General features: G+C 34.9%; 105 protein-coding genes, 2 tRNA genes and 1 riboswitch (1 of these 108 running past the window's edge). Of the genes, 38 read left to right on the forward strand and 69 right to left on the reverse strand.

Translation table 11 applies throughout. The features are described 5' to 3' along the window. Positions 1–73: 73 nt before the first annotated feature. Both B0A80_RS13055 and msrA read right to left on the reverse strand, forming a co-directional pair. Entirely contained in the window at positions 74–1,642 is a 1,569-nt protein-coding gene (locus B0A80_RS13055; protein ID WP_089077556.1) for a protein adenylyltransferase SelO, read from the reverse strand. A gap of 81 nt (positions 1,643–1,723) precedes the next feature. Beyond that, entirely contained in the window at positions 1,724–2,257 is a 534-nt protein-coding gene (msrA, locus tag B0A80_RS13060) for a peptide-methionine (S)-S-oxide reductase MsrA (protein ID WP_089077557.1), read from the reverse strand. A 180-nt stretch (positions 2,258–2,437) separates the two neighbouring features. Here msrA and B0A80_RS13065 point away from each other — a divergent pair, with 180 nt between their 5' ends. Beyond that, positions 2,438–3,925 carry an aminotransferase class V-fold PLP-dependent enzyme gene (locus tag B0A80_RS13065; protein ID WP_089077558.1) on the forward strand — a complete coding sequence of 496 codons (1,488 nt, stop codon included), beginning with the start codon at positions 2,438–2,440 and terminating at the stop codon, positions 3,923–3,925. A 22-nt stretch (positions 3,926–3,947) separates the two neighbouring features. On the opposite strand, the gene B0A80_RS13070 is transcribed toward B0A80_RS13065, so the two are convergent. The 5 genes from B0A80_RS13070 to B0A80_RS13090 are packed head-to-tail and all read right to left on the reverse strand — an operon-like array spanning position 3,948 to position 6,847. Then, positions 3,948–4,427, reverse strand: a complete 480-nt coding sequence (locus B0A80_RS13070; RefSeq protein ID WP_070908015.1) for a nuclear transport factor 2 family protein — start codon at positions 4,425–4,427, stop codon at positions 3,948–3,950. A 51-nt stretch (positions 4,428–4,478) separates the two neighbouring features. Next, positions 4,479–5,006, reverse strand: a complete 528-nt coding sequence (locus B0A80_RS13075) for a hypothetical protein (protein ID WP_089077559.1) — start codon at positions 5,004–5,006, stop codon at positions 4,479–4,481. Positions 5,007–5,016: 10 nt separating this feature from the next. Next, positions 5,017–5,493, reverse strand: a complete 477-nt coding sequence (locus tag B0A80_RS13080) for a hypothetical protein (RefSeq protein ID WP_070908017.1) — start codon at positions 5,491–5,493, stop codon at positions 5,017–5,019. Between the two features lie 6 nt (positions 5,494–5,499). Further along, complete coding sequence (locus B0A80_RS13085) at positions 5,500–6,177, reverse strand: peptidoglycan DD-metalloendopeptidase family protein (RefSeq protein ID WP_089077560.1); 678 nt, start codon at positions 6,175–6,177, stop codon at positions 5,500–5,502. Between the two features lie 4 nt (positions 6,178–6,181). Continuing rightward, entirely contained in the window at positions 6,182–6,847 is a 666-nt protein-coding gene (locus tag B0A80_RS13090; protein ID WP_070908019.1) for a spermidine synthase, read from the reverse strand. Between the two features lie 63 nt (positions 6,848–6,910). On the opposite strand from B0A80_RS13090, the gene B0A80_RS13095 reads away from it, so the two are divergent. Next, the gene (locus B0A80_RS13095) at positions 6,911–7,462 is read left to right on the forward strand and encodes a 1-acyl-sn-glycerol-3-phosphate acyltransferase (RefSeq protein WP_089077561.1); all 552 of its coding nucleotides are present in this window, start codon (positions 6,911–6,913) and stop codon (positions 7,460–7,462) included. A gap of 85 nt (positions 7,463–7,547) precedes the next feature. Here B0A80_RS13095 and B0A80_RS13100 read toward each other — a convergent pair whose 3' ends face one another. Beyond that, a complete protein-coding gene (locus tag B0A80_RS13100) occupies positions 7,548–8,009 on the reverse strand; it encodes a helix-turn-helix transcriptional regulator (protein WP_070908021.1) in 462 nt (153 codons plus the stop codon). A 312-nt stretch (positions 8,010–8,321) separates the two neighbouring features. Here B0A80_RS13100 and B0A80_RS13105 point away from each other — a divergent pair, with 312 nt between their 5' ends. From B0A80_RS13105 to B0A80_RS13120, 4 genes are all read left to right on the forward strand, one after another. Further along, entirely contained in the window at positions 8,322–9,476 is a 1,155-nt protein-coding gene (locus tag B0A80_RS13105) for a M14 family metallopeptidase (RefSeq protein ID WP_089077562.1), read from the forward strand. A 77-nt stretch (positions 9,477–9,553) separates the two neighbouring features. Next, complete coding sequence (locus tag B0A80_RS13110) at positions 9,554–10,033, forward strand: Lrp/AsnC family transcriptional regulator (RefSeq protein ID WP_008468989.1); 480 nt, start codon at positions 9,554–9,556, stop codon at positions 10,031–10,033. Between the two features lie 90 nt (positions 10,034–10,123). Continuing rightward, a complete protein-coding gene (locus B0A80_RS13115; RefSeq protein WP_070908023.1) occupies positions 10,124–12,709 on the forward strand; it encodes a phosphoenolpyruvate carboxylase in 2,586 nt (861 codons plus the stop codon). Between the two features lie 12 nt (positions 12,710–12,721). Continuing rightward, positions 12,722–13,237 carry a DinB family protein gene (locus B0A80_RS13120; protein WP_017498532.1) on the forward strand — a complete coding sequence of 172 codons (516 nt, stop codon included), beginning with the start codon at positions 12,722–12,724 and terminating at the stop codon, positions 13,235–13,237. A gap of 270 nt (positions 13,238–13,507) precedes the next feature. On the opposite strand, the gene recQ is transcribed toward B0A80_RS13120, so the two are convergent. From recQ to aroB, 5 genes are all read right to left on the reverse strand, one after another. Then, complete coding sequence (gene recQ / locus B0A80_RS13125) at positions 13,508–15,616, reverse strand: DNA helicase RecQ (RefSeq protein WP_089077563.1); 2,109 nt, start codon at positions 15,614–15,616, stop codon at positions 13,508–13,510. A 135-nt stretch (positions 15,617–15,751) separates the two neighbouring features. Continuing rightward, positions 15,752–16,156, reverse strand: a complete 405-nt coding sequence (locus B0A80_RS20805) for a hypothetical protein (RefSeq protein WP_017498534.1) — start codon at positions 16,154–16,156, stop codon at positions 15,752–15,754. A 7-nt stretch (positions 16,157–16,163) separates the two neighbouring features. Further along, positions 16,164–17,132 carry a deoxyhypusine synthase family protein gene (locus tag B0A80_RS13135; protein WP_017498535.1) on the reverse strand — a complete coding sequence of 323 codons (969 nt, stop codon included), beginning with the start codon at positions 17,130–17,132 and terminating at the stop codon, positions 16,164–16,166. Between the two features lie 107 nt (positions 17,133–17,239). Further along, on the reverse strand, positions 17,240–18,643 hold the full coding sequence (locus B0A80_RS13140; RefSeq protein WP_070908026.1) for a type III PLP-dependent enzyme domain-containing protein: 1,404 nt from the start codon (positions 18,641–18,643) through the stop codon (positions 17,240–17,242). A 298-nt stretch (positions 18,644–18,941) separates the two neighbouring features. Continuing rightward, complete coding sequence (gene aroB, locus B0A80_RS13145; protein ID WP_070908027.1) at positions 18,942–20,009, reverse strand: 3-dehydroquinate synthase; 1,068 nt, start codon at positions 20,007–20,009, stop codon at positions 18,942–18,944. 272 nt (positions 20,010–20,281) lie between these two features. Between aroB and B0A80_RS13150 the strand changes: the two genes are divergently transcribed. Continuing rightward, positions 20,282–21,451: a proline dehydrogenase family protein gene (locus B0A80_RS13150; protein WP_017498538.1), complete on the forward strand. Its 1,170-nt coding sequence runs from the start codon at positions 20,282–20,284 to the stop codon at positions 21,449–21,451. A gap of 132 nt (positions 21,452–21,583) precedes the next feature. On the opposite strand, the gene B0A80_RS13155 is transcribed toward B0A80_RS13150, so the two are convergent. Beyond that, positions 21,584–22,891, reverse strand: a complete 1,308-nt coding sequence (locus B0A80_RS13155; protein ID WP_089077564.1) for a porin family protein — start codon at positions 22,889–22,891, stop codon at positions 21,584–21,586. 40 nt (positions 22,892–22,931) lie between these two features. Continuing rightward, positions 22,932–24,722 (reverse strand): ABC transporter ATP-binding protein, encoded by a 1,791-nt coding sequence (locus B0A80_RS13160; protein WP_089077565.1) that lies wholly within the window; start codon positions 24,720–24,722, stop codon positions 22,932–22,934. Between the two features lie 263 nt (positions 24,723–24,985). On the opposite strand from B0A80_RS13160, the gene B0A80_RS13165 reads away from it, so the two are divergent. After that, positions 24,986–25,063, forward strand: a tRNA-Val gene (locus B0A80_RS13165). Positions 25,064–25,332: 269 nt separating this feature from the next. Here the strand turns inward: B0A80_RS13165 and B0A80_RS13170 are convergent. After that, positions 25,333–25,965: an SMI1/KNR4 family protein gene (locus B0A80_RS13170; RefSeq protein ID WP_089077566.1), complete on the reverse strand. Its 633-nt coding sequence runs from the start codon at positions 25,963–25,965 to the stop codon at positions 25,333–25,335. Positions 25,966–26,247: 282 nt separating this feature from the next. On the opposite strand from B0A80_RS13170, the gene B0A80_RS13175 reads away from it, so the two are divergent. The 4 genes from B0A80_RS13175 to B0A80_RS13190 all read left to right on the forward strand — a co-directional run bounded on the left by B0A80_RS13175 (position 26,248) and on the right by B0A80_RS13190 (position 29,336). Beyond that, positions 26,248–26,811 (forward strand): adenylate kinase family protein, encoded by a 564-nt coding sequence (locus tag B0A80_RS13175; RefSeq protein ID WP_089077567.1) that lies wholly within the window; start codon positions 26,248–26,250, stop codon positions 26,809–26,811. A 135-nt stretch (positions 26,812–26,946) separates the two neighbouring features. Then, positions 26,947–27,024 (forward strand) — tRNA-Val (locus B0A80_RS13180). A 233-nt stretch (positions 27,025–27,257) separates the two neighbouring features. Beyond that, entirely contained in the window at positions 27,258–27,962 is a 705-nt protein-coding gene (gene deoD, locus B0A80_RS13185) for a purine-nucleoside phosphorylase (protein WP_089077568.1), read from the forward strand. A 258-nt stretch (positions 27,963–28,220) separates the two neighbouring features. Further along, the gene (locus B0A80_RS13190) at positions 28,221–29,336 is read left to right on the forward strand and encodes a nuclear transport factor 2 family protein (protein WP_089077569.1); all 1,116 of its coding nucleotides are present in this window, start codon (positions 28,221–28,223) and stop codon (positions 29,334–29,336) included. Positions 29,337–29,407: 71 nt separating this feature from the next. Here the strand turns inward: B0A80_RS13190 and B0A80_RS13195 are convergent, their stop codons facing one another. Next, entirely contained in the window at positions 29,408–30,247 is an 840-nt protein-coding gene (locus B0A80_RS13195; RefSeq protein WP_089077570.1) for a carboxylesterase family protein, read from the reverse strand. A gap of 22 nt (positions 30,248–30,269) precedes the next feature. Beyond that, a complete protein-coding gene (locus B0A80_RS13200; RefSeq protein WP_089077571.1) occupies positions 30,270–31,325 on the reverse strand; it encodes a serine hydrolase domain-containing protein in 1,056 nt (351 codons plus the stop codon). Positions 31,326–31,685: 360 nt separating this feature from the next. Here B0A80_RS13200 and B0A80_RS13205 point away from each other — a divergent pair, with 360 nt between their 5' ends. Beyond that, positions 31,686–32,873: an outer membrane protein assembly factor BamB family protein gene (locus tag B0A80_RS13205; RefSeq protein WP_165769255.1), complete on the forward strand. Its 1,188-nt coding sequence runs from the start codon at positions 31,686–31,688 to the stop codon at positions 32,871–32,873. 596 nt (positions 32,874–33,469) lie between these two features. Then, a complete protein-coding gene (kdpA, locus tag B0A80_RS13210) occupies positions 33,470–35,167 on the forward strand; it encodes a potassium-transporting ATPase subunit KdpA (protein ID WP_089077573.1) in 1,698 nt (565 codons plus the stop codon). 158 nt (positions 35,168–35,325) lie between these two features. On the opposite strand, the gene B0A80_RS13215 is transcribed toward kdpA, so the two are convergent. Further along, positions 35,326–36,444: a hypothetical protein gene (locus B0A80_RS13215; RefSeq protein ID WP_089077574.1), complete on the reverse strand. Its 1,119-nt coding sequence runs from the start codon at positions 36,442–36,444 to the stop codon at positions 35,326–35,328. Positions 36,445–36,448: 4 nt separating this feature from the next. Continuing rightward, the gene (locus B0A80_RS13220; RefSeq protein ID WP_017498262.1) at positions 36,449–36,793 is read right to left on the reverse strand and encodes a hypothetical protein; all 345 of its coding nucleotides are present in this window, start codon (positions 36,791–36,793) and stop codon (positions 36,449–36,451) included. Positions 36,794–37,074: 281 nt separating this feature from the next. Continuing rightward, a riboswitch (cobalamin riboswitch) is annotated at positions 37,075–37,276 on the forward strand. 463 nt (positions 37,277–37,739) lie between these two features. Here B0A80_RS13220 and B0A80_RS13225 point away from each other — a divergent pair. The 4 genes from B0A80_RS13225 (at position 37,740) to B0A80_RS13240 (ending at position 42,579) form a co-directional block, all read left to right on the forward strand. After that, positions 37,740–39,029, forward strand: coding sequence for a cell surface protein (locus B0A80_RS13225; RefSeq protein ID WP_089077575.1), 1,290 nt, complete (start codon positions 37,740–37,742; stop codon positions 39,027–39,029). 43 nt (positions 39,030–39,072) lie between these two features. Then, positions 39,073–40,314: a hypothetical protein gene (locus tag B0A80_RS13230; RefSeq protein ID WP_089077576.1), complete on the forward strand. Its 1,242-nt coding sequence runs from the start codon at positions 39,073–39,075 to the stop codon at positions 40,312–40,314. A gap of 12 nt (positions 40,315–40,326) precedes the next feature. Beyond that, positions 40,327–41,565: a hypothetical protein gene (locus B0A80_RS13235; RefSeq protein ID WP_089077577.1), complete on the forward strand. Its 1,239-nt coding sequence runs from the start codon at positions 40,327–40,329 to the stop codon at positions 41,563–41,565. Positions 41,566–41,631: 66 nt separating this feature from the next. Beyond that, positions 41,632–42,579, forward strand: coding sequence for a DUF4465 domain-containing protein (locus tag B0A80_RS13240; RefSeq protein WP_017498267.1), 948 nt, complete (start codon positions 41,632–41,634; stop codon positions 42,577–42,579). Between the two features lie 144 nt (positions 42,580–42,723). On the opposite strand, the gene B0A80_RS13245 is transcribed toward B0A80_RS13240, so the two are convergent. Continuing rightward, the gene (locus B0A80_RS13245; RefSeq protein ID WP_165769256.1) at positions 42,724–44,175 is read right to left on the reverse strand and encodes an FAD-dependent oxidoreductase; all 1,452 of its coding nucleotides are present in this window, start codon (positions 44,173–44,175) and stop codon (positions 42,724–42,726) included. A gap of 249 nt (positions 44,176–44,424) precedes the next feature. On the opposite strand from B0A80_RS13245, the gene B0A80_RS13250 reads away from it, so the two are divergent. Then, positions 44,425–45,801 (forward strand): hypothetical protein, encoded by a 1,377-nt coding sequence (locus B0A80_RS13250; protein WP_089077579.1) that lies wholly within the window; start codon positions 44,425–44,427, stop codon positions 45,799–45,801. A gap of 75 nt (positions 45,802–45,876) precedes the next feature. On the opposite strand, the gene B0A80_RS13255 is transcribed toward B0A80_RS13250, so the two are convergent. From B0A80_RS13255 to B0A80_RS13345, 19 genes are all read right to left on the reverse strand, one after another. Beyond that, entirely contained in the window at positions 45,877–47,442 is a 1,566-nt protein-coding gene (locus B0A80_RS13255; RefSeq protein ID WP_208861487.1) for a serine hydrolase, read from the reverse strand. A 176-nt stretch (positions 47,443–47,618) separates the two neighbouring features. After that, positions 47,619–48,419: an MBL fold metallo-hydrolase gene (locus B0A80_RS13260; RefSeq protein ID WP_089077581.1), complete on the reverse strand. Its 801-nt coding sequence runs from the start codon at positions 48,417–48,419 to the stop codon at positions 47,619–47,621. A 71-nt stretch (positions 48,420–48,490) separates the two neighbouring features. Then, entirely contained in the window at positions 48,491–49,054 is a 564-nt protein-coding gene (locus tag B0A80_RS13265; protein ID WP_089077582.1) for a Crp/Fnr family transcriptional regulator, read from the reverse strand. 57 nt (positions 49,055–49,111) lie between these two features. Next, complete coding sequence (locus B0A80_RS13270) at positions 49,112–49,531, reverse strand: VOC family protein (RefSeq protein ID WP_089077583.1); 420 nt, start codon at positions 49,529–49,531, stop codon at positions 49,112–49,114. Between the two features lie 73 nt (positions 49,532–49,604). After that, positions 49,605–50,183 carry a YdeI/OmpD-associated family protein gene (locus B0A80_RS13275; protein ID WP_089077584.1) on the reverse strand — a complete coding sequence of 193 codons (579 nt, stop codon included), beginning with the start codon at positions 50,181–50,183 and terminating at the stop codon, positions 49,605–49,607. Positions 50,184–50,205: 22 nt separating this feature from the next. Further along, positions 50,206–50,763: a DUF4256 domain-containing protein gene (locus tag B0A80_RS13280; protein WP_089077585.1), complete on the reverse strand. Its 558-nt coding sequence runs from the start codon at positions 50,761–50,763 to the stop codon at positions 50,206–50,208. Between the two features lie 69 nt (positions 50,764–50,832). Further along, positions 50,833–51,213 carry a DoxX family protein gene (locus B0A80_RS13285; RefSeq protein WP_089077586.1) on the reverse strand — a complete coding sequence of 127 codons (381 nt, stop codon included), beginning with the start codon at positions 51,211–51,213 and terminating at the stop codon, positions 50,833–50,835. Between the two features lie 36 nt (positions 51,214–51,249). Further along, positions 51,250–51,720 (reverse strand): SRPBCC domain-containing protein, encoded by a 471-nt coding sequence (locus B0A80_RS13290; RefSeq protein ID WP_017498275.1) that lies wholly within the window; start codon positions 51,718–51,720, stop codon positions 51,250–51,252. Positions 51,721–51,727: 7 nt separating this feature from the next. Then, complete coding sequence (locus tag B0A80_RS13295; RefSeq protein WP_070908050.1) at positions 51,728–52,051, reverse strand: ArsR/SmtB family transcription factor; 324 nt, start codon at positions 52,049–52,051, stop codon at positions 51,728–51,730. 146 nt (positions 52,052–52,197) lie between these two features. Beyond that, complete coding sequence (locus tag B0A80_RS13300) at positions 52,198–52,569, reverse strand: hypothetical protein (RefSeq protein WP_089077587.1); 372 nt, start codon at positions 52,567–52,569, stop codon at positions 52,198–52,200. A gap of 212 nt (positions 52,570–52,781) precedes the next feature. Then, a complete protein-coding gene (locus B0A80_RS13305; RefSeq protein ID WP_070908052.1) occupies positions 52,782–53,150 on the reverse strand; it encodes a hypothetical protein in 369 nt (122 codons plus the stop codon). 145 nt (positions 53,151–53,295) lie between these two features. Further along, on the reverse strand, positions 53,296–54,228 hold the full coding sequence (locus B0A80_RS13310) for a transglutaminase (protein WP_089077588.1): 933 nt from the start codon (positions 54,226–54,228) through the stop codon (positions 53,296–53,298). Positions 54,229–54,246: 18 nt separating this feature from the next. Beyond that, a complete protein-coding gene (locus B0A80_RS13315) occupies positions 54,247–55,098 on the reverse strand; it encodes a substrate-binding domain-containing protein (RefSeq protein WP_070908054.1) in 852 nt (283 codons plus the stop codon). Positions 55,099–55,147: 49 nt separating this feature from the next. Beyond that, a complete protein-coding gene (locus B0A80_RS13320; protein WP_070908055.1) occupies positions 55,148–55,621 on the reverse strand; it encodes a DUF4265 domain-containing protein in 474 nt (157 codons plus the stop codon). Positions 55,622–55,652: 31 nt separating this feature from the next. Continuing rightward, positions 55,653–56,045, reverse strand: a complete 393-nt coding sequence (locus B0A80_RS13325; RefSeq protein ID WP_070908056.1) for a VOC family protein — start codon at positions 56,043–56,045, stop codon at positions 55,653–55,655. 4 nt (positions 56,046–56,049) lie between these two features. Then, positions 56,050–56,490 carry a DinB family protein gene (locus B0A80_RS13330; RefSeq protein ID WP_089077589.1) on the reverse strand — a complete coding sequence of 147 codons (441 nt, stop codon included), beginning with the start codon at positions 56,488–56,490 and terminating at the stop codon, positions 56,050–56,052. Positions 56,491–56,526: 36 nt separating this feature from the next. Beyond that, the gene (locus B0A80_RS13335; protein ID WP_089077590.1) at positions 56,527–57,396 is read right to left on the reverse strand and encodes a nucleoside phosphorylase; all 870 of its coding nucleotides are present in this window, start codon (positions 57,394–57,396) and stop codon (positions 56,527–56,529) included. A gap of 124 nt (positions 57,397–57,520) precedes the next feature. Then, complete coding sequence (locus B0A80_RS13340; RefSeq protein WP_070908059.1) at positions 57,521–57,853, reverse strand: translation initiation factor; 333 nt, start codon at positions 57,851–57,853, stop codon at positions 57,521–57,523. A gap of 115 nt (positions 57,854–57,968) precedes the next feature. Further along, positions 57,969–58,919: an isopenicillin N synthase family dioxygenase gene (locus B0A80_RS13345; RefSeq protein WP_017498286.1), complete on the reverse strand. Its 951-nt coding sequence runs from the start codon at positions 58,917–58,919 to the stop codon at positions 57,969–57,971. Positions 58,920–59,090: 171 nt separating this feature from the next. On the opposite strand from B0A80_RS13345, the gene B0A80_RS13350 reads away from it, so the two are divergent. Together B0A80_RS13350 and B0A80_RS13355 are read left to right on the forward strand one after the other, a co-directional pair. Continuing rightward, the gene (locus tag B0A80_RS13350) at positions 59,091–61,067 is read left to right on the forward strand and encodes an alpha-ketoacid dehydrogenase subunit alpha/beta (protein WP_089077591.1); all 1,977 of its coding nucleotides are present in this window, start codon (positions 59,091–59,093) and stop codon (positions 61,065–61,067) included. 68 nt (positions 61,068–61,135) lie between these two features. Next, positions 61,136–62,878: a DUF885 domain-containing protein gene (locus tag B0A80_RS13355; RefSeq protein WP_089077592.1), complete on the forward strand. Its 1,743-nt coding sequence runs from the start codon at positions 61,136–61,138 to the stop codon at positions 62,876–62,878. Positions 62,879–63,121: 243 nt separating this feature from the next. On the opposite strand, the gene B0A80_RS13360 is transcribed toward B0A80_RS13355, so the two are convergent. Beyond that, positions 63,122–63,529 carry a hypothetical protein gene (locus tag B0A80_RS13360; protein ID WP_017498289.1) on the reverse strand — a complete coding sequence of 136 codons (408 nt, stop codon included), beginning with the start codon at positions 63,527–63,529 and terminating at the stop codon, positions 63,122–63,124. 129 nt (positions 63,530–63,658) lie between these two features. Between B0A80_RS13360 and B0A80_RS13365 the strand changes: the two genes are divergently transcribed. Then, entirely contained in the window at positions 63,659–64,087 is a 429-nt protein-coding gene (locus B0A80_RS13365) for a hypothetical protein (RefSeq protein ID WP_089077635.1), read from the forward strand. A gap of 104 nt (positions 64,088–64,191) precedes the next feature. On the opposite strand, the gene B0A80_RS13370 is transcribed toward B0A80_RS13365, so the two are convergent. Then, positions 64,192–65,448 (reverse strand): mechanosensitive ion channel family protein, encoded by a 1,257-nt coding sequence (locus B0A80_RS13370; protein ID WP_070908063.1) that lies wholly within the window; start codon positions 65,446–65,448, stop codon positions 64,192–64,194. Then, positions 65,441–65,728 carry a DUF3817 domain-containing protein gene (locus B0A80_RS13375; protein WP_017498293.1) on the reverse strand — a complete coding sequence of 96 codons (288 nt, stop codon included), beginning with the start codon at positions 65,726–65,728 and terminating at the stop codon, positions 65,441–65,443. The genes B0A80_RS13370 and B0A80_RS13375 overlap by 8 nt, the downstream gene beginning before the upstream one ends. 103 nt (positions 65,729–65,831) lie before the next feature. Between B0A80_RS13375 and B0A80_RS13380 the strand changes: the two genes are divergently transcribed. From B0A80_RS13380 to B0A80_RS13395, 4 genes are all read left to right on the forward strand, one after another. Beyond that, a complete protein-coding gene (locus tag B0A80_RS13380; protein WP_089077593.1) occupies positions 65,832–66,362 on the forward strand; it encodes a DUF6155 family protein in 531 nt (176 codons plus the stop codon). A 110-nt stretch (positions 66,363–66,472) separates the two neighbouring features. Then, the gene (locus tag B0A80_RS13385) at positions 66,473–68,014 is read left to right on the forward strand and encodes a DEAD/DEAH box helicase (protein WP_017498295.1); all 1,542 of its coding nucleotides are present in this window, start codon (positions 66,473–66,475) and stop codon (positions 68,012–68,014) included. Positions 68,015–68,211: 197 nt separating this feature from the next. Beyond that, positions 68,212–69,546, forward strand: a complete 1,335-nt coding sequence (locus B0A80_RS13390; RefSeq protein ID WP_089077594.1) for a DEAD/DEAH box helicase — start codon at positions 68,212–68,214, stop codon at positions 69,544–69,546. Positions 69,547–69,629: 83 nt separating this feature from the next. Beyond that, positions 69,630–70,889 (forward strand): NAD(P)/FAD-dependent oxidoreductase, encoded by a 1,260-nt coding sequence (locus B0A80_RS13395; protein ID WP_089077595.1) that lies wholly within the window; start codon positions 69,630–69,632, stop codon positions 70,887–70,889. A 158-nt stretch (positions 70,890–71,047) separates the two neighbouring features. On the opposite strand, the gene B0A80_RS13400 is transcribed toward B0A80_RS13395, so the two are convergent. Further along, entirely contained in the window at positions 71,048–72,277 is a 1,230-nt protein-coding gene (locus B0A80_RS13400; RefSeq protein WP_089077636.1) for a multidrug effflux MFS transporter, read from the reverse strand. Between the two features lie 152 nt (positions 72,278–72,429). Between B0A80_RS13400 and B0A80_RS13405 the strand changes: the two genes are divergently transcribed. Together B0A80_RS13405 and B0A80_RS13410 are read left to right on the forward strand one after the other, a co-directional pair. Continuing rightward, a complete protein-coding gene (locus tag B0A80_RS13405) occupies positions 72,430–72,855 on the forward strand; it encodes a hypothetical protein (RefSeq protein ID WP_017497466.1) in 426 nt (141 codons plus the stop codon). Between the two features lie 268 nt (positions 72,856–73,123). Continuing rightward, positions 73,124–73,507 carry a hypothetical protein gene (locus tag B0A80_RS13410; protein ID WP_089077596.1) on the forward strand — a complete coding sequence of 128 codons (384 nt, stop codon included), beginning with the start codon at positions 73,124–73,126 and terminating at the stop codon, positions 73,505–73,507. Between the two features lie 19 nt (positions 73,508–73,526). On the opposite strand, the gene B0A80_RS13415 is transcribed toward B0A80_RS13410, so the two are convergent. Then, positions 73,527–73,937 (reverse strand): helix-turn-helix domain-containing protein, encoded by a 411-nt coding sequence (locus B0A80_RS13415; protein ID WP_089077597.1) that lies wholly within the window; start codon positions 73,935–73,937, stop codon positions 73,527–73,529. Positions 73,938–74,127: 190 nt separating this feature from the next. Between B0A80_RS13415 and B0A80_RS13420 the strand changes: the two genes are divergently transcribed. Next, the gene (locus B0A80_RS13420; protein ID WP_089077598.1) at positions 74,128–74,814 is read left to right on the forward strand and encodes a hypothetical protein; all 687 of its coding nucleotides are present in this window, start codon (positions 74,128–74,130) and stop codon (positions 74,812–74,814) included. A gap of 6 nt (positions 74,815–74,820) precedes the next feature. Here B0A80_RS13420 and B0A80_RS13425 read toward each other — a convergent pair whose 3' ends face one another. Then, the gene (locus tag B0A80_RS13425; RefSeq protein WP_089077599.1) at positions 74,821–75,024 is read right to left on the reverse strand and encodes a hypothetical protein; all 204 of its coding nucleotides are present in this window, start codon (positions 75,022–75,024) and stop codon (positions 74,821–74,823) included. Positions 75,025–75,181: 157 nt separating this feature from the next. On the opposite strand from B0A80_RS13425, the gene B0A80_RS13430 reads away from it, so the two are divergent. The 5 genes from B0A80_RS13430 (at position 75,182) to B0A80_RS13455 (ending at position 80,463) form a co-directional block, all read left to right on the forward strand. Further along, positions 75,182–75,652 carry a hypothetical protein gene (locus tag B0A80_RS13430; RefSeq protein ID WP_089077600.1) on the forward strand — a complete coding sequence of 157 codons (471 nt, stop codon included), beginning with the start codon at positions 75,182–75,184 and terminating at the stop codon, positions 75,650–75,652. Between the two features lie 942 nt (positions 75,653–76,594). After that, entirely contained in the window at positions 76,595–78,511 is a 1,917-nt protein-coding gene (locus B0A80_RS13440; RefSeq protein WP_089077602.1) for a DUF294 nucleotidyltransferase-like domain-containing protein, read from the forward strand. Between the two features lie 2 nt (positions 78,512–78,513). Then, a complete protein-coding gene (locus B0A80_RS13445; RefSeq protein ID WP_017497471.1) occupies positions 78,514–79,110 on the forward strand; it encodes a 3'-5' exonuclease in 597 nt (198 codons plus the stop codon). A gap of 568 nt (positions 79,111–79,678) precedes the next feature. After that, positions 79,679–80,218 (forward strand): SRPBCC family protein, encoded by a 540-nt coding sequence (locus B0A80_RS13450; protein WP_089077603.1) that lies wholly within the window; start codon positions 79,679–79,681, stop codon positions 80,216–80,218. Between the two features lie 26 nt (positions 80,219–80,244). Continuing rightward, the gene (locus B0A80_RS13455) at positions 80,245–80,463 is read left to right on the forward strand and encodes a DUF4287 domain-containing protein (protein WP_089077604.1); all 219 of its coding nucleotides are present in this window, start codon (positions 80,245–80,247) and stop codon (positions 80,461–80,463) included. 59 nt (positions 80,464–80,522) lie between these two features. On the opposite strand, the gene acs is transcribed toward B0A80_RS13455, so the two are convergent. The 7 genes from acs to B0A80_RS13490 form a co-directional block, all read right to left on the reverse strand. Then, positions 80,523–82,430 (reverse strand): acetate--CoA ligase, encoded by a 1,908-nt coding sequence (gene acs / locus B0A80_RS13460; RefSeq protein ID WP_089077605.1) that lies wholly within the window; start codon positions 82,428–82,430, stop codon positions 80,523–80,525. Positions 82,431–82,934: 504 nt separating this feature from the next. Then, positions 82,935–84,404 (reverse strand): ketol-acid reductoisomerase, encoded by a 1,470-nt coding sequence (gene ilvC, locus B0A80_RS13465; RefSeq protein WP_089077606.1) that lies wholly within the window; start codon positions 84,402–84,404, stop codon positions 82,935–82,937. Between the two features lie 60 nt (positions 84,405–84,464). Continuing rightward, a complete protein-coding gene (gene ilvN, locus B0A80_RS13470) occupies positions 84,465–84,986 on the reverse strand; it encodes an acetolactate synthase small subunit (RefSeq protein WP_026110090.1) in 522 nt (173 codons plus the stop codon). Between the two features lie 86 nt (positions 84,987–85,072). Next, positions 85,073–86,761 carry a biosynthetic-type acetolactate synthase large subunit gene (gene ilvB / locus B0A80_RS13475; protein ID WP_017497477.1) on the reverse strand — a complete coding sequence of 563 codons (1,689 nt, stop codon included), beginning with the start codon at positions 86,759–86,761 and terminating at the stop codon, positions 85,073–85,075. Positions 86,762–86,919: 158 nt separating this feature from the next. Further along, complete coding sequence (gene ilvD / locus B0A80_RS13480) at positions 86,920–88,593, reverse strand: dihydroxy-acid dehydratase (RefSeq protein WP_017497478.1); 1,674 nt, start codon at positions 88,591–88,593, stop codon at positions 86,920–86,922. A 269-nt stretch (positions 88,594–88,862) separates the two neighbouring features. Further along, the gene (gene leuB / locus B0A80_RS13485; protein WP_089077607.1) at positions 88,863–89,981 is read right to left on the reverse strand and encodes a 3-isopropylmalate dehydrogenase; all 1,119 of its coding nucleotides are present in this window, start codon (positions 89,979–89,981) and stop codon (positions 88,863–88,865) included. Between the two features lie 89 nt (positions 89,982–90,070). After that, positions 90,071–91,246: a 2-isopropylmalate synthase gene (locus B0A80_RS13490; protein ID WP_089077608.1), complete on the reverse strand. Its 1,176-nt coding sequence runs from the start codon at positions 91,244–91,246 to the stop codon at positions 90,071–90,073. Positions 91,247–91,401: 155 nt separating this feature from the next. Here B0A80_RS13490 and B0A80_RS13495 point away from each other — a divergent pair, with 155 nt between their 5' ends. Then, entirely contained in the window at positions 91,402–92,946 is a 1,545-nt protein-coding gene (locus tag B0A80_RS13495; RefSeq protein ID WP_017497481.1) for a hypothetical protein, read from the forward strand. A 151-nt stretch (positions 92,947–93,097) separates the two neighbouring features. Here the strand turns inward: B0A80_RS13495 and B0A80_RS13500 are convergent, their stop codons facing one another. Continuing rightward, a complete protein-coding gene (locus B0A80_RS13500; protein WP_089077609.1) occupies positions 93,098–94,753 on the reverse strand; it encodes a M1 family metallopeptidase in 1,656 nt (551 codons plus the stop codon). Positions 94,754–94,932: 179 nt separating this feature from the next. On the opposite strand from B0A80_RS13500, the gene B0A80_RS13505 reads away from it, so the two are divergent. Then, the gene (locus B0A80_RS13505; protein ID WP_089077610.1) at positions 94,933–95,631 is read left to right on the forward strand and encodes a carbohydrate-binding family 9-like protein; all 699 of its coding nucleotides are present in this window, start codon (positions 94,933–94,935) and stop codon (positions 95,629–95,631) included. Between the two features lie 86 nt (positions 95,632–95,717). Here B0A80_RS13505 and hisIE read toward each other — a convergent pair whose 3' ends face one another. The 10 genes from hisIE to B0A80_RS13560 all read right to left on the reverse strand — a co-directional run bounded on the left by hisIE (position 95,718) and on the right by B0A80_RS13560 (position 105,999). Continuing rightward, the gene (gene hisIE, locus B0A80_RS13510; RefSeq protein WP_317048188.1) at positions 95,718–96,320 is read right to left on the reverse strand and encodes a bifunctional phosphoribosyl-AMP cyclohydrolase/phosphoribosyl-ATP diphosphatase HisIE; all 603 of its coding nucleotides are present in this window, start codon (positions 96,318–96,320) and stop codon (positions 95,718–95,720) included. A 152-nt stretch (positions 96,321–96,472) separates the two neighbouring features. Continuing rightward, complete coding sequence (gene hisF / locus B0A80_RS13515; protein ID WP_089077612.1) at positions 96,473–97,228, reverse strand: imidazole glycerol phosphate synthase subunit HisF; 756 nt, start codon at positions 97,226–97,228, stop codon at positions 96,473–96,475. Between the two features lie 115 nt (positions 97,229–97,343). Continuing rightward, entirely contained in the window at positions 97,344–98,069 is a 726-nt protein-coding gene (gene hisA, locus B0A80_RS13520; RefSeq protein WP_089077613.1) for a 1-(5-phosphoribosyl)-5-[(5-phosphoribosylamino)methylideneamino]imidazole-4-carboxamide isomerase, read from the reverse strand. Between the two features lie 74 nt (positions 98,070–98,143). Next, positions 98,144–98,731 (reverse strand): imidazole glycerol phosphate synthase subunit HisH, encoded by a 588-nt coding sequence (gene hisH / locus B0A80_RS13525; protein WP_089077614.1) that lies wholly within the window; start codon positions 98,729–98,731, stop codon positions 98,144–98,146. Positions 98,732–98,800: 69 nt separating this feature from the next. Next, the gene (gene hisB, locus B0A80_RS13530; protein ID WP_089077615.1) at positions 98,801–99,937 is read right to left on the reverse strand and encodes a bifunctional histidinol-phosphatase/imidazoleglycerol-phosphate dehydratase HisB; all 1,137 of its coding nucleotides are present in this window, start codon (positions 99,935–99,937) and stop codon (positions 98,801–98,803) included. Between the two features lie 218 nt (positions 99,938–100,155). Continuing rightward, on the reverse strand, positions 100,156–101,202 hold the full coding sequence (gene hisC, locus B0A80_RS13540; RefSeq protein WP_089077617.1) for a histidinol-phosphate transaminase: 1,047 nt from the start codon (positions 101,200–101,202) through the stop codon (positions 100,156–100,158). A 163-nt stretch (positions 101,203–101,365) separates the two neighbouring features. Next, complete coding sequence (gene hisD, locus B0A80_RS13545; protein ID WP_089077618.1) at positions 101,366–102,658, reverse strand: histidinol dehydrogenase; 1,293 nt, start codon at positions 102,656–102,658, stop codon at positions 101,366–101,368. A 107-nt stretch (positions 102,659–102,765) separates the two neighbouring features. After that, entirely contained in the window at positions 102,766–103,623 is an 858-nt protein-coding gene (gene hisG, locus B0A80_RS13550; RefSeq protein WP_070908082.1) for an ATP phosphoribosyltransferase, read from the reverse strand. Positions 103,624–103,932: 309 nt separating this feature from the next. After that, entirely contained in the window at positions 103,933–105,333 is a 1,401-nt protein-coding gene (locus B0A80_RS13555) for a sensor histidine kinase (protein WP_089077619.1), read from the reverse strand. Beyond that, positions 105,334–105,999 carry a response regulator transcription factor gene (locus B0A80_RS13560; protein ID WP_017497493.1) on the reverse strand — a complete coding sequence of 222 codons (666 nt, stop codon included), beginning with the start codon at positions 105,997–105,999 and terminating at the stop codon, positions 105,334–105,336. A 348-nt stretch (positions 106,000–106,347) separates the two neighbouring features. Here B0A80_RS13560 and B0A80_RS13565 point away from each other — a divergent pair, with 348 nt between their 5' ends. Continuing rightward, positions 106,348–108,438, forward strand: coding sequence for an LTA synthase family protein (locus B0A80_RS13565; protein ID WP_089077620.1), 2,091 nt, complete (start codon positions 106,348–106,350; stop codon positions 108,436–108,438). Positions 108,439–108,672: 234 nt separating this feature from the next. On the opposite strand, the gene B0A80_RS13570 is transcribed toward B0A80_RS13565, so the two are convergent. Continuing rightward, positions 108,673–109,671, reverse strand: coding sequence for a zinc dependent phospholipase C family protein (locus tag B0A80_RS13570; RefSeq protein ID WP_070908085.1), 999 nt, complete (start codon positions 109,669–109,671; stop codon positions 108,673–108,675). Between the two features lie 170 nt (positions 109,672–109,841). Between B0A80_RS13570 and B0A80_RS13575 the strand changes: the two genes are divergently transcribed. Continuing rightward, positions 109,842–110,795, forward strand: coding sequence for a glycoside hydrolase family 68 protein (locus B0A80_RS13575; protein WP_089077621.1), 954 nt, complete (start codon positions 109,842–109,844; stop codon positions 110,793–110,795). A 10-nt stretch (positions 110,796–110,805) separates the two neighbouring features. Here B0A80_RS13575 and B0A80_RS13580 read toward each other — a convergent pair whose 3' ends face one another. The 4 genes from B0A80_RS13580 to fabG all read right to left on the reverse strand — a co-directional run. Further along, positions 110,806–111,771, reverse strand: a complete 966-nt coding sequence (locus B0A80_RS13580; RefSeq protein WP_089077622.1) for a YeiH family protein — start codon at positions 111,769–111,771, stop codon at positions 110,806–110,808. A 74-nt stretch (positions 111,772–111,845) separates the two neighbouring features. Continuing rightward, positions 111,846–112,742 carry a LysR family transcriptional regulator gene (locus B0A80_RS13585; protein WP_089077623.1) on the reverse strand — a complete coding sequence of 299 codons (897 nt, stop codon included), beginning with the start codon at positions 112,740–112,742 and terminating at the stop codon, positions 111,846–111,848. A gap of 85 nt (positions 112,743–112,827) precedes the next feature. Next, positions 112,828–114,855, reverse strand: coding sequence for a hypothetical protein (locus B0A80_RS13590; protein ID WP_089077624.1), 2,028 nt, complete (start codon positions 114,853–114,855; stop codon positions 112,828–112,830). 96 nt (positions 114,856–114,951) lie between these two features. Then, positions 114,952–115,343 carry the 3' portion of a 3-oxoacyl-[acyl-carrier-protein] reductase gene (gene fabG / locus B0A80_RS13595; protein WP_017497500.1) on the reverse strand. 355 nt of this gene lie beyond the right edge of the window, so the window shows 392 of its 747 coding nt (coding positions 356–747); its start codon lies off the right edge, out of view; its stop codon occupies positions 114,952–114,954.

A 115,343-nucleotide genomic window follows, 5' to 3' on the forward strand; every position in this document is an offset into this window, starting at 1 on the left:
GCCACGAATTCACGAATTAAAACCTTTTTAATTTCCTCAAAAAATTAAAATTCGTGAATTCGTGGCTATAAAATTAAGAACTGCAAGAAAGCATAGAACATCCAACTTTTGAGCGGGCCCAGTCCGGACGTTTGGCAAACCATTTTTGAAATTCAGGCTGTTCGTCATACGGTTTTTGCAGAAGTTGATACAATTCATCAATTAAAGAATAATCCTCCTGATCTGCGGCATCAATAGCCAATTGCGCCATATAATTTCGAAGTACGTACTTTGGATTTGTAGTGTTCATTTTTTCAGAACGTTCTTTATCTGAAAGCGTTTCAGTATGAAGTCTTTCGATATAAAGAGTAAACCATTTCTGCCATGATTCTAAAATTGTACCCGAAATTTGCTCAGGAATATAAAACGAATCCTGAATTCTTTCGATTGCTTTTTCAGGAGAATCTGATTTTTGTACGCTGCTTAAATTTCGGAAAAAGATCGTCATGTCTGTTTCAGATAGTTGTAAAACAGTTTCCAAACCGTCAATTAACGTATTATCAGTTTCGGTTGAAATAAATAAGCCCAATTTGCTTAAAAACATATTCTTATAATCAGATTCAAAATCAATCATAAAAGACTCCAGAATTTTTTCTAAAGGTTCTGCTTCATTGATTAAAGGGTAAATGGCATTGGCTAATTGGTACAAATTCCATTGCGCAATCTGCGGTTGATTTCCAAAACGATATCTTCGGTATTGACTGTCGGTGGTATTTGGAGTCCAGTTTGGATCGTAATTTTCCAGCCAACCGTAAGGACCATAATCAATCGTAATTCCATGAATTGACATGTTGTCGGTATTCATTACTCCGTGTACAAAACCCACACGCTGCCAATGCAGAATCATTTCATGGGTTTTATCGGCTACTGTTTTAAAAAACTGTAGGTATTGCTCTTTAGGCTCTCCTTTTATTTCCGGGAAGTAGTATTTAATATTGTATTCCACAAACTGTTTTAAGTTTTGAAGCTCATTTCGGGCGGTCAGCATTTCAAAACTTCCAAAACGAATAAAGGAAGGAGCGACGCGACAAACAATTGCACCTTTTTCATAAGCGGCATTCCCATTGTATAACATATCACGTAAAACTTGATCTCCGGACAGCATAAGAGATAAGGATCGGGTAGTGGGAACTCCTAAATGATGCATGGCTTCGGCACATAAATACTCTCTTACGGACGAACGTAAAACAGCCAGGCCGTCAGCAGTTCGGGAGTACGGAGTTCTTCCGGCACCTTTTAATTGAAGCATAAAAAATGCATCGTTATGCGCCACTTCAGTTAAATTAATGGCACGGCCGTCACCCAATTGCCCTGCCCAGTTTCCAAACTGATGTCCGGCATAGCACATAGCAAACGGACGAGTTTCAGGTAATATTTCTTTCCCTGAAAAAACATTCAAAAAGGATTCGGACTTAATTTCATCAAGCGAAATTCCAACTGATTCCGCTACTTCTTGTGAAGTATGAATCAGTTTAGGATTGGATGGTTTTGTTGGATTTACATACGAGAAAAGTGCATTAGAAACCTGACGAACCTCGTTGGTTTCATTTGAGTCTGCGGGCAGCTCAGCAGTAAATCGGTTGTTTATTTTTAAATTTTTCATTAGAATAATCTTTCTCTGATTTCAGATTAAAACGAGTTCTGTTTGTATTGTGTTATTTTAAAGTATGATAAAAATGTCTGCTTAATCCATTAATCGGTCGGCGTACATTTTTTTTAATTTATGAACTTTAGGATCAATTACGATCTGGCAGTAACGTGCATCCTGATTGTTGTTGTAGTAATTTTGATGGTCTGTTTCAGCTTCATAAAAAACTTCAAAAGGAACGAGCTGCGTTACAATCGGGTCTTCATAAAAAGTTTTTACTTCTTCAAAAACCTTTTCGGCAATCGCTTTCTGTTCTTCACTATGATATAAAACAATCGAGCGGTATTGTGTCCCGCTGTCTGCACCCTGACGGTTCAGGGTGGTAGGATCATGACTTGTCATAAATATGAAAATCAGGTCATGGTATGAAATTATGTCAGGATTAAAAACAACTTGTATGACTTCTGCATGGCCGGTTCTTCCGGTACACACTTCACGGTAGGGTGGATTTTTAATAAAACCTCCTGAATATCCTGATTTTAAGGATTCGACTCCCTTTAAACGCTGAATTACAGCTTCAATACACCAAAAACATCCTCCACCAAAAGTGGCAACTGATAAATTCCCCATAGATAGTATTGTTCAAGTTTTAATATCCTATTAATCCGATAGAATATTGTGATAAATTATAAATAAAAAGACAGTTAAAATAAAGATATTAAATAGTTTTTTGACGTTTGAAGTTTATAATTGATAAATTCGCAATTCTATAAAAAAGCAATATATTTGCAATTAAACTCAGGCACACTAATGAACAGCAAAAATAGTACCATCACTTTAGAAACCTATTTCCAGGATTTTAGAAAGAATATTGTAGGAATTAATCAGGAGTTTTCTTCTCCATTTGGCAAAAAGCAGATTATTTATACCGATTGGACTGCCAGCGGAAGGTTATACAGACCTATTGAAGAGAAAATTCTTAATGAATTCGGGCCTTTTGTAGCCAATACACATACAGAGACTACAGTGTCAGGTACTGCCATGACAAAAGCTTATCATCATGCCAGATCGATCATTAAGCGTCATACCAATGCGAGCAATGATGATGTTTTAATTACAGATGGAACCGGAATGACGGGTGTTGTCAATAAATTTCAGCGTATTCTGGGGTTGAAAATCCCTGAGAACCTAAAAGATTGCACTGTTGTTCCTGCTGAAAAGCGCCCTGTTGTTTTTATTTCTCATATGGAGCATCATTCCAATCAAACTTCGTGGCTGGAAACCATTGCAGATGTTGAAATTATTCCATCTTGTGAAAAAGGGCTTTTTTGTCTGGATAATTTAAAGCAACTGTTAGAGAAATACAGTGAAAGAACTATTAAAATTGCTTCTATTACCTCCTGTTCGAATGTTACAGGTTTAAAAACACCGTTTCATGAAGCTGCAAAATTGATGCACAAGCACAATGGTGTTTGTTTTGTTGATTTTGCCTGTTCAGGACCTTATGTCGAAATCGATATGCATCCCCAAGATCCGGAAGCATACCTGGATGCAATTTTCTTTTCTCCACATAAATTTTTAGGAGGTCCCGGAACTTCAGGGGTTTTAATTTTTAATAAAAAGTTATACAACAATATGATTCCCGATTGTCCTGGCGGAGGTACGGTAAGCTGGACCAATCCATGGGGCGAACATAAATATATCGACAACATTGAGGATCGTGAAGATGGTGGTACTCCAGGTTTTCTTCAGGTAATTAAAACGGCGCTGGCAATTGAGCTGAAAGAAGAAATGGGAATCGAGAATATTCTACAACGTGAACATGAAATTGTAGAGTATGTTTTTAATGAATTGGATACCGTTTCCAACATTAAAATTCTGGCAGGCCAACATAAGAACCGTTTAGGGGTTGTTTCGTTTTTTATTGAAAATCTTCATTTCAATTTAGGAGTGAAATTACTGAATGACAGATTCGGAATTCAAACCAGAGGAGGATGCAGTTGTGCGGGAACGTACGGGCATTTTCTGTTGCACGTAGATCAGGAAACATCTAATAAACTGGTGAATGAAATTACGATTGGAGATTTAATTAAAAAACCGGGATGGATCAGAATGTCAATTCATCCAACTACTACCGATAAAGAAATTGCTTTTGTTTGTGAAAGCATTAAAGATTTAGCGAAAAATCATGTGGAGTGGGCTTTGGACTATTCCTATAATAAAGATACAAATGAATTTGTTCACAAGAACGCCGGTTCGTTTGAAGACGATTTAGTGGCCGGATGGTTCAAATCATAAAAATACATCAATCAGACAGGTTTTAAGAACCTGTCTGGTTTGCCTGAAATTTTTTTAAGGACAAGAGTGCCTGTTCTTGAATTTTTCCTTGAAAAAATCCTGTCCAGCCCATTAAGTATCCGGTAAAACCGAAAGCCTGTTTCGACCATTTCCAAACATCGAAACTATCTGTGTGTTTGATAATAAGACCATCCTGAAAAGCAAATTCAGCAGAAATACGATTGATTACCTTTCTGTTGGTTTTGCTAAAATTATAAGTCGCAACCCATTTAGCACTGCCCGAAGAATCATCGGCTTTAATATCTGAAAATTCGATTTTAATGTTGCCTTTACTTTTCAAAATCAACATTTCCCACATTTTAGAAACCTGCTCTTCTTTTAGTAAACCAAAGGCCGGATCGATAAAATGAATTTTTGGATGGTAACATTCGCTCATTGTTTTAGCGTCGGCATTGGCAAAAGCAGTATAGAATTTTGTAATTAAAGCTTCATTCGAATTCATAAAAATTTGTTTAGATTATAAATATAGAATTTATTGTACTAAAAAAAGTACTTACAGCACACTAATTGCGGCTGCAGTGTCAAAAGTTTTTTTAGATTTATCGAATGCTGTCGAAAAATACGCCATTCTGTTTAAAGCGGTAAAGTAACCGGTTTGGTCACCAAAAGCGGCTGTATTGTTCCCTTTAATGATAAATCGGATGGCTTTAATGTCTGTTTTCTTTAGTTTTACCATTTCGGCAGGGGTGAAATAGTAATAAGCAGTAGTCTTTCCATCAAGGGTTTCTTTGATGTTTTTGTCCACACAAGCAATTACATCTCCGTTAACAAGGTCAACATATACACCTCCTGAGATTTGAGTTTTATCATTAGAAATTCCTATTGATAGTTTTAAAACCCCTCCTTTATCTGTTTTCGCAATCTGAACTTCCGTTTCGCCAGTAAACACATATTTTTCACAAATAAAAGTATAACTGGTTGTTGCCGGAAATGGTTTAGAGCCTTTTATACTTACGGTTTGCTGTGCATTTATGAAACCGGAAATTAACAATACGATTAAAAGAGGCAGTTTTAAATTCATAGGTTTTACTTTATTGTTCTGTTACTTTTGAGTCAAATTTTTCGTCCCAATCCATTGATTTTATTGCTGAGATCAGATTGTCTTCATTTACAAAAATGCGCAATTCTTTATTGGCTACTTTTTTGGTGTACAGCGCATGATATCGATAAATAACCTCTTGCTTTGTTCTGTAAACACCGTCAAGTTTTAAATCGATGAAACTTCCATAGTATTGCCTGAACCTTTGACAGGTTTTGGTCAGACGTTCTTCGGTCGTATTCTCCATTACCGATTTGGTGACTTCAGTCTCGTTAAAAGGTTTGAATTTTGAGGAATTGCAGGTTTCCAGTACCCTTTTTCCTAATTCATACGCTTTTTTCTGCTGATTGGAATTTATTTCGGCAGCAGTGACTTTCTTGATCTTTAAATCTTCAGTATCTCTGTGGATTGTTTTCGATTTACATCCCAATAACAACAACAAACATATAATCAATCCTGCTTTCTTCATAACTATTTAAGTAATTTTTAATAATAAGTTGGGGTCAGGGCAATTTTCAATGTAAAAGTTCAAATCGTTGGTATTACAGACTCCCGGATAATCACCGGAGTAGTTTTCGATGTTTCGAATAATTTGAAAGTGTACGTGTGGAGGATAGTCTCCGTTAACGGACGAACTTCCCAAGGTTCCAATCTTTTGACCTTTACTAAAAAATGTCCCAACACTGAGGTTCTCTATACTTTCTAACGATAAATGTCCGTATAAAGTATAAAATTTCTCATTTTCTATCCGATGCTCTAAAATAATGGTCGGACCATAATCACCCAGACCTATATTGTTTTTAAAGCTGTGCACTTTTCCATCAAGCGGTGCCAGAACTGCTGTATCCGCTTTTGTCCATAAGTCCAGTCCTATATGAATGTTGCGTTCCGGAATAGAACTGTTTTTAAAAATAGTACTACGCTGATAAAGAGTTCTTCCTTCAATATAACCGCCAAAAGCTACTTCGGCATCGTTTTTTTTTAAGTAGTCTGAAATAAAATCTTCAAATTCCTGGGTGCAGGTAGGTTTAAAATCAGCGAGTTCCTGATTGGTTACGGATAAATCTAAAGGGATGTATTTTGAAATATCAATGGAAGAATCTATTATTTTGGTGGGAGGTAGGGCTTTTAAAATAGAGGCAAGAGGTTTCATAAATTTAAACTACTTTTTCGATAATTATTAATTCATTGTGAGCTTCAACTCGTGGGAGCATTTTTGAAGCAAACAGTTTGGGGTCAATTTCAGAAATGTATTTTTGGTTTCGAACATTATGCGCTTCATCTAAAATCATTGTATTAAATAAAACAAATCCGTGATTTTGCAATAAGGAACAGATACGTTCGCTAAAAAAACGTTCGAATAAAAAATTAGGCATTTTGATATCTTCAAAAATATCAATAATAATTAAATTATATTTATTTTTTGTTTTTAAAACAAACTCAAAAGCGTCATCAATTACCACTTCCAGTTGTTTGATTTCATTCAGATTGAAATACTCATTGGCTATTTTAATCATTTCGGGGTCAATTTCTACTCCGGTAATTCTACCTTTATATTGAATTTCGTCCACCAAAGTTTTAACGACGCTTCCTCCGGCAACTCCCAATAATAAAATATGATCCATTTTAAGAATGGCATCGTATCCAATATTTCGAAGACCATATCTTAAGATACGTTGCAGGCTTCCATAAGAGTAATTTGTATTTTCAGAATCAAGGACCAGTTCGCCGTTGGCCCAGGTAACTTCGATAATTTTGCTTCTTTGTGATTTTTTTTTGAATATTTTTATAGGAACAATATAACTGAACAATTTTTGGATCATTTTAAATGCTTTTACTCAAAAATACCACTTTAAATCTTTTATTTTGCAGTAAAAAAGTAATTAATGAAAAAGCGATTGTACAAATTCATTTTTTTTAAGCTAATGGGCTGGAAAATAGTAGGGATTGAAAATGCTGAAGTGAAAAAATGTGTGATGATGGTAATGCCGCATACAAGCAATCATGATTTTTATTTAGGAATTTTTACTCGTGGAATTTCTGGTTTGGAGATGAATTGGGTAGGAAAGAAAGAATTATTCCGCTTTCCGTTTGGATATTATTTCAGAAATGTGGGAGGAGAGCCGATTGATCGCACCGGTGGATTGAATAAAGTAGAATTAATTGCTGCGATTTTTGACCGTAAAGAGGTTTTTCGCCTGGCTGTAGCTCCCGAAGGAACTCGTAAAGGTGTTAAAGAATTAAAAAGTGGTTTTTACTATATTGCCCTTAAGGCAAATGTGCCCATTATTCCTGTCGCTTTTGACTGGGGGAAAAAAGAAGTTAATTTAGGAAAGCCATTTCTTCCAACGGGAGATTATGATTGTGATTTGAGTGTGTTGAAAAAACACTACGACGGAGTTTTGGGTAAAATTCCTGAAAACGGATTTTGGAGTTGATTTTTTTTACTGTAGATCCCATCACGTGAGAATCGCTTAAATGAAAAATAATTTTAAAGTTTTTCAAATACTCAAAAAAATCAAACTAGGGAACGTAAGTCTTGAAAGTTCCGTTTTTATAAAATACAACTATCTTTTCAATTTCATTTTCTGCCGCATTCAAATTTTGATTTTTAATTTCTGCAGAGGATACATTTTTCGTTTTTGTATTTTCTGATAAAGAATTTCCTGAAGCAGAATTTTCGTCCGATGGAATAGGGGAAAAAGATTTTGCAAATTCAGACACCGATTCATTTTTTTTTAGATCGGCACTGTCTTCTGTTTTTGGAAAATTTCCTGTACCATTTAAAATCCAGTATAAATCAATTTCAGGAAAAACCTCCAAAATCTTGAGTACAAAATCTAAGCTGGGTTTGTTTCTGCCGGAAAGCAGGTGAGACATACTGGAACGCTGAACTCCGATTCGATCTGCGAAAGAAGAAGCATTTAAGGTGTAATAATCTAGTATAATTTCAAGCCGTTTTACAAAATCGTCGATGTTTACCATTGTAAATTACTGTTTAGAAATCCGTTGTTTACAAATGTAATCAAAAGCAGTACACAAAACAATTTAAGAGTTGAAAATCTTCAATTAAGTCTTGAAGTAGTGTATTTATTACTTTAAGTTGTTGTGGTTAATTTATTGAAAAGTAAATAATTGAATTTTATAAATTATAGTTATGGCTAATATTTATTGATGGCAAGAAAGTCGCTTTAGAAACAGGGCGAAAACTGTTTACAATTCTAAATTAATTTGTTTACAAATCATTTACAATTGTAAAAATAAAGATGTTTACTTTTGTAAACTAATCAAAATAAGATGAATTTAGAAGAATTATTTCACCAGTATAAAGAACAAACTATAGAAGGGCGTTATCTGACTTTAGATCATATTCAGCCTTTATTAGAGCAATTAAATACAAACAATCAAGTAGAGATTATTGGTAAATCGGTTTTAGGAGAACCCGTTTATAGTTATCAAATTGGGAGCGGTCCAACACGTATTTATCTTTGGTCTCAAATGCACGGAAACGAAAGTACCACTACAAAAGCACTATTTGATTTTATAAATGTGCTAAACAGCGGTTCTGAATTTGCAGAGAAGCTGCTAAAAAACTTTACTTTTTACAGTATTCCAATGCTAAATCCTGACGGAGCAAGATTGTATACGCGTGAGAACGCCAATAAAGTAGATTTAAATCGTGATTCGCAAAATCTCACGCAGCCGGAAAGCAATATTTTAAGATCGGTATTTGAAGCTTTTAAACCACATTTCTGTTTTAACCTGCATGATCAGCGTACTATTTTTGGGGCTGGTGAAACCGGAAAACCGGCAACACTATCGTTTTTGGCTCCTTCGTATAATGAGGAGAGAGAAGTTAATGAGAATCGTTTAAAGGCTATTAATGTAATTGCCGGAATCAATGATGTTTTACAGCAATATATCCCCGGGCAGGTCGGACGTTTTGATGACTCATTTAATATCAATTGTATAGGAGATACATTTCAGCATTTGGGAGTTCCGACAATCTTGTTTGAGGCGGGTCATTTTCCTGATGATTACGAGCGTGAAATCACGCGAAAGTTTTTATTCTTTTCACTTGTTTCGAGTTTTCAACTGATTAGCGAAAACGATTTAGTTGATAATAGAATTAATGATTATTTGAATATTTCACAAAATAAAGTGGTTTTTTATGATTTTATGTGGAAAAATATCAAAATAAATTATGATGGTATCGAAATTATTACGAATTTTGTCGCACAATACAAAGAGGAATTGATTGAAAATAAGATTCATTTCAATGCTTACATAGTTGAAGTAGGCGATTTGGAAAATTATTTTGGACATTATGAATACGATGCAAAAGGTGCTAATTATTCTGATGACTTTGGTAGTTTTCCGAAATTGAATCAAAAAGCAGATTTTTGTTTAGATAAAAATGTTAAATTTGTTAACGGGTTGATAAAAAGTTAGATTTTTTGTGAATTTGTTGTTTTTTATACATATTTTTATACTTTGTAATAGCAATTAGTAATATTAATTAAAGAATTATGAGTAAATTTCGTTTAGATGAAGTAGATCACCAGATTTTAGATATGTTAATAGACAATACGAGAGTTCCGTTTACTGACATTGCTAAAAAACTATTGATATCTGCTGGTACAGTGCATGTTAGAGTAAAAAAGATGGAGGACGCAGGGATAATAATGGGATCTTCATTAGCCTTAGACTATGATAAGTTAGGGTATTCATTTATTGCTTATGTGGGTGTGTTCCTTAATAATACGTCTCAAACTAAATTTGTATTAGAGCGAATCAATCAAATTCCGTTCGTAACAGTAGCTTCTGTAACGACAGGAAAATTCAATATTTTTTGCAAAATTAGAGCAAAAGATACTAAACACGCGAAAGAAGTTATCTTTATGATTGATGATATTGATGGTGTTTACAGAACAGAAACTATGATTTCATTAGAAGAAAGTATAAACGATAAGAAGCGTTTGATGCATACTATTTTTAAAAATATGTAATATTTTCTTGAATGCTATATCTAAATATAACCTCAAGTTTATTCTTGGGGTTTTTTTATGACCAATTAACCAACCAACTACCCATAAATTATGTACACGTTACCAAAAATCGAACGTTTCAATCAGGACGTTCTTTCAAAATACCATATTTACAATAGTGTATTTATAACATTACCTTTTGATTCGATTGATAACACAGGAGTTTTACTTCCCTTATTTACAGATACTTGTGAGACGGGATTTAAAAAGCAGGAAACTCCTAAAGAGATTGTTAATTTCTTCTCTAATAAATTCCTGAATGATGCTTCTGAAAAAGATAAAATCGATTTAATGTTTCGATTTATTCAGTATATCGAACGTCAGATTGTGTTGTTTGATGCCATTGAAGATGCTGCTTTTCCGGAAGTTAATAATATGGAAGGGCGTGGTTCGTTGCGTGACATTAAAGAAAAATCAGATGCAAAGGAGAAGAATGAGGAGTTGATTGAGTTTTTAGAAAACTTTAATGTCAGAACTGTTTTAACAGCACATCCAACACAGTTTTATCCAGGGCCTGTTTTAGGGATTATAAATGATTTGAAAGATGCTATTCGTTCAAATGATTTACTGAAAATCAAACAATTACTGGCGCAGCTTGGAAAAACACCTTTTATTCAGAACGAAAAGCCAAATCCTTATGATGAAGCGGTGAGTTTGATCTGGTATTTAGAAAATGTATTCTATGCTACTTCAGGAGAAATTGTTCACTATTTGCAAAAAAATATCCTTCAGGGGAGTTCTATTCAGAATCAATTGATAAAATTGGGTTTTTGGCCGGGAGGTGATCGCGACGGAAATCCTTTTGTTACGACCGATATTACTTTAAAAGTTGCAGAGCGTTTGCGTACCTCAATTCTAAAGTGTTATTATATAGAAATGAGAAGTTTAAAAAGAAAGTTAACTTTCTCAGGAGTAGATACTTTGGTTTCTGAACTTGAACATAAGCTTTACCGTTCTGTTTTTTATTCCAAAGGGGAGATTTATATCACTCTGGAAGAATTATTGACACAATTAAATAAAATTAGAACCATAATTATAGAGAAGCATCAATCCCTTTATTTAGATGAACTGGAAGCTTTTTTGGTAAAAATTAATCTATTTGGTTTTCACTTTGCGACCTTAGATATTCGTCAGAACAGTAAAATTCACAATGCTGTATTCAAAGATGTGGTGGATTTTTATCTGAATTCGGGTTCAGAGATATTTCCGAAAAATTACTTTGATTTGTCTGAAGAGGAGAAATTAGGGGTTTTGTCGAAAGTAAAAGGAGACTTAAATTCTGCTGATTTTGAAAATGAAATTACAAGATCTACATTAGAATCTGTTCAGACCATTAAAAGCATACAGCAAGCAAATGGTGAATCCGGAGCTAATCGTTACATTATCAGTAATAACGAAAGCGCTTTGAATGTTATGGAAACTTTTGCGATGATTCGTCTGAACAATTGGGAGAATCCGACGGTAGATATTATTCCGCTTTTTGAATCTGTTGATGATTTACAAAATGCACATCAGATTATGGAGCAATTGTATACTAATTCAGAGTATTCTAAACATCTGGAAGCCAGAGGAAACAAGCAGACCATTATGTTAGGTTTCTCTGACGGAACCAAAGATGGAGGGTATTTAATGGCGAACTGGAGTATTTATCAGGCAAAAATTTCATTGACAGAAATTTCAAGAAAATACGGTATACAAGCAATATTCTTTGATGGTCGCGGAGGGCCTCCTGCTCGTGGTGGTGGAAAAACACATAAATTTTATGCTTCTTTAGGACCAAAAATCGAGAATAACGAAATTCAAATTACGATTCAGGGACAAACCATTAGTTCAAATTTCGGAACTTTAGATTCCTGTCGATATAACATTGAGAACTTATTAAGTGCCGGAGTTACCAATCAGGTTTTTAGTAAAGAAAAGAATGAGCTAAGTGTTGAAGAAACTGAAATTTTGACACAATTGGCTGATTTAGGATATGAAAAATACCTGAGTTTCAAGAATCACCCTAAGTTTATTCCGTATTTGGAGAAAATGAGTACGCTAAAATACTACTCAAAAACCAACATCGGAAGCCGACCGTCTAAAAGAAGTAAATCAGAATCACTTGATTTTGCTGATTTGAGAGCGATTCCTTTTGTAGGATCCTGGAGTCAGTTGAAGCAAAATGTACCGGGATTTTTTGGGGTTGGTTCAGCTTTGAAGTATTTTGAAGAAAGTGGGCAGTGGGACAAAGTTCAAAATTTGTATCATGATTCTTTATTTTTCAAAACACTGTTGGAGAATAGTATGATGTCATTGGCGAAATCTTTTTTACCGCTAACTGCATATATGAAAAATGACCCTGAATTTGGTGAATTCTGGCAAATTATCTATGACGAATTTTCAGAAACCAAACGTCTTTTGCTTAAAATTGCAGGGCATAAAACACTTATGGAAAATTACCCTGATGGTATAGCATCGATTCAGATAAGAGAGCGTATTGTGTTGCCGTTGTTGACAATACAGCAATATGCTTTGTTAAGAATTAATGAATTGAATAAGGAAAGTGTGGTAGATGAAGAATTGGTCAAAGTATATGAAAAAATAGTAACAAGGTCACTTTTCGGAAATACAAATGCGAGTAGAAACTCAGCTTAAAAATCATAAAAAATGAACACAGCTTTATTAACAGAAAATGAATATTCTGGCGGATTTGCCAATTACATCAAAGAAGCCGGAGAGGTGAATTTATTTGAAGAATTGGAAATTTCATTGCATGAATTTATCAAATTTGTGCAAAATATCCCGATGGATAAATTTGATTATCGTTATGCAGAAGGAAAATGGACAATAAAAGACATTATCCAGCACATTATGGATTGTGAGAGAATTTTTGCTTACCGCGCTTTGCGATTCTCGCGAAATGATAAAACGGCTTTGCCAAGTTTTGAAGAGAATGACTATGCGATTAGTACAGATTCAAATAGCAGAAGTATTCAGAGTTTATTAACGGAACTCTCTGCTTTAAGACATTCTAATTTGTTGTTTTTTAAGAGTTTGTCAGAAGAGCAGCTTAAGAGAATTGGTACAGCTTCTAATCTTCAGATTTCTGTACGTGCTCTGGGATTCGTAATAATTGGACATCAAAAACACCATCAGAAAGTTTTTGAAGAACGTTATTTGTAGATTTTGTTCTTGTATAAAAAATCCTGTAGCGTTTAACTTTACAGGATTTTTTATTTTTTGCATTAAAGGGAGGAATGAATTTTTACCTCCACGACCCAAGCGATAGCGAACAGGCGAAGCAATTCACAAATTTTTTTTGCTTGTGCCATTTCGACTGATAACGAACAGGCGAAGTAAATCATATGCAGGATTCGATAAAGATTGAAGACATTCTGTGCCGAGTTTCTAGTGTTATTTCTCCCTTCGGTCGAAATAACAAAATAATGGGGTTTACTTGTTTCGTTCCACAATTGCAAGTCCTAAACGAATTTTGTCATAACTCATTTTCTCCTCAAAATAATCAAAGTAGGGTTTTAGAGCAGAAGGATACTCCAGTTCGATTTGAGCTTTGTGCAATTGTTTGACTTCTTCATTTGTTACAAACGAACTTAAATCGATTTCCTCGCCGTCAAGATATAGCTTGGCTAAGTGAGATATAATTGTGGTATATCCTAAATTTCTTTTTCCTGCAATTTCCGTGACAGTCTCGCCATTTCTAAAAAGTTCTAAAGTAGTCTTATAAGTGTTGCTTTCTTTTTTAACTTTCGTGTTTGTCTTTTTCGTCTTCTGAAATTGAATGATAGCCTTTATAAATTCAGTACCATATCTTTCGAGTTTTGCATTTCCGACACCATCGATAGCAAGGAACTCTTCATCAGTCATTGGTCGTAAGGTTTCCATTTGTCTCAAAGCGGCATCACTAAAAATTACGTAAGCCGGAACTTCTTCTTCCTGAGCAATTTCGTAGCGTAGTTTTCGTAGCGTTTCGAAAAGAGAATTTTTAGCCGTTTTTGTATTGGCTTCTTTTACTTCATTTTTATCGATTACCTTTTTAACGACTGTATTTAGTTTTACTTTTTCTCCTTCAAACAAAACTTTTTTTGCAAAAGATGTTAGTAAAATTTTATTGTGCTGATGGAAGGCAATTTCGAGATATCCCAAGTTGATCAGCTGAATTAAGTATTGATTCCAGTCGTACCAGGAAATGTCGGATCCAATTCCGTACGTTTTTAGACTTTGATAATTTTTTTCGTAGATATACGCGTTTCTCGAGCCTCTTAAAAAATCAACAATTACAGCTAACGGCTCAGATTCTTTTAAACGCGCGATTGAAGACAGGGCTTTTTGCGCTAAAATAGTTCCATCAAAAAAGGTGGGTGGATTTTTGCAGATGTCACAATTACCACAATTTTCTTTTACCAGTTCGCCGAAATACGAAAGCAGAATTTTTCGACGGCAGCTTAAAGCATCCGCGTATTGTTTCATTCTTTCTAATTTTGCCAATTGCACATCGGAGTTTAATCCTTCGGAGGCAAATTTTTGTAATTGGATTACATCGGCGTAACTTTCGAACATTACGGTTTCGGCTGGTAACCCATCCCGACCCGCACGTCCGATTTCCTGATAATAACCTTCAATATTTTTGGGTAAATTGTAATGTATAACCCATCGAACATTAGATTTATCGATTCCCATACCAAAGGCAATCGTGGCACAAACCACCTGACAATCATCGTTTATAAAATCATCCTGAGTTTTGGCTCGGATTTTATTGTCAAGTCCGGCATGATAGGCTTTTGCAGTAATTCCGTTCTTCTTTAGTTTATCTGCTAGTTCTTCGGTTGTTTTTCTGCTTAAACAATAAATAATTCCGGATTCATTGGTTTTTTTTTCAATAAAATCAACAATTTGTTTCACACGGTCTAAAGCCGGACGTACTTCGAGGCTTAGATTTTTTCTGTCGAACGAGGCTACGAACGTTTTTGGATTTCTAAGTTTTAGCTGCTTGACAATATCAGTTCGGGTCGCTTTATCGGCTGTAGCGGTTAAAGCGAGAACAGGAGTAGAAGGGAAGCGGCTCTTTAAATATCCCAAGTTAGTATAAGCCGGACGAAAATCATGCCCCCAGGAAGAGATGCAATGCGCTTCGTCAATTGCAATTAGACTGATTGTCAACTCGTTGAAAGCAACGTCCAGATAAGACAAGCTCTCCGGTGCAATGTAAACAAGCTTGAAAGTGTTTGACTTTAAATTGTCTATGTAAAATTGTTGTTCCTGACTGGATTGACTGCTGTTGATGTAGCAGGCATTAATACCATTTGTTTTTAGACTGTCGACCTGGTCTTTCATCAAAGCAATTAGTGGAGAAATCACAATTGTGATCCCGGGTAAGACTAAAGCGGGCAGCTGAAAACAGATTGACTTTCCTCCGCCGGTTGGCATAATAGCTAAAGTGTCCTGACCGGAAAGTATTGTAGTAATTATTGTTTCCTGATTGGGTCTGAATTTTTCAAATCCGAAATTTTCCTTTAGTTTGGCATGTAGAATTTCTGAAGTCATGGCGTTGATTGATTAGGAAGAAAAGTAAAAAGCAAATATATAGTATTTTTCTTATTTTTTAAAATAATAGACTTCTGAAGTCATAAAAAAAGGAACTCCAATAGAGTTCCTTTAAATTATCTTGAAAAAGATTGCTTAATCTTCGTCTTCATCATCTTCGTCGTCAGCAATATCTTCTTTGTCTTCGTCGTCATCGTCGTCATCTCCATTGTCAACATCTGGTTTGTCCTGATTGTCATCATCGTCGTCGTCGTCAATATCGTCATCAAGATCAAGACCTTTTACAGGTTCGATTGTATCTACGTCTACGTCGATATCATCGTCTTCATCATAATTTTCGATTCTGTCCGCAAGCTTAGTACTAATTTTTACCAAATAAATAGTATCTTCAGTACGTACTTCAACAGCTTCAACTAATTCGTTTTTAGCATTTCTAAAACGGATTACATCCGAATCATCATAACCATCAGGAAATTTTTCTACCAAAAGGTTTAAAATTTCGTTGGTAAGTTTAGCGTAGTCTACTATAACTCTTTTCATATATATCTTATAGATCTAATAAATAAGCAAAAATTAATGGAGCCACAATTGTAGCATCCGACTCTATAATAAATTTAGGGGTTTTGATGTCTAGTTTTCCCCAGGTGATTTTCTCGTTCGGAACTGCTCCCGAGTACGAACCATAACTGGTTGTTGAATCTGAGATTTGACAGAAATAACTCCAGAAAGGAACATCGTGCATTTCCATATCCTGATACAACATTGGTACTACGCAAATAGGGAAATCTCCTGCGATACCACCACCAATTTGGAAGAATCCAATTCCGTTAGCGCTGTTTTTTGGATACCAATCTGCAAGGAAAGTCATGTATTCAATTCCTGATTTCATGGTAGAGGCTTTTAAATCGCCTTTGATTACATAGGAAGCAAAGATATTTCCCATTGTACTGTCTTCCCATCCCGGAACTATGATAGGTAAATTTTTCTCTGCAGCGGCATACATCCAGCTGTCTTTTAAATCAATTTCGTAATATTCTTCTAAAACACCTGATAACAGCATTTTATACATGAATTCATGTGGGAAATAACGTTCTCCTTTATCATCAGCCTCTTTCCAGATTTTGTAGATGTGTTTTTGCAAACGACGGAATGCTTCATGCTCAGGAATACAAGTATCAGTAACACGGTTTAATCCTCTTTCCAATAAAGCCCATTCGTCTTCCGGTGTTAAATCACGATAGTTTGGCACTCTTTCGTAGTGAGAGTGTGCTACTAAATTCATGATGTCTTCTTCTAGATTGGCTCCAGTACAAGAAATAATTTGTACTTTATCTTGTCTAATAATTTCGGCAAAAATTTTACCAATTTCTGCTGTACTCATAGCGCCAGCCATACTTACCATCATTTTAGCTCCATTAGCCAATTGTTGTTCGTATGCTTTTGCAGCATCTACTAAAGCGGCAGAGTTGAAGTGTAAATAATGTTTTTCAATAAACTGACTGATTGGTCCTTTCATTTGTTCTTGTTTTTTTATTTTTTTTTGAATTAAAAGTTTAACCTTTTAGTTTATACTGCAAATTAATAATTTTATATTTATTAACATTTATTTAGCAGTATTTTTTTTTAAACCTTTTTAGTATATCCTAAAATCTTTAATACATCGTCAGAAGTTTGTTGTTCAGAGAAAACTTCTGTAGCCAGAATGCCATTTTCGTCACGATCTATTAATATATGTTTAGGTTGCGGAATCAGACAGTGGTGTAAACCGCCATATCCCCCAATAGTTTCCTGATACGCACCAGTATTAAAGAAACCAATGTATAGTGGCTTTTCTTTGTTGTATTTAGGCAAATAAATAGCGTTCATATTTTGCTCTGAGTTGTAATAATCGTCACTATCACAAGTTAGACCGCCTAATAAAACCCGCTCGTAAGTATCATTCCAGCGGTTTACCGCCAACATGATAAAACGTTTGTTTATTGCCCAAGTATCCGGCAAAGTGGTAATGAATGACGAATCAATCATGTTCCATTTCTCTCTGTCATTTTGTTGTTTTTGATACAAAATCTGATAGATCGCGCCACCGCTTTCACCTACTGTAAATGATCCAAATTCTGTAAAGATGTTGGGTACATCTACTTCGGCTTCATCACATGCAATTTTAATCTGATTGATAATTTCATCAATCATATATTGATAATCGTATTCGAATGCAAGAGAGTTTTTAATCGGGAAACCGCCTCCAATGTTTAATCCGTCAAGAGTAGGGCATTCCCTTTTAAGAGCAATGTATACTTTGATACATTTTACCAACTCGTTCCAGTAATAAGAGGTATCGTTTATTCCGGTATTGATGAAAAAGTGAAGCATTTTTAACTCCAGTTTATCATTCTCCTGAATTTGTTTTTTATAGAACGAAACGATGTTTTTATATCCAATTCCTAATCTTGAAGTATAGAACTCAAATTTAGGCTCTTCTTCGGCAGCAATACGAATTCCAATTTTGAATTTCCCTTTGATTTCAGCCTGAAGTAAATCCAACTCTTCGTAGTTGTCAATAATCGGAATTGTGTTTTTATGTCCGTTATTGATCAATCTTGCAATATTACTAATGTATTCGTCTCTTTTAAATCCGTTACAGATTACATAAGTACTTTTGTTGATTTTACCATTTTCTAATAAATTCTCAACAATATTTACGTCAAAAGCTGAAGAGGTTTCAATATGAATGTTATTCTTGAAAGCTTCGTTCATAATGTATTCAAAATGAGAGCTTTTTGTGCAGTAACAGTAGTAGTACTTTGCGTCGTACTTATTTTTCTCCATTGATTTTCTGAACCAGGCTTTTGCCTTATTAATGTTCTCTGAAATCTGAGGCAGATAAGTAAACTTTAAAGGAGTTCCGTATTGTTCTACCAATTTCATCAAATCGATGTTGTGAAATTGTAGATTGTCTTTGTTTAATTTGAATTCTTCCTGAGGAAAATAGTAAGTTTGATTGATAAGGTCAGAATATTTTGTATTCATTTATTTTTTAATATTTAGGATGTGATTTTTAATTTAGATGACGAAAATTCAATCTAAAATTCAAACCCTAATATTAGCAAATATAATTTCCAGCTTTTCGTGTTCTGCTTTCGAGCACAAAAAGACATCAAAACAAAATGGACTTTTACTATTATAAAAACGGTTCAACATTCTTAATAAAGAACTGTTGAGGCGGTTTCTGTAAGAGTTAAAATGTCTTTGTTTACTGTTCGTTTTCATCGTGGCAAATGTAAAAAATAATATATACCTAAAGCAAAGCTTTTTTATTAAAAAAAGTTTAAGATTTATAATCCTGAAACGCGTCTAGAATCAATTTATTTTCAACCGATTGGTTAATTTTTATTTTTCCGATTCCTTCGATTAAGGCAAATTGAATTAAGCCGTACTCATTTTTTTTGTCGTGAATCAGCAATTCGAGGATCGGATCGATGTCGTTTTCTTCGATTTTTACGTCGTCGTAAATACTCTTAATTGCGGTTTTAATTTCGGCATATTCTGCTGCTGAGATTAAGTTTTTGTGCAGTGAAATATAACTTTCCAGTATCATTCCGATCGCAATGGCTTCACCGTGTAATAGTGTCGTTTTTGTTTCACTTTCTAAAAAGTAACCTTCGATGGCATGCCCTAAGGTATGTCCGAAATTAAGGGCTTTACGAATGTTCTTTTCGGTTGGATCCTGAATGACAATGTCATTTTTTATCTCTACAGAACGGTAAATCAATTCGTCAAAATCAGCGTAATCAATTGAATTTAAATCTAAAAACTGCTTCCAGTAGGCGGAATCGTAAATCAATCCGTGTTTTAGCATTTCGGCAAGACCGGAACGCATTTCGTTTTGTGGCAGCGTTTCAAGATATTGTGTATCAATTAATACCATTTGAGGTACGTTAATTACACCAATTTGGTTTTTTAAATTTCCTAAATCTACTCCGGTTTTTCCTCCAACGGAAGCATCAACCATAGATAATAAGGTAGTTGGGATATTGATAAAATCTACTCCGCGCTTAAAAGTCGAAGCGACAAAACCTCCCAAATCAGTTACAACACCACCGCCAAGATTAATGACAAGTGATTTTCTGTCGGCACCAAGTTCTGTCAGGACTTTCCATACTTCAATACAGGTTTCAATATTTTTATTGATTTCTCCTGCTTCAAATTCAATGATCTCAATGGTCAGATCTGTTTCTAATAAAGGTAAAAACTTTGGTAAACAATACTCATTGGTTTGATTATCAACTATAATAAACACGTTTGAATATTTACTTTCTTTTAAGTGATGGTTTAAAGCTTCGTATGCATTTTGGTTAAAATGCACCAAATAATTATTGGCCTGAATAGATTGCATATCTCTGTCGTTGAATTGAAACCGCAAAATAAGGCATTTTTAACTAAATAATATTCAAAGTTTTGTTCTAATTTGTATTAAAACGAATCATTCTATATAAGGTTTTAAGGTGTTTATCTGTAATTTTCTTTCAAAAAGATTGTTATGAGGCAAACTCTTGTGTTGCAAGCTGTAAAAATATAACAATGTTGTTAATGATATTGAAAAATAGGATAGTGATTATTGACGAATATTCAAAACTCTATCTATATTTGCATAAAAAACTGACCTTAATGGAAAAAATATTTGATAACACTCAGGTTGCATTTTCGCTAAAAAGTGATACGGAACTTGACAGAGCTTATTTTCTTTTTAAAATGATCGACAGCCAGCCTTTGGTGAGGATAGGAACCGCTGTTACTAATTTTGCTATTAAAGCGCATCTTCCTGTAGAAGGGTTGATTCGTGCAACCGTTTTTGACCATTTTTGTGGTGGTGTAAACGAAGACGATTGTATTACAGTGGTAGACAAAATGTTTACTAAAGGTGTTTCATCAGTGTTGGATTATTCAGTTGAAGGAAAAGAAGAGGAAGAGCAGTTTGATGCTGCTTTAGAAATGACTTTAAAAACCATTGAATTTGCAAAAGAACGTCTGGCGATTCCATTTGCAGTATTTAAGCCAACCGGTTTTGGACGTTTCGAATTATATGAAAAATTAGGAGAGAAACAAACGCTTTCTCCAACAGAACAAGCAGAGTGGGATAGAGTAGTAGCCCGTTTTGACCATGTTTGTGCTGAAGCTCACAGAAAAGATGTGGCTTTGCTAATTGACGGAGAAGAAAGCTGGATGCAGGATGCGGCTGATGATTTGGTTACCGACATGATGCGTAAATACAATAAAGAAAAAGCGATTGTTTTCAATACTTTGCAAATGTACCGTTGGGATCGTTTGGATTATTTGAAAAAACTGCATGAAGTGGCTAAGAATGAAGGTTTCTTTATAGGAATGAAGATCGTTCGTGGTGCTTATATGGAGAAAGAAAACAAACGTGCAGAAGAGAAAAATTACGTTTCCCCAATTTGTGTTTCTAAAGAAGCTACAGATATTAATTATGACGCTGCTATACGTTATATGGCGGAACATTTAGAAAGTATGTCCATTTTTGCAGGGACTCACAACGAATTGAGTTCTTATAAATTGATGGAAATCATGCAGGAAAAAGGAATTGCGAAAAATGATACTAAAATCTGGTTTGGACAATTGTATGGAATGAGTGATAATATCAGTTACAATTTAGCAGAGAATGGCTATAATGTTGCAAAATATTTACCTTTCGGACCAGTAAAAGATGTTATGCCTTACCTGATTCGTCGTGCAGAAGAGAATACTTCAGTTGCGGGTCAAACCAGCCGCGAATTGTCTATGATTAAAGCGGAACGCAAAAGAAGAAAAGGAAAATAAATTAAAGTAAAATTCCAATATAAAAAATCCCAAATTCCAATTGTTACGATTGGGATTTGGGATTTTTTATTGATTTGATTTATGTAGTAAATCTGATAGGTTTTTAAAGCCTGTCAGGATTTGGGTATTGAATTAAAATGAAACCTGGCATTGTAAAACGACCATTCCTAATCGGTCACTTTGTTTGTAAGCACCTGTAAGGCTTTTGTCATAAACGGCTCTGTTTTGATAGTTTAAACTGAATTTTGGTCCCAAAGTGCCTGTAGTGTAGTAATTTACACCTAATTCATACATCGCCATTGGAGTGTCTAGTGCTTCTAAGTCTGCAATTTGTGTGGCAGCATACGGCTGGAAACGGCCTTTTTTGGATTCGTTATCTGATTTTCCAAAAAGATATCCTAACTGAGCGTAATAAATATTTCCGGTTCCTACACCAATAAATCCGGCACCTGAGCCGTTTATCAGAGAATTGTCGCCTATAGCGGGATTGGGCGTATTAACAGACTGGATGTAGTTTTTTCCGTAGTTATTATTGTTAAAAGCCGCGTAAGCAGTTATAGCTGCGCCTTTACTGTTGATCGGACTGTCGTAAAAAACATCAAAACCCAGTATTCGCATATCGTCGTATGCGATAGTTGCATTAGGAGTTAAATGCCACATGGCTTTGGCTTGAGTCATATAACCTAGTGCGATATTAAAGATTTTCTTTGTTCCTAAATACGTTCCTTTGTGGTAGGCATCTTCAAGAGATTCTTTGTCGTAGAACGAGTAGGTTAGGATTCCTGCATATTGCGCTCTTGGTGTTTGTGTGCTTACCGAAGAATTGATTCCCAGATTGTCAGTTGTATTTCGGTATGGATTGGTAATAGCGGCACGATAATTAAATTTGCCTAGATCACCTTTAGCATAAATACTTAGATTTCGGTTTCCGAATGTCGATGAAATATTAGTAAACTGCTGGTACATTGGCGTATCCAGAGTAAGATGTGAGGAAGAACTATTCGCTGAATAACGAGTTGTTCCGGCTCCCCAGGCTGTCAGTCCACCGCCAATATGAAGTTTTTTGCTAAAATGATATTCTCCTAAAGCATCCATAACTGAAAGCGGTGCATTTGAAGGTCCGTTGTTTTGTGTGAAATTAATATTGTTCTGTCCCAGCTGAAGATGAAAGAAAATATTCTCCGTCAGCATTCCCATTGCCTGCAAACGCAAACGTCTGATGACGATATCGTAGGTATCACTAACTTCATTTGTACCAATTTTACTTCCTTCGTTCAATTCGGCATATCTTCCCCAAACCTGAAGGTTTATTCCAAATTTGATGTATTGCGATCCGTCTTTGGAAATATTAACCACATTAAAAGGTTTTTCCTGTGCAAGAACATTGATGGTATTTACAACAATAAATAATAAAATTAAAACGATTCTTAAATGTGGCATTTCTTTGGTTTAAGGTTAGTTAATACTGCTTACATTCTAATTAGGAGTTACTGAACTGAAGGTTGCTTAAGTTTTTATAAGTTCCGTTTTCCAGGTTGATTAATTCCTGATGTGTACCTTCTTCGGTAATTCTTCCATGATCTAAAACCAGAATTTTATCGGCGTTTCTAATAGTCGAAAGTCGGTGTGCGATGATGATGCTTGTTCTTCCTTCCATTAAAACTTCCAATGCTTCCTGAACCAGTTTTTCACTCTCACTGTCTAAAGATGATGTTGCTTCATCTAATATTAAAATACTTGGGTTTTTAAGCAATGCTCTTGCGATTGCAATGCGCTGACGCTGTCCACCCGATAATTTTACGCCGCGTTCTCCTACTAAGGTTTCGAATTTCTCAGGGAAACCTTCCACAAAATTAAAAGCATTGGCTTGTTTTGCCGCGGCTATAATTTCTTCATTGGTAGCATCCGGTTTTCCGTAAGCAATGTTTTCTCTAATGGTTCCACCAAACAGAATAACATCCTGAGGAACGATACTCATATTTCCGCGAAGCTCTTCTAAGTCGTAGTCATAAATACTTTTTCCATCAACAGTAATGTCGCCAGATGTTCGATCGTAAAAACGTAAAAGGAGCGAAGAGATAGTCGATTTTCCTGCACCACTAGGGCCTACAATCGCAATTTTCTGACCGAACTCGGCAGTGAAATTTACCTCTTTTAATACCTCAACTTCTTTTCTGGAAGGATAACTGAAAGCGACATTTTTGAAGGAAAGATTTCCTTTGATTTTTTCAATTGGGGTAGTTCTTGTTTTGGCATTGATATCCTCCGGAGTTTCTTCCAATAATTCAAAAACACGTTCCGTTGCACCAACTGCTTTTTGGATCTGCGCATACATTTCGGCAATTCCGCCAAAAGAAGCGCCAATAAATGTGGTGTAAAGTACAAAAGAAATTAAATCTCCTACGCCTTCCACTTCACCTTTAATCGTTAAGGTGATTCCGTACCAAACCACGGCAACCACACAGCCAAAAAGGCAAAGAATGATAAAAGAAGCGAAGTATCCTCTGTATTGACCGCCTTTAATAGCGATTTTTACAATTTCTTTGATTTTATTTTTATAACGCTGAATTTCGTACCATTCGTTGGCAAAAGCTTTTACATTGCTTATTCCTTGCAGCGTTTCTTCAACAATTACCTGACTTTCGGCTACTTTATCCTGTGTTTTCTTTCCGTACTTGCGAATAAATCTTCCAAAAACAACTGCCGCTACAGCGACCACGGGTACAATAGCCAGCATCATTAAAGTTAACTTTGGACTGATGTTACCTAAAATAACAAATCCACCAATAATTAGGATCAACTGACGTAAAAACTCAGCAATGGTCGTAGTGAAAGTATCCTGTAGTTGTGAAATATCAGCACTGATTCGGCTGTTTAGTTCTCCAACGCGTTTTTGAGAATAAAATGACATCGGTAATTTTACTAAGTTTTCATACAAAGCAAAACGGATGTTTGAAAGTGAATTTTCAGTAAAATTCACAAAAAGCGAAATTCTGAAAAAAGAGAAAATAGCTTGCAGCGTAAGGATTACCATAAGTCCAACTGCAATTTCATTGGCTCTGTTGAGATTTTTATTGGTAACGCAATCCACGAGCATACCCATTAATTTCGGAAAGGCCAGGGCAGTGGCGCTGGTTAATAAGAGAAAAATCAATCCCAGAAAGAATTTCCATTTGTGATTTTTACCGTATTTAAAAATTCGTAGTGCTTTTTGAAGTGAATTAGAGTCTAATTTAGCTTTAGGTAAATCGTTTTCTTGATATCTAGGCATTTGAGTGTACTATTAAGGTATGCAAATGTATGATTATAGCCAGTGAATACAAAAGAATATTCGAAATTAGGCTTTGAGATTTCGTTTTTTAACTAAATGGCAAAAAATGATGAAAAATATTTCTGTTTTAAAAGATTGATAAATAGATTACTAAAAATTATTTTGCAAAATGATGTAATTTTTCTTCAAAATAAGCTTGTAAATACAAAATCTAGTCGTAAGTTTGCACTCGCAATCACAAACGATAGCAACCTAGTAAAATAGGGCGATTAGCTCAGCTGGTTCAGAGCACCTCGTTTACACCGAGGGGGTCGGGGGTTCGAACCCCTCATCGCCCACCAATAATACCACCTCCAAAGTCAATTGATGTTGGAGGTTTTTTATTTTATAGCTTTTTGTGGAATTAATCTTGGAAAAGCAGATTTGAACCACAAAGAGTACTATTGTTTTTTTATTACTAATCTAAAAAAAAAACAAAGTTCATAGAGATTTATGGATTATCAGTTTTACGAACTTTGTTTTTAATTGTCTTATGGTTTCTTACGGTTAGTTTTAAGGTATTGCATAAACAGAAAAGTGAAATTGGAAAGTTTTGAAAATTCAATAAAAATCAAAGTTTTGAATTATACTCTTCTGCTATATCAGTCCAGTCGTCTTTCCACGTTTTGCAAAAGTTGATCTCAGCTTTATCCCAGTCTTCCTCGTCCCAATCTTCTCTCTCGTCGATTAACTCTAATTCTTCAGATTCAATTTTTTCAATAATGAGAGTTAAAAAATTATCAAAATTATCTGCAATGACAGAAATTGGCTCGGGATCTCCTGCTGGCAAATACAGTATTTGCCCCGAGATTCCATCAAAATTTGGATCATAATCTATGCAGATAAAATTTCCGGAGCCATCATGAGCAAAAGGAATTCTTTTAGGGGAATATAGAGTGTTTTTTATCTTTTTAAGTTGATTGATTCCTGCTGGCTGTGTTTCTGGTGCATTTTTAAAAAAAGCCCAATCTCTTATAACATCTTCAATGCTTGAATATCCAAACCCAGCCATAAATCCTAGGATACGTTTTTCCCCATTATATTTTTTTAATAATTGAATATATGATCCCGGTAGTTTTTGTTTTATGGTATTTTGCAAATTTTCTATTTCATCAGTGCTTGCACCCATATTCATAAAAACATTCAAAATGTCCAGTTTGGCTTCAAAAGCATTTATAAGATTATTTATTATTTTGGTTTCCATTTTTTTTATTAATTAATTTAAGTTGTGATTTAATTGCTTTGTTTAATTGGAATCTCATCAAAAGTAATGGTTTCTCCAAATGAATCACCAAGTACCAGGATGTAATTATTATCTAAATAAAAAAAAGATTTATTTATCAGGAAGATCTCTAAAGTAATTTAAGTTGTCATTTTATGTCTATGAAATAATTTGCATTTCTTGTAAATTTGTGATGTCTTGCAAAGTCGAAACAATGTTTGGATTTTTGTGAAGACAATAAAGAAAAATAAAAACACCACATAAATGGAAATATTAGTAATAATGGGGCCTCCGTATTCAGGAAAAGGTACTCAATGTGAAATTTTAAAAGAAGAACTTAAGTTTAAGCATATTTCAACTGGAGACCGATGCCGTCTGGAAAAACAGAATAAAACAGAGATCGGAAAAATAATGTCTCAATATGAGGAAAAAGGAGACTTAGTGCCTGATTCCATTATGAAAGATCTTTTTAGTAAAATTCTGGATGAAAACAGTTCAGCTAAAGGGATTATTTTGGATGGTTATCCGAGAACTGAACCTCAGGTTAACGATTTGATGGAACTTGTTGCATCCAAGAATATGGAAATAGATAAGGTAATTAATATAGAAGTTCCAAAAGAAGAACTTTTAAAAAGAGCACAAAAAAGAGCCGAAACGTCTAATCGAAAAGACGATAAAGATGTTGAAATTCATCTGAAGAGAATTAAAGTTTTTGAAACTTTGACCCGGCCTGCAATCGAATATATGAAGTCTAAAATTAAAGTTTTGACTTTTGATGGGCTGGGAGCAATTGACGAAATAACAGAACGAATAAAAAATAGTTTATAAAAGGTATTGACTATGAAGCGGGTAGGGGTGTTAAGTTAAAATTAGTTGATTTTTTTTCGAAAAATGCTTGCAAATACAAAATCTAGCTGTATATTTGCACTCGCAATCACGAAATGATAGCAACCTAATAAAATAGGGCGATTAGCTCAGCTGGTTCAGAGCACCTCGTTTACACCGAGGGGGTCGGGGGTTCGAACCCCTCATCGCCCACCACTTTTTAAGACACCTTCAAAATCATTTGATTTTGGAGGTTTTTTGTTTTATGGGACCTCTATTAAGGTGTTGTCAGGGATTTATGAAGTGAAAGCAAGAACAACTCCAAATTAGTTTTTATTCATATCACTTTGATTTTCATTAAAATCCGTTATAGAATTATGCTTGAAATAGTATCCAAATCAAGTAAATTAGAGGAGAAAATATAGTTTATAAATCTAAAAAATAATAATATGAGTGCACATAATAACGCAAAAAAGGGTGATATAGCAGATTTCGTTTTACTTCCTGGTGATCCAAAAAGAGCGAAGCTGATAGCGGAAACGTTTTTAACAGACGTTATATGCTATAATGAGGTTAGAGGAATGTTAGGATATACCGGTTTCTATAATGGTAAGAGAATTAGTGTACAGGGAACAGGTATGGGGATGCCATCAATTTCTATCTATATTACAGAATTAATCGAAGAGTATGGTGTAGAAACACTCGTAAGAGTGGGGTCTTGTGGTTCTATCCAGGATGATGTAAATATGATGGATATTGTTTTAGCAATGAGTGCGTGCACAGATTCCGGGATGAATAAATTTAAATTTAACGGCAATGATTTTGCTCCGACGGCGAATTTTGAATTATTAAAAAAGGCCTATGAAATTGCAGAGCAAAATAAGATAAAAGCTCATACAGGGTCAGTATTGACATCTGATTTTTTCTATACTGAAAGCCATTTAGGCGATCCTTTTTTAAATTGGAAAACCTACGGCGTTTTGGCTGTTGACATGGAAACAGCTGCGTTGTATTCTATAGCTGCTAAATATAGAAAAAAGGCTTTGGCTATCTTAACGGTATCGGATCACATCCTTAAAAAAGAGGCTTTGTCAGCGGATGACAGACAAAATTCTTTTAAAGAAATGATAGAATTCGCATTGCAGTTAGCCTAAACAGATCGAAAAAGATAAAAGAATTGAAATAGCTTAATATATTAGGTTTTATTTTAATCCATCATCTTCCAACAAGAAACTCCTTAAGAAATTAAGGAGTTTTTTTTATGCCCGATTTTTTTGAAGCCATTTACCAAAAAGAATCATTCTTACTCCTAAAAGTATAAAATTGGAGTCCGTTATTATAAATCCGGAACGTTTTAAGATGCAATGAGTATAGTTTTGAGCAATATTTTAAAACCATTAAAATCCAAGTTTATGAAGAGAGTTTTCCTTTTAGTCTTATTTGCATTAGTATCCAATTTATCTTTTTCGCAATCAGAACAGTCTTTAATTCAGAATTGCATTCAAAACTATATTGAGGGGACATCTTACAATCAGCCTGACAGTATTAGTAAGGCTTTTTATTCTGAAGCCAGTCTTTTTTTAAGTCACAAAGATAAACCTTTATGGATCGTTCCGGCTTCGGAATATGTCACCTGGTTTCAAAAAGGTAAGAAAGGTGAATTTAACGGTCGCGTAGGCAGAGTTATTTCTCTGGAATTTTTTAATGATATTGCTATTGCAAAGGCTGAAATTATCATTGCAGAAAAAAAACAGGAATTTATGGATATGTTCTTGCTGAAGAAAATTCAGGGTGAATGGAGAATAATTAGCAAAGCAGCCAGCAGTAAAGCAACTAATAAATCTGGAAAAAGGATTTTATTTATTGTTTCTAATGCACATTATTACGGAAATTCTACCATTTCAACAGGCAATAGTTTCGCTGAGATCGTAAATGCTTATGATACTTTTATACATGCCGGTTATACTGTTGATTTTGTGAGTCCAAAGGGCGGCAGTATTCCTTTAGCTTATATTAATACCTCTGATAATTTACAAAAGCAATACTTATACGATCAGGATTTTATGTACGCGATAAAACATACCGTAAGCCCTAAAGAAATTGATTATAAAAACTATAAAGCTGTTCATTATATTGGCGGTGGAAGTGCCATGTATGATGTTCCTGAAAGTTTAGATATTCAACGTATTGCTATGCAAGTGTACGAAGATAATAATGGCATTATTTCTTCGGTATGTCACGGAACAGCCGGTATTGTTAACCTGAAAACCAGAAATGGTAAATTCTTAGTGGATGGAAAAAGAATAAGCGGTTATCCTGATTCTTTCGAAAAACAAGATGGTGAATATTTTAAGCACTTTCCATTCTTAATTCAGAAGACTATAGAAGACAGAGGTGGAGATTTTAAATTTTCAAAGAGAAATGAATCTTATGTGGAACAAGACGATCGAATTGTTACTGGACAAAATTTTCAATCCTCAAATGGTGTTGCCTTAAAAATCATTGAGTGGATGGAGAAAAACAAATAAGAGGATTTATCAACAGTCAGCACAGACATTTAAGGAAAGAATATCAAGTTCTAAATCCATCAAAATACGATTTACTTATGCTTTTCAAATAACCATTTTGGAATCTCTTCGGTTAGTAAAAACGGAATCACAATGTTGTTATGATTTAAATTATTTAAAGTGGTAAAAGTCAAATTCTTGTTTGAAGATAATTTTGCAAACAATTCAACGCTTCCGATATAAGGATTGTCATCGTCTTTTTTTCCATGAATAAGCCAGATGTTCTTCTGGCTTAATTTTTTAAGATTGGAAAAATCAGGAACTGCTGCAACAGAGACAGCAGCGGCAAATTGGTCTGGCGCTATATTGAGTAGATTTTGCGCAGTCGATCCACCCATAGAATATCCAATTAAGTAAATCTTGTTTTTATCGATGTTTGGGTATTCTTTTTCAATGTTTTGAATTAATTCGAGTAAGGCAAAAACAGCTGGAGAAGGTTTTGAAATTTGAATTCCACCACTATTCTTTTCATAATTTGAAGAACGCTCGCTGAATTGTGGTGCGATTACATAACATTGATATTTAGTATAAATTTCAGGTCTCAGCCAAATTTTCGCGAATGGTTCAAGCTGGTTTTCATTATCATTTCCAATTCGGGTAGAGTTGTGGAAAGTAATGACTAAAGGGTATTTTTGGTGATCGCTATTATCCTTTGGCGTTAGGAGCCTATAAGGGATTTCTATATTTTCTTTAGTAAATATTCTTTTTAGGAAGCTATCGGTATTCAGCCTGTTCAGTGCTTTTCGGTTATTTACGAAAGTTAGACTATCAACGGTGGTTTCCCGGAACTCTTTTCTTTGTGCAAAGGAGAAGTTTAGACTTAAAGTCAAAAAAAGTACTGCTATAATTTGTTTTGAATTTCGTTTACGCATATGGCTTTTATAAATTTGAGTTTTAGTTCAACAGATTACTTTTTCTAACGATTTTTCTAATTTCCTGTTCAAAATAATAAGCAATACTAAAATTTTCAAATGCTTGATTTTCCATAACAATAACGCTGGTTTTGGTTTTTGGATAGTATAAATTGACCGCTGTAAATCCTTCACTGGGATGAAAACCTGTATGTCCGATTTCCATAATATTGGTTTTATCATTTATTCGCAATCCATAACCATAACCAATTGGTTTATCACCAAAAAGCGGATGGGTATTGGTGATTGAATAAGCAATCATCATTTTATAAGTAGCGGGTTTTAATAGTTGACCTGAGTGCAGACATTCATTCCATTTTGCTAAGTCAGGAACCGAAACAATTAAATGACTGCCAAAATAATTATGAATATCAAAATTTAATTGTTCGTTCAGCTTAATACTACCCTCTTTTTTTATGGAGTGCCCTTTTGTTAAAAATGTGTTGTTTGTCTCATTTGGGTAGTAACTGTTGGTCATTCCGCACTTTTTAAACAAGGCAGTTACTAACTCTTCAAAACTTTTATGACTTTGTTTTTCCAAAACTTGTCCCGCTACATAATAGCCAATATTAGAATAATTAAAAGCAGCTCCCGGAGTAAATTTAAGAGGTTTGTCTATGTCTTCACTGCTTAATCCCGAAGTATTGTTGAGCAATTGATTAACAGTGATGGTATCTGCCCACGAATATTTTAATTCCGGTAAATATTTGCGAATAGGGGTTTCTAAATTAATTGTTCCTTTTTCTACTTCTTGTAAGATAAGTGTAGCCGTGATTTGTTTGGCAATTGACATGGTTGAAAATTTATCAGAAATTTTTAGTTCTGTTTTCTTGTTGAAATCAGAATAACCATGTGCTTTTGCATATTTTATTTTTCCGTTTTGTTTAATAACAATTACTCCGTTAAAATTTCTTGGGTTTGTGGTATGTATTAGACTGTCAATTTTTGAAGAAAAGTCGTCTTTTTGTTGTGCGTAATTGTTGCAACTAATAAAAAGTACTAAAAAGAGGATTCTGAAGAGTGTAAAAGTTTGTTTCATTAAATTGTTTATTAGTAGATATCAATTGACTTTTCCCTGAGCGAATGTAAGAATTATTAGAGTAAATTATTTGGTTGATTTGGAAAACAAACTAAAAATATTTCTCGTCCTTGTTTAGCTGAAATTTTCTTTAAACCATGGAAGAAATGACTTGTATACAGATTTGTTAGAACTAAAAAAGTATCCTTAATTCCTTAAGAAGTTTTTTTAGCTGTTATTTCTGGAATATTGATCTAGCAGTGAAAATTGTTTCTATATTAGTACCGTAATAATTTTAAGCATTTATCAAGCATGGAATCACTTAAAACGCAATTTCGTCTTGATAAAAAGAAATCAGTTCATTTAACCCCAAATCTAAAAATGAAAAAAAATCTAATTACTCTTTTATTTGCATGTGCCGTTACCAATATGTTTGGACAAGTACCAACCGTTTCAGCACCGGTTAAAATGGAAGCTGCAGGCAATATTAATGATAAGGTTACTCATAAAGTGCTAAAACCGTTGGCGAAAGTTGCATTGGATAAAGAGTCGATATTGATTTACGATTACGACGGTTCTCTTTTTTCCTTCAATTTAGAGTCTGAAAAAATTAACTGGACCGTAAAAGCAACAGATTCCTTTACGGAGTTGTGTGCAAATGCTATCACATTACAGGACGGAGTAGTGTATGTTCCTTTTATTAACGGAGAAATTTTTGCCATTGATAATCAGAGTGGTGCTGTTTTTTGGAAATCAAGACTGGGGAATAGCACAGATCAGATCATCCTGAAAAATCAGATTCCGGTTATAAATGAGGGAAAATTATTCATAACCTCCCAAAACGGTAACCTTTATGGGCTTGATATAAAGACTGGTGGTTTATTATGGAATCATAAACTGGATGCTGAAAATAATGAAAGTCCGGTTCTTTTATTCAATAACAAAGTTTTTATTCAAAGCGGAACTTCTGTTTATAGTTTTGAAGCCAATACAGGAAAACTTCTTGTTCAAAAGAGCTTTGAGGAAGCCATGCGCGGAAAATTGGTAACCGATGGAGAGGCTATCTTTACTGCAAATGAAAAAAATGTAGTTTTTGCTCTAAATCCTGATAAATTAGATGTTCTGTGGCAGTTTAAATTGGAGGAAACTCAGAATAATATTAAGGAACGTATCTTTTGCAAAGACAAGAAGGTCTATTTTGCCGCACAAGGACCTGAAGTTTCTTCGATATACGCTGTAGATTCAAAAACCGGAACTCAAATTTGGAAAACGGATTTTAAAGCCGATAATGTTGAGTATATGGTCGAAGAAAGTGATAATATTTGGGGATACACTCGTAAAAATAAGCTTTTTCAATTGGACATTACAAATGGTGAAATTGCATTTGAATACAAATTATCAACGAGACCTATTTCAAATCTTGAATTCTTGAGTGATGATTACTTTTTTTATTATTCTGATGCGGCTTTGATTCAGTTTGAATATAAAACCAAAGACGAAAACGAAGTCTATTTGCGAACCTCAATTAAAGATGATGTGTATAGTGCATTTTTAAAATTGATTCGATAAGCAAAAAAAACGCATCAGTTTTCTTCAGGTTTTATTCTGTGTCGCTTTATTCAGGGAGTGATAAGTTGTTTATTATTACTATTTCGGACTTATTTGCCTGAAGTTGAAGAATATTGTATAAGCTGATTCGTTTTTTTGCCATACATTTCTATGTCATAATTCTTTGATACACCATAATCGTTATAATGGTTATAAAAATAATCTGTATCGTAAGTATGATTTTGTTTTTTTGTCTTCGCTCTTTAGTAGCTTGTTTAAAAATTTTAAAGTAACCGGCATTTTTTTTATGTCTTTTCATGGCTTTGGAAATTAAGTTTAATAAAAGTAAACACAGTTACTTTTTGTATTTTTATGCAAATGATGTGCCGTAAAAAGTATTTTCTAATTAATTATTTGATTTTTAGCTTCCTATTCTTTTAGATTTTTCAGGAATAAAAAGGAAATAGTATCAAAATGATAGTGTAATCGTATCAAAATGATAAGGTAGTGGTATTTTCTATAAGTGTTTTTGGTTGTAAATCAGGGATTAACATTTTTATTGTTCGTATGGACTAGTTGTTGGTGCTTTCGCGAAGAACCTCAATCTTAAAAAAAATATGTTAACTCAATTAATAGTTTCACTTGGTATTCTTCTTACTGTTATTTTGCTGTCGGTCATTGTAGGCCGGGAAATGAAAAAAATATATGCAAATGAAAAAAGCATAACAGACTTTATTAATCCATTAGACCGATTGATATACCGGTTTTGTAAAATTGACCCCACGCTCCAAATGAATTGGAAAACATATTTAAAAGTATTGTTATCTGTGCAGTTCATATGGTTCCTCTGGGGATTTGTTATTTTATTGCTCCAGGGAAAACTTTTCTTAAACCCGGCTGGTATCGACAGTATGGAGTGGACATTGGCGTTAAATTCGACAATTAGTTTTTTGACCAGTACCAACTTGCAGCACTATTCAGGAGAGACAGGAGCGAGTTATTTTGCACAGGTAGGCGTGTTTATGCTTTTACAGTTTTTAAGTGCGGCGACAAGTCTTTGTGCGGGTGTAGCAATAGTCAGGGGACTTGCTGCTCAAGCGATACAAGGATTAGGAAATTTTTATAGCGATTTTGTAAAATCATCTACTCGTATACTGTTGCCGTTAAGTATAATTACCGCAACTTTTTTTTTGTTTAACGGCGTGCCAATGACATTTGATGAACCTGAGAAAATTACCTCTGTTGAAGGCAGAGAAGTAGTAGTGTCAACAGGACCTGCGGCAGCTTTTCTTCCCATCAAGGAATTAGGATCTAATGGTGGCGGCTTTTTTGGAACCAACTGTGCGCAACCATTTGAAAATCCTAACTTTTTTACCTACATCATTCACACTATTATCGTTTGGCTTTTGCCGATGTCTTTTATCATTTTCGTAGGCCGGTATCTCAACAATAAAAAATTTTCAAGAATGCTTTTGGGAGTGATGTTGATGGGGTTTGTAGTAACTTGTATTCCCTTAATTTGTGGTGAAATGTCTGTTAATCCCAAATTCAGCGCAATGGGAATTGACTCATCACCAGCCAATATGGAAGGTAAAGAGGTGCGTTTTGGAACGTATTATTCCTCTTTTTACAGCGCGGTTAATATGATAATCCCGGCTGGTACCATAACAGGTATGCACGATAGTTATATGCCGTTGTCTTCGATTGGGATGTTTATAGGAATGCAGGTAGATGCGTTTTTTGGAGGGCTGGGTACCGGATGGATCAATATGTTTATTTACCTGATTATAGCCACTTTTATCGGTTCACTGATGGTAGGACGAACTCCGGAGTTGTTTGGCAGAAAAATCTCGATTAAGGAAGTTCAGGTAGCAGTTTTGGTAAACCTTTGCGCTTTGGCGATACCATTATTATTTTCGGCAATTGCTGTTCACGTTTATTTGTATGTTCCGGAAGCTGTTGAGTGGCTGAGTAACACAGGACCACACGGTTTTACCACCATAGTTTATGAGTATGTGTCTTCGATGGCGGGAAATGGAAGCGGGTTTGAAGGGCTGGCTGATAACACTCCTTTCTGGAATTTAACCACTTCGGTTACGATGCTTGCCGGTCGCTTTATTCCGATGATTGGAGCATTTTTGATCATTGGTTATTTAAGTGCTAAAAAAGCCGTAGCTCCTTCGCTGGGCACTTTGAGAGTTGATTCGGGTATTTTTGGAACCTTATTATTTATGGTCATTATGATTTTGACTGTGATGTCCATGTTTATTGTTTTTGCATTAGGACCTGTACAGGAACATTTGCTAATGATTTAGTAGTAGTATTGTAATTTTTTTATTAATATAAGACATAGAAGCATACTTGTTTCTAATCAGTTAATTGAAAGAAAAAACAAGTATGCTTTCTTTTTTATAGGATTTCAGATTTTATATTACATCTAATGGATTTTGTGGGTTATTTCTTTATAGTTTAATTATTCGAGAGATGGTGATGAATTGCCAAAATTTAATCCCCAATTTACTCCAAAAAGCGCCAGAAGGTTATCTTCTTTTTGAAAGTCCTTTCCAAATGCTCCTGTGATACTTATGTTTTTATCTATCCTAAAACTTATATTACCTACAGATCTTTCGCTTTTTACAGTTCCGTTCCGTTTGATGTATTCATACCCTAAGGTAAATTTTCCAAATTCAAAACTTAATTTACTTCCGAAATCTCTATAATAATTAGTGGTATAAACAGTAGTAGAATCCATGTTAAAGCCATCCTCGATATATCGGCCAATAAACAGAAGATTTGCATAGTTATTGGTAGAACTTTCTTCATTATCCTCATTTAGAATCAAATTAAATTCCCCGGTTAGCCATGATCCGAAACGGTTAATTGTTCCGCCATTTATAGAATTGTCCTTGAAAAGTTCGCTATAAGCTGCTGCTGCATCCAGTTTGAAAATTGGTTTGATTATCTTTTCAAAAGGTTTTAAGCGATCTCTTACTTTTTGTTCTTCTAAAAAGAATTTTTCTATAGCTTTTTGTTGTTCTTTTTCATCTACTATTGCAGCTATTTCCTCGGGAATCATTAATGCTTTATCAGTTAATACACGTTGAATATTTTGTTTCTTTTCCTGTATTTTTTCTTTATCAAAAAAACGTAACAATGTTGTTCTTAGTCCTATAGAAAAGGTCTGGCGTTTGTTGTCACCTGCAATAGTTTCAAAATCCTTTTTTAAATAAGCAAAAGAAAGGGTCGTTGTATTTAATCCGCTAAAAGGATTTTGTTTTAAGTTGCCTGTTGCCTTATCTTTCGTAACACCTATGTATCTGTCGTAGGTCCTTTTTTTACTTTTGGTATTAATAAAAAAGTAGGGAGTTACTTCTATAGCCATACTTTCACCAAAATTGTTTTGCACATGTAATGCTAAGGCTTTTACATTTTCGGGAGTATATATATCCGTTACCGTCTCTTCCAGTAGTTGAAAAGCAGGGCTGGTCAAGTTAGACATAGGAAACTCACTTAATGGAACATTTTTTTCCTGTGCACTGCTGTTCCAAATGTTTCCTATTATTATAATTATTAGTAAGTAATAGTTTTTCATAACTTTATTGTTTTGTAAATTGAACGTATGCAAATGCTATAAACAGCTGATTGTATATTTTCCTTTTTTTGACAGTTAGCTTCTGGGTTTGGTCACCATAAGAAACTTCAATATCTAATCGGGTAGTTGCCATTATTTGGTCAATATTTTGATCAACGTGAAACAAGGATTGCACGGTCATTTTTTCATTCTGCAGTGTTGAAAGATCTCCCAGAATTACTGAAAATTGATTGTCTGGGTAAGTTGTTACCTCACCTTTTAAACGAATAGCAGCACCAACAATTGCATCAGAACTTATCGCTACATTTAGTGTAACCTGAACCCCTTGAGGGATTTTTACTGTTTCCATAATATTTAAGTTTTAGTTATTTATAAAAGTAACTAGTCAGGATATTTTGAAATCAAGTATATATACCTGATTTAGGGATCAAAAGGAACTTTTACGGGTATTGTTTTACTTATGAAAATTGAGATTAAAAATAAATAAAGAAGTTTAGTCAGTAAACATGTATCTGTAATTGGTACCATTGGATAGACCTTCGGAAAAAGTTTAAAATTTTGGTAACGCATTGATTAATATTAAAATTTCATTTTTTTATTCAGAATTACGCTATTGTAAAAGATAGTTATATATTTGCGCCAGATTTTGGTCTGTTTTTTCTTAAGAAAAAATGGTTAAAAGGGAATCAGGTGCAAATCCTGAACAGACCCGCTACTGTAAGTTCTATACAAGTCTTTAAACGTTACTTATGCCATTGCCCCGCGTGCGGGATGAGAAGGTTGTTTTAAAGATGGAACAAGTCAGGAGACCTGCCACAATCACATAGTTTAAGACTTTCGTGGAATAAAGTTGAAGAACAATAAACGAAACCTGTCATTTTTATGACGGGATTCTTCCTTATTGCGTTTTTAATTTATACATCCGGGAGTTTTCTTAATTCAATAAGTGATGTATAATACAAAAAGAGAATTCTTATTTATTGTTATCGTTTTTGCTTCTATTCTGCTTCAGTCGGGAGTGTTGTATAGTTGCTTTTTCTCTCTGAGAGCATCACTTCTGAAAAGGAAATCAGTATTGAATCGGTATTTTTCGAATGCATTATCTGGTGGTGTCTTCCCTTATTTTAATCCTGTTCTAATAAAAAACCAATACAATTTCAGGGGTGTTTGGCGGTGCCCGATTGTATACACTTACAAGGATAACATTGCGCTCTGTTGAAGACTTTAATTAAAACTTCTTTTGTTATTCCTTCAATTTCTCCTGCTTTTACCACTACCAAACTAAACAATACCACATGTACCACAATATTTTCAAAAACTTCCAATCCTTATTGTTGCTTATTGCAGTACTCTCATTAACCAATTGTTCTGATGATAACGCATCAAATGAAAATAGTAATCCAACGCCTGTTAGTTCAGATTTAGCTTTTAGCATGCAGAGATTTACAATTATGACTTTAAATCCAACGATCAGCGCAACAACAGGAGCTACTTACAGTTGGACCATCACAAAAGCACCTTCAGAAAGTTATGCACTAAGTACTACTACAGCAAAAGAACTTTTATTTGCGGCAGCAGAAGCAGGAGTTTATGAATTGGCTGTTACTGTAAATAATAAAGGAAATGTACAAACTCAAAAAGTGGTCGTTACCGTTACAAAAGAAACGAAGGAGTATAAAAGCTACATCTCAAAAGTATTTGAATTTAAACCGGCTCCCGGGCAGTTTGTTAACGATCTGCCAATTGCGAATGACGGGGATACTCCTGAAAGAATTTTATCAAGAGCCAATACTTATCTGGCCAAGAAAAATGGTGATCTGGTTTCATTGGGGGCTTTTGGTGGTTATGTTGTTTTTGGATTCGATCATACCATTGTTAATGTTAAGGGCAAACGTGATTTTAGAATTTTGGGCAATGCATTCTGGGCAGAGGCTAATCCAAATCCAAACAGTACCATGCGTGGCGGAAGCAGTGAAGCAGGAGTAATCATGGTTGCTTACGATACAAATAAAAACGGACTTCCGGACGATCAGTGGTACGAGATAGAGGGGAGCGGACATAAAATGCCTAAAACGATTCAGCATTATGAAATAACGTATTACCGACCTGATCCCAATAAAATTCCGATGTCGGGTGGAACTACGGGTACAGTAGGTTTTGTTGATATGGAGTATATTTTATGGAAAGACAATCAGGGGAAAAGCGGCTATCTGGTTCAGAATAATGCCTACAATCATTCTTTAGATTACTGGCCAAAATGGCTTAAAGATCAGTCTTCTATTACTTATAAAGGAACAAGATTGCCCGATAACGCAGTTGATGAAAGCGGAACGGGAAGTTACTTTGTGCAGTACGCTTTTTTATACGGATATGCAGATAATGCTCCGAACAATGATGATGATTCGGGAATAGATATTAACTGGGCCGTGGACGAAAAGGGAAACAAAGTAGTGCTTCCCGGGATCGATTTTGTGAAAGTGTACAATGGTCTTAATCAGCAGGCGGGATGGCTCGGAGAAACTTCAACAGAAATAATGGGGGCAACAGATTTGCATCTTTCAGGAGAAAGCATTCCTACGCGTTAATCCATTCAAAAATGTATTAAACTAAATTATTATATCAGGAATTATGAAAAAAAACTTTGCCCATTTATTATTATTGGCTTTTGCAGCGGCATTTACCGGATGCAGCGATGACGATAAAAATGATGCCAACACCGGAGAAGGACTCGCCATACCAATAGCAGTAAAGCTTCAGGATAAATTTGAAGTAAACACCTTTAAAGTTTTGAATATTACAGCTTCAGCTGAAACAAGTAATCCAAATTATCAATGGGTACTTAAAAAAAATCCGGTGAATCAGACTAAAGATTCGATTATAGGAACTACAAAAGATTTACGATTTGTTGCTTTATATCCCGGTGCATATGAACTAACCTTAAATGTTACTGAAGGAGATAAAAAAGGGACAAGTGCCACTATAGTGAATGTGATAAATGAGACTCAAAATTACAATCCTTACATAACAAGTATTCAGGATTTTAATCCGGCACCCGGAATGTTTGCCAATGATTTATACAAAGACGGATTTTCTAAAGCTGATGTTATGAGGGTAGCATTGGGAAGAATAAGTGAAACCAGTGTAGGATATCCAATTGATTTAGGAGGTTTTGGAGGTTCAATTGTGGTTGGATTTGATCATATGGTGGTTAATCTTTCAGGAAAAAAAGACTTCAGAGTTTACGGAGCAGATTTAACGGATAAAGCCAATCCTCCGGCTCCAGGTTTAATTTATGTTGCTTATGATAAAAATGCTAATGGAAAACCCGATGAAGACGAATGGTATGAAATCATAGGAAGTCAGCATGCTAAAGAAAATACGGTTAAGAATTTTAAAATTACCTACTATAAACCTGCGGTTGGTAAGAAAGTAGTAGTAAGCGGTCCAAATGATCCTTTTTTAGATCGTGAACATCTTTATTGTGAGAACAACCAACCTCAAACATACTTTTTGCCAAGGTCTAAAACCAAGAAAGAGTATTATCCAGCCTGGGATACTCAAAATACAGCTGTTTACGAAGGAACGAAGCTAAACGTAAATTTCGCAGCAGTACGCCCTGGGCAAACTACTTTATGGAATTTTGAGGCTCCGGAATGGGGATACGTAAATGCCAAAAGCCCTGATATTGATATTGACTGGGCCGTTGACAAGAATGGGAATAAAGCAAATCTTCCGGGAATTCATTTTATCAAAGTAGTGAACTGTGTCAGCGAACCAATGGGACTTTGTCACCAGCAATCGTCTATGGCTACGCGATTCTCGGGAGCTGCAGATCTTCAAATAATTAAAAAATACAATCTAAAAAAGTAAGAAGAGAAGAATATGAAAAAGTTTATAAAATATAGTTTGTACCTCGCCATTGTTTGCTCTTTTTACAATTGCAGTAATGATGATACAAAGCCGGAGCCTGTAATTGAAGAACCTAAACCGGAGCCGATTAAAGATCCAACTCTTACTATAAAATTGCAGGCAGATTTTACAACGGAACGATACAACGTTGTGGCGATTGATCCGGAAGTAACGATTGAAAATGCAAATGGTGCTGTTGCCCAATACAAATGGACTTTAAAAGTAACCGGAAAAGACGGAGTGGCTAAAGATTCTGTTATTGGCGACAACAAGACCTTGAAGTTTATAGCACCAAAAGCATTAAGCTATGCTGTAGATTTTACCGTAACGCTGAATAAGTTGGTAAAACAGGCTTCTACTAAAGTTACAGTTGCCGAAACCGGTAAAACGTATACTTCGAAAGCACTTTCAATTATTGATTATGTACCTGCTCCGCATTATAACAATGACGGTTTTGAGTTTGCAACGAAAGCGGAAGCGATAGAGAATGCACAGGCTATTTTGGCTGACGGGTCTCTAGTTGATCTGGGAACTTTTGGTGGTTATATCGTAACAAAATTCGACCATACGGTGATCAATGCTTATGGCAAACGTGATTTTACAGTTCAGATGAATACAGTTTCGAATGCTTCAAAGTTTTCTCCTGTGAGTATTATGGTTGCTTATGATGCGAACAAAAATGGAATTGCAGAGGATAATGAGTGGTACGAAATAGCCGGAAGTGAGTATTATAAATCGACTACAGTTAAGAATTATGAGGTGACATATTACAAACCGGATCCAAATAAAACTGCCGTAGCAGGAAAGTACGATTGGCAATTCGACAAGGAATATCTTAAATGGGCAAATAATAAAACGGCTTCAGGTTTTATCACCAGAACAAAAAAATGGAGACGATACAATTATTACCCACAATGGCTTGGTGATTCTTACACATTAAAAGGAACAAAAGTCAATTTGGCTACAAAAGATATTAGCGATGGAGAAGGTACAGCATTCAATGTTGGAACTTTTGAATGGGGTTATGGCGGAATAAAAGATCCTTCAATAGACATTAGCTGGGCTGTAGATAGTAATGGTAATAAAGTACATCTTCCCGGAGTAGATTTCGTGAAGGTATACGTGCCTACGTTCACAGAGATTGGCGCATTAGACCTGGTTACGAACTCCTTCAAACAGGCAGAAGATTTGAATTTTGCTGCAGGGAAGTAATCGAAAAGCCTCAATAAAAACTGTTTATTAATCAACCAAGAATATTAATCCAAATTTTTATAAATCATGAAAAAAGTACTTTATTTTTTGACAGTAGGTTTGATTCTGGGACTTTCGTCCTGTAGTAATGATGAAAATCTATTAAATAGCGAAAGCGGCAGTGCAGCGATTAAAAGCTCAGGCTCAACTTCTAAAAGTGCAGTGACCGATCCTTCGATAGGAACAACGACTACGCTTAACCTGACAAGTTCTTTGTTGACCAGCGGAACATCAACAACAGGCGGGAAGTATTGGCAAAATACCTATGTGGCAAGTACCAACTTAACCGTTGATATATTTAAATTTTCACATAGCGGAACATCATCAGGTTACAATTATTGGGATGGTTTTATTGTATCCAATGTAAATGATATTACAAATTACGGTTCGGGAGCAGGTACTGGCGGATCTAACGGTTGGGTAGCCAATCAGTGGGGTACTATGGCAGGAAGCGGTTTCGGAACTTCTTCTACAATTGCGGCAGGTACTCCGGGTACAACAGGAGATCCGTACATCGTAGCTTACTGGTCAAGTTATACAGATCCTAAAAATCCACAGGGAACTACTTTTAGTGAGACAAGTTTCTCTAACTGGATTAAAATTGGAAATACAGGATTGTACAATGTAAAAGGATTAAAAATCAACATGCACCCATGGCCTTATTATGGTTGTTTGTATGGAGACGGTTTTGCTCAGGCATTTTCTTCAGGAGATCACTTTGAATTGTTAATTTACGGAGTAGATTCAAGCGGAACTATTACTGCACCAATTACACAATCATTGGCTGATTATACAGGAGGTTCTTTAGTAATGCCAACAGGATGGATAAATGTAAGCGCTACAGCACTTCAAGGTCTGGGAGACGTAAAATACCTTGTTTTTCAAATGGCTTCAACAGATTCACACCCGGTATACGGAATGAATACCGCAGCTTATTTCTGCTTAGACAAGCTGTCTGTAAAAAGAATCCAATAATACTAAAATTTAATATCGAAAAGGAGTCATTGAAAAGTGGCTCCTTTTTTTTTAGTTTAAAACATATAGGTTGTGGTAAAAAATCTGCTTGATCTGCAAAAACTGCGAGAAAAAAAAGTACAAAAACGCAATTAACGATTTGGCTTATTTATTCTTTAAACACCTTCCTCTTGGTTCATCACCTTCGTGAAGAACAATTTCAGAATGAAGGAATTCTGCAGCTTCGGCAGAATCTTTTACTTTGGTGGCACTTCGCACAAGCATCTCGGATTCAAACTCAGTCAGGACACTTTCTCTTATTCCTGCTTCCCTCCAGTTGGATAGCGGTCTGCATCCTCTTACAATTCCGCGAGCCAAAGAAAGCGCATCTAACAATGCCTGATTAGCTCCTTGTCCTTTGAAAGGGCTCATCGGATGTGCTGCGTCCCCAATCAATGTGGTCCGTTTATTTTTTGCTAATAATTCGGGACGAAGTAATTCACGGTCGTATACCGGATAACCTGAAATTTGCGTCTCTAAAGTTGCCGATAAAATTTGCGGAATAGGGGCATGCCATTGTGTTCTTCGACAAGCCTCTTCTTTTAGTGCTTTCGGTCCTTGTGCGCTCAATATTTTAGCTTCGTCTTCGGACATTGGAAAACTAAGCTGCCACATTACAGAATCTTCTGTATAAGGCATCATATAAATTCGCTCATTGCCGTTAGCTGTTTGAAATACAGTTGCCGAGTCGAGTAAATTATGATCAAGTCCATCAATAGCCTTTAACGGGCAAATACCTAATATCACAATACACCCCAGATAACGCAAAGGAGTAACCTCGTCACCAATTAATAGTTTTCGTACCGTACTGCGAATGCCATCAGCTCCCACTACAAGATCGGCTTTAGTACTTATGATTTTGCCATTTACTTCAAAATTTAAGGAAATACTTTGGTCTTCTGATTCCTTAAAATCTATGAGTTGATGTCCCCACTGCACGATATCATTTGCCCCAAGTTGTTTCAGCAGTGCCGAACGCAAATGTTGTCGGGCAATATGCATATTCGTTCGCTTCGGGGCTGTTTTGGTATCCGATGGAATCCATTTTCGAATACCCCATTCTCCAATTACTTTTCCTTCCGGAGTATGTACCAAATGTCTGGTTGAAATGACCTTTTCTTCTAAAGAGAATATACCAAATCCTTCAATGGCTTTACTGGCTTGTTGTAAGGTGAGACCATAACCTTGTGATCGGGCATCAAAGTTAGTATCGCGTTCGTAAAGAGTAAAAGGAATTCCGCGGTGCAGACAAGCGACAGCCAATGCAACTCCTCCGATACCGGCTCCAATTATGGCAACATGCGGGTAGTTTTCTTTGTCAATCATAGTAGGATGTTCCGAAGGAATCAATCCCGATCCGTCACAGTGAAGACAGACATTGAGATGCGCTTTAGGACGAGTAGGGGGAACTCCTGAGTCCTTTGATTTTTCAAAGTTTTCCAGCGCTATCTGATATTGAAGCCGCACTTTCTTGCTGAGTCTTTGGCTTTTTTTACCACGTCCCTGACATTCGGGACAAATAGTCCAGTTTCTTTCTGCATTTTCGATCGTATGTATTCCCACTTTTTTACCTAATTTAGACACTTCAGCATTTGAAAACTTTGCTATGCTTGTAACAAGACTGCAAATTTAAGACAAAAGAGGGCTAGTGCAAAATAGTAAGCGATAGATACTAAAAAGAGATTGTAAGAGTTATTGAAGATAACATAGCAGTTACTGTTTTGTTTAGGGTATCGTGAGTGTTTGTTGTCTGCTTATTTTTGAGTTACTTTTAATTCTTATCGAATAAATTTTAATTACTAAACAATGAAAATTACTTTAAAAATTAAGCTTTTGGTCGTTATGCTGTGTGCCGTAACCAATTGGTCTTTTGCTCAAAAAACAGTATTTAATATTAAGTATTCTGAACAATTGGCTGTTTTTGTTTTCCTTCAGAATTTATCCGAAAACTATCCCGACAACGTTTTTAAAACCGAGTTTCAAAAATCAAAATACAATACTGAGCAATTTCAGAAACTGGCCGCAGAATTTGATCATCTGACATTGGATTACAGCTATCCATTTGAAGAATTCCCGGAAGGCTCTAAAAAACCAATGCAATCCTTTGATTTTTTGAGAAAAAACTTAATCGAAACAGAAAATTTAAAAGATTTTAAAATACGCTCTATTGGAGTTTTAACCAACAAAACACTGAATGATCTTACGAGAATAATTTCCGCTTTTACTCCGATTTACAACGAACTCATATACAATCCCAATAAAGAAAAATTTGAAAAACAGCTCGTAGAAATTACCAAATACGCAAAGGAAAATGACTTGGAGCGTTATTTTGAAATGGGTTTGATTTTTTACAATTCGAGTTGGGATACTTCAATTCCTTTTGAAATAGCATTTTATCCTTTGCCTAATTCTAAAGGCTTTACCGCGAATTCTTTTGGTAATAATTTCATCAGTGCCATTCAAACAGATTTAGACGATTATAAGGATCTCTTTAGTGTAATGCTGCACGAAACGGATCATATTATTTACAACGAACAGCCATTGGAAGTAAAAAAAATGATCGATAATAGTTTCAAAGAAAACAAATCTAAGTACAGTAATTATGCCTATCATCTGCTTAACGAAGCGCTGGCAACTTCCTTAGCCAATGGTTATGTATACGAACAGCTGAACGGAAAAGCAGATAGTGGTGACTGGTATAATAAAAAATACATCAACCTCATGGCAAAAGAAATTTACCCTATGCTAAACGAGTACATTTCTCAAAAGAAAGCCATAGACAAAAGTTTCATAGATCGTTATATTGAAAGCTATGAAACAAAATTCCCAAACTGGATAGACGAAATGGATAATTTAATGGCTTACAGATATATTATTTCTGAAAATGAAAAGGATTTTGACGTCATCAAGCAAAAGTATCGTTACCGTTCCAGATCAGAAGATGAAACTGAAATAAGCAGAAGCACTCTTGAAAAGATGCAGAAATCAAATCTGACTAAGATGATCATTGTTTCTAAAAATAATGCCGAAAATCTAAAACTCATTAAGAGCAGTTTTAGAGAATTAAAAAACTGGAAGTTCAATGCAGCTAAAGAGTTTGATTACAGGATATTATTGGAAGATAAAAGTCAGCTTTTCATTATTAATCAGAAAGAATCAGAACTTAAAGCATTACTTGATTGAATAGAGAAGCAAAAAGTCCGCAAAGTATAAAGAAAACTTTGCGGACTTTTTTTAATTTTAGTATAAAAAACAGGTTTACTTATTCACTCTTTTTAGATCCAGATCCTGAAAGTCAAAACTGAAATCAATATTAGGAGAGATGCCTTTCATTTTAATTGATTGTGCTTTACCGGTTTCATCCAGTGAAAACATCGCAAAGGCATCACAATTCATTGCCTGATATTCCCATTTTATGGCAAATGTATTAGCATTATAAAAAGCCATAGGGCCATTTAATTTTGGTGAACGATAGGATCTGAACCATAACTGTTTGTTTTTTTCAAATACTTCAATTTCTCCAAACCAATTGTCAGTATAAACGCCAGTAAAGTCTTCGTTTTTTACTTTCACATTTTTTGCCAGTTTTACTTTTTCCCAAACATTCTTGGTAACGTCATCTCCTGTATTTCTGCCTTGTTTCATCCATTCCACAATTTTATTGGTCCAACCAAAATCGTCCAGGCCTAAATAACTGTCAGAGATAGTATTGGTAACGGCAGTAAAGAGCCCGCCACCGCCATTCTCTGTGTTGGTTAAAATCACGATGCCTAAGTTTAGATCCGGGTACATCGTAACAATGGATAACATTCCCGGTAGACCTCCTGTATGAGATACTTTTAGATTTCCTTTCACATCAGTTAATCCCCAACCCAGACCGTAACCGCTAAAATGTGAATTGTATCTCGGATCACGATCTACTTCTTCAACGGTATGGATGCGCCACATTTCGTTATGATTTTTAACAGAAAATAGTGTTGATTTCAAGTCACTTCCATACTGTCCTTTATTTAGACATAAAGTCATCCATTTTGCCATATCGGCTGCGTTTGAAATGATTCCTCCCGCAGCACCATTTATCTGTACTCCAAATCCATCAATTCGTTTTATAGTTCCGGATTCTGACGAATGTGATACAGCCAGATTGCTTTTATCCTTTATCCTGTCGCTTTGTGCAAAAGAATTGCTCATTTGCAAAGGATCAATAATTCGGGTTTGTATAAAATCTTCGTAAGCCATACCACTTACTTTAGAAATTAATTCTCCCGCTACGATATACAATAAATTGTCATAATCAAACTTAGTTCGAAAAGCAGATACCGGTTTAAAATATTGAAAACTAGTTAGAACATCATTTATTGTAAAATTGGAGCCGTCAGGGAAAAACATCAAATCACCCACACCTAATCCAAGTCCGCTGCGATGTGTAAGCAAATCCTGGATATTAAAATTTTCCGTAACATAATCGTTATACATTTTAAACTTTGGAAGATGGTCTTTTACTTTATCTGTCCATTTCAATTTGCCTTCGTCTTCAAGAATAGAGAGCGCTGCAGTTGTGAAAGCTTTGCTGTTGGAGGCTATTTGAAAATTTGTGCTTTCATTTACGGCTTTTTTTGTTTCGATAGAGGCAACACCATATCCTTTTTGGTGAATTATTTTTCCATCTTTAACAACTGCAATTGAGGCACCGGCCACTTTAAATTTCTCCAAAGCGTCCTGCATTAAAAGATCTATTTTTTCAGATGTAATTTGCGAATAGAGAGGGGTAGAAGCGTAACAAATAAAGAGCATTAATGTAAACAGACGAGTTACTTTTTTCATAATTTTTTTTTAAGGTTATGGCGTTTTTGATTGTTAGTTGGTGTTGTTAAAAATTAACATCCACATCAGCGAATATAGGAATTATCTTTAGAATTAAAGCCTTGTTTAGTAGATTAAAGGATGAATAACGAGTGCTTTTTTACAAGTCCTTTAACGGTTTAGAAGAATACATCTATCTAAAATTTTAATGCAGTTTCAATTCCGCTTTCCAGCCATAAGAATTTCTCCCTTAATTCCGATTTCTCAATTTCACTTTTCAATGATTTTACAGATTGCTTAAAATGCCACCAGCCTTCATAGTGAATTGGAATTACCGTACGGGGATTTAAAAGTCGTGTCGTTTCAAGTGCCTCCTCGCTATTCATAGTAACCCTTAAATTCTTTTTCAAATAAGGAAAAGCTCCAGCTCCAAGATGCAAAATAGCGGTTTCAACCTTCTTTCTTTTTTCCAGCTCCAATAAACCTTCAAAAAGAACAGTATCTCCTGATATATAGAGGCAGCCGTCAGTTTGATCCTCCCATTCGATGGTAAAACCAATAACTTTTCCCATAACCTTATCCAGTCTTTTAATATTGGTATGCTGAGCAGGTATAGCTGTTATTTTCAAGCCTTTTACCCTCGTGGTTTCAACAGTATATTCCTCCCAGTTGTCAAGGCCAATGGTATTATTGTTTTTTAAGCGTTTAACAGCGTCTTTTGTAGAGAGAACAACAGGCACAGTTTTGATAAATATCCTGCCGTTTTTGTCTAAATTATCGCTATGATGATCGTGGCTTAATAAAACCAAATCTACTTTTCCGATTTCAGCTATTGATAAGGCGGGATCAATATATTTTTTTGAAAATGCCAATGGACGGCTTACATATTGTGGAAAAAAGTCATCTTTTTTGTCCAGTGTCGGATCTGTAATAATTTTAAATCCATTGATGTTTATTAAAACACAAGCCGTGTCAATATGGGTAATGGTAACTTTCATTTTGTTCTGATTTTAAGGTTAAAAAACAGTACAAAATTGAGTTTAATAACGGTTTTATAAATTGACTTTGGTCAAGAAATGCGTTTGCGGATTCTGCTGAGCGTCTCCGGAACAACACCAATGTAGGAAGCAAGATATTTGAGTGGAATCTGCTGAATGTATTTAGGTTGTTCCTGAAGAAGACTCTGATAGCGTTCCTGCGGAGTTTTGGTTAAAAGATTCAGTTCTCTTTTTACTTTTTTATCCAGTAAATATTCAGTAGCGATACGGCCTAGTTTTTTTGCTGTTTCACATTTGTCATAAAGTTTCTGAAGCTGATCGTAAGAGACAGAGTACAATTGGCAATCTGTAAGTGCCTGAATGTAAACCTGTGTTTGAGTTCTGTTGTAAAAAGAATCGTAGGCGCAGTAAAAGGAGTTTTTAAACGCAAAATCAAAGGTAATTTCCTTGTCATTGGTAAGTACAAAATAGCGGACAATTCCCGTATCTATAAAAGATAAATAATTCTCCAACTGACCGTTAGTTAGAATGAACTCGTTTGCAGAAAACTGACGTGTTTTGATACAGCTTAAAAACTCGGCGATATCCTTTTCTAAAAAGCCAAGTTTAGCAAAATACAATATTAATGAATTCATTTAAAGTGATTCAGTCTGATGTTTGTAGTAAAGATTCAAGTTTGTCAGGCTTTTAAGTTATGCCGGTTCCCAGAGTTCAATTTTATTGCCTTCAGCATCCATAATGTGAACAAACTTTCCATAATCGTAGGTGGCAATATCATCAAGTACCGTTACACCGTTTTCTTTAAGCTGTTTGACAAGAGCTTCAATATGCTGCACTCTGTAATTAATCATAAACTCTTTTTTAGAAGGAGAGAAATACGCATCATCTTTCTTAAACGGGCTCCATTGAAGAGATTCTATGACCTCAGGAGCATCTATTTTTCTGGATTCAAAAGTAGATCCCCAGTCGTTAACTTCAAGTCCTAAGTTTTTGGCATACCAATCTCTGGTTTCCTTTGGGTTTTCTGAAAAAAAGAATATGCCTCCAACTCCCGTTACTTTTGGTGTCGGGTCAGAAGAGGAGTGGTTGGTTTGATTTTTTTGGTCTTCCATGAGCTTTGTTTTTTATACTAAGATAAAACTATTCTTCTTTATTAAAACGGTTCCCACATCATCTTTAAAAAAATTAGTCTTTCAATCCTTTTCCCTGAAGAATCTGATCCGTCATATTTTCTACCCTGGACGCTCTGGTTTTAGATTGTTTTGGGCTTGAAAAATACAGTAAGTAAGCCCGTTGACGGCCTGGAGTTAAAGCGTTAAAAGCAATTTCAAGAGCCTTGTTTTCGTCTAGTTTTTGTTGAAATTCTTCTGCAATCTCAAATTCGGCTGTCTTCTTTAATTTTACCTTCAAACCGGCTTTTTCTATTTCAATGGCTTGATAAATATACGTTTTTAAGATTGCTTTCTGAGCTTTGATTTCGTCAAGACTCGTAAAACGAATTTGTCTTGCGGCCTGAACATTCTCACTCTGCTGTATTAGAATTCCGTCCGTATCTTTCATTAAGGCTCCTTTAAAAAACAGAAAAGCACAATACTCTTTGAAAGAATGTATCAAAACAACATTGTTACCATGCAGCGTATAGCAGGCTGTTTCCCATTTTAGTTCTTCTGTCAATTGGCAATCCAGCGCAATTTTTCGTAACTCTTCCAGTTCTTTTTGCCATTTTTCAGCATTCTCAAAGTAAAGATCAACTTTAGGGTTCATATGCTATTGTTATTAAAATTCATTAAACTCTCAAAGATCCTCTAAAACCTCTGGCTGCATAATAAGATTCAGCACCATTATGATACACAAATACGGTATTGTAGCGAAAATCAGAGAACAATGCCCCGCCCAGTTTACGAATTTCAGAAGGTGTAACAATCCAGCTTGAAGTTTTGGCATCAAACTTACCCAGTTTTTGAAGTTCTTTGTATTGTACTTCATCTAAAAGCTCAATTCCCATCTCTTCGGCCATATTTACAGCACTTCCGGCAGGTTTGTGTTCTTTTCTTTTTTCCAGTGCCTCATGATCAAAACACAGACTTCTTCGGCCTTTTGGACTTTCGGCAGAACAATCGAAGAAAATAAATTCTCCCGTTTTCTCGTCAAATCCAACAACATCCGGCTCGCCTTCGGTTCGTTCCATCTCATCGAGTGACCAGAGTTTCCCCGGATTTGCCTCCAGTTTTTGCTGAACATCATCCCACGCAAGACCTGTGTGTCTCTTCATATTGTTTTCAAAACGGATTTGTAGTACTTTTAATAATTCTTCGCTTTGTTCTGTTGATAGTTTGTTTTTCATTTGGGTTTGATTTTTTAGAAGCTAAATGTTTTTGAGTGTAAAAATTTCACGGTTATGGATAGAAATTGACTAATTTGCTAAAATCGTTTTTCTTTCTAAAGGTCTGAAATACCAGGACACAATAGTCAAAACAATAAGCAATACCGGGCCAAATAGTTCTTTTGGATGATCTCCAACAACCAAATGCGAAAAAACAGCACCCGTCATGGTAAAGAAAAAGCCGGCATAGGCCCATTCTTTTAGTAATGGAAATTTAGGAATTAAGATAGCTGCGGCACCTAATAATTTCCAAATACCAATCAATGTTAAAAAATACACCGGAAACCCTAAATGCTGTATCATGCCTTCCTGTTCTTTTATTTTTAGCATTTGTACGATTCCTGTAGCAGTCATTCCTAACGCCAGCCATAATGTAGCAACCCAATAGATGATTTTGTCTCTTTTTTTCATGATTTTATAGTTTAGTTTAAGTTAGTTTAGTTTAAGTTAGTTTAGTTTTTTGGCAGCGAATTCTTGTAATCTGTTGTGAGCCATATTGATTCCCTGAGCAAAAGGCAGTTTTAACATCTGATCTCTAAGTGCAGCAGATCTGTAAATAATATGCATTTTTAACTGACTGGTTTCTTCCGTTATCGCCTCAAATTCAAGAAACTCAAGCTGAACCGGAAAAGGAGAGTTCTCCATTTCAAATGTTCGCGTAATCTTCTGTTCCGGAAAAAACTCATGAACCACTCCATTAGCTTTAAAAACCACATTCCCTTTAGGGTCGGAAGTTTCAAATTGCCAGCTGCCATACTTCTTATTCTCAAGTTGTAGTACTTTGGTTCCCATCCATTGTTCAACAATTTCGGGCTCTGTATAAGCCATGAACAATAATTTTAAAGGAAGATCAAACTCTCTTGTAATTAATAAATCCTGTTGACCTTCTTCGGCAGTAATTTTCGTTTTTCGTTCCATAATTTGGTTATTCTTTCGGTTTATAGTTTTTCATGATATTTTCCAGTTTGTTAAAACGATCGTCCCACATTTGGCGGAACGGTTCTATAAAATCAGCAACTTCTTTCATTTTTCTGGCATTAGTAACGTAATAAATTTCCCTTCCATTTTGCGTTTGCTCCAGGAGTTCACATTCCGTTAATATTTGAATGTGTTTTGAAATAGTTTGTCTTGAAGAATTAAAATTCTCAGCAATAACTCCCGGAGTCATTGACTGGATAGCCACTAAGCTTAAGATTGCCCTTCGGGTAGGGTCGGCAATTGCCTGAAATACATCTCTACGAATTTCCATTGTGCAGTTATTTGACAGCAAATATAATGCAGTTATTTGACTGCGCAAAATTTTTGAGGCTATTTTTTAAAAATATTTTATTGTAATGACAAGACTGTCAGTGTTTTTGGGCTTCCGAACGATGGAGTCGTAGAGTAGATAAGAAGTTAACGGCTCGCAATTTTAAATTCCATTCGGGCAAGAAAGAGTATAATTGCAATTTCAGCGAGAAAATAAAATACCGCTAAATACGTTAGGTGGGTATAAAGATAGAGTAACAGGCCTGCCGTGATACCACAATACAACAGGTTTGCAAAAGCAATAATTTTTAGACAACCTCTCCAGTTCTCATTCGCAAGCCAGTAACTCGCAAATGAAGACGCCATAAGCAGACAGGCCAAAACAGCAAGAAGATAGAGCGTTTTTTTGGGAACGCCGAAGTAGATTTCCAATTCAACCAATACTACGCCCAACAAAAGGGTAGAGAATAAAGCTCCTAAGCCGTCGATCAGAAATATTTTTTTCGAATTTAAAATCATAGGTTCTATTGGGGCATTTGTTTTAGTTTATTAAAGTTAGGCTTAAAATATTAAATTACAATAGTTTGACTCAAAAAAAAAACAAATCAATGAAGGAATTCACTTTCAGAAGTGTTTGATTGCTTAAAAAGAGATTGGGGTATTACTCCAAATAAAAAACCACTCTTTCTGGTTTATAAAAGAGTGGTTTTATTGTTTTAAGGTGCAGAACATTATATTTTTTTGAGGGTAACTTTCATTTCTTTACTGTCTAGTGTCAGTTGATCTTCTGTTATGATACTTTCACAAGGGTAGGGAGTACCGGTTTCATCCTTTATTACTAAATTTTTACCACCTTTTGTTAAAGCATAAGTACCATTGTTAATTTCTTGAGTAAGATATCCGGTAACATGCCCGTCTTCCGTAAAGGTAAGTGTGCCCTGAGTTAGAATTACATTTTTCATAGAATCTGAAATCGGTAATTTAGGCTCTACAGCAGTAATTTTCCAGGAGTTCACTAATTTATTTCGACCTTTATGACATGAAATCATTAATACAGCCAGTAATGCAATTGCGAAGATAAATAATTTAGATTTTTTCATGATTTTGTGGTTATATGTTAAACTACAGAAAATTACAAAATTTATTCTAATTAAAAATCTAAAAATCAAATATTTATAAAATTACTATCACACATGAAAAAACCATAAATCTCAAGGGTTCTGTGTCTGAATAGCTTCAGAAAAACTAGTTTAAGGTGAGTTCTCCCAGAATTTCTTCGTACATAAAAGGGCCACCCGGATATTTGGCCGTATAGTCCAGGTTCATCCATACCTGTCCACGTTCGTCTATGTGGTAGTGAATTTTTTTACCATAACTTTCTTTTACAAAAAGCACATTTTTGATCAGGTAATTCACTTTTTCCAGGTCGATTGTTGAACCAATAAGTATTTCGGGATAAATATGTCCTTTCGTATGAATCAATCGGGGAGTTCCGCCAATTGATCGAACTGCAGCGGCCATCAAAATAGAATGATCGTCGCAGTCGCCTGAAAAGTATTCTAAAGACTCACTCGCAGTTGCAATATAGTCCCCTTCTTTAGGATCATTAACATAATTCCAACGGCTGTTGATTTCTTTAAATACAGCAAAACACTGAATAATGGTTCTGTAATCTGAATAACCTTTAAGGCCTTTAAAATGCTTAGAGGTAGCCATAATGGCAAAGTTTCGAACCTTTGGATTCTGATACTCTATCGCATTGATAATTTTGGATTTATTAGGAAACGGAAGCAGTTTTGCCACAATAATATCCTGTGGGAATGGATTGTCAGACATGGTGTAAATCATCGAATTGTAATCTTCGGAGATTTCACTGAAGCCATAATTTCCAATAACCGACCCGTAGAACAATACCAATAAATATACTGCAATGCAGAGTATAATAATGGTTCTGAGCAACATTAGAAGAAAGAAAATTGCAGTAAAAACCAGTACAAAAATCAAAACACGATCTAAATTGAATGCCCATTGTAAATCGATCAGATTTTGATGTAATATGATAAAAATTGGAACCGTAATTAAAAGACTCAACAGCATAATAATAATCCTGTCCCAGGGTGATTTCACCTGTAGTTTGGATTTTAATTGCGGAAAGTCAATTTTAGGAAATTTTATCATAAGATTCAAAAGCAGTTTTTACAGCGCTTTTACGGTTTCAACAAAAGTACTTTTTTTCTCAATAATTCCCAGATCAAATAATTGATTTTGAATTTTGATAAAAGCTTTCTCAGTCAGTTGCTTCTGAGACCATTGGGTTAATTTTAACCACTCCTGAATGTCTTCTTGTTTTTGATTGAAAAGACTTGCCAGAGTTTTGTCAATATTTGGAATCTGAGCAAAATCCTGAGTTGTTCTATTGATTATCTCCAATATCTGCTCGACTATTTTGGGATTCTTTTTCAAAAACTCGTCTCTGATGGCAATTACAAACGATGGCCATGGCGTAGGGCAGTCACCAACTCTTCTAAAAATTCCTTTATCAACCAGGGGTTTCGTCATAAAACGCTCCCACATAAAATAATCGGCAGTTCCGTTAGTCAATGCTTCAACAGCGCCGTCTATCGTATTTATGATTTCAAACTGTAAATTATCGGTTTTCCATCCTTGCTCATGTGCATTGACATAAGCCATCAACTGTGATCCTGAACCCAATCGTGAAATGGCTGCTTTTTTATCTTTAAGATCTTTCACGGTCTCAAAAGTTGATTTTGCAGCAACATGAATCCCCCAAATCAAAGGTGATTGTACGTAGATCTGAACAATTTTACTTGGATTTCCTGCTGCAATATCTTTCAGAATACCTTCCGTCAGAATAACGGCAATGTCAGCTTCATCATTGCGAAGCATCTGACACATTTTACCGGTTCCTTCCGGAATGTCTTTCCATTGTAAATCAATATTTTCGGCTTCAAATTCACCATTTTCAATGCACATTTGCCATGGTAAATTGAAGTGCTCAGGAACACCTACAATTTTTACAGTTTTCATTCTAAGTTTAGTTTAAGTTGGTTAAGAGTATTCTAAGTGTATTGGGGTATTAATTTTTTAATAAATCGGTTCTGTGTTTGTCTGATAAACAAGGTTCGGCAAATTCAATTATAGCATTTGCTTCGTATTCTGATAATAAGTTTTTTACAATCGAATAATCGGTATTTTTTGCAATTTCGACTGCAAGAAAGGTATCGTTTAATGCTTCTGACAAACAATTGATTGCTTTTAATTTTTCGCGTATGATTTCTTTATCAAATTCTTTTTCAAGAATAAGAACCTGAACAATTGAGTTCCCTGAATGTTCTATGGTTTCTTTGTGAATAAAACACTTTTCATTTTCATCATATTCTGCTCTAAAGATATCATCTGTAGCAATTAAAGGACCGAAAAAGGGAATGTTATCCAGTTTAAAAAGACCTTTCTCTGAATCTAAAATTTCTGCCCACATGGTTTCCGACACTATTTCTTCCAGGTAAGTACTGTAGTATTTGAACAGTATTTTTTTATGTGTTTCTGCCATTATTTCATTTTATATTTTATTGCAACTTCTATTAATTGATCTGATCGATCACCGCTTTCAAAGGCGATATTACAATGCGATAACCGTCAGGATCTAAGAACATTTTTCCATTCTCGTTCCAGAAAGGGTTGGTTGCAGTTAAGATTGAGATGTTATTGCGTTCAATTCTGTCTATCAATTCGTTGTAGTCAATAATTGACTTTGGATAAAGCACAATTACATCATCTTCATCAAATGTATGATTTGCTTTTACTTTTGATTGTGTAAATTCAAAATGCCAGTCGGATTGTGGCATTCCAAGAAATACACCATCGTAATCTTTATGTTTCTCAAAGCTGCCCAAGAGTTCAAAACCAAGGACATTGATATAAAAATTAGCTATTTTTTCAATATTATCGGTATGTCGGGCAACTCTTAAAAACATAATTTTAGGATCTTATTTGATTAATATGATGTTCTAAATGTTCTACATAATCAGTCATTAGAAACTTTAAATCAATTACAGATGCATCGCTTAAAATGATCTCATAATTCAAAGCTTTTTCATCCACATTCTTCATGATCCTTATAATTTGGCGGTTGATAGAAAGCCAAAGTTGTGTGAGATCATTAATGTCCATGGTTTGATACTGATTTAAATTTACCAGATCCATTTGATTGTAAGGTCTGTGATAATACGGTTTTTCCAGATAATTAATTTCTGTAAAACGAACCAGATTATGAATCCCCGAATCAACCAAATGTCCGATAACTTCTTTTTTTGACCATTTCCCCAGATTTTTAGCTTCCAAAATTTCACTTTTGAGAGAAGGGAAATAAGCCGAATTATCCCTCAGTAATTTTTCAAACTTTAAAATAGCATTTTTCATGAATAATCTAATTTCTGAATGGATTATAGTATTGAATTAATTTCCTACCAGTTTATCAAGGGTATACGCAATAAGTGCATCAACCGCTTTATAAGGATCCTCACTGAAAGTTCCCGAAGCACGATTGGCGATAATTGCATTTAACGAAAGCGCATTATGTCCTAAAAGAGCAGAAAGTCCGTATATCGCTGCAGTTTCCATTTCTAAGTTGGTAATTCTTTGCTCGTCAAAATTAAAATTATCCATTTTACTGTTTAATTCCTGATCCTGAATGTTCAAGCGTAAAACGCGTCCCTGTGGTCCGTAAAAACCTCCGGCTGTAGCAGTGATTCCTTTGAACATTTGATCCGATTCAATAATTTTTTCCAGCTTTTCAGAACAAGCGATAGCATAAGGTTTTCCTTTTTTAGCATCCCAGTTCGTATGCTTGATGAAAGCTTCTTCGATATCAATATTCGAAACTTCGTCAATTAAGTAGGAGCGAAGCATGTTGTCAAGTCCCAATCCGTATTTAGACATTACAAAACTGTCTACCGGAATATCGGTTTGCAAAGAACCTGAAGTTCCAATTCTTATAATATTCAAAGAGGTCAGATTTTCTTTTGGCTGACGTGTTTCAAAATCAATGTTTACCAAAGCATCAAGTTCGTTTATTACAATATCAATATTGTCAGGACCAATTCCCGTTGACATTACCGATATTCTTTTTCCTTTATAGATTCCGGTTTGGGTTTTAAATTCTCTTTTTTGTGTAGAATACTCAATAGAATCAAAAAACTGAGTGATTTTTTCCACTCTGTTTTGATCTCCTACGAAAATAATATCGTGTGCAATATGTTCAGGACGAAGGTTTAAATGGTAAACACTCCCGTCCGGATTAAGTATTAATTCTGAATTTTGTATCATTTTTTTTAAGGTTCTAAGTTTTTTTAAAGGTACTAAGACTCTAAGGTCCTGAGGTACTAAGTTTATTTGTTTCAAGTTTCAAGTTTCAGGTTGCTTTAACTTGAAACCTGAAACTTGAAACATTTCATCCGCCAACTCTTTTAGTTTTAAATCCTTTAGCTTTAAGGATTTCCATAATTTTATCCCGATAATCTCCCTGAATAATTATAGAGGCGTCTTTAAAAGTTCCGCCAACACTAAGTTTGGTTTTGATTTCTTTAGCCAATACTTTGAAATCTTCGTCTGATCCTTCGTAGCCTTCGATTATGGTGGTGGCTTTGCCTTTTCGTTTTTCGAATTTGCAAATCATAGGTTCCTTTTGGATATAAAGAACATGATCTTGTTCCTGAATCTCTTCAGGTTCATTGGATTCGACATGATCCGGAAACAAATTTTTTAATTGATCTTGTAAGTCCATAATTTTTATGCTAAAAAATAAATGCTAATTAAAGATAGTATGTAAAAATCAAATTCCAAATCCCAATGATGAGTTTGGGATTTGGAATTTTTAAATTTTGGAATCTAATTTAGGTTTATTTCTTGATTAAACCTAAATCTACCAAGCGTTCGTATAAATAATCTCCAGCTGTAATATCTTCGAATTTCTTAGGATTCTCTGCATCAATACAGTTTTCCAAACAATCCAGCTTCATATCGCTTACCGGATGCATAAAAAACGGAATAGAATAACGAGAAGTTCCCCATAATTCTCTAGGTGGGTTAACTACCTGATGAATAGTTGATTTTAACTTGTTGTTTGTATGTCTTGATAACATATCTCCAACATTAATTACCAACTGATCGTCTTCAGCAATAGCATCAATCCATTCGCCATCATGATTCTGAACCTGTAATCCTTTACCCTGAGCACCCATTAATAAGGTAATCAAATTGATATCACCATGAGCAGCCGCGCGAATTGCGTTTTCCGGCTCAGTAGTAATAGGCGGGTAGTGAATTGGTCTTAAAATTGAGTTTCCGTCTTTCGCATACTGATCGAAATAAAACTCATCCAGACCTAAATGTAAAGCTAAGGCTCTTAATACATAAACACCTGTTTTCTCAAGCATTTGATACGCCTCTTTACCTACAACATTAAAACGAGGTAATTCCGTAACATTTACGTTCTCAGGATACTCTGCTGCATATTTAGAAGAAGCATCCACGTACTGGCCAAAATGCCAGAATTCTTTTAAATCTCCCTCTTTGCGTCCTTTAGCATGTTCTTTTCCAAAAGATACATAACCTCTTTGTCCGCCAATACCGGGAATTTCATAATTATGCTTAGTTTCTACTGGCAAAGCGAAAAATTTTCTAATTTCGCTATAAAGCTCGTCTACCAACTGGTCGTCTAAAAAGTGACCTTTTAGGGCTACGAAGCCAATGTTTTCAAATGCACTGCCGATTTCATTTACAAATTTTTGTTTACGTTTCGGGTCGTCCGAAAGGAAATCACGTAAGTCTACACTAGGAATGTTTTGCATACTTTACATTTTTATTTAAAGATAAAAGGCGTTGTAAAACCTTTCAGTAACAAAGGTAGAGAATATTTTAGAATTCAATTTTAAAAGTTATAGTAAAATTAAAATTTTCTAACAAAAAGCTATAAAATTGTTATATTTTTCTATATTTGAAATACTAAAAACTAACCGCTAATGATCTTTTACAGACAAGACCTAACTGACACTCAATTATTAGACTTATATAAAAAAATTCTCAAACCCCGATTAATCGAAGAAAAGATGCTCATCTTAATTCGCCAGGGGAAAGTTTCCAAATGGTTCTCCGGAATAGGGCAAGAGGCCATCGCAGTAGGAGTGACCTCTGTTTTAGATGATTCAGAATATGTGCTGCCTATGCACCGAAATCTAGGCGTTTTTACCAGCAGAAATATTCCGTTACATCGTTTATTCTCGCAATGGCAGGGAAAAGCAAACGGTTTTACAAAAGGAAGGGACCGCAGTTTTCACTTTGGCACTCAGGAATACAATATTATCGGTATGATTTCGCATTTGGGTCCGCAACTTGGAATCGCAGACGGAATTGCACTGGCGCATAAACTTAAAAATGAGAATAAAATAACAGCAGTTTTTACAGGCGAAGGTGCTACCAGTGAAGGTGATTTTCATGAAGCGCTGAATATAGCTGCCGTGTGGAAACTACCTGTCATGTTTGTAATTGAAAACAACGGTTACGGGTTATCTACACCAACAAACGAGCAGTATTTTTGTGAAAACCTGGCAGATAAAGGAATAGGTTATGGTATAGAGAGTCATATTATTGATGGAAATAATATAGTGGAAATCTATAATAAACTGGCACAACTGAAAGAAGAAATGCAGAAAGATCCACATCCGGTTTTGCTGGAGTTTAAGACTTTCAGAATGCGTGGCCATGAAGAAGCGAGTGGTACCAAATATGTTCCGCAAGAGCTAATGGACGAATGGGCAGCCAAAGATCCGGTAGCGAATTACAAAAAGTATTTAATAGAAACCGGTGTTCTGACCGCTGAATTTGACGAACAATTACACAGTTCTCTTAAACAGGAAATTGATGAAAACTGGGCCATGGCAAATGCAGAGCCGGAAATCGTTCCGGATTATAGTGGTGAATTAGAAGATGTTTATAAACCTTTTGTTTATGAGGAAGTTAAATCTGATTCTGAAGTAGCTAATATTAGATTTATTGATGCCATCAGCAGCAGTTTAAAACAATCGATGGAACGGCATGAGAATCTGGTGATAATGGGGCAGGATATCGCCGAATATGGCGGTGCCTTTAAAATTACGGATGGATTTGTGAAGTTGTTCGGGAAAGAACGTGTACGAAATACCCCAATTTGTGAGAGTGCAGTAGTTTCTGCCGGAATGGGATTGTCAATCAACGGCTGTAAAGCTATTGTCGAAATGCAGTTTGCCGATTTTGTTTCTACAGGTTTTAATCCGATCGTAAACTTGCTGGCCAAATCACATTACCGTTGGGGAGAAAAGGCCGATGTCGTGGTACGAATGCCATGTGGCGGTGGAACTCAGGCAGGACCTTTTCATTCACAGACCAATGAAGCATGGTTTACCAAAACTCCGGGACTGAAAGTTGTTTATCCGGCCTTTCCGTATGATGCAAAAGGATTATTGAATACTTCTATAAATGATCCGAATCCGGTACTGTTTTTCGAACACAAACAATTGTATCGCAGCGTTTATCAGGATGTTCCTGTAGATTATTACACTATCCCGTTAGGAAAAGCAGCTTTATTGAAAGAGGGGAACTCTGTTACTATTATTGCTTTTGGTGCCACGGTTCATTGGGCATTAGAAACGCTGAATAAAAATCCTGAAATAAAAGCGGATTTAATCGATTTAAGAACGTTACAGCCTTTGGATACCGAAACTATTTTTAATTCGGTTAGAAAGACAGGAAAAGTAATCATCTATCAGGAAGATACCTTGTTTGGAGGTATTGCGAGTGATATTTCGGCCTTGATTATGGAAGAATGCTTTGAACATTTAGACGGTCCTGTAAAAAGAGTTGCTAGTTTAGATTCACCTATTCCGTTTACCAAAGCATTGGAGGATCAGTTTTTAGCTAAAAATCGATTTGAAGATGTTTTATTAGAATTATTGAAATATTAATTACAAATAACAAATAGTTTTGCATAAAGAACATTTTTTTTATCTTTAAACCATAAAAAATATAACTTATGAAAAAACTGTTTGTTTCAATTTTTGCAATCACGGTACTTTTTTCCTGTAATAAGAATGGGAAGTCTGAGGGCGACAAAGCATTAGATACAAAATTCGACGCTTATAAGGATCGTTTTGTTACTGATTTATGGAAGATTAACCCGGGCTGGGCTTCGGCTGTTGGTTATCATAAACTGGATAGTGTTTTGGTTGTTCCGGATGCTGCTGAGGAAAAAAGACAACTTGATTTTGTTAATTCTGAATTGGATTCTTTAAAACAATTTAAACTTGAGGATTTGTCGAATAACAATAAGACAGATTTTCAAATGATAAAAAATCAGTTGGAAGCTATTGTTTTTAATATTAAAGAAGTAAAATCTTCTCAGTGGAATCCTTCTGAATATAATGTTTGTGGAGCTTTCGCGGAAATCTTAAATGGTAAATACGATTCATTAGAAGTTCGTTTACGTGCTTTCAATGCTAAAATGAATAATGTTCCTGCATTTTATGAAGCAGCCAAAAAGAATATTAAAAATCCAACAGTTGAACATACAGAGCTTGCTATAGCGCAAAATTTGGGCGGTTCTACCGTTTTTGACGTTGATTTGGCTGCAGCTCTGGAAAAAAGTAAATTAACTGCTGCGGAGAAAAAAGAAATGCTCGATAAAGGAATCGTTGCTAAAAAAGCAGTTGCAGATTATGCTGATTGGTTAAAGAAGCTAGACAACAAAACACCACGTTCTTTCAGACTTGGATCGGAATTGTTTGCTAAAAAGTTCAATTTTGATATCCAATCAAGCTATACAGCAGAGGAAATCTTCAAAGTTGCCGTAGATCATAAAAAAGATTTGCACGAAAAAATGTTTGTTTTGGCTGATAAACTTTGGAAAAAATACAAAGGAAACGAACCAAAGCCTGCTGACAAACTGGATTTAATCAAACAAGTAATTGATAAAATCTCTTTACAACATACTACACCTGAGAAATTCCAGTCTGAAATTGAAAAACAAATTCCGGAATTAACAGCGTATGTTAAAGCAAAAGATTTACTGTATATCGATGCTTCAAAACCACTTGTAGTTCGTAAAGAGCCGGCTTATATGGCAGGAGTGGCAGGAGCTTCTATTTCGGCTCCCGGACCTTATGATAAAAATGCCAACACCTATTATAATGTGGGAAGCATGTCAGGCTGGACGGCTGAAAATTCAGAAAGTTACCTGCGTGAATACAACGATTATATCCTTCAAATTTTAAACATTCACGAAGCTGTTCCGGGACATTATACTCAATTGGTGTACAGCAATCAATCGCCAAGTATCATTAAATCTATTTTAGGAAATGGTGCTATGGTAGAAGGCTGGGCTGTTTATGCAGAGAAAATGATGTTGGAAAGCGGATATAAAAACTCTGATGAGATGTGGTTAATGTACTACAAATGGAACTTGAGAGCTACTTGCAATACCATTTTGGACATTAGTGTACATACTAAAAATATGTCTAAAGAAGCGGCATTGGATTTATTGACTAAAGAGGCTTTCCAGCAACAAGCTGAGGCAGATGGGAAATGGAAACGTGTAACTTTATCACAAGTACAATTGTGTTCTTATTTTACAGGATACACCGAAATCTATAATTTAAGAGAAGAACTTAAAAAGAAAGAAGGGGATAAATTCAATTTGAAGAAGTTTCACGAGAAATTCTTGAGTTTTGGAAGTGCTCCAGTGAAATATATCAAAGAATTAATGTTGTCTGAGGAATAAACAGCAACAATTACGGCCGATTTTAAACTTATAGAATCGTCGTTTGTAAGATTTTGTTTTATTAAGTGTAAAACATTTTTTTGAGAACTGCGTCCTAATGGATGCAAAGTAAAAAGACTAACAGTTTATTTAACCGTTAGTCTTTTTTATTTTGAGGTTTAAATAGTAATTTATGTAAATCCGACAGGTTTTAAAAACCTGTCGGATTTGTTTTATAGGTCAAATTCTATTATCATTTAAATTCTATTTCGATTTCGACTCTAATTCAAACAATTGTACCTGACTTTTCAAGCGATCGATGAGTAAATTCATCATCCTTTTGTTGAGACTGGAAGAGTTTTGAATATAAGTTTCGTATTCTTCAAGGGTAAAAAGCGCCATTACGATTCCTTTTAGAGAATTTCTAAACTTAATATCTTTTTGAATGGAGTTTTCAATGGTTTGGAGTTTCTTTTCTACCGTGTACGAGTAAAAATCAGCTTTATTTTTGTTGACATAGTTAATGAAAACCGCAACAAATAAATCGTTCTGAAGTTTTAAAATGGGTCTAATGGTTTGATTTTGAAACAACTCATCCGCAGAAGATTGAGCACTTATGGTTCCTAAAGTTTCGCCTCTGAATTCTTTTAAAAAAGTGTCTCTTGCTTCCATGTTTTTTCTTTAAATTTAGAAAAAAATCCGATACGATTTTTTCTATTTAAACTAAAAATGATGCAATTCCTTATTATTTTAAACTCCTGAACTTTGTTTGAAATGAATTTGCATTTTAAAACTTCAAAAATGATCAAAAAAATTATACTTTTTTCTTTATTGGCTCTTGCTCTAATTTCTTGCAATTCAAAAGAAAATAAAGAAGAGTACAAACATGCTGTTTATCGCGCGGTTCACAAAGGCGATACAGCAGTCTTAGACATTCGTATAAACAACAAGCGGTTTTTCGGCCGCTATGAAGTATTCTACCATAAAATTGGTAAAGATTCCGGGGATGTAAGAGGAGATATAAAAGGAGACACCCTAAGAGGGGATTATCATTTTATCTCTAATGGCGGAAACTGGAAGAGAGTTCCTTTAGCCTTGCTAAAAAAAGACAATAAACTGTTCTTAGGAAAAGGAGTAATCGGAATTTATTTTAATCTTCCGCTTTTTATGCCTGAAGTACCCATCGAGTATGATGAGTCAGAATTTGTTTTTGAAAAAGTTAAGGAGTAGTTTTTGTTTATTTGTTTCAGGTTTCAGGTTGTTATTAGGTTTATTGACGAAGTCAAAACTTGAAACCTGAAACCTGAAACCTGAAACGTGAAACAAAACTTTTCTTAATCAAACCTACCAATCTTCGAAGGCAGTTCAAATATCTCAAGATCGAAATATTCTACAGATGCCATTACGTGATCAAATATATCAGACATAATATATTCGTAATTGGCCCAGCGTTTATCGCTCGAAAAAGCATAAATTTCTAATGGAACTCCATTCGCAGTCGATTGCAGTTGACGGCACATCATGTGCATGTCTTTGTTTAAACCGGGATGTGTCACCAAATATTGCATGATATACTTGCGAAACAATCCTAAATTAGTCATGTTTCGGCCATTAAGCGCCAACGTTTTATCAACTCCGCGTATTTCATTGTATTTGTCGATTTCGGCTTGTCTGGTCTCGATATAAGAAGAAATTAATTGCACTTTTTTCATCTGATTCAAATCTTCGTCATTCAAAAAACGAATACTGCTGCTTTTGATCAAAACGTGTCTTTTAATACGTCGACCGTCAGATTTCTGCATACCGCGCCAGTTCTGAAAAGAATCAGAACTCAAAGCATAGGTTGGAATTGTAGTAATCGTGTTGTCAAAATTTCGAACCTTAACGGTTGTCAGGTTAATTTCGATTACATCACCATCAGCACCGAATTTATCCATCGTAATCCAGTCGCCAATACGAACCATGTCGTTTATCGCAACCTGAACGCTCGAAACAAAACCGAGAATAGTATCTCTGAAAATCAAGATAATAATAGCCGAAAGTGTTCCTAGGATAGTCAGCAATTCGCCTTGTTTAATTCCGAATAATTTCGAAATAATAATGGCAACTCCAAAAATCCAGAGAACAATCATAATAACCTGAACAAAACTGTCGATTGGTTTGTCGCTGTATTCCGGTTTTTGCTTTAAATAATCACGTAAAGCATTAAAAATGGTACGGGTAATCCACAATCCCAGCAAAACGATATAAACGCCCACTATTTTTCCAAAAACAGACTCCCAGTATTCATATTTGTCCAGAATAATCGGAACAGCCTTGTAAATAAAGAAAAACGGAATTAAATAGGCCGTGTATTTTGTGGTTTTATTGTGAATGAGGTAATCGTCAAATTTTGTTTTGGTACGCTGCGCAAAAACGGCGGTTAGCGTAACCAAAACAAACTTTGCAAAATAATAAATGGCATAAGCCAGTATTACCATAATGGCAATATTAAAGACCAGACTCACATAAGACGCAATATTACGGCTCATGCCCCAGTCTCTAAAAATAGGGTATAAAAAGTTGAATATTTTATCCAAAAGTCTAGGCATTATTCTCCAGGTATTTTTTCTCTATATAAAAAGTTCCAAACGGAATAAGTGACGCGATTTGTATAATTGCAAAAGTTTTTAAATCCCAGTTTTGCGGTTTTTTAAGTAAAATAGCCAACAATACATATCCGATAAATAAAACACCATGCGTCATTCCCAACGGACGTAATAAGGTATGATAAAGTTCAGGATTATTGGTTTTGATGAAAAGCATATTGGTAAACAATACTAAATAAGAGATTCCCTCTAAAATTGCAGTAACTTTGAAAATCTTGAGCATATTCTATTTTTTGAGTTTAATACTAGCAAAATTAAGTATTATCGTTGGTTTTTGCAGTATCAATCAGGAAAGTAATTTACTTTTGTAATCTTAAACTTTGATAATGAGTAAACGCGATTTAAAAAAATATCTTGCCGAATTAGATAAGGAACAGCTCGAAGAGCAAATTATCGAATTGTATGAAAAGTTTAGTCCTGTAAAAGTGTACTACGATTTTGTCTTTAACCCTAAAGAGGATAAACTATTGCAGGAATGTAAAGTAAAGATTTCACACGAATACTTTCCGATCAAAAAAGCAGGAGCCAGGAAACGTCCGAAAGCAAAATTGCGACGTTCGGTAGCGCAGAAATACATCAAACATTTTATTTTGTTAGGAGTTGATCCTTTTGTTGTTGCTGATATTATGCTTTACAATATAGAAATAGCGCAAACTTATTCGTCTCAAAATCCGGTTAAACAGGAATTATTCTGTAAAAGCATCTTCAATTCCTTCGAGCAGGCCGTGAATTTTTCGATTTCCAATGGAATTTTACCGGATTTTAAAGAAAGAATCATCACCATTCAACAAGAAACTCTTCAACAAAAATGGATAAATAGGTACGATTTTGAGGCAATTTTAGAGAAAATCGACTAATAAAGTGATTCTCATAAAAAATCTTATTTAAAAAAAACATTTATTTTAGGTTAAAATAAAGTGAAAAACTGTTTTTTCGGTGTATTTTTGCAAAAATCCAAAAATAAACAATGTCTCAAAACACTTTAGAAATAGAAAGAGAAGAGAAAAAAGAACTTTATGCATATCAAAAAGGCGATATTGATGCCATTTTTGATCGTTTAGACAACGCTCCTCCGAAACATCATTTATTATATCAATTACCAACAGGTGGTGGAAAAACTGTGATTTTTTCCGAAATCGTTCGTCGTTATTTAGCTAATAATGATAAAAAAGTGGTGGTCCTGACACACCGTATCGAACTTTGTAAGCAAACCTCAAAAATGCTAAAAGGGTTTGGTGTTTCCAATAAAATCATTAACAGTAAAGTAAAAGAATTACCGGACCAAAACGATTTCTCTTGTTTTGTGGCCATGGTCGAGACTTTAAAAAACCGTATCAATGACGAAAAACTACATTTAGATAACATTGGTTTGGTTATTATTGATGAGGCACATTACAATTCATTCCGAAAATTACTAAACTCATTCAAAAATGCTTTTATTCTTGGAGTAACAGCGACGCCTTTGAGTTCAAATATAAAATTACCAATGCACCAGAGTTACAATGAACTTATTGTGGGTGATACCATTAGTTCATTGATTGACAAGGGATTTTTGGCTCGTGCAACAACCTATAGTTATGATGTTGGATTAACCTCTCTTAAAGTAGGTATTAACGGAGATTATACCGTAAAATCATCCGATGATTTGTATACGAATACCATCATGCAGGAAAAATTGCTGCACGCTTATACAGAACGCTCAATAGGTAAAAAGACCCTGATTTTTAATAATGGTATCCACACTTCGTTATATGTTTATGAAACATTTAGAGAAGCAGGGTACGACATCAGACACCTTGATAATACCAGCAGCTCAGAAGAGCGTAAGGATATTTTACAATGGTTCAAAAAAACACCGGATGCGATTCTGACTTCTGTGGGAATCTTAACAACAGGTTTTGATGAACCAACGGTTGAAACGATTATTTTGAACAGAGCGACTAAGTCATTAACGCTTTATTATCAGATGATTGGTCGTGGATCCCGTAAATTACCCGGAAAAGACGAATTTACAGTAATCGATTTGGGTAATAACGCAGCACGTTTTGGTTTATGGAGTGAGCCGGTAAACTGGCAGCACATCTTTAAATCACCTGAATTTTATTTAGAGAATCTTCGTGATGATACTGAAATTGAAATGTATTTTAAATACAGTATGCCGCCGGAATTGCGTGCTAAATTCAGTAAAACTGCCGATGTAACTTTTGATGTTGATGAAGAGCATAAGTTAATTATCAAACAAAATTTACGTTCAAAAGTGGTTCTAGACAAATCGTTAGAACAACATGCTTCCATGTGTGTGGACAATACAGAAACGCTGCAAGAAGCAAAATCATTAGGTAAAGAACTTGATGATGATATTGAATGCCGTATCAAACGTTTTGCAAAATGTTTGAGTCAGTGTAGTAAAAACTACCGCGAATGGCTTCTTGACGATTATAAAAAGAACCTGACGTTATTAATAGGTAAGAAGTATCGTGAAAAAATCATGAATGAACCGGACGAATAGAAAATTTTGTTTCAGGTTTAAGGTTTCAGGTTTTTTTGGAATCTAAACAAAATTATATTCTTAAAAGGAGAAATAGCATTTTAGAGTAATTCATTCTATTGCGATTTCTCCTTTGCAAATTACCAGAAACTCATTTTTAAGTTATCAAAGCAACCTGAAACTTGAAACCAATAAAAACAAAATAAACAAAATAAAAGATGTCTAAACAATTCTCATCATTAGGAATTTCAGCACCAATTTTAAAAGCATTAGGCGAATTGAATATTGTTGAACCAACAGAAATTCAACAAAAAACAATTCCATTACTTCTGGCTGAAACTCAGGATGTAGTTGGTTTAGCCAAAACAGGAACTGGTAAAACCGCAGCTTTCGGATTGCCGTTGCTGCAGTTAGTTGATGCAGAATCTCCTGTTGTTCAGGCTGTCATTTTAGTTCCAACGAGAGAACTTGGACAGCAAATCTTTAGAAATTTAGAAAATTTTGGAAAACATATTCCAAATATTTCTATTGCTTCAATTTGTGGAGGAATTCCAATAAAACCACAAATTGAGCGATTAACACAACCTACACAAATAGTGGTTGCCACACCGGGACGTTTAATTGATTTAATTCAGCGCAAAGTGATTGATTTAAAACAAACTTCTTATTTAGTGCTGGATGAAGCCGATGAAATGGTTTCGATACTTAAAGAAAGCTTGGACGAGATCATTGCGGAACTTCCTAAAAAACACCGTACTTTATTGTTTTCGGCTACTTTACCGGGAACAATCAAACAACTGATTCAGAACTATTTGAATAAAAATGTAGTTCAGGTTAGCGCAAATATGGAAACTGCAGGTAATCAAGGAATTGATCACGAATATATTGTAGTGGATCCAATTGAAAAACTGGATGTTTTAATGCATTTCCTGAATTCAAAAGAGGGAGAACGAGGTATTATTTTCTGTAAAACCAAAGCAGCAGTCAATAAATTGGCAAAGAATTTAGCGATCAATCGTTTTTCTTCAGGAGCACTTCACGGCAGTTTGTCGCAAGGAATACGTGACAGAATTATGGAGCAGTTTCGTGAAGGACATATCAATATATTAGTGGCTACAGATTTGGCAGCAAGAGGAATTGATGTAAAAGAGATTTCTTATGTGGTGAATTATCATTTGCCTGATACTTATGAAAACTATGTTCACCGAAGCGGAAGAACCGCAAGGGCAGGAGCAAAGGGGCTTTCACTAACGGTTTTGCAGGAGGAAGAAGTAGCAGAAATTCCCGAATTTGAAGCAGAATTAGGAATTAAATTTACCAAATTCCAAAAACCGTCGGCTTTAAGTCTTGAAGAAAACAATATGCTTTTATGGGCCAAGCAGATTTTCAAAACAAAGCCCAATCATGATATGTCAACCGATCTGAAAACAAAGGTAAAGACTGTTTTTCATCATCTGACTAAAGACGAATTAATTGAAAAATTGATGGCCAGTTATGTTTTACAGAACAAAGTTGAAGTCACCGAAAAACCTGTTAAAAAATTCAAAAAGTAATATTCCGGCCGATTAACTTTGCTAATTTATGTTGTATATTTATAAGGTAATTTCACTATAATCCCAGTTAATATACAGCATATATGAAGATAGTCATCATAGGAGGTGGTTTTGCAGGAATCAATCTTGCAAAAGAGCTTGTTAACCATCCTCAGATACAGGTAACTCTTGTAGATAAGAACAATTATAACTTTTTTCCACCACTTATATATCAGGTTGCTACGGCTTTTTTAGAACCCTCAAGTATCAGTTATCCGTTTAGAAAATTCTTTGCTGGTAAAAAGAATCTTGAGTTTCGTTTAGGAGAATTGCTTTCTGTGGTTCCGGCCGAGAATAAAATTATCCTGAACAACGGAGAATTAACATACGATCATTTAGTTTTTGCAACCGGTGCCGAAACCAGTTATTTTGGAATGGAAAATGTAATGAAAAACGCCATTCCGATGAAAACGCTAAACGACGCCATCGAAATGCGTAATGCACTGCTTAAAAACCTTGAAAAAGCAGCAATTACCAAAGACATGCGTAAACGACGCAAATTATTAACTATCGTTGTTGCTGGAGGAGGCCCGACAGGTGTGGAAGTATCCGGAATGTTTGCCGAAATGCGCAAAAGTATTCTGTTAAAAGAATATCCGGAATTAGAAACATCAGCCAGTAATGTGTATTTAGTCGATGGGGGAGACGCACTCCTCTCGCCTATGAGCAAAGCCTCTCAGGAGGATACCCTTGAAGCACTTACCAAACTTGGTGTTGTGGTAAAACTTCAAACACGTGTTGTTGACTATGTTGATGATACTGTTCATTTTGCAAACGGCGAGACCATTAAAACCAAAAATCTGATTTGGGCTGCCGGAGTTTCTGCTAAAATTTTTGAAGGAATCCCAGCAGAAAGCTATGGCCGCGGAAAACGTATGGCGACAGATGAATACAATAAAGTCAACGGACTCGTAAATATTTACGCTATTGGTGACACAGCCATCACAGCCGGTGATAAAAATTTCCCGGACGGGCATCCGCAAGTAGCGCAGGTCGCTATTCAGCAAGGATTAAATTTGGCTAAAAACTTTAAAGCAATGGTTCAAAACAAACCTTTAAAAGCATTTATGTACAATGACAAAGGTTCTATGGCAATTATTGGAAAAAATAAAGCTGTTGTAGATTTACCAAGTCCAAAATGGCATTTTAAAGGATTCTTTGCCTGGTTTATTTGGTTATTTGTTCATTTGATGTCTTTGATTACCTATAGAAACAGATTGAATACCTTCTGGAACTGGATGATTGCTTATTTCGCAAAAGATCAGTCTCTAAGAATGATTATCAGACCGGATAAAAGATCTTAGAAAATAAATCCCAATCTTTTAAATTCCAAGGAGAAAAAAGATACAAACTATACTAAAATAAAAAGCCAGAATCATAATAGAATCTGGCTTTTTTATGCTCAAATAAATACTCACAATTCATTGGAATTTGGAATTTAAAAATTGGAGTTTAATAATCTTTAGTGACCAATCGCAATATCATCTTCCGCAGATAATTCTACTTTTTGTTTGATAGAACGTTTGCTGATATTTAAAAAGATAAAAGCGGTAAGAGTAGTGGTGGTCATAATAGCCACCATTGGAGCTACAGAATCTTTGACGAAAACTCCAACAGCAAACGAAGCCAAAGCCCCAATACCTAACTGAATAGCCCCCATTAATGCTGAAGCACTCCCTGTATTTTTAGCAAAAGGTGCCAAGGTAAGTCCTGCAGTATTTGGATTCGAAATTCCCAGACAAGCCAGAAATAAAAACAACATTCCGATAGTTTGATACAATCCTAAAAGGTCATTTAAAGCCAGAATTAGAAAAAGGATACTAATAACAGACTGTGAAATCAATGCTCCAAAAATCATCTGTTCACTAGAATATTTCTTCAATAATAGGGAGTTTAACTGACTTGAGCCAATAAAACTTAACGACATAAAAGCAAAAATCCAACCGTAAGTCTTGGCATCAACGTGGTAAATGTCCATGAAAATGATAGGCGAGGCCGCAACGTATGAAAATAAGCCAGAAAAAGCAATTGCACCTGTAAAGGCGTAAGTATAAAACTGAGGCTCTTTAAAAACGCTTATAAAATTAGTGATAATCGGTTTTGGCTTTAAAGATATTGAAGTATCAGGCTTGTAAGTATTTGGTAAACCAACTTGTGATGCAATTAATATAGCAATTCCCATACACATTAGGATAAAAAATACGGTATGCCAGCCATAATCTTCTGTAACATAACCTCCAATAGTTGGTGCCAGCATAGGAGAAAGTCCAACGACAAGCATTAATAAAGAGAATACTTTTGGAATGTCTTTTACAGGAAACAAATCACGAACCATCGCTACAGAAGCCACTGTGGCAGCACAACTACCAATGGCCTGAACAAATCGTAAAAGGATAAACGAATCAATATTAGTTACATAAATACATCCCAAAGAAGCCAGAATATAAACCATCAAACCTATAAACAAAGGTTTTTTTCGGCCAAAACGATCCAATAATGGTCCGTATAATAATTGTCCTGCTGAAATTCCGATAAAATAACTGGATAAACTCATGGATACTTTTGCTACCGAAGTGTGCAAATCCTTTGCTATACCTGAGAAACCAGGAAGATACATGTCTATTGAAAATGGGCCGAGTGCTGTTAAAGAACCTAAAATAAGGATAAGGGTAATGTATTTTTTTGTTGTCATTTTCTTAAAAAATTGCTTTTCATTTTTTGCAAAGGTAAAGATTTCATATCTTGTAGTGTAATTTAAACGTTTTTTAATAAAACGTTTAATTAGGTTACGCATTAATTGAACTATAAAAAAGCATTATTAACACTAATCTTAAATCAAAAATTATGAAAAATTACATTTTAGTATTCGCGCTTATTTTTACCACAATTTCATTTGCACAAACCATTACGTCCAAAAAAGAAGAGGCAAATGTAGAGCAGTACGCATTACTGCAAAAAGTAAACAAATATTACCCGGACATTACTTTAAACAAAACCGTTACCAATTTTTATGCAGATGGCAATATTATTGACACGCATCAGGAGTTTGATTTGACAACTTCAAAATTTTCTAGCTACAAAATCGGACTTGAACCGGATAACAAAAAATTGCTGTTTGAATACGTTTCTGATGAAACCGGAAAAGTTTACGGGGACGTAACCATTTTTAAAGGAAATGCGCTGCGAACTACTTTCAATGAAAAAAACAATGAAATTAGCGTATCGTTGAACGGAAAACCGGTTTACCTGAAAAAGATAAAACAAAACTAAAACAATAGATTTTAGACTAAAAATTGAAATCAAACAGAAGCATTCGCTACGGTGAATGCTTTTTTGTTTTATAGAGGCTGTCCCAATACCAAGTCACTAAAATTAGCCACAGATTAGAAAGATTTTCACAGATTTTTTTTGTAATTGCGTATAAAATAGGTGTGAATCTGTAAAATCAGTGGCAAAAAAACATTCTTAATACGTGTAAAGGATAGTCATATTGTTTTATATTTGAAGCTGATTGAATTACAAATACTTTTAAATCAAAATGAAGAAAATTTTAGTATTCTTATTAATAATTGTTTCTATAGCGTCCTATTCGCAAACCAATCGATTTACCGGAACCTGGAGCACTGAAAATTGTAAAACCTGCAGCAAAGAATATGTCCTGAAAATTAATATGGCGCAATCCAATAATAAAATATTTGGAACGGCCGAGATTACGAGCGACAATCAGAAATTTGTAAGCGGTGTTATGGAAGTTACGGGTAATGTATACGCGCTTGGCGAAAAAGCTCAAATTACCATTAAAGGCAAAGACGGTTCCGCAGGTGCCGTTTTATTTGCAAAGGATGATGTTTTACAATTCTCAAAAAGAGGCGGTGACGACTTAGTTCCCAAAGAAACGGTTCTGACCAAGTTGTACGAGTAGAAAAAGGGAATGCCTAATATTATTTCTCTCGAATCAGTTTCTCCAATCTGTCAATCATTTCTTTTTGCTGTTCAAGCATACGTTCGTAAAGCTCGACCATTTTATCTAAAGGATTGAAGGTACAATGTATATTTTCAGCAGTTGCATTTGCTATTGAGCCTTCATGAAAAGTATTCGAAATAATATTAATTGCCATATCCTCATCAAAATTCTCAATAGCTTCACTAGGTACTTTTAGGATTTTGGCTACTTGTTGCAAAATATTCTTTTCTATAACTTCTTTTTGTTCCAACATAGAAATTTTCTTTTGGTTCCAGTCATCGCCTAGTTCGTAGGCAAGAACTTCTTGCTTTATTCCAAGCATTTCACGAAAACGCTTTATATTTCTTCCTTGGTGTACTTTTTTGTTTGGCATATTGGTATGTATCATATAATGCCAAATATAGGATTTTTAGTTCTAATAATTAAGAAGGTATTGGTAAATGTTGTTTTTTCTCGGGATAAAACATCATGTATTTAGAATTTTTAATTATTTCAAATAAACTGTTTTTACGGTTTTCCGTAATGATTTACTGTTTGAATAATTTATTTTTAGCACATAACTAAAAATAATAATATTTATGACATCACTAATTACATTTATTAAAACAATTCCAACAGAAGTAGTACCAAGTCCTCCAATAACTCCACTTAATGAAACTTTAGAAATTCTAACTAAAGTAAATGAATTTTACGATTCTGCGTGGACTAAATTGATTTTTTTATTAGCTGGGGCATTTACTATTCTTGGCATCATTATGCCTTTTGTTATTCAACATTTTCAAAATAAAGCATTGAAAGCAAGTGAAAAGGAACTTGAAAGCAAATTAACTATGCAAGTTACTCTTCTAAAAAAAACATTAGAAGAAGAACTATCTGTACTTGTTCAAGATAAATTTGCAGAACTTGAAAAGAAAATAGAAAAAGTGACTCAAAGTTCAACTGCCCAGATTCATCATGTTCAAGGAAATCAAAATTTTGCAAAAAAAGATTTTAAGGAAGCGGTTAAAGATTTTCTCAAAGCAAGTTTGAATTATGCAAAATGCAAACATTTGTCAAATTTAAACAGAACTTTAGCAAATGTTGCTTTATGTATTAAATCTTTAAGTATAGTAGAAATCCAAAATTTAAAAGAAGTGCAATCAATTGATGTAAATAAATATCTTGAAACAATTAATAAAGTTGAAGGAACTGGCGCAGTAAGAGATTTAATTCATAGAATAAAAGCAGATATTATTGAAAAAGAAAAAAAAGAAAGTAAAGTATAATAGAATTTAGGTTTTAGATGTAAGTTGCTTTTCATCTATATATTTCTGTATAATTCCTTGAAATTCAATATGAAGCTTTTGAGTTGATTTAAAAACCCCTAACAAATTATTTCTATCGTCAGTAATATCAAAAGTCTTTTCGTGGGAACTCCATGCATAGTATGTTGCAATTGCTGTTAGCGCGAAACCTAAGATTCCTAAAATTTCCATAATAATGTTTTTAACGAATGTAGCTAATATACTACATTAAAAAAAAATAAATTTCACTTTGTCAGCTGCTATAAAAGAATAAATAATTATACCTTATAAAAAAAAGATCATTAAAATATATTGTTAAATTACCAGGTAGTAACTTAAAAAAACATTTATGCAAGAATTTGATGAAAATTTTGATGAAGATGAACAACCAATTGATTTTGAGCAAATGCAGAGAGATCTTGAGCAAAGTGAAATAGAAGCAAAAGAAAGAGATGCACGATGGAAACAATGGGAGGAAGACGGTTTAAAAGATATTGTAAAATATTTTGACAGGATACACGACTATCTTTCCAATTACAACAATCTTTTAATTGGAGCATTCTTTGCTTTAGCACAATTTCAAAAAAATATTTCAAGATGGACAATTCTTATTCCAATTCTAAATCTTTGGTTTTTAATTTATATTAATTATAGATTAATGGAAAAAGGAAGATTTGAATCAACTTTAACAAATCAACCCTTTGATTTAATAAGCAAGCATATAAAAAGAGGAGATGTTACAAATTGGATATCGTTAATTTCAATTGTATCAACTTTTTTAGTAACACTAAGTTTTTTTTACTACCTCGCAACATATTAAACATAAAGCCTTTGTAAATTAATAGAAAGGCTTATCTATTATATAATCATTGAAATATTGTCGAGATAACCGAAATTGAACAAGCTAAAAATGATATTGATGCTGGTCGAATAATTACACATGACAAAATGCTTCAAAAAATGAATGAAAGAAATAATATTTTTTAAAGGATGTATGACAGGCTTTAAATTCAGTTTATAAAATTTAGAAGTTTACTCGAGACAATCCTGTTAAATATTATGAATTGAATTTTGCAGTATTTGAAAAATAATTTTCAAAATAATTTTTTACGAGAATCTCAGCAAACAGAAATAAGTATAATATTTTTTAAAGGACGTATCACAGGCTAAAATTAAGTTTCATAGAATTTGCAAGTTTAGCTAATAATCTTGTTGAACATTATGGATGCGCAATTTTGCTGTATTTGAAAAATTAATTCCAAAATAATATTTTATGAGAATCTCAGCAAACGGGGCTTAGCATGATATTGAAATTTTAGTTTCTAAATGTTTACAATATTTACTAATAGGTATTATAGTATGGCAACAAAGCAATTCATTAAAGAACCAACAAAGGCTTTAAACACCAATAAATTAGTGATTATTTACCGTATGCATTTTGACCTATAATTTATATTATGTAAAATAGAAAATTTAAAGAATTGTTCTACTGTGATTCATTATCCTTGCGATATTTTCGATAAAGATTATTCTAATGCAAAAGAATCGATTCTCAGTGCTACTCTGTGTCTGTACTTTCACCAATTCATATCAATAACTAATTTAAATTGAGTTTCAAAATTGCAATTAGCTGTTTTAAAAGCTTTAAAATGGTTATATTTAAGATTTCTTTAAAATAATTATATTCTGTATGGGATGCTTTCATTCTAAGACATAATTTTCTTATTTTTACATTCGATACTTTAAAAAAACTATCAACCGTATGAATACAATTGCTGAGCATATTGCAGATTTTTTAAAAGAATACCCGCCATTTGATAATTTAACTTTTCAGGAATTATCAGATATTGCAACTAACATTCGTGTGATCAATTTAGAAAAACATGCAGTATTATTTCAAAACAATGACCTGCTTCATGACAGCTTTTATGTTGTTGCTTCAGGTATTGTAAATCTGACCACAATTGCTGATGCCGAGGAAACTATTATAAACAAATGTCATGAAGGAGATATTTTTGGCTTACGTCCGTTTTTTGCCAAAAATAACTATATGATGACGGCTAAAGCTCGTGAAGAAAGTATTATCTATGCTATTCCAATTGCAGTTTTCAGACCATTCGTAGCAAATAATTCGGATGTTTTGAATTTTCTCTTGGAGAGTTTTGCTGTAAATTCAAGACACGCAAAGGACAATGTACATTCCAACGGAAAATTGATTTCTGATACTGCTTTTTATGTAGACCAGCAATCTGAAATGCAATACATTCAGTCTTTGGCCTACAATAATTCGCCTTTAACAACCGAATCCAACCAGATTATCAAAGATGTTGCTATTTTAATGACTGAATCTATGGTTGATAATGTTGTGATCTGCGAAAAAAACAATCCAATTGGTATTGTAACCAATGCTGATTTATCTTCAAAAATTGCTACGGGCCGCTATCCTATCACTGAAACGATTGATAAGATTATGTCATCGCCGGTAGTTACGGTTATTGAAAATGTTTCTTTGGCCGAAGCACAATTACTCATGTTGAAACACAACGTTACTCATTTATGCGTTACCAAAGACGGTACAAGTAAATCTGCTGTAAAAGGAATTATTTCCGAGCATGATCTAATTGTCGCACAAGCCAGTAATCCGGGTGTTTTGATTAAGGAAGTAAAACGTTCTCAATTACCAAAAGATCTAAAACAAATCCGTGATCGTTTGTCTGATTTAATTCAGAATTCGATTCAGAAAAATATTCCAATTTCGCATGTCAGCAATATTGCAAGCGAAATTAATTTGGCTATTATTAAACGTGCTGTCGAGCTGTCTATTTTAGATTTAGGCTCCCCTCCTGCTCGTTTTGCGTGGTTGAGTATTGGTAGTCAGGGGCGTAAGGAGCAGCTTTTGCTTACAGATCAGGACAGTATTCTGATTTTTGAAGACGTAGCACCGGACAAGTACAGAGAGGTAAAAGATTACTTTTTAAGACTGGCTAAAAGAACAACTTCAATCTTAGAAAAAGTGGGTTACGAACTTTGTCCAAACGGACATATGGGGAGTAATATGCTTTGGTGTAAGTCATTGACAGACTGGACGAAACAATACAACAGCTGGATGAATACTCCAGGTGAAAATAGTAATGATTTGAGTAGTATTTTCTTTGATTATGAGATTGTTTTTGGAGAACCAAAAATTGAAGAAGTGATCGAAAACGTGATCTTTAAGAATGCGGTAAACAATACTTTGTTTTTTGATTTCTTAGGGAATGACGCTCTAAAACGCAATTCTCCATTAAGTTTTTTCAAAAAGTTTATTATTGAAGAAGAAGGACCTCACAAAACAAAATTTGATATTAAAACCCGTGCATTAATGCCTTTAATTGATTCAGCTCGTTTGCTGATTTTGAATGCTAATATAAAGGGAATTAAAAATACTTATTTGAGATTTAAACAATTAGCGATTACAGATTCTAAAAATGCAGAGATTTATTTAAGCTGTGCTGAAGCTTTTCTAACTTTGTCTAAATTTAGAACTGTTGAAGGTTTGAAAAATGACGATTCCGGGCAATATATTAATTTGAGGGAAATGTCGAAAACAGACAAAGAAAAGTTAAAAAATGCCTTAACCCCAATGAAAGACCTTGAGGAATTAATTAAGAGTAAATTTCAACTTACACAATTCTCATAAGTATGCTAGACTGGATTAAAAATATCAATAAAGAGTATCCTGATTTTTGGAAGGAATACTTAACGAAATTTGAAGTTAAACCAAACAGATTTGTGGTGTTATCTACAGAAACGTCAGGTTTAAATCCGAATAAAGATGTTATTTTGTCTTTAGGCGCATTTTCGGTTACGGATGACAGCATTGTAATTAAAGATAATTTTGAAGCTGTTTTGCTGCAGTACAAATTTTTGCAGGATAACGGACTTTCTAATGAGTTCATCATCGAAAGTAAAATGATGAAGATGCCGGAACCTGATGCGATAGAAGCGCTGATTAATTTTATAGGAAACTCTGTTCTGGTTGGACATCATATTAATTTTGATATCGAAATGCTGAATGCGGCATTGGAACGTCTGGATTGTGGAAGATTGAAAAATGAAGCGCTGGATATCGATATGATGTACCGAAAATTGATGGACATCAATGACAAACAGTTTTCTCTGGACGATTTAAGTGAAATATTCAAAATTCCGAAAAGCGATAGAAATTCGTCTGCAGAAGATGCGTATAAAATAGGCCTATTATTCCTGAAACTGAAATCAAGATTAGGAATTAAATAGAAAGAATGAATCAAAACCATATTAAAAAGAAGTAAGGAAATCACTGAAAAGTATTTCCTTTTTTTTTGGCTAAACATATTTCATTTATCCGAAATATAAAGGATAACTAATAAGTATTGTAAATCCGACAATCCCAAGGCTTTGGAGTTGTCGGATTTATTATTTTAAAGATTTTCTGTTAGGTGAATAGCTATCAGGCTATGTGTAGTCAAGGTTTTTTAGTTTTGTAGGCCTTCTATTTTGTTTGTTTTTCGTGCCCGCAGAAAGAAATGACGTAAATCCCCCTATTGTTGTCATTTACGTACAGTATTGCCTTTTGTAAGTAATCGCATCTTTGTCTTGTTAGTTTGATTAAAAATTAACAGAAAAAGTAAAACAAAATGACAACTATAAATTCTCATCTGACTTTCAGCGGTAATTGTCTTAAAGTAAAGACGTTCTGTAGAAAATGTCTGAACAATCAGATTATATTTCAGGCCATTGGTGAATCTCCGGGATGTTAAACTTCACCGCAAATCAAAATTAGAAATAAATATAAAGACCTTTTTAATTAACCAATTTAACAAAAATGAAAATGATATTCGTAAAAATAATAACGGTATTGGTAGCTATAGTTTCAATAGCTTTAGTAGTAGCAATGTTTACTAAAAATAAATATACTATCAGGAGAGAAATAATCATCCATAAACCCAAAGCGGAAGTTTTTGATTTTATAAAACTGAATCGAAATCAAAAATTGTACAGTAAATGGCTATTGCTGGATCCTGCTACAAAAATCGAAATAACAGGTACTGACGGAACTGCGGGTTCTGTCTTGACTTTTGAAAGCAAACACCATAAGACTGGTAAAGGAGAATGGGAAATAATAAAAGTAGAAAATAACAGAATTGATTTTGAACTTCGTTTTTTAGCGCCTTATGTATTTACGGCAAACGGGCATATGGAAACAGGAACTTTAGCTGGAAATCAAACAAAGCTTATCTGGATTTATAATAGCGGAATGAACTGGCCTAAGAATTTTATGCTTCTTTTCTTTGATATGGATAAAATAATTGGAGCTGATGTAGAAGAAAGCCTAACGAACATAAAAACGATTGTCGAGAAATAAACTACAACCTTTAAAACTACAAAATTATGTCATTTCAAGCTTATTTAACCAATATTAAAACAAAGACAGGAAAAGGCCCTGATGATTTTAAAAAACTTTCAGATGAAAAAGGATTTTCAGTCAGTGGAGAATTAAAACCTGAAGTAAAAGCAACCGAAATTGTTAGCTGGCTAAAAGCAGATTTTGATTTAGGTCACGGACATGCAATGGCTATTTATGCGCTTCTTAAAGGATTAAGGAAGTAAAAAAAAATAGATATAAAAAAAGCTGTCCATTCGACAGCTTTTTTTATTTTGTGAAGATACTAGATCCTCCCTTTTGTAATTTCGTCAACAATTTCAGGGTTTAGCAAAGTTGAAGTATCTCCAAAATTAGAAAAATCACCTTCTGCTATTTTACGTAAAATTCTACGCATAATTTTTCCTGAACGTGTTTTTGGCAAGCCTGAAACAAACTGAATTTTATCGAGTTTTGCAATTGGTCCGATGTGGTCAGAAATATATTGATTGATCTCACGGCTAAGATTAGATCGGTCTCTAACTTCTCCTGTTTCTTTTAAGATTACAAAACCATATAAGGCATTTCCTTTAATGTCATGTGGGAATCCAACGATAGCAGATTCGGCTACTGCAGGATGTTCGTTAATGGCATCTTCAATAGGAGCTGTTCCTAAGTTGTGACCGGATACAATCACAACATCATCTACTCTACCGGTAATTCTGTAATAACCAACTTCGTCTCTTAAGGCACCGTCTCCTGTAAAATATTTTCCCGGGAAAGCAGAGAAATAAGTGTCTTTGTAGCGTTGGTGGTCCCCCCAGATTGTTCTGGCGATTCCTGGCCATGGAAATTTAATACATAAACTTCCAACAACCTGATTTCCTTCAATTTCATTGCGTTTCTCATCCATCAAAACAGGTTGAATTCCCGGTAATGGCAAAGTCGCGTAGGTTGGTTTAGTTGGGGTTACAAAGGCAATTGGCGAAATCATGATTCCACCGGTTTCAGTCTGCCACCAGGTATCCACAACCGGACATCTTTTATCTCCAACGTGATCGTTGAACCAGTGCCAAGCTTCTTCGTTGATTGGCTCTCCAACTGATCCAATTACTTTAAGTGATTTTAGAGGATACTTTTGGATATAATCTAAACTTTCTTTTGCAAGTGAACGAATTGCAGTTGGTGCTGTATAAAATTGTGTGATTTTATGTTTTTCAATAATGTCCCAAAAACGGCTAAAGTCAGGATAAGAAGGAACTCCTTCAAAAATTACGGTTGTTCCTCCATTTAATAAAGGTCCGTATAAAATATAAGAGTGACCTGTAATCCAACCTATATCAGCAGTACACCAGAAAATATCATTTTCTTCGTGATTGAAAACATTCTTAAAGGTATAAGCCGCATAAACCATATATCCTGCTGTGGTATGTACCATTCCTTTTGGTTTGCCTGTAGAACCAGAGGTGTACAGAATGAATAACGGATCTTCAGCATCCATTATTTCCGCAACACTATTATCTAAGGCTTTATCTAATAGAGGCTGTAACCATTCGTCACGGCCGTCTTTCATTTTAACTTCGTTATTAGTTCTTTTTACAACTAAAACTTTAGTTACAGACGGACAAGTTTCTAATGCCTCATCAACAATTCCTTTAAGATCAATGTTTTTATTACCTCTGTATCCTCCATCAGAAGTAATAACCATTTTACATTCGCAATCAATTATTCTGGCAGACACAGCAGAAGCTGAAAACCCTGCAAAAACAACAGAATGAATGGCTCCGATTCTGGCACAGGCTAATACAGCTACAGCCAATTCCGGAATCATTGGTAAATAAATACAAACTCGGTCTCCTTTACGTACGCCTTGCTCGCGCAAAACATTCGCCATTTTTGAAACTCTTTCGTATAATTCGTTATACGTTATATGTAAAGCGCTTTCTGAGGGATCATTCGGTTCAAAAATGATAGCCGTTTTTTCTCCTCTTTTGCTTAAATGTCTGTCGATGCAATTTTTAGTGATGTTAACTTTTGCTTCTGTAAACCATTTTACTTCCGCATCAGCCATATTAAAATCAACTACTTTTTCCCATTGCTGGTACCAGGTAAAATTTTCCTCAGCTATTTTTCCCCAAAACTTTCTAGGCTCTCTAATTGACTTATTGTAATGTTTAAAATACTGTTCTAAATTTTCAATTTTATAATAACTCATACGTTTTTAGAATTTTTTTTTATAAATGTATTAAATATCAGTCTATTCTTAAAATTATTTAATTCATAAATAACAGGAAAAAAAAACAGATATTGAAAAAAATATTGCTTTTTAATAGGTATAATATAAAAAATGGCTTTTTGATGAAAAAAGACATATTTGCAAAAAAGGCACGATAAATGAATACCATGCCTTTTTAATTTTAACAATTTCAATAACAATTAATTTTGTAATTCTGTATTACAATCTTCCGCACTATTTTTGAAAATAGAAGCAACTTTATTAATTAAAATGAAACTTCAACAAGTACATTTATTCCTAAATATACCCCCTTCATTAGGGATTAGCTTCACTTAACTTACAGTCTTACCTTCAGAAGTTAAGTGAATGCAATTTGCATCTATATCCATTTTTCTTAATAAGTGCTTACTAATTCAAAAATATTACATCAAACGGAGATACAGAGCAGATTCCACAACCGTATGTGTGGTAATTCCCAATTTATTATCCAATTTTTTTCATTGCTGTCATTGATTCTCTCAACCATGCTCCTACTTCTTCGATAGGGTGTTGACGAACTTCTTTGTTTACAGCAATTAAAGTAGCATTGTCAACTCCATTTGAAGTAGAAAATGGTTTACCTATTACATTTGTTTCCACTGTTTTCATAAATTCTGTTAACAACGGCTTGCAGGCATGGTCGAATAAATAACAGCCATATTCAGCAGTATCCGAGATCACACGGTTCATTTCGAATAATTTTTTTCTTGCAATCGTGTTTGCAATCAAAGGTAATTCGTGTAATGATTCATAATAAGCTGATTCTTCTATAATTCCAGCCTCAGTCATGGTTTCGAAAGCCAATTCTACACCCGCTTTTACCATTGCAATCATCAATACTCCGTTGTCAAAATATTCCTGCTCTGAAATTGGAGCTTCTTGTGGAGCTGTTTTCTCGAAATTAGTTTCTCCTGTTGCAGCTCTCCATTTTAATAAGTTTGCATCATCATTTGCCCAATCAATCATCATGGTTCTGGAGAATTCTCCTGAGATAATGTCATCCTGATGTTTTTGGAATAACGGTCTCATAATGTCTTTTAATTCTTCAGCAATTTCGTAAGCCTCAATTTTTGCTGGGTTGGAAAGACGATCCATCATATTGGTGATACCTCCATGTTTTAAGGCTTCTGTAATTGTCTCCCATCCGTACTGAATCAATTTTGAAGCATATGCTTTGTCGATTCCTTTTTCCACCATTTTATCGAAACATAAAATAGAACCGGTTTGCAATAACCCGCAAAGAATGGTTTGTTCTCCCATTAAATCTGATTTTACTTCGGCTACGAATGATGATTTCAGAACTCCTGCTTTATGTCCTCCGGTAGCTACAGCGTAAGCTTTAGCCTGGTCTAAACCAAAACCGTTTGGATCATTCTCCGGGTGAACAGCGATAAGTGTCGGAACACCAAATCCTCTTTTGTATTCTTCGCGAACCTCAGAACCAGGGCATTTTGGTGCGCACATAATTACGGTGATGTCTTTACGGATTTGCATTCCTTCTTCCACAATATTAAATCCGTGAGAATAAGATAATGTTGCTCCGTTTTTCATTAAAGGCATTATGGCGGTAACTACAGCAGTATGTTGTTTATCAGGAGTTAAGTTACAAACTAAGTCGGCAGTTGGAATTAATTCTTCATAAGTACCTACTTTAAATCCGTTTTCAGTGGCATTTTTATAAGATGCTCTTTTCTCTGCAATTGCATCTGCACGCAACGCGTATGAAATGTCTAAACCGGAATCTCTCATGTTTAAACCCTGATTCAGACCTTGTGCTCCACAGCCTACAATGACAACCTTTTTTCCTGCCAGAGCCGAAATTCCGTCTGCAAATTCTGATTGCTCCATAAATTCGCAAACTCCTAATTGTTCTAATTGTAATCTAAGTGGTAATGTGTTGAAATAATTTGCCATTTTTTTTTAAAATATTTAATGAATGTTGTATTTAATAATTGGTTAATAGATGAAATAATCCTATTGAAATGCTTCTAACATTGTTGAAATTTCCATTTTTTCTTTTGAAACAGATATCCTTCCTGAGCGAACAAACTGCATAATGCCATAAGGTTTGAATTTGGCATACAAATCTTCGATTTCAGAACGTCTCCCCGATTTAGAAATCACGAAGAAATCGCGGGAAACTGTAACAATTGTCGACTGACTATCCTTGATGATGTTCTGAATTTGTTTTTCATCAAACAACAGGCTTGAAGCAATTTTAAATAAAGCGTTTTCCAGATAAATGGTTTCTTCATCTGTGTGATAAAATGCTTTTATAACTTCAATTTGTTTTTCGATTTGCCCAACAATATTTTTGACCCATTTCTCTGTTGTTTCCACCACAATAATGAATCTGGAAACACTTTCTATTTCTGATTCAGAAACGTTTAGGCTTAATATATTAATGTGACGCTTTAAGAATATTCCTGATATCCTGTTTAACAATCCCACATTATTTTCTGAGTATACCGATATGGTAAATGTTCTGTTTTCCATTTGTTTTTAGTTTTTTTTGTTTCAAGTTTCAGGTTTCACGTTTTACAACTTGAAACTCAAAAAACTCGAAACATGAAACTTTAATTTTAGCTTAATCTAATTTCAGAAACACATGCTCCCGTTGGAATCATTGGGAATACGTTGTTTTCTTTTTCTACCATAACTTCTAAGAAATAAGAATCTTTTGAAGCCAGCATTTCGGCAACGGCTGCATCTAAGTCTTCTCTCTGTGTTACTTTTTTAGATTTAATGTAATATCCTTCAGCTATCGCTACAAAATTTGGATTGATCATTTTGGTAGAAGCATATCTGTTATCAAAAAATAGCTCCTGCCATTGACGTACCATTCCCAAAAATTCATTGTTTAGAATAACAATCTTTACAGGCACCTTAGTCTGAAAAATGGTTCCCAATTCTTGTATGTTCATTTGAAAACCGCCATCACCAATTATAGCTACTACTTCACGATCCGGTTTTCCCATTTTGGCTCCGATGGCTGCGGGTAGAGCAAATCCCATCGTACCTAATCCTCCTGAGGTAATGTTACTTTTGGTAGAATTGAATTTTGCATAACGGCAGGCAAACATTTGATGCTGCCCAACATCTGAGACGATAATAGCATCACCTTTTGAGTGTTTGTTTATCATTTCTATGGTTTCACCCATTGAAATTCCTTTATTATTGGTTGGATTTAATTCTTCTTTTATAACAGAATCGTACTCGATTCTCTTTAGCTCTTTAAATTCGTTATGCCATAAATCATGTGATTTTGCTTCGATTAATGGTAATAAAGCGGTTAAGGCTTCTTTTACATCTCCAAGAACAGCTATTTCTGTTTTTACATTTTTATCGATTTCGGCAGGATCAATTTCGAAGTGAATTACTTTTGCCTGTTTGGCATAAGTATTCAGGTTTCCGGTAACACGGTCGTCAAAACGCATTCCGAAAGCAATTAAAACATCACATTCGTTGGTTAGTAAGTTTGGGCCATAGTTCCCATGCATTCCCAGCATTCCCACGTTTAAGGGATGGTCTGTTGGCAAGGCTGAAAGTCCTAAAATGGTCCAGGCAGCTGGGATTCCTGATTTTTCAAGTAAAGCTTTAAATTCGGCTTCCGCTTTTCCCAGAATAATACCCTGTCCAAAAACAATAAAAGGTTTTTTAGCGCTATTGATTAAAGCAGCAGCTTCGGCCACTTTATCTAATTTTAGTTTCGGAACCGGAGTATAGCTTCTGATTCCGGTACATTTTTCATAACTAAAATCGAATTGGTCAAACTGAGCATTTTTTGTAATGTCAATCAATACGGGTCCCGGACGTCCGGAACGCGCGATGTAAAATGCTTTTGCAATAATTTCAGGGATTTCCGAAGCTTCGGTTACCTGATAATTCCATTTGGTTACCGGAGTCGAAATTCCGATGATATCCGTTTCCTGAAAAGCATCAGATCCTAACAAGTGCTTCCCTACCTGGCCTGTGATACAAACCATTGGGGTTGAGTCGATTTGGGCATCTGCAATTCCGGTAATTAAATTGGTTGCTCCCGGTCCTGAAGTTGCAATGGCTACCCCTACTTTTCCTGTAGCGCGGGCATATCCTTGTGCAGCATGTGTAGCACCTTGCTCGTGACGTACCAACACGTGATGTAACTGATCCTGAAATTTATATAATTCATCGTAAACCGGCATGATCGCTCCTCCCGGATAACCATAAAGTAAGTCTACTCCTTCTGCTAACAAACATCTTATAACGGCTTCTGCCCCTGATATTTTCATAGTATATTGTTTTTTCAATGTCAAAAATCAATTTCAAAATTCGATGGCAATGTTAAAATCAATTTCAAACTGATTCTTTGTATTTCTACTTTTTATTGCAATTGAACTTTGCTATTTTATTGATATTGTCATTGTTTTTTGAAATTGTTATTGTAAAATTATTTATCGGTAACGCAACCTGTTGAAGCGCTTGAGACTGATCTGGCGTATTTCAGTAAAACTCCTCTGTTTACTTTTAAAGGAGGCTGAATCCAACTCTCTTTACGAGCGGCGAATTCTTCGTCAGATATTTTCAGGTTGATTGTATTTTTAACAGCATCAATAGCGATTAAATCACCATCTTTTACCAGTGCAATACCACCACCATCATAAGCCTCTGGTGTAATGTGTCCTACCACAAAGCCATGTGAACCTCCGGAAAACCTGCCGTCTGTAATAAGAGCACAACTGCTTCCTAATCCTGCTCCAATAATGGCTGATGTAGGTTTTAGCATCTCAGGCATTCCCGGACCACCTTTTGGTCCACAATACCTGATGACGACTACATTACCGGGTTTAATTTTTCCGGCTTCAAGGCCTGGAATCACTTCAAACTCACCTTCAAAAACAACCGCAGGACCTTCAAAATACTCTCCTTCTTTTCCGCTGATTTTGGCAACAGCTCCTTCAGAAGCAAGATTTCCATATAAAACCTGAATGTTTCCGGTTGGTTTTAAAGCTTTTTGTATTTCATGAATTACTTGTTGTCCATCTTGTAAATCCGGAGTTGAAGCTAAGTTTTCGGCCACTGTTTTTCCGGTTACAGTTAAACAATCTCCATGAATTAGTCCTACTTTCAATAAGTATTTCATTACTGACGGAATACCTCCTGCTTCATGAATGTCTTCCATCATGTATTTACCGCTTGGTTTCATATCTGCAAGTACAGGAGTTCTGTCATTTATCGCTTGAAAATCATCAAGTGTAATTTCAATACCAACGGAATGTGCCATAGCGATCAAATGCATTACGGCATTGGTTGAACCTCCTAAAACGGCTACAATTGTAATGGCATTTTCAAAAGCTTTACGAGTCATAATGTCTCTAGGCTTAATATCTTTTTCCAATAATGTTCTAATGGCTTTACCAGCAGCAAGACATTCGTCTCTTTTCTCCTGACTTAAAGCGGGATTTGACGAACTGTATGGCAAACTCATTCCCAGGGCTTCAATTGCCGAAGACATGGTATTAGCCGTATACATTCCGCCACAGGCACCTGCTCCGGGACAAGCATTTTGAATAACTCCTTTAAAATCCTCCGGAGTAATTTCATTTTTCACTTTTTTTCCTAGGGCCTCAAAAGCTGAAACAATATTCAATGTTTCCCCTTTCCACTTTCCGGAATGGATAGATCCTCCGTATACCATCAAAGACGGACGGTTCAAACGTCCCATGGCGATCAGAGCACCAGGCATATTTTTATCGCAACCAGGAATTGCAATGATGCTGTCGTACCACTGCGCCCCCGCAACTGTTTCGATAGAATCGGCAATGACATCTCTGGAAACTAAGGAATAACGCATTCCTTCTGTACCGTTCGAAATTCCATCACTTACACCAATGGTATTAAAAATAAGTCCGACCAGATTTGCATCCCAAACACCTTTTTTAACGTCTTTTGCTAAATCATTCAGGTGCATGTTGCAGGTGTTACCATCGTACCCCATGCTCACAATACCTACCTGTGCTTTTTTCAAATCTTCTTCAGTTAAACCAATACCGTACAACATGGCTTGCGCTGCTGGTTGTGTTTGATCTTGAGTGATGGTTTTGCTGTACTTATTTAATTCCATTATTGTGTTATTTTTTTAATTTTAATTCAAAAAAAAACCTTCCAGTATTTGGAAGGTTTATAATATAGTTTTTCAATTATATTTATACCATTCCCCGTGCATATGTGATAATCACATTTACAATAATGACAGAAATAGTAATAATAATTGAGATTTGCATCTTTCTTTTTTTTAGTGAGACAAAAGTATGAAAACTTAAAGGACTAAAAAAATAAAATCTCAACATTTTACATACTTCTTGTTATTTATTCAATTTTTAACAAAAAATATTAAACAATTGTTGATTGTCCAATGTGAACGTTGTCATTATTAAAATAGAGTAAGTCGTCTTTACTGAAGATAAAATTGGATACAAAGTCCCCTACTTCGTTTGTACCGAACTTTGAATCCGGTTTTAAATCAACGGTTACGACTTTAAATTCGATTGCTTTTTCGACTGCTTTATAGATCATGGCAGCTTCTTTAAATAGACCAAAATGTTCTAATAACATCGCCGCTGATAAAATGGAAGCAATCGGATTGGCGATGTTTTTTCCTTTCGCCTGAGGATAGGAACCGTGGATTGGCTCAAACAAAGCATTCTTTTCTCCTAAAGATGCTGAGGCTAATAAACCAATGGATCCTGTTATCACACTTGCTTCATCTGATAGAATATCTCCGAATAAATTTTCGGTCAAAATCACATCAAATTGTTTTGGACTTAAAATCAATTGCATGGCTGCGTTATCTACGAACAAAAAGTCTAAAGCAACATCAGGATAACTTTGGCCTACTTTCTGAACGACTTTTCTCCATAAACGGGAAGTTTCCAAAACGTTGGCTTTGTCTACCATCGTAAGTTTTTTGCGTCGGTTTTGTGCTGATTTAAAAGCCAAATGTGCAATTCTGGTGATTTCTTCTTCTGAATATTCGCACAAATCTGAAGCGTGTGTACCTTCCTCATTTAAGGTTTTAGCTCCAAAGTATGCACCTCCGGTTAATTCTCTGAAAATAGTAAAATCAGCACCATCGATAATTTCTCTTTTTAACGGAGAAGCATCAATGAGTGATTTATAAGGTTTTATCGGACGAATGTTAGCGAACAATCCCAACTCCTTACGCAGTTTCAATAATCCTTGCTCCGGACGCACTTTCGCTGATGGATTATTATCGTATTTAGGATCTCCAATGGCTCCAAACAATACAGCATCTGTATTTAAACAAAGGTTTAATGTCTGCTCCGGCAAAGGATTTCCTGTTTTATCAATGGCAATAGCTCCCATGAGCGCCTCTTCAAAAACAAATTCATGATTGTACACCTCACCAATAGCATGTAAAGCTTTCTTGGCTTGTAAAATTACCTCTGGTCCAATCCCGTCTCCTGGTAAAACTGCTATTTTCAAATTCATAACGTCTCGTTCTTTATGTATTTAAACCCTTTTTTCTTATTCTATTCTCTTTATTCTATTCTTTATTCTAAGATCTTTACTCTATTGAACTAGTTTCTGATTAATTCTCCCTGAATTTTTGCAGCTTCGATGATTTGGTGAATATCAGCATCAATTACTTCTTTTTTAATATCGGCGAATTTCAAAAATTCGATGTATACGATATCCAGTTGCACTTTAGTAAGCTCGTAACCTACTTTTTTAGCGCGGTACGCCAATGCAGCTCTTCCGCTTCTTGCTGTCAATATAATAGAGGACTCATTTACACCTACATCCAGCGGATCCATGATTTCATAAGTGGCTCTGTTTTTAATCACTCCATCCTGATGAATTCCGGAACTGTGTGCAAAAGCATTAGCTCCTACGATGGCTTTGTTTGGCTGCACAATCATTCCCATACTTTCAGAAACTAAACGACTCATTTCGTTTAATTCTCTTGTATTGATATTGGTGTCCAGATTTAGGTAAGGATGTTGTTTGAAGATCATTACAACTTCTTCTAAAGCTGTATTTCCGGCTCTCTCCCCTATACCATTTATAGTACATTCAATTTGTCTTGCTCCGTTGATAGCTCCTGCAATGGAGTTTGCGGTAGCCATTCCTAAATCGTTGTGACAATGACAGGAAAGGGTTACGTTTTCAATACCTTTTACATTTTCTTTTAGGTATTTAATTTTTGCTCCATATTCTTCTGGCAAACAATAGCCTGTTGTATCCGGAATATTCAATACTGTTGCTCCTGATTTTATTACTTCTTCGCAAACTTTTGCAAGGAAGGCATTATCGGTTCTTCCGGCATCTTCGGCATAGAATTCTACATCTTCTACGTAGGATTTGGCATGTGCTACAGCAAATTTTGCTCTTGCAATGATGTCTTCCGGAGTTGTGTTTAGTTTATGGAGTATGTGAGATTGAGAGGTTCCGATTCCGGTATGGATTCTAGGTTTCTTAGCGTGCTTTAAGGCAGCTGCAGCAACATCAATGTCGTTTTTTACGGCTCTTGTCAGACCGCAGACAGTTGCATTTTCTACAATTTTACAAATCTCAGAAACCGATAAAAAATCGCCTGGACTTGACACTGGAAAACCTGCTTCGATAATGTCAACTCCCATTTTATCAAGTCGTTCTGCGATAACTAGTTTTTGTTTCGTATCTAACTTACATCCCGGGACCTGCTCTCCATCGCGCAAAGTGGTGTCAAAAATTTGAACTTTCTCTCTATTCATATTCATTTATTTAATGTAATTTCACATCTTGATAACAAATATATATTGTACTTTGCCGGCACGAAATTCATTTTAATGAAATTATACTGTTCATAAAACATTTTAAAGCAGGTTAATTAACTAAAAATCAATAAGTTATATTATTATATTTTACAATGGCTAACCATCAAAAAGATTTCTTATTTGTATTAATAAAATCACTTTCTAAATCCGAAAAAAGGCAGTTTAAGATTTTTGCAAGTCGTTTAGAGACGAGTTCGAATACCAAATTCATCGAATTATTTAACATTCTGGATAAGTCTGAAACGTATGATGAAAAGCTGATTCTCAAGAGTGGTATTATTAAAAAGGTTCAGCTATCTAATTTAAAATCATACTTATACAAACAGATTTTAGTGAGTATACGCTTGAATATTCCGAGTCAGAATATTCGTTATCAGTTGCGGGAACAAATTGATTTTGCCGTTATTTTATACAATAAAGGTTTGTACAAACAGAGTTTGAAGATTCTGGACAAAACAAAACAACTGGCGCTTGAGAATGACGAGAAATATATGGCGTATGAAATTGTAGAATTCGAAAAACTAATCGAATCGCAATACATTACCCGAAGTATTCAGGGACGTGCCGACGAATTAGTGATTCAGGCCAAAGAACTGAATTATCGCAATACCATTTCAAGTAAATTATCGAATTTATCGTTGCAGTTGTACGGAATCATGCTAAAAACCGGCTATGTAAAAAGCGACGAAGAGTACAAATACATTGACGATTACTTCAATAAGCATATTTCAAAATTAGACGAAAGTAAGTTTGGTTTTAGGGAAAAGTATTGGTTTTACAATGCTAATCTTTGGCGTAGTTTTCTGGTTCAGGACTTCTTAGCGAGTTATAAATATGCCTACAAATGGGTGAGATTGTTTTATGATAATCCTAATATGATTTACCTGAACCCGGTTTTTTTCTTAAAGGGGAATCATTATTTTCTGGAGTCGTTGTATATGTTGAAATACAAGTCGAATTTCAAAAAATACCTGACGCTTTTAGAAGAAACCATTGCCGATCCAAGGTTTCCGGTAAATGATAATATTGCATCGCTTTCTTTTCTGTACGTTTATAATAATAAGTTGAACCTTCACATACTGGAAGGAACTTTTGCTGAAAGTGAATATCTTATTCCGGAGATTCTGCAGAAAATAAAACTTCACAGCGAACATCTTGATGAGCATCACGAGATGTTGTTTTACTATAAAATTGCCTCTATTTATTTTGGTACTGAAAAGTACAATGAATCGATTAATTATTTGGATAAGATCATCAACAATAAAAATCTGTCGATGCGTGAAGATTTAATGTGCTTTGCAAGACTTTTGTCTTTGATTGCACATTACGAATTGGGTAAGGATTATTATTTGGAAAATCATTTGAAGAACACGTATAAGTTCCTCTTAAAAATGAATGATTTACATGAGGTTCAGAAAGAGATTATCAAGTTTATGAAAAACCTGAATAACTTCTACCCTGCCGATATTAAAAAGGAGTTTATCAAAATGAGAGCTCGCTTTATCGAACTGGAGAAGAATACTTATGAGAAAAGAGCCTTTTTATACCTTGATATTATTTCATGGCTGGAAAGTAAAATCGACAACAAAAAGATCGCCGATATTATTAAAGAAAAGGCGAAGTTGAATAGTCGATAATAATTAGATGATTAGTCAATTTGATAATCATTTTATACTGACAAACTGGATAGGTTCTTAAAACTTATCCGCTTAATTTTAATTAGACACAAAAAATCCCAAATACCTTTAGATTGGAATTTGGGATTTTTTATTGAAATTTATCAATCTTTTATTCGACTATATTCGAAGTTGTTACATAGAAATCTTTATCTACTTCGACCTTTCTGTCTTCATTAGTAGTTTTTTCAGACTGCCATTCGGTTGTTGGTTTTAACCATGTTTCCACTCCGTTTAATTTTACTCTTACGGGCATATCAAATTTAGAAACGCAATTGGTCCAGTGGTAACCGAAAGTTCCGTTTTTAAACATGTACTCAAAAACCGGGATTTTTGTTGTGGTTAAATATTGAGCAAATACTCTATTAAAATTAATTCCGGATTGTGTGTTGATATAATCCTCGATTTGCTTGCTTGTCACAGTTTGGTGATAGAAAGTCTTATTTAAACCTCTTAAAATCGATTTCCATTTGGCATCATCATTTATAATCTGACGCATCATGTGCAGCATGTTGGCTCCTTTTGGATACATATCACCTGATCCCTCGTTGTTTACGTCATAATTACCAATGATAGGTTTGTCGTTCTGAATCCCTTTACGGCATCCAATTACGTACTCTGCAGCGGCATCTTTTCCGTAGTAGTACTCCAGGAAAAGACTTTCAGAGTAATTAGTAAAGCTCTCGTGAATCCACATATCCGCAATATCCTTGTACGTGATATTGTTGGCAAACCATTCGTGACCTGATTCATGGATAATGATAAAATCAAATTTTAATCCCCAGCCTGTTCCGCTTAAATCACGTCCTAAATAACCATTTTTATAGCCATTCCCGTAAGTCACGCTGCTTTGGTGTTCCATTCCCAGATAGGGTACTTCGACCAATTTGTAACTGTCTTCATAAAAAGGATAAGGTCCAAACCAGTTTTCAAAAGCTTTTAGCATTTTTGGTACATCTTTGAACTGTTCCTTTGCCAAAGCAAGATTGTCTCTTAAAACATAATAGTTACAATCTAAATCTCCTTTTTCGCCTTTGTATACTTCTGAGAAATTAACATAATCGCCGATATTGATGTTTACACCGTAGTTGTTGATGGGATTTGAAACATACCAGTTGAAGGTTTTAGTTCCATCCTTTTCCTTTTTAACGCTTTTTAATCTTCCGTTCGAAACCTCAGTAAGGTCACCGGGAACGTTTACGCTGATCAACATGTTTTCGACTTCATCATACATATGATCTTTGTTTGGCCACCATACACTTGCTCCCAGTCCCTGACAGGATGAAGCGATAAAATCTTTACCATTTTTGTCCTTTTTCCAGCTGATTCCGCCGTCCCAAGGTGCCTTCACGGCTTCTCTTGGTTTTCCAGTAAAACTTACTACCACTTCTTTGGTATCGCCCACTTTTTGCTTTTCAGTCAGCGTAATAAAAAAGGCATTTCCGTCTCTTTTAAACTGTAATTCTTTTCCATCCTGTGTTACTTTCGTAATTTGCATTGGTTCCTGCAAATCAATCTGCATCTTATCGTATGGGGTTAAAACAGTATAACGGATTGTATTTGAACCTGAAATTGTTCTCTCTTTTGGACTCACTTTTATATCAAGATGATAGTATTTTAAATCCCACCAGGCTCTTTCTTTTGTGATGCTTCCGCGTAAAGTGTCCTGATGTGTAAAAATAGTTTCTGACTTATTCAAAAGTCCTTGTGCATTGGCAGTAAAGCCAAATAGAAAGGCGATACAAACGCCACCGAAGTATTTTTTCATATGAAACAGATATTTTCTTTTAGTCGAAATTAAGAAGGCTTTTTGAGCCGTTTACACTTCAACAAATGTAAACATTCGAATCAAGTTTTGACTGATTTAATAGAGAGGATTCTAGAAATTAATGTTAAAATTCGTTTATTCTTCTGTATTTTAGCCAATCAAATTCATATACGCTATTTATGAGAATTCTTAAAATTGCTATCCTACTCTGTTTGATGTGCTCGATCACAACTTATTCGCAAAATATTCTTATTCCAAGAACAATTCAAAAAGTAACTATTGATGGCAATTTATCAGATTGGAAGACTCCTTTTCTGGGACCATTTGTGATTCATGATTCTGGAAAAAAGGCGACCCAGGATACGTATGTTTCTTTTGCATGGGATAATGATAACCTATATATTGCCTATCGTTCGATTGATTCTAAAATTATGGGTAAGACACAGCAAAAAGACACTGAAATTTTTAATACTGATGATTTGGTTGAAATTTTTATTGATGCAGACGGTAATGGGGAAAACTATCTCGAAATTGGCGTGAACGCCTATTCTTCTTATTATGATTTACTGTTAAAGTGTATCTCACCAGCTTGTGGCGGATGGAACATGAATATAGCGTTTGATGTTTTGGGATTGGAAACACAAAGCAAAATAACAAACGAAGGATTCAATACTGAAATTAAAATTCCTTTCTCAAGTCTGAATACGATTAAAAACGGTAATTTTTCAACACCAAAAGTGGGAACTAAGTGGCGAGGAAATACTTTTAGAATTGATTACGGTAATACCACTGAATACCTTGCTTTACAAGATTATAAAAGTTCTAAATTTGGTTTTCATCAACCACAGGCGTTTGCAGTTTTTGAGTTTGTAGAGTAACTGTCGGCTAATTTGTTTCAGGTTTCAAGTTTCAGGTTACCCCACACAACTTGAAACTTGAAACCTGAAACTTGAAACTAAACTTTTTACTTCTGACGCTTTTTCAGAACATCAACAACATCATTAAGCTGATAGCCTTTGGCTTGCAATAAGATTAGGTAATGAAAAAGCAAATCAGCACTTTCGCTAAGAAATAAATCATCATTATCATCTTTAGCTTCGATAACTACTTCTACTGCCTCTTCACCCACTTTTTGGGCAATTTTATTAATTCCTTTTTCGAATAGTGAAGCGACGTAGCTTTTCTCAGAATCAGCATTTTCCCTGCGAGTTTTGATGGTGTTTTCTAAGGTGGAAATAAAACCGTAGTTTTCTTTGTTTTCTTCCTGCCAGCAGGTGTCTGCTCCTGTGTGACAGGTTGGTCCTACAGGGATTGCCTGGATTAAAAGTGTATCTCCATCGCAGTCATTTTTGATGCTTACCAGGTTTAAAAAGTTACCGCTCTCCTCGCCTTTTGTCCACAATCTTTGTTTGGATCGGCTGAAAAAGGTTACTTTTTGAGTTTCCATTGTTTTTTGAAGGGATTCTTCGTTCATATATCCCAGCATCAGTACATTCCTGGTTTCTGCATCCTGAATGATTGCCGGAATTAATCCGTGTGCACTTTTTATATCTACGTTCATAGTTATTTTAGATTTTAGAGTTCAGATTCTAGATTGCTGAATTCTTTTTGTTTTTTAATTATATCGTACTCTTTTTATTCTAGACTTTAGAGTTCAGATTGTAGATTACCAGAATATTTTTTTTTTTAGTCTATTCTCTTTGTTCTATTTTCTTTACTCTAAACCCTAACTTCAATCCCATTATTTCTAAGCTCTTCTTTCAATGCTTTTATTTGAATCTCTTTAAAGTGAAAAACACTCGCGGCTAAGGCGGCATCGGCTTTACCTTCCTTAAATGAGTCTACAAAATGCTGAATATTTCCTGCACCACCCGAAGCAATTATCGGAATATTAACGAGTGCTGAAAGTTTAGCGAGTGCCTCATTCGCAAATCCGTTTTTAGTGCCGTCATTGTCCATCGAAGTAAATAATATCTCTCCTGCTCCACGTTCTGCCACTTCAACTGCCCAATCGAATAAATTGAGTTCGGTTGGTACTTTTCCTCCTACCAAATGTACGATCCATTGTCCGTTAATTTGTTTGGCATCTATAGCGACGACCACACACTGACTTCCAAATTTCTGAGCCAATTCATTAATTAGCTGTGGATTCTTGACTGCCGAGGAATTGATCGAAACTTTATCTGCGCCATTGTTCAGTAAAATTTCAACATCTTCAACGCTCGAAATTCCACCTCCGACAGTAAATGGAATATTGATCTTCTCTGCGACATTTCGAACCATATTAACAAGCGTTTTACGGCGTTCTTCAGTGGCTGAAATATCCAGAAAAACCAGTTCATCGGCACCTTCTGCTGAATACAGTTCTGCCAACTCAACCGGATCCCCTGCATCCCGGAGATCAACGAAATTAACCCCTTTTACGGTTCTCCCATTTTTTATATCTAAACAGGGTATGATTCTTTTTGCTAACATTTTTTTTAATTTGTTAATTAGGGAATTAGAAAATGAGATAATTTTTTACGATTGTTTCTGAGTTATCAAATTATCTAATTTTCTCATTTTCCAATTATCTCATTATTTAATTACCTTATTTTCTTATTATAAAATTCTCCAATTGTTTCAAAGAAATTCTTCCTTCATAAATAGCTTTTCCGATGATTGTTCCTTCACAACCCAGTTCGGCTAGTTTAGGCAATTCGTCAAACGTTGAAATTCCGCCTGATGCGATCAATTTTACACCAACAGCTTCGCTTAGTATTTTTTGATACAAATCAAAACTTGGGCCTTCTAACATTCCATCTTTTGCAATATCTGTACAAATAACGTATTGAATTCCTTTATTTTGATACTCCTGAATGAACGGAATCAGATCTTCGTCTGAATTTTCTAACCAGCCTGAAACGGCAATTTTTTCGTCTTTGGCGTCAGCGCCTAGTATAATTTTCCCGGAACCATATTGAGAGATCCATTTTTGGAATATTTCTTTATTTTTTACAGCAATACTTCCACCTGTAATTTGGTTTGCCCCACTTTCAAAGGCAATTCTTAAATCCTCATCTGATTTTAAACCGCCTCCAAAATCAATTTGTAAGCTCGTTTGTGTCGCAATTTGCTCTAAGATTTTGTAATTGACAATTTTACTTGACTTGGCACCGTCTAAATCGACTAAATGCAGGTATTCGATTCCGTGAGCTTCAAATGATTTGGCAACTTCGAGAGGATTTTCATTGTAAATTATTTTAGTGTCATAATCGCCTTTCGATAAGCGAACACATTTTCCGTCTATAATATCTATGGCGGGTATTATTCTCATTTTGTTTATTTTATTAAAAGATTTAAAATTGAATAATTTAAAGATTTAGTTCCATTTTTTAATCTTTGGATTATTCAATCATTTAATTTCAAAAAATTCTCTAATATTTTCTCCCCAACATCACCACTCTTTTCAGGGTGAAATTGCGTTCCATAAAAATTATCTTTTTGTAATGCCGATGCGTACTCTACATCATAGTTTGTTGTTGCGATCATATATTGGCAATTTGGTGCGTAGAAACTGTGTACCAGGTACATAAATTCATTTTCGGCAATGTCTTTGAACAGATCCGATTTTAGATTATAAATCTGATTCCACCCCATTTGTGGTACTTTTACATTAGATGTAAATTTTATGACATCTACGTCAAAAATTCCCAAACCTCCCGTGTTCCCTTCTTCAGTTGCATTACACATTAATTGCATTCCGAGGCAAATTCCTAAAACAGGCTGCTTTAAGTTCGGAATCAAACGATCCAAACCGCTTTCTTTCAGTTTGGTCATTGCTGAACTTGCTTCTCCTACTCCCGGAAAAATTACTTTGTCGGCCTTTTGAATTTCATCAGGGTTATTGCTCAAAACCGCTTTAAAACCGAGTCTTTCTACTGCAAACATGATGCTTTGAATATTTCCTGCGCCGTAGTTTATGATTACTATTTTCATTAATAAAAGCTTTATGCTTTAGGCCTTAAGCTTTAGGCTTATTACCTATTGCTTATAGCTTATAGCGTTTTACAACATTCCCTTTGTTGAGGGTAAAATCATTTTCTCCGTATCTCTTTTCACTGCCACTTTTATCGCTTTTGCGAAAGCTTTAAAAATTGCCTCGATTTTGTGGTGCTCATTGGTTCCTTCAGCTTTGATGTTGATGTTTGCTTTTGCACCATCTGAAAATGATTTAAAGAAGTGAAAAAACATTTCTGTTGGCATTTTACCGACCATTTCGCGCTTGAATTCGGTTTCCCAAACCAGCCAGTTTCTTCCTCCAAAGTCGATTGCGACCTGTGCCAGACAATCGTCCATAGGCAAACAAAAGCCATAGCGTTCGATTCCCAGTTTATTTCCCAGTGCTTTGGCGAAAACTTCTCCCAAAGCAATTGCGGTGTCTTCAATGGTGTGGTGTTCATCCACTTCCAAATCACCTTTCACCAGTATTTCTAAATCCATTTGTCCGTGACGGGAAATTTGATCTAACATGTGGTCAAAAAATGCAATTCCGGTTTCAATTTTACTTTTTCCCGTTCCATCCAGATTCAAATTAATAAAAATGTCTGTTTCATTCGTTTTACGAGTAATCGAGGCTGAACGTGCTTCTAGCTTTAAAAACTCATAGATCGTTTTCCAATTCATTGTCTGAAGCACAATCGTTTGGTCTAATTCTTCCCGTTTAGAAGAAATTTCATTGCTCCCGATTCCGTCATTATCATTGATAAAAATAGCCTTCGCTCCCAGATTTTTAGCTAATTCAACATCCGTCAAACGATCTCCTAAAACAAAAGAATTTTCTAAATCATATTCCGGGTTATCGATGTATTGTGTAAGCATCCCGGTTCTTGGCTTTCTTGTTGGGGTATTATCTTCCGGAAAAGATCTGTCGATGAAGACAGCATCAAATTTAATTCCTTCATTCTCAAATGCTTTTAAGATAAAATTTTGCGTTGGCCAAAACGTTTCTTCCGGAAAACTATCTGTTCCCAGACCGTCCTGATTGGTAACCATTACCAATTCGTAATCTAGTTCGTTGGCAATTTTAGCTAAGTATTGAAAAGCTTTTGGATAAAATTCTACTTTCTCCAAAGCATCTAGTTGGTAATTTTCAGGTTCTAAAACAATCGTTCCGTCACGATCGATAAAAAGTACTTTTTTCATAGTTTATATTTTTGTTTTGCCACAGATTATATAGATTATAATGATTTTTTTATTCCTTGTGTTTAATTTTTCGCCACGAATTCACAAATTAAAACGAATTGAATTAGTGAAAATTCGAGAAATTTGTGGCAAAATAAAAATTCTTTTAATCTGTATAATCTGTGGCAAGAAAACTTTGCGTACTTCGCGTAATTCTTTGCGAGCTTTGCGGTTAAATTTTATTTCAATAATTTCAATTCTTTAATCAAAACAGCGTTTTCTTCCGGAATGCCAATCGTCAAACGAAGGCAGTTTTCGCATAAAGGCTGACTGGTTCTGTTTCGGATTACGATTCCTTTTTCAATTAACTGATCGTATCTTTTATTGGCATCGTCTACTTTTACCAAAACAAAATTAGCTTCAGTTGGATATACTTTTTCTACAAAACTTACCTCAAGTAAAACTTTAACTAACTCTTCTCTTTGTTCGATAATTGAAGCTATTTCATTCTTTATTGTTTCGGGATTATTCAAACGATTTATAGCTCTCTGCTGGGTTAATTCGTTTACGTTATAAGGAGGTTTTATTTTGTTGAGAACCGAAATCACAGCTTCGGAAGCGTAACAAATTCCTAATCGGATTCCTGCTAGTCCGTAGGCTTTTGAAAGGGTTTGCGTGATGATCAAGTTTGGATATTCATCGATCTCCGTCAGCCAGCTTTCCTTTTTTGAAAAGTCTATATAAGCCTCGTCAATCACAACTAAACCCTTAAAATTCTGAAGTAGTTTTACAACGCTCTCATCTGAAAATGAATTTCCCGTAGGATTGTTTGGAGAGCATAAAAAGATAATTTTAGTAGAATCGTCAACAGTATCTAAGATTTGATCTACTTGTGGCTGAAAATCAGTTGAAAGTAGAACTTCTCTGTTCTCGACTGCATTAATGTCAGCCAGAACGCTGTACATCCCGTATGTTGGCGGAAGCGAAATAATATTGTCTATTTTAGGTTCGCAGAAAGCTCTGAAGAGTAAATCGAGAACTTCATCACTTCCGTTTCCTAATAAAATCTGGCTTGTTTTTACCTTATTATTCTTTGCCAAAATGGCTTTAACCGAAAGTTGTTGCGGATCAGGGTAACGATTTACTCCAGTTTGAAACGGATTTTCATTCGCATCCAGAAAAATCATCTCGGCAGTATCAAAGTCTTCAAACTCGTCACGAGCTGATGAGTACGGCTTCAAAGATTTTACATTCTCTCTTGTTATCGTGTTTATATCTAATTTCATTTTTTTTTTTTTCTTTTTTTTCTTTAGAGAATAGAGTATAGAGCCAAGAGTCAAGATAGTAGACTTTTTGTCTGGTCAGTAGCTACCGTATCCTTTACTTGTATGTTCTATAGTCTTTGCTCTATATTCTTGCTTCTATATTCTTGCCTCTTGCCTCTTGCCTCTATACTCTTTCCTTCAAACTCTTTAATCGTAATGTAACTGCATTCTTGTGAGCTTGTAATCCTTCAGCTTCAGCCATAATTTCAATGGCGCTGCCAATTTTCTGAATTCCTTCCTTAGATATTTTCTGAAAGGTCATTGATTTTACAAAACTGTCCAGATTTACGCCGCTATAATTTTTGGCATAGCCGTTTGTTGGTAAAGTATGATTGGTTCCTGACGCATAGTCTCCCGCACTTTCAGGGGTGTAATTGCCTATAAACACAGAACCTGCGTTGATAATACCATTACAGTAGAAATCATCGTATTGAGAGCAAATGATAAAATGTTCCGGTCCGTACTCATTAATTAAATCTAAAGCGATTTGATCGTTTTCTACATAAATTAGCTTTGAATTTTCAATGGCTTTTTTAGCGATGGTTTTTCGGGGAAGTTCTTCAATTTGAACCTGGATCTCTTTTTCAACTGCTTCAATTAATCTTTTAGAAGTCGAAACCAGAATCACCTGACTGTCTGTTCCGTGTTCTGCCTGAGACAGTAAATCGGAGGCAACAAACGCTGGTACAGCAGTGTCATCAGCTACGACCAGTAATTCTGAAGGTCCGGCTGGCATATCGATGGCTACTCCAAATTGAGTTGCCAACTGTTTTGCTACAGTTACAAATTGATTTCCTGGCCCGAAAATTTTATACACTTTAGGGATTGAGTTTGTTCCAAATGTCATTCCGGCAATGGCCTGAATTCCTCCCACTTTTAAGATTTTGGTTACACCACATAAAGTAGCGGCATATAGAATGGCAGGGTTTATTTTCCCGGATTTATCAGGCGGAGAACACATTACTATTTCTTTACAACCAGCAATTCCGGCAGGAACGGCCAACATTAGAACAGTTGAAAACAAAGGTGCTGTTCCTCCCGGAATGTATAGACCAATTTTTTGAATAGGTCTTTTTTCCTGCCAGCAGTTGACTCCCTCAGCCGTTTCAATTGAGATCTTATCGGTTTTTTGAGCACTGTGAAATTTATATATGTTTTCTTTTGCTAACTGAATAGCCGCTTTTAGTTCTTCTGAAATGCTACAATTGGCTTCCTGGATTTCCTCAGATGAAACTTCATAGTTTTCCAGAGTAATTCCGTCAAAAATAGAAGTGTATTTAGCCACAGCTTCATCCCCTTTTTTCTGTACTTCTTTAAAAATTTCCTTTACTGTGACTTCGATATCATCGATCGTTTTAGTTGGTCGTTTTAGAATTTCTGACCAGGTATCTGGTTTCGGATTGTTTATTTTATTCATTTTTTTTTTGCTTTATGCTTTAAGCTTTAGGCTATAAGCAGTTTCTTTTTTTTTAATTTTTCAAAGCATTTAGCTTACAGCCTATTGCTTAAAGCGTGCGAAGCACACTACAGAACCATTTTCTCAATTGGACACACTAAGATTCCTTCTGCTCCTTCCTCTTTTAATTGGTCAATTACATCCCAAAAGGTGTCTTTGTCAATTACCGAGTGAACGCTGCTCCATCCTTCCTGTGCAAGTGGCAAAACGGTAAGGCTTCGAAGCACCGGCAGAATTTTTCCAATTGCTTCGATTTTATCGTTAGGCACGTTCATTAGGATGTATTTGGAGTTTCTCGCTCTTAAAACAGACTGAATTCTAAATTTTAAAGTATCAATGTGTTTTTGAATTTCGGGAGATACTTTTGGCGAAACTGCCAGAACAGCTTCACTTTTAAGAATTACTTCAACCTCTTTTAAATTGTTTTTGAATAAGGTGCTTCCGCTGGAAACAATATCTACAATGGCATCTGCAAGTCCGATGTTAGGAGCAATTTCTACAGAACCTGAAATTTGGTGAATATCGACGGTTAATCCAAAAGAATTAAAATACTCGTTCACAGTATTGGGATATGATGTTGCAACACGCAAACCTGATAAATCCTGTATCGAATTGTATTCAAAGGTTTTAGGGACTGCAACAGAAACTTTACACTTAGAAAAACCCAGTTTTTGAATTACTTCAATTTGTCGACCTTTCTCCACAAGTAAATTATCGCCAACGATAGCAAGATCAACCACTCCATCAATTAAATACTGCGGAATGTCTGAGTTTCGAAGGTATAAAACTTCTAAAGGAAAGTTGGAAGCTTCGGCTTTAAGCTGATCGTTTCCGTTGTTGATTGAAATACCACAATCTTTAAGAATTTGAATGCTGTCTTCGTTTAATCGACCTGATTTTTGAATTGCAATTTTTAATGTACTCATTTTTTTAGTTTTTTAGAATTAAATAGTCTGAGTACAAAGAAGTGGTATAAAAAAACCCGTTTGATGTACTCAAACGGGTTTTAAAATATGATGATTTACACGCATACCATTAACACATCGCCTGAGAGCAATAATGAAAATGATGATGATGTAATTGATTAGAAATCATGTCTTGTTTTATTTTTTAATTCTTTGATTCGGTTGCAAATATAGTAGTTATTTTCATAAAAAAGCATTTTTTATTTTAACTTAATGGTATTTTATTGTTAAAAAATCTTTCAAGGCTTAATTTTACAGGCCTTTTAGAAGCTATAAAAGGGCTTTTTTATTTTGATCAAAGTATAGAATGACAGTGGTACCTATCCCTATTTCACTTTCCATTTTAAACTTGATATGAAGTAGTTCAGTTACCCTTTTTACGATGGAAAGCCCTAATCCGGTTCCTTTAATTTCCGGATGTTCCGTAGAATTGGATCTAAAGAACGGACTAAAAATAGCGTCTAAATCTTGCTTTGCAATACCAATACCGTTATCTGAAATCCTACAGATTGTCTTTTCATTCTCTTCGGAGAGCAGAACAGTTACCTCTCCTCCATTGTGTGAATATTTAATAGCATTCGAAATTATATTTCTAAGTATGGTAATGACTAAAAAGTTATCCGACTCAATATAATAATCCTGACGAGTATCAAATTTAATTTTGATCTGCTGATTGTTAATTCTTTCGGAGTTTAATCTGAAAACGTCTAAAATTACCCCATTTAGATAAACAGATTCGGTATTGATATTTTTCTTCTGATTTTCAAAACGAGCCATCAACAGCAGTTGATCTACAAGCATATTCAGATGGTCGACTTCTTTTATGCAATAGTTTATTTTATCTTCGTATTCTTTGTTATCACGAGGTTTACGGATTAGTACTTCGAGTGTCCCTTTAATAACAGTAAGAGGTGTTCTTAGTTCATGAGAAGCATCAGAGGTAAACTCTTTTTCGCGTTCAATTGCATGTTCAATTCGGTTTAAAAGATTGTTTATCGTTTTCGAAAGCGTGTACAATTCATCCTTAGTTCTCGGTAATGCAATACGTGTCTTTAAATTGTCTTTGGTGATAATTTTTGAGGTATTAATGATTTCATTGATGGGTTTTATGCTTCGTCCCGCAAAGAATCTGGCGATGAAAAATAACAGGATCAGAATGCCTAAAAAAGAAAGTGACATGATATCAAACAGGTTGTTCAATACCATTTTAGAATCGGCCAGGGACATGGCAACGATTACATATCCAATTTTCTTCTCCTTAAGATGAAGCGGAACCTGAATTTGTCGGATCGCATGGTCTCCCATTTTGGTGTCAAAGAGTTCAAAATCTTCAACAGAATCATTAAATTTAAGGATTTGGGTTTTTAGATTCGGTGCTTTTTCAATGATTTTTTTATTCAGATCGAGGAACTCTACAAAAACGGGATTGACATCTACCGTGTTGTGTTCTCTTTCGTTCCATTCTTCTTCATCAATTAAAATTACTTTTCCCTTTACCTCTTTGATTTCCTGGAGGTGATTTTGAATTTCAACTTTTATTTTTTCATCGATATGACTGTAAACCGTGTGTTTTACAATAGAATAAATGACGGAGAAAACGGCTAAAATTAATAATCCCGTTGTAATGATGTAATTTAAAGCAATTCTGTTTTTAAAAGAAAGTTGTGTCATTTATAAATCGTTAGCGATATAACCGATACCGCGTATAGTTTTAATATAATCTTCTTCAATTTTTAAATTGAGCTTTTTTCGGATGGCATTCATAAAAACATCGATTACACCAGTATCGTATTCGAAGTTTATTTCCCAAACATCTTTTAATATTTGATTTCGTGTGCAGACTTTTCCTTTATTCTGAATAAGATATTTTAAGAGTTCAAATTCTCTCTGGGTCAGCGCAACTTCCTCATTGTTTTTTAGAACGATATGTTTTAACAAATCTATTTTAATAGTGCCCAAAGTCAAATCTTCTGAACCTTTTTGATTTCTAAAGTGTATTTTGATGCGTTCCACCAATTCCTCAAAGCTAAAAGGTTTTTTGATGTAGTCATTTGCTCCTGCTTTCAGGCCTTCTATCGTTTCCTGTACAGTATCTTTAGCGGTCAAAAAAATAATTGGGGTTTTCTGATCCTTAACTCTAATGGCTCTGCACAAATCTAATCCGTTAATTTTAGGAAGCATCCAGTCTAATAAAATCAAATCAAAGTGTTGGCTGTGAATCAGCTCAAAAGCTTTAGAGCCATCATTGGCTGTCGTAATTTGGTATCCTTCTTCCTGCAGACCTTGTTGCAAAAACTGAACAATACCTAACTCATCTTCAACGATTAGAATGTGCATTTTAATAGTGTAATTTTAGTTGAACTGTAATTATTTACCTTCAAAGATAAGACTTTTGAGGTCAGAAAGGACTTAATACCATTAGAATAGCTGAAAATTAACCTGCTTAAGTAAACCTTAAGTTAACACTAAGTAAGGCAAAAGCATAACTTTATTCTGAATTAATTTAATGGGATTATTTTTGTTTGAAAAAGAAGTCAAAATCGGTAATATTTTCCTATTTGACTATAAAAGAGACTACTCGCTGTTTATCCTTAAAAAAAGTATGTTATTTTTACTAATTTTACAATCTTAAGCAAATGAATAACTCTTTTAAATTAATAATTATCTGAACTTAAAAAGCTATTAATGTCCCTCACAAAAAAGTTTTCCCCAATCTACAATCTGGCGATATTTTATTTTATCGTTAGTTTTCTGTTAAGAATTGTTTTGTTTTTTCATCCCATTACACAAAGTTCATTTACCATTATTCAGAGCTTAAAAATCTTTGTACTTGGACTTGTTTCTGATTTTTTTGTTTTTGTTGTGGCAAGTGTTTTTTTATGGCTCTATCTGATTTTCATATCCAATTCTAAGTATAATAAACCTTCCGGTTATATAATTCTTGGGATTTTTGCAGTTCTCTTTATCTATGCAGCTTCCGGGAAAAGTATCTTTGACGAGTATGGAGGTGCTTTGCCAATGATCGTTATGATTTTCATCGGAATTAAGATGGCTCTCTTTGCTCTTTTATTGTTTCTGCCTAAGCTAAGGGATAAAATCAGATATTGGTTGTTTGCATTTGTAATTTTCCTGTATGTTTTACTAATTCTGCAAAATGGTTTAAGTGAATATTTCTTTTGGAATGAGTTTGGTGTGAAGTATAATTTTATTGCGGTAAATTATTTGATTTACACTACTGAGGTTATTGGAAATATTATGGAGTCCTATCCGGTAATTCCTTTGTTTTCGGCTTTATTTTTAGTCACCGGAATTGTGACTTACTTTATACTTAAAAAATCCAGAAATTATATTGATCATATTCCAACTATAAGTGAAAAAATAAAAATTACTGCTATCTATCTTGGGGCATTTGCTGTTTCACTAATTGCGATTCCAACGCTGGCAAAAACGGAAAACTCAAAGAATGTTTTTGTTAACGAGTTACAGGCTAACGGTATATACAAATTTTACTTAGCATTTGAGAACAGTAAACTTGATTACTTTGATTTTTATAAAACGTTGCCTAATGAAGAGGCTTTTGCGCTTCTAAAACAGCAATTCGCTACTATTAAAGGAAACAGTACTAAAAGAACTATTACCGGAGATTCGCTTGAAAATCATAAAAATGTGGTGCTGATTACTATCGAAAGTTATAGTGCCGATTTTATGAAGATGTATGGAAATGAGGAAAACATTACTCCTTTCTTAGATAGTTTGGCTCAAAAGAGTCTTCTTTTTACCAATTTATATGCTACCGGAAACAGGACAGTTCGCGGACTGGAAGCGGTTACTTTATGTTTGCCTCCAACTGCCGGTGAAAGTGTTGTAAAAAGAGAAGACAATAAAAACAAATTTTCTACCGGAGCTATTTTTAAGCAAAAGGGATATAAGGTGAAATATTTGTATGGCGGAGATGCTTTCTTTGATAATATGCAGGATTTCTTTTCCGGAAATGGTTATGAAATTGTAGACAAATCAAGTTTTGCACCTGAAGAAATTACCTTCTCCAATGTTTGGGGTGTTTGTGATGAAGATATGTACAATAAAGCGATAAAGGTTATGAATGCTGAGGAAAAGGAAAACAGACCTTTCTTTAATCACATTATGACGGTAAGTAATCACAGACCTTTTACGTATCCAAATAATAAAATTGATATTCCGGGTGATGCAAAATCTCGTGAAGGAGGTGTAAAATATACAGATTATTCGTTGAAAAGATTCTTTGAAATGGCAAGCAAACAATCTTGGTACAAAAATACCATTTTTGTAATTGTAGCCGACCACTGTGCCTCAAGTGCAGGAAAAACTGAGCTTCCTTTAGATAAGTATAGAATTCCGGGGTTTATTTATGATCCGAATGGAAAACCTCAAAAATACAATCAGTTAATGTCGCAAATAGATGTTATGCCAACGCTCTTAGGATTATTAAATTTTAATTATGAAAGTAAGTTTTTTGGTCAGGATGTTTTAAAACCGGATTATAAACCCAGAGCTTTTATTGCCACCTATCAGGACATGGGGCTAATTAAAGACAATGTTCTGACGATTTTGTCGCCTAAGCAACAGGTAAAACAGTTTAATGTGCAAATTAACCCGAAACCGGGTATTGCTCCTGAATTTCAAATTGATTACAACGAAACTCCGATGAAAACAGAGAGAGCTGATTTGGTAAAAGAAACCATTTCTTTTTATCAAACAGCTTCCTATATGCTTAAAGAGAAGAAGTATCAGCGTTAGTTTTCAGTCTCAGTCGCAGTATTCAGTTGTGCTCACAGTTGAATACTGCTTACTATTGCGGTATTGATCGCGGATGAAGTCTAAAATAAAATTAAATAAGAAATATTACAAAAAAAACAGCCTCAGATTCATTAGAATTTGAGGCTGTTCTCATTATAATAATTAGCTATAATCTGTAAACTAAACACAGTACAGAGACCGTGACTGCGACTGAATACTTATAAAGTAAACTATTTAATCATTCTGATTTTTCATTCCAAATAAGTTTCCTTGTTGAAATAATCTGGCATCATCTTTTAAGGCTTGATTATTTCTTTGTGTCAGCTCAAATGCGTCCAAATCACTTAAATCCGGTTTTCCTGCATTTACCCATGCTGTGTACCAAAAACTTGCTGTTGCTGCAATGGCTTTCTTCATTTGATTCTCCACCATTCCGTTTAATTCTTTGTGCAGTTTTTTAGCATATTCGTCAGAGAAAATAGCTGTATTGTATTTGCTCTTTAGTACTTTCCCATCAGCATCCATTTTAAAAGTCTCATTTTCCGGAGTTGTTGTTCTTAGCTTTTTATCTACATCCAGCAAAGGCTGAACTAAACTGTGAGTATCATTAATCATGTCCCAGGTTGCTTTGTGAACATCCTCATAGTACTGTGCTTGCGGAACGTTTAGTCTGTAGTTTTTAACAAACAATTCCGGAAGTCTGCTTTCCCAAAGGGAATGAATTCCTTTTTGATCGCTTAATTGTCCGTCATGATTTGAAGAGGTATGCAATGGCATGTGTGCATCACCAACGTAATGACCTAAATCTGCAGCTAAAAACAAGATTTCAGCTCTGTTCTTCTCTTTAAAAGCTTTCGTTAATTTTACCATCATCTCTTCGATATACCAAGGCAGAATTCCGTTCTCGTTTAAGAATTTGGCATCGTATTTTTGCTTTGCTGCTTCTAAAGTCTGTGGGAAATCTGCTGGGTTACCAAAACTCTCCATGTCAAAATAATGTCTTGGATTTTCGTCTTTATAATTTAAGGCATATTTTCTAATGTCCGGTACAGAGGCTTCCTGTGTAATAAAATCTATATGATTATAGAAGAATACCTGAAGCGGGTGTGGCAAAGCCATAACTGCGGCTTTATTAATACGTTCGTGACCAACCATCCCCCAGGATAATGTCAAAAAACCAATTGCTAATGCGAATAATGCAATTAGTCTTGGTTTCATTTTTAAGTTTTTCATTTTTATTTTTGTTAGAGGTGCAAATTTATTTTATTTATGTACATTTCAAAGGGAATAATCGTAAAGATTGCAAAATTTAGCTTCATTTATTTTTTTTGAATCCGAAGTAATTGAAATTCAAATTAAAAGTTTCTTCGTAAATTCGCTACTTTTTATCTAAATCTAAAAATATGCGCCTCATTTCTGTAGGAATTCTTTTCCTGCTCTTCACTTCCAGCGGTTTTGCACAAGAAGATATTGTCGAATTGAAAAATGTTCAGGATACGATTCTGAATACCAAAAGAACATTACAGGTAGCGGATCCTTTCAATTCGGTGAAAACAATGCAGCAATTGTTTCCGGGTAAACTATATAATCTTTCCGACCATAATACTTTTATAAGCTGGAAATGCAGCAATTGCAAACCTGCCGCCTATATTGATGTCAATGGTGTCGAAGGCGATCAGTTGTTTCCTTATGAAAATGGCGTTGCAACCAGGGTTTTGGGCACTCTTGATTATACAGATTCTAAAGGGAATCAGTTTAAATTGCTGCTTTTTAATCATTCTTTTTACGACGAAGACGGGTTGCAGACCGGAAGATTTTCCGGCGGACTTGTTGGCGTAGCCAAGTTTGCTAAAAATAACCAAACCTGGCAAATGAGGTCTTTTCAACCTGCTATTGCGGCTTTTGGCTCTTTTGCTCAGGCGCCTTCTCCAAAATTGGTAGAAATTGGAGAAGATCAGTACGCCTTTACCCTCACCCATGTAAATGGTGGTGCGGGCGGTCCATTTGAAGGGATTCTCTATCTGATTGCCGGATTTGACGGAAGGTACCAGCCTATTTTAGAGTCTTACAATTACAAACTCACCAATGTGGCTAGCGTAGAATGGTCCGGTTCTTACACCGTCGTAAAGGATACAAACAAAAAACACTTTAGGGATATTGTCGTTAAAACAAACGGCTCCTTTAGTAAAGCTGCCCAGGCTAATGATGAATTTGAAGTCGTTTTACCTGATGAAATAGCTGCAATGGCCAAAACTAAGAAGAAGTTTAATTTCGAGATCGAAAGACGTTTTTCGTTTAAAGGAAAACAGTATAAGCTGATTGATAAGCCTGTTGTTAGATTCTCGAATGTGAAATAGCTATTTCTCTTTAGTGGAAAAATAGTATCGACACAAGCCCCAGAACTGCAATAAATATCCAAAGAACAACTCCTTGTAATAAAGGTTTAGCGCCAACTGATTTTAAAGTATTGACACTTAAAGTAGCTCCTATCAGGAATAAAGTTATCGTAAGACCGATTTTGGCAATCGAAACAATATGTGGTGCTATAACAGCCGTTTGTGGCACATAAGTATTGAAAAGCATGGCGAGAATGAATAAACCTATGAAATACGGAATCTTGATTTTAGAGTTTTTATTCTTAAAAAGCACAGCGGTTAAAAGAGAGATCGGTATAATCCATAGGGCTCTGGCCAATTTCACAGTAGTTGCAATTTGTAAAGCTTCTGTGCCGTATTTATTGGCAGCACCTACTACAGAACTCGTGTCGTGAATGGCTATGGCGCACCATAATCCAAAGTCTTTCTGTGATAAGTCGAGTTGATGTCCAATAAAGGGGAACGCAAACAATGCTACAGAGTTCAGAATAAAAATAACTCCCAGAGCGATTGAGGTCTGATTCTCATTAGATTTAATTACCGGTGCAATGGCCGCAATGGCGCTTCCTCCGCAAATAGCTGTTCCGCAAGAAATTAAATGGGAGGTTTTCTTCTCGGTTTTGAATGCTTTCCCTAAGAAAGTCCCTAAAAGTAAAGTGCTGAAAATGGATAATATAGTAAGTAAGAATCCTTCTTTTCCGGCAGAGAGCGCTGTAGTTGCATTCATTCCGAAGCCTAAACCTACCACTGAAAATTGAAGTAAATAAGTAATCGCTACCGCATTGAATTTTTCAAATGGATTCCCGAAGACATTTACCAGAATTACTCCTAATAGTAAAGCAATTGGAGGTGAAATGATTGAAAATAGGCATAGAACAATTATGAACGCAAAAATTGCCTGTTGCGTATAAGGATTAATTTCAAAAAAATGTACCGATGTTTGTTGTTTCGTTTTCAAAATAAGTAATTTGATATTTCTTGTACAAAGGTCTGTCGTTTATATCAAAATTACCAATCGTAAAACGCAATAGGCTATAACTCTAGGTTATAGTAAGCGGACAAATTTTGGATAAAAAGCTCGGTTAATGCATTTGGTTTACCTAGTAAAGTAATGATGTAGAAGTAGCGTTCAACAGACAAATTAGCGACATCAAGTGTCATTAATTCATTGTTTTTAAGTTCCTTATCTACTGCATGTATGGACATAAAAGCCAGGCAGTCCGAATTTAGAAGATATGATTTAATGCTTTCGGTACTTCCTAACTGCATTTCGATTTGTAGATCACTTATTTTCACCCCAACTTGCTTCAAAGAGTATTCTATAACTTCAAGTGTTCCAGATCCACGCTCACGGGTAATGAATTTCATCGATTTTAAATCTTCCAGTGAAATTTCATTTTGTTTGATCAGCGGATTTTTGGTATTGCACACCAGCACCAGTTCATCTTTTAAAAACGGAGTATATTTAATCGATTGGTTTTTGGATTGTCCTTCAACAATTCCGATTTCGATTTCTTTATGGATTAAGGCATTCTCAATTTGTTCTGTATTTCCGTTGAGCAAATTGACTTTAATGTCTTTTTGTTTTTGATGAAAACGTGCTAATACCGGTGAAATAATGTACTGAGAAATCGTTGTGCTCGCTCCCAACCTCAGTAATCCTTGACGATCGTTAATAAAACTGCTCATATCGAAGTCTATTTCGCGATATATTTCAAAGATGTTTTTGGTGTGTTTTAGCAGAATTTCTCCTGCCGGAGTTAAAGCGATTTTGGAACCGTTTCGTTCGAAAAGCTTGGTTTTATAAGTTTCTTCAAGTTCCTGAATGTGTTTGGAAACCGCTGGCTGTGAAATATATAATTCAGTTGCCGCTTTAGTAAAGTTAAGACGGAGTGCAACGGTGTAGAATACTTTTAGCCTGAAATCCATTGTATTACTTAGTTTTGTTTCATGTTTAAAGTTTCAAGTTACGCAAAAAAAAAGTTTTTTTTGTGCTACGAAACTTTTTTACTATTTAAAGTAATCCATTGTATTTACGGATAAACCATTCTACGGTCAATACCAAAGCAATTAAAATCAACAGCCAAACCCAATCAATTAAAGGTGTTTTGGTGGAAATATTTTTTTCGATCGATTTGTATTCTTTATTCTCTAAAAGCTGTTGAATTAAATCATCTGACTGATTTTCAAAGAAAGCTTTTCCGTTGGTTTGTAGGGCTAATTGCTTTAATTTCTGAACATCCGGATTTACAAATTGCTTTTCTATATCAAAATCTAAAATTTCAAAGTGACCTGAATAAGAAGTATTGGTATTCAATTCTTTTACTGTGAAATTGTACTTTCCGGTGGCCAATCCATCCAGATTTACCGAAAAAGAGTTGTTTCCTTTTAGTAAGTCATAGTTTTTTACCTGTTTGGTTGCTGCATTTGTTACGGTAATTGTAAGTCTTGCTTTTTCATCAAACTCATAGTTTTTATTAAAGTACTGCGCATTGATGACAATAGCCTCACCGGAATTGTAGAAGCTTTCGTGTGTAACTACCAAAGATTTTTTGGAAGTAGTTGAAGCGAGATACTGAATAACCTTATCTATAAAAACGTCATACTTCTCAAAAGACTGATTGTCAATATGGCTTTGTAAACGCCATTTCCAGCTGTTTTCTCCTAAAAGAAAAGCAGTCCTTTTTGCCTGATTCTCTGTAAAGGCCAGTAATGGTGCATTTGTCGAAACATTTCTAATTTTTGAAGAAAGCAGTACCGATACATTTCCATTAGTGGTTACCGTTCCAAATAAATTTTGCAGTGGCGGAAAATTTTCAAAACCTATATTATCTACAGCAAACAGATTAAACTGCGATTCAAATTCTGCCAGATAATCTTCTCTCTGACTACTCATTTTAAATACCAGATTTTTTTGCTGCTGATTCAAATAATTAAAGTCAGTGTTGTTACCGGTGATGATAAAAGTGTTTACTCCGGCAAGCTTATTGTTATCGAAAATAGCCTTGAATGCTGTCGTTGGCTGGTATAAAACCAAAACAGAAGCTTCTTGCAGCTGATTGATATCATTTGGTTTAACCAGGATCACTTTACGCTGTGCATTCGTTTCAATCGAACGTTTTAACGCTGCAATATCGGGATGGTTTATAACAGAAACGATTGCAATCGTTGACTTTTGATCAATGATCTCGACAGCAAAATTTTTGATGTTATTGTAGCTGTTTTTCTCTTTGATATTGGAAGAAACGGCTGCTTTAAAAATTTGTAAACCTACTTTATCGGCAGGTAAAAGCAAGTTTAAGGTTGCTGTCTTTTTAGAAGGAGAAAAAGAAACTTTTTCTTTGGCAACTACCTTACCTCCTTGGGATATGGTAAAATCAGCATTTGTGGCTTTGTCTCCTGCGCATTGAAGAAATACTTCTACCGGAAATTTATTCTTGTGAAAAGCGTATTTGTTTACGTTAAGCTGATTGATTTTAAGATCTAAAAAAGTGGTTGTATCTCCCACAACCAAAGGATAAACTTTATTGACAGGATCAAAACGATAGACATAATCGTTTCCTGTAGTCTGATTTCCGTCTGTTATAATTACAGTTGGAAAAATCAGGTTTTTATTGATGCTTTTTAGATTTTTGGCAACTTCGTCAAGATTGGTTTGTTTTCCTTTGAAATCAAACTTCTCCGAAGGTTTAAAATCGGCATCAAACTGGTAGGACTGAATTTCGAATTTATCCCGAAGCGCAGGATTCGACATCAATTTTTGATGCAATTCTATCACTTTTTTATTTGAATTTAAAGCAGTAATAGAACTTGAATTGTCTACAGCAATTGCAAGCGGAGTTTTGGTAACTTCCAGTACATTTTTGGTCATTATTGGGTTTATCAGTAAAAGCAATAATCCAAAAATGGCTAAAAAACGTAAAAAAGCCAAAAACCAAATCACATTGGATTTGTTTTTGGCTTTAAAAAAATATTGAAAATACGACAAACCAACTGCGATTACTAAAGAAAGTAATATTAATAGAATCGTATTTGTAGTCATATTTTATGAATTGAAAGATTAAAAAAATTTAAAAATTAAAAGATTGAAAAATTAGTAATCTTTAAATTTTTCAATTATTGAATCCTTAAATTATTTTTAGGTAAGCATTCCTCCACAAACATTAAGTACTTGTCCGGTAACATACGCACTTAAGTCTGAAGCTAAGAAAAGACAAGCATTAGCAACATCTTCTGCGCTTCCTCCTCTTTTTAGCGGAATTCCTTCTCTCCATCCTTTTACTACATCTTCGTTTAATTTTGCAGTCATCTCCGTTTCAATAAAACCAGGCGCGATTGCATTGCAACGAATGTTACGGGAACCTAACTCTAATGCTACAGATTTAGTAAAACCAATTGCACCTGCTTTTGAAGCGGCATAGTTAGTTTGTCCTGCATTTCCTGAAACTCCTACTACTGAACTAATATTTATGATAGATCCTGAACGTTGTTTCAAAAAGGTTTTTTGAATTGCTTTTGTCATATTAAAGA

Source organism: Flavobacterium tructae (genome assembly GCF_002217475.1).
In the GTDB taxonomy this organism is placed as follows: Bacteria; Bacteroidota; Bacteroidia; order Flavobacteriales; family Flavobacteriaceae; genus Flavobacterium; species Flavobacterium tructae.

Bases quoted from the DNA above. Each gene is read 5' to 3' on its own strand.
- B0A80_RS13335 (WP_089077590.1), bottom strand. From the start codon at position 57,396: ATGATACAAAATTCAGAATTAATACTTAATCCGGACGGGAGTGTTTAC.
- B0A80_RS13275 (WP_089077584.1), bottom strand. From the start codon at position 50,183: ATGAACCCTAAAGTTGATCTTTACTTTGAGAATGCTGAAAAATGGCAA.
- B0A80_RS13170 (WP_089077566.1), bottom strand. From the start codon at position 25,965: ATGGAAACCAAAATAATAAATAATCTTATAAATGCTTTTGAAGCCAAA.
- acs (WP_089077605.1), bottom strand. From the start codon at position 82,430: ATGAGTTATTATAAAATTGAAAATTTAGAACAGTATTTTAAACATTAC.
- aroB (WP_070908027.1), bottom strand. From the start codon at position 20,009: ATGCAATCTATTCAGGCCAATAATTATTTGGTGCATTTTAACCAAAAT.
- B0A80_RS13070 (WP_070908015.1), bottom strand. From the start codon at position 4,427: ATGAATTCGAATGAAGCTTTAATTACAAAATTCTATACTGCTTTTGCC.
- ilvC (WP_089077606.1), bottom strand. From the start codon at position 84,404: ATGGCAAATTATTTCAACACATTACCACTTAGATTACAATTAGAACAA.
- B0A80_RS13495 (WP_017497481.1), top strand. From the start codon at position 91,402: ATGGCTAACCATCAAAAAGATTTCTTATTTGTATTAATAAAATCACTT.
- B0A80_RS13385 (WP_017498295.1), top strand. From the start codon at position 66,473: ATGTCTCAAAACACTTTAGAAATAGAAAGAGAAGAGAAAAAAGAACTT.
- B0A80_RS13065 (WP_089077558.1), top strand. From the start codon at position 2,438: ATGAACAGCAAAAATAGTACCATCACTTTAGAAACCTATTTCCAGGAT.
- B0A80_RS13585 (WP_089077623.1), bottom strand. From the start codon at position 112,742: ATGGATTTCAGGCTAAAAGTATTCTACACCGTTGCACTCCGTCTTAAC.
- B0A80_RS13120 (WP_017498532.1), top strand. From the start codon at position 12,722: ATGAACACAGCTTTATTAACAGAAAATGAATATTCTGGCGGATTTGCC.
- B0A80_RS13590 (WP_089077624.1), bottom strand. From the start codon at position 114,855: ATGACTACAAATACGATTCTATTAATATTACTTTCTTTAGTAATCGCA.
- B0A80_RS13320 (WP_070908055.1), bottom strand. From the start codon at position 55,621: ATGGCAGAAACACATAAAAAAATACTGTTCAAATACTACAGTACTTAC.
- B0A80_RS13390 (WP_089077594.1), top strand. From the start codon at position 68,212: ATGTCTAAACAATTCTCATCATTAGGAATTTCAGCACCAATTTTAAAA.
- B0A80_RS13410 (WP_089077596.1), top strand. From the start codon at position 73,124: ATGAAGAAAATTTTAGTATTCTTATTAATAATTGTTTCTATAGCGTCC.
- B0A80_RS13100 (WP_070908021.1), bottom strand. From the start codon at position 8,009: ATGGTAAACATCGACGATTTTGTAAAACGGCTTGAAATTATACTAGAT.
- B0A80_RS13080 (WP_070908017.1), bottom strand. From the start codon at position 5,493: ATGAAGAAAGCAGGATTGATTATATGTTTGTTGTTGTTATTGGGATGT.
- B0A80_RS13115 (WP_070908023.1), top strand. From the start codon at position 10,124: ATGTACACGTTACCAAAAATCGAACGTTTCAATCAGGACGTTCTTTCA.
- B0A80_RS13575 (WP_089077621.1), top strand. From the start codon at position 109,842: ATGCGCCTCATTTCTGTAGGAATTCTTTTCCTGCTCTTCACTTCCAGC.
- B0A80_RS13140 (WP_070908026.1), bottom strand. From the start codon at position 18,643: ATGAATACAAAATATTCTGACCTTATCAATCAAACTTACTATTTTCCT.
- B0A80_RS13270 (WP_089077583.1), bottom strand. From the start codon at position 49,531: ATGGAAGACCAAAAAAATCAAACCAACCACTCCTCTTCTGACCCGACA.
- kdpA (WP_089077573.1), top strand. From the start codon at position 33,470: ATGTTAACTCAATTAATAGTTTCACTTGGTATTCTTCTTACTGTTATT.
- B0A80_RS13285 (WP_089077586.1), bottom strand. From the start codon at position 51,213: ATGAAAAAAAGAGACAAAATCATCTATTGGGTTGCTACATTATGGCTG.
- B0A80_RS13490 (WP_089077608.1), bottom strand. From the start codon at position 91,246: ATGAATAGAGAGAAAGTTCAAATTTTTGACACCACTTTGCGCGATGGA.
- B0A80_RS13155 (WP_089077564.1), bottom strand. From the start codon at position 22,891: ATGCCACATTTAAGAATCGTTTTAATTTTATTATTTATTGTTGTAAAT.
- B0A80_RS13200 (WP_089077571.1), bottom strand. From the start codon at position 31,325: ATGAAACAAACTTTTACACTCTTCAGAATCCTCTTTTTAGTACTTTTT.
- B0A80_RS13415 (WP_089077597.1), bottom strand. From the start codon at position 73,937: ATGATACATACCAATATGCCAAACAAAAAAGTACACCAAGGAAGAAAT.
- B0A80_RS13360 (WP_017498289.1), bottom strand. From the start codon at position 63,529: ATGGAAGCAAGAGACACTTTTTTAAAAGAATTCAGAGGCGAAACTTTA.
- B0A80_RS13280 (WP_089077585.1), bottom strand. From the start codon at position 50,763: ATGAAAAACAAACTATCAACAGAACAAAGCGAAGAATTATTAAAAGTA.
- B0A80_RS13055 (WP_089077556.1), bottom strand. From the start codon at position 1,642: ATGAAAAATTTAAAAATAAACAACCGATTTACTGCTGAGCTGCCCGCA.
- B0A80_RS13555 (WP_089077619.1), bottom strand. From the start codon at position 105,333: ATGACACAACTTTCTTTTAAAAACAGAATTGCTTTAAATTACATCATT.
- B0A80_RS13400 (WP_089077636.1), bottom strand. From the start codon at position 72,277: ATGACAACAAAAAAATACATTACCCTTATCCTTATTTTAGGTTCTTTA.
- hisA (WP_089077613.1), bottom strand. From the start codon at position 98,069: ATGAGAATAATACCCGCCATAGATATTATAGACGGAAAATGTGTTCGC.
- B0A80_RS13175 (WP_089077567.1), top strand. From the start codon at position 26,248: ATGGAAATATTAGTAATAATGGGGCCTCCGTATTCAGGAAAAGGTACT.
- B0A80_RS13325 (WP_070908056.1), bottom strand. From the start codon at position 56,045: ATGTTTTTAAGAGTTGCCCGACATACCGATAATATTGAAAAAATAGCT.
- hisD (WP_089077618.1), bottom strand. From the start codon at position 102,658: ATGAATAAAATAAACAATCCGAAACCAGATACCTGGTCAGAAATTCTA.
- B0A80_RS13375 (WP_017498293.1), bottom strand. From the start codon at position 65,728: ATGCTCAAGATTTTCAAAGTTACTGCAATTTTAGAGGGAATCTCTTAT.
- ilvB (WP_017497477.1), bottom strand. From the start codon at position 86,761: ATGAAAATATCAGGGGCAGAAGCCGTTATAAGATGTTTGTTAGCAGAA.
- B0A80_RS13260 (WP_089077581.1), bottom strand. From the start codon at position 48,419: ATGAAAGTTACCATTACCCATATTGACACGGCTTGTGTTTTAATAAAC.
- B0A80_RS13500 (WP_089077609.1), bottom strand. From the start codon at position 94,753: ATGAAAAAATACTTCGGTGGCGTTTGTATCGCCTTTCTATTTGGCTTT.
- hisC (WP_089077617.1), bottom strand. From the start codon at position 101,202: ATGAAATTAGATATAAACACGATAACAAGAGAGAATGTAAAATCTTTG.
- msrA (WP_089077557.1), bottom strand. From the start codon at position 2,257: ATGGGGAATTTATCAGTTGCCACTTTTGGTGGAGGATGTTTTTGGTGT.
- B0A80_RS13235 (WP_089077577.1), top strand. From the start codon at position 40,327: ATGAAAAAGTTTATAAAATATAGTTTGTACCTCGCCATTGTTTGCTCT.
- B0A80_RS13380 (WP_089077593.1), top strand. From the start codon at position 65,832: ATGAGTAAACGCGATTTAAAAAAATATCTTGCCGAATTAGATAAGGAA.
- B0A80_RS13455 (WP_089077604.1), top strand. From the start codon at position 80,245: ATGTCATTTCAAGCTTATTTAACCAATATTAAAACAAAGACAGGAAAA.
- hisH (WP_089077614.1), bottom strand. From the start codon at position 98,731: ATGAAAATAGTAATCATAAACTACGGCGCAGGAAATATTCAAAGCATC.
- hisG (WP_070908082.1), bottom strand. From the start codon at position 103,623: ATGAGTACATTAAAAATTGCAATTCAAAAATCAGGTCGATTAAACGAA.
- B0A80_RS13505 (WP_089077610.1), top strand. From the start codon at position 94,933: ATGAGAATTCTTAAAATTGCTATCCTACTCTGTTTGATGTGCTCGATC.
- B0A80_RS13190 (WP_089077569.1), top strand. From the start codon at position 28,221: ATGAAGAGAGTTTTCCTTTTAGTCTTATTTGCATTAGTATCCAATTTA.
- deoD (WP_089077568.1), top strand. From the start codon at position 27,258: ATGAGTGCACATAATAACGCAAAAAAGGGTGATATAGCAGATTTCGTT.
- B0A80_RS13350 (WP_089077591.1), top strand. From the start codon at position 59,091: ATGATCTTTTACAGACAAGACCTAACTGACACTCAATTATTAGACTTA.
- B0A80_RS13445 (WP_017497471.1), top strand. From the start codon at position 78,514: ATGCTAGACTGGATTAAAAATATCAATAAAGAGTATCCTGATTTTTGG.
- ilvD (WP_017497478.1), bottom strand. From the start codon at position 88,593: ATGGAATTAAATAAGTACAGCAAAACCATCACTCAAGATCAAACACAA.
- B0A80_RS13355 (WP_089077592.1), top strand. From the start codon at position 61,136: ATGAAAAAACTGTTTGTTTCAATTTTTGCAATCACGGTACTTTTTTCC.
- B0A80_RS13345 (WP_017498286.1), bottom strand. From the start codon at position 58,919: ATGCAAAACATTCCTAGTGTAGACTTACGTGATTTCCTTTCGGACGAC.
- B0A80_RS13300 (WP_089077587.1), bottom strand. From the start codon at position 52,569: ATGATTTTAAATTCGAAAAAAATATTTCTGATCGACGGCTTAGGAGCT.
- leuB (WP_089077607.1), bottom strand. From the start codon at position 89,981: ATGAATTTGAAAATAGCAGTTTTACCAGGAGACGGGATTGGACCAGAG.
- B0A80_RS13150 (WP_017498538.1), top strand. From the start codon at position 20,282: ATGGAAAAAATATTTGATAACACTCAGGTTGCATTTTCGCTAAAAAGT.
- B0A80_RS13450 (WP_089077603.1), top strand. From the start codon at position 79,679: ATGAAAATGATATTCGTAAAAATAATAACGGTATTGGTAGCTATAGTT.
- ilvN (WP_026110090.1), bottom strand. From the start codon at position 84,986: ATGGAAAACAGAACATTTACCATATCGGTATACTCAGAAAATAATGTG.
- B0A80_RS13405 (WP_017497466.1), top strand. From the start codon at position 72,430: ATGAAAAATTACATTTTAGTATTCGCGCTTATTTTTACCACAATTTCA.
- B0A80_RS13420 (WP_089077598.1), top strand. From the start codon at position 74,128: ATGACATCACTAATTACATTTATTAAAACAATTCCAACAGAAGTAGTA.
- B0A80_RS13205 (WP_165769255.1), top strand. From the start codon at position 31,686: ATGAAAAAAAATCTAATTACTCTTTTATTTGCATGTGCCGTTACCAAT.
- B0A80_RS13095 (WP_089077561.1), top strand. From the start codon at position 6,911: ATGAAAAAGCGATTGTACAAATTCATTTTTTTTAAGCTAATGGGCTGG.
- B0A80_RS13565 (WP_089077620.1), top strand. From the start codon at position 106,348: ATGTCCCTCACAAAAAAGTTTTCCCCAATCTACAATCTGGCGATATTT.
- B0A80_RS13310 (WP_089077588.1), bottom strand. From the start codon at position 54,228: ATGATAAAATTTCCTAAAATTGACTTTCCGCAATTAAAATCCAAACTA.
- B0A80_RS13220 (WP_017498262.1), bottom strand. From the start codon at position 36,793: ATGGAAACAGTAAAAATCCCTCAAGGGGTTCAGGTTACACTAAATGTA.
- B0A80_RS13570 (WP_070908085.1), bottom strand. From the start codon at position 109,671: ATGAAAAACTTAAAAATGAAACCAAGACTAATTGCATTATTCGCATTA.
- B0A80_RS13315 (WP_070908054.1), bottom strand. From the start codon at position 55,098: ATGAAAACTGTAAAAATTGTAGGTGTTCCTGAGCACTTCAATTTACCA.
- B0A80_RS13560 (WP_017497493.1), bottom strand. From the start codon at position 105,999: ATGCACATTCTAATCGTTGAAGATGAGTTAGGTATTGTTCAGTTTTTG.
- B0A80_RS20805 (WP_017498534.1), bottom strand. From the start codon at position 16,156: ATGAAAAGAGTTATAGTAGACTACGCTAAACTTACCAACGAAATTTTA.
- B0A80_RS13225 (WP_089077575.1), top strand. From the start codon at position 37,740: ATGTACCACAATATTTTCAAAAACTTCCAATCCTTATTGTTGCTTATT.
- B0A80_RS13085 (WP_089077560.1), bottom strand. From the start codon at position 6,177: ATGAAACCTCTTGCCTCTATTTTAAAAGCCCTACCTCCCACCAAAATA.
- B0A80_RS13430 (WP_089077600.1), top strand. From the start codon at position 75,182: ATGCAAGAATTTGATGAAAATTTTGATGAAGATGAACAACCAATTGAT.
- B0A80_RS13230 (WP_089077576.1), top strand. From the start codon at position 39,073: ATGAAAAAAAACTTTGCCCATTTATTATTATTGGCTTTTGCAGCGGCA.
- B0A80_RS13395 (WP_089077595.1), top strand. From the start codon at position 69,630: ATGAAGATAGTCATCATAGGAGGTGGTTTTGCAGGAATCAATCTTGCA.
- B0A80_RS13195 (WP_089077570.1), bottom strand. From the start codon at position 30,247: ATGCGTAAACGAAATTCAAAACAAATTATAGCAGTACTTTTTTTGACT.
- hisF (WP_089077612.1), bottom strand. From the start codon at position 97,228: ATGTTAGCAAAAAGAATCATACCCTGTTTAGATATAAAAAATGGGAGA.
- B0A80_RS13295 (WP_070908050.1), bottom strand. From the start codon at position 52,051: ATGGAAATTCGTAGAGATGTATTTCAGGCAATTGCCGACCCTACCCGA.
- B0A80_RS13365 (WP_089077635.1), top strand. From the start codon at position 63,659: ATGATCAAAAAAATTATACTTTTTTCTTTATTGGCTCTTGCTCTAATT.
- B0A80_RS13255 (WP_208861487.1), bottom strand. From the start codon at position 47,442: ATGAAAAAAGTAACTCGTCTGTTTACATTAATGCTCTTTATTTGTTAC.
- hisB (WP_089077615.1), bottom strand. From the start codon at position 99,937: ATGAAAAAAGTACTTTTTATCGATCGTGACGGAACGATTGTTTTAGAA.
- B0A80_RS13105 (WP_089077562.1), top strand. From the start codon at position 8,322: ATGAATTTAGAAGAATTATTTCACCAGTATAAAGAACAAACTATAGAA.
- B0A80_RS13075 (WP_089077559.1), bottom strand. From the start codon at position 5,006: ATGAATTTAAAACTGCCTCTTTTAATCGTATTGTTAATTTCCGGTTTC.
- B0A80_RS13110 (WP_008468989.1), top strand. From the start codon at position 9,554: ATGAGTAAATTTCGTTTAGATGAAGTAGATCACCAGATTTTAGATATG.
- B0A80_RS13340 (WP_070908059.1), bottom strand. From the start codon at position 57,853: ATGGACTTACAAGATCAATTAAAAAATTTGTTTCCGGATCATGTCGAA.
- B0A80_RS13215 (WP_089077574.1), bottom strand. From the start codon at position 36,444: ATGAAAAACTATTACTTACTAATAATTATAATAATAGGAAACATTTGG.
- B0A80_RS13160 (WP_089077565.1), bottom strand. From the start codon at position 24,722: ATGCCTAGATATCAAGAAAACGATTTACCTAAAGCTAAATTAGACTCT.
- B0A80_RS13330 (WP_089077589.1), bottom strand. From the start codon at position 56,490: ATGAAAAATGCTATTTTAAAGTTTGAAAAATTACTGAGGGATAATTCG.
- recQ (WP_089077563.1), bottom strand. From the start codon at position 15,616: ATGACTTCAGAAATTCTACATGCCAAACTAAAGGAAAATTTCGGATTT.
- B0A80_RS13305 (WP_070908052.1), bottom strand. From the start codon at position 53,150: ATGAAAAAATCTAAATTATTTATCTTCGCAATTGCATTACTGGCTGTA.
- B0A80_RS13440 (WP_089077602.1), top strand. From the start codon at position 76,595: ATGAATACAATTGCTGAGCATATTGCAGATTTTTTAAAAGAATACCCG.
- B0A80_RS13265 (WP_089077582.1), bottom strand. From the start codon at position 49,054: ATGAATTCATTAATATTGTATTTTGCTAAACTTGGCTTTTTAGAAAAG.
- B0A80_RS13370 (WP_070908063.1), bottom strand. From the start codon at position 65,448: ATGCCTAGACTTTTGGATAAAATATTCAACTTTTTATACCCTATTTTT.
- B0A80_RS13135 (WP_017498535.1), bottom strand. From the start codon at position 17,132: ATGAAAGGACCAATCAGTCAGTTTATTGAAAAACATTATTTACACTTC.
- B0A80_RS13250 (WP_089077579.1), top strand. From the start codon at position 44,425: ATGAAAATTACTTTAAAAATTAAGCTTTTGGTCGTTATGCTGTGTGCC.
- B0A80_RS13425 (WP_089077599.1), bottom strand. From the start codon at position 75,024: ATGGAAATTTTAGGAATCTTAGGTTTCGCGCTAACAGCAATTGCAACA.
- B0A80_RS13290 (WP_017498275.1), bottom strand. From the start codon at position 51,720: ATGGAACGAAAAACGAAAATTACTGCCGAAGAAGGTCAACAGGATTTA.
- B0A80_RS13240 (WP_017498267.1), top strand. From the start codon at position 41,632: ATGAAAAAAGTACTTTATTTTTTGACAGTAGGTTTGATTCTGGGACTT.
- B0A80_RS13090 (WP_070908019.1), bottom strand. From the start codon at position 6,847: ATGATCCAAAAATTGTTCAGTTATATTGTTCCTATAAAAATATTCAAA.